The following is a 115,343-nucleotide window of genomic DNA, read 5'->3' as shown; positions in this document are numbered from 1 at the left end:
CCATCAGCAACCGTATCTCCCTGACCAATCCCATCGCCCTGTACCTGCAGCAACCGACCAACTTCAGCGCGTGGAAAGGCCCGCAGGGCCAGGATGTGAGTCAGTACTGGCGCATTACCCGCGGCACCGCCAAATCGGCGATCAACGGCTCCGACCAGATCCTCCAGGCGGTGTTCGAGGTGCCGCAAAGCGCGGGGTTCTCGATCAATGACATCACCATCAACGGCCAGGCCGTGGACTATGTGTGGGTGATTGCCCAGCAACTGCTGGTGGGCCTGAGTGTGACCGTCATGCCGAGCACCACGGCGGCGCCGTCTCCTTGCGTACAAGACCGGGTCAATGGCCTGCAACCCTGGCCGGTGCAGTTATTGCCGCTGGACCTGTTCTACGGCCAGTCGCCTACCGACCTGCCGGCCTGGCTGGCCCCTGGCAGCAGCGGGCAGTTTGTCCTGGTGGTGCAAGGCGCCGATCTGCAGACCACCGCCGCCACGGCGAGGATCCAGTTCAGCAATCCCGGGGTGACGGCACAGGTCACGAAGTTCATGCCCGACGCCTCGGCCATTCCCGGCCAGACCAACGCGGGCGGCACCCAGGGTTACATCATGACCATCAGCGTCGCGGCGAACGCGGCGCCGGGGCTGGTGACGGTACGCGCGCTCAACCCGGGCGAGGCGGATAACGTCAGCGCGGCGGACCACCCGTGGGAATCCGGGCTGGCGCTGGTGCCATCCACCTAAGCCCCCCCTGTGGCGAGGGTGCAAGCCCCTCGCCACAACAAGCCCCCCTCATTTCTGCAAGGAGCGCGATGATGTCCAGGTTTCGCTTGAGTCGTCTGCTGCTGGTCAGCACCCTGCTGTCACTGTTTATCCTGCCCTTGGCCCACGCGTCCGATGCCGATAACTGCGTCCAGCAGCAACTGGTGTTCAACCCCAAGAGCGGCGGGTTTATGCCGGTCAACAACTTCAACACCACCGGCCAGAGCTTTATGAATTGCTTTGGCTGGCAATTGTTCATCGCCCTGAACTGGCCGGTGGACCCCGGCTGGCCGGCCAATGCCAGCCTGGCGGGCGAGCCGGACAGAACCATCACCGTCGCGCAATTCGGCGTGCCCACCACCGCCGGACAGCCCATGAGCGTGGCGCCGGTATGGGCCAGCTACAAAGACGCCAATGAGATTTTCCTGCCCGGCGCACCCAAGCCCAGCGGTTGGGGGGTGCAAACCCTGGTGCCGCCCAATTGCAGCAGCCAGGACAGCCTCCAGGCCCTGTCGGTAGGGGCGCGTAAATTCATGAATGCCACCTCGGAAAGCGCGACCAACGCCAGGCATCGCTTCCACTTGTCCAGCGGCACCCTGGCGTCGATTCCCGACCCGATCATGGAAGCCGCCGGTGGCTGGCTCACGGACCAGACCGGCAACCTGGTGTATTTCGAACGCAAGGTCGGTAAGGCCGAGTTCGACTACATCGTCGACAACGGTCTGTACGATGCCGCCAATCAACTGATCGTCGCGCAAAACAGCGATGGCAAACACCCAGCCGGCCTGTCGCTGCCCGCCGGTGAGCTGATGCGCTCGATGCCCACCACCCCGCTACCCCAGGAACAACTGGGCGCCCTGGAACTCAAGGCCGCCTGGCGCATCCTCACCGGCCAACCCCAACTCTACGGGCGCTACCTGACCACTGTGGCCTGGCTCAAGAACCCCGCCACCCTGCAATGCACCCAACAGGTGGTGGGCCTGGTGGGCCTGCATATCATCAACAAGACCCAGAGCTCACCGAACTTTATCTGGACCACCTTCGAGCACGTGGACAACGTACCGGAACCGGGCCAGGTGCCCGCGCAACAGCTGCCCCCGGACGGCTACACCTTCAACAATCCCAACTGCACCGGCGGCCCCGATGTGTGTACGCCGAACGTGGCGCGCATCCAGTGCAAACAGCACCACCCGGATCGCGAATGCACCGAACCCTATCCACGGGACCAACCGGTGCAGACCACCCGCGAACACCCACTGTCGTCGGACATGCAGGCGCTCAACGGCGCAGTGCAGGCCAGCTTCGCCCAACAGACCAACGGCCAGTCGGTGTTCCAGTACTACAAGCTGATCAATGTACTGTGGATCACCGCCCCGACGCCGCCCGACCCCGAGCCGGGCCCGAAGGCGAAGGTTCCCCTGTCCTACGGTGCTTTTATCAGCGACAGCAACGTACCCGTGGCCAATACCACCCTGGAGACCTACGTCCAGGGCATGAACTGCAATGACTGCCATCAGCAAGCGACCATTGCCGGCAGCACCACCCTGGCCTCGGACTTCTCGTTCCTGTTCAACAACGCCGATTCGGCCAAGCAAACGAGCCTGATCAAACGCGTACATGCCTTCGAAACCCTCAAGGACGGCCAACCATGAAACGCTCCCTCGCCACCCTGCTGCTCGCCCTGTCAATGGCCCTCGCCCCCCAGGCCTTTGCCCATTCGGCCCATGAACTGCACGCCCTGAACAACGGCGCCGATGCCGATGCACCGGGCAACCACGGCATGTTCATGGTCGGATCGCAGACCCTGTTCCTGGTGCACATGCCGATGTTCACCACGGAAAAGCACATGTACCAGATCGTCCTGCAGGCCAGCCTGCCGGCTGACGTAATGGCCAAGTACCAGGCCCTGCGCGCAGCCAACCCGAGCAAGCCGTATAACCTGATCAACGTCGATAACGACACCTTCACCCTGCCCCAACTCAAGGCCGGCGAAGTGACCGCGTTCAAGGCGACGATCTATGACGGCTACTCCAATGATGGCGGCGGCACCCCGGGGCCGGTGCTGTTTGACAACGTGCCGGTGACGGTCGAGGCGGTGGTGATCTACCGGCCGTTCAACCTGGGGATCGAGCGGCCCAAGCAGATGGTGTACACCCTGTTTGGCCGGGGTAATGAGGCGCACCTGACGCACTACATCGCCCAGGATCCGGACTTCCAGGAAATCATCACCCTGCCTGGGCCACCGGCGCCGTTTTCGGCGGCGCAATTGGTGTCTACGGTGGATTTGAATTTCACCACGGTGCAGTCGTTGCCGATTGTGTGTCAGTCGCCGCTCAAGCCTGGGGTTTATCCGACCTTGCTGGAGGGGCGTGCGGATGCGCCGGTGGCGCTGGACCTGGGGCCGGCGGCGCAGCGTGTGTGGTATTCGACGGGGAATTTGTTGAACAGGACCGATCCTTGCCAGCCTTGAGTGGGTATAAGGCAGCTTCGACATTTGATGTGTGATGTGGCCGGGGTTTTTCTGCTTCGCCCGGGTCGCGGTGGGAGCGGGCTTGACCGCGATGGCGGTGGGTCAGCGGCATCGCGGCATAGGTATCTACACAGCTCTTTTCTGGGGTTGTGTACATATCCGTTGCTGCGGTCACGGCCACTTAGGGTTCCGCCCTTACGGCGGCTCACTTTGGAAGAGCGCCAAAGTAAGCAAAGCGCTCTTGCCCCACCACTCGGTGCCTCGCCTAGGCTCGGCATGCCCGCAGTCAGGCATTGCTCCGTGGGCCCGCCGCGATCGGCCATCCATGGCCGTGTCGCGGCTACCCCGGCATCCATGCCGGGGTGCCCACTGCGCAATACCTGCCTGCGGCCAGCGTGGTTTAACGGGGCGCCTGAGATCAAGATCAAAAGCCAGATCAAAAGCAGAGCAACAGCAAAGCCGGGGCGCGAAGCTGCATTCCCCCCTGTGGGAGCTGGCTTGCCTGCGATGACGGTGTATCAGTCGATAAATGTATTGGCTGATGCACCGTCATCGCAGGCAAGCCAGCTCCCACAGGGGTACGCGTACGCCTCGACGATCAGGTCGGCTGTCAGGCCGCCTCGCTTTGCTTTTGATTTTGATCTGAGGCGCCCCGTTAAACCACGCTGGCCGTCATCCGATATTGATTTGGGGGGTAAACCGGCAGGACGCCGGTTTAGCCGCGCTGGGCCATGGATGGCCCATCGCGGCGGCCCCCCAAATCAATGTCGGATGACGGGCACACCGAGCCTGGGCGAGGTGCCGAGTGGTGGGGCAAGAGCCCTTTTGGTTACTTTTGGCTGGGCCGGCACTCCGGGCTCTTTTCCAAAAGTGACCCGCTGTAAGAGCGGAACCAATAGCCGCCATAACCGCAGCAACGGATATGTACACAAACCTAGAAGGTTGTGTAGCTACCTATGCCCATCGCAGACAAGCCCACCGTGTGAACCTTACAAACTGATCTGCCCCCGCTCCTCATCCGTCAGCCGTGCCTTGGCCTGTTCGCTCAACGGCCCCGCACCCAGCACCTGCACCGGGCTGTCGGGGTTGTAGGTCGGCGCCCGGCGTGCTTCTTCCTCCCGGCGTTGCACCGGCTCGGTGCCAAACCCCAGCACTTCCACCGTGACGATCGACGCCCGGCCCTGGCGCGCTGCAGCCTGTTGGTTGCGGGCCGCGTCTTCGGCGGCCTGGGATGCCGCTGCCCCCGCCGCGCTGGCTGAGCTCATGGCCGCGGTGTTGACCGCCGCCGACACCGGCACCCCGGACGATTTACCCTGGGTCTGGATATTCGCCGCGTTGACCACCCGCAGCGCGGCAATGTTGATATTGCCCGACACACGAATCCCCGCTTCACCGGCGTCGATGGTGCCCAACGGCGCAATCAGGTCGATGTCCCCTGCCGGCACTTCCGGGATCGGGTTAAGCGTGGCGATCCCCGCACCGGTACTCGGCACCGACGGCGACAGGCTGACGTTGCCCCAGTTGTCATACACACGCCGTGGCGGGGTGTAGACCACGGTGGTCTTGGAACCCCGCCCGGCGTTGATATCGCCTGCGGCGGACCAGCCCATGATCGAGCCGCCAAAGGTGGTCATAATCCGGCTCTGGCCCAGCAGGATGCTGTCCAGGGAATACAGCTGGATATCCCCCGCGCCCTGGGTAATGACCCCGGCGGTGGACGGCGGTGCCGCCCCCTCGATGCCGAATGTCTGGCCACCACCCGGGGTGAGCATCTGGATCGAGCCACCGAAATTGGTGTGCACCCCGGCACCGCCGAACAGGGTGATATCGCCCTTGTAGGCGATGGCATTGCCGGCCACGTCCTTGTCCGGGAACAACCCGGCAATCGCCGCCCGCCCCCGCACATAGCTGCCCTCGCGCACGCCGCCAGCCTGGTTGTATTCGCGACCGGCGGCCTTGAGTTCGGCAAAGTACACCTCACGGGCAAACACCCGCTGCTGCTGCGCCGACAGCGCCGCGTAGTAGGCGCGGGCCTGTTCACTGTCACCGACAAACCCGAAGCGCTCGGCCAGCCACCCGGCCAGTTCGCGTTCGTAGGTCTTGGCGACTTTGCCTCCCAGCAGCGTCAAAGGCTCGCCCGTCTGCAGTTGGTTCTCAGGATTCAGGTAAGTCTCGACAAAGCGCCGGTAGTCCGGACCGTTGGGGCCAACACCCGCCAGCATGACGATGCTCGCGCCGGGACGGCTGTCACCTGCGGCCACGGCGCCAAGGCTGTTGACGCTGACCTTGTCCTCCATAAGGAGGTTGCGCCCTGCCGTCAACTCCAGGGTGCCGGGCCCTGCGACATTGAAGCTGCTGTAGAGCATGTCGCGCCCGGCACTGACAATGGAGATGTCAGTCAGGCCGTTATGCACGAACAGGTTGGCGTCGAAGGCATATTCACCGGTATCCACTTCGCCACCGCTGGCGCCCCCCAGGCGCGTGCCGCTGCTGACGATGTCACGCCCCGCCCGCATCCAGACCGGGCCTGCGCCCTCATAAAACGTTTGCCCCACACGCGGGTCTCCGGCGCTGGTGATGGTCAGGGCACGCCCACTGTTGACGCCCAGCAGGTCACCGCTCAACGCATAAAAACGCGCAGGTTCCAGGGTATCGCCCCACGACGTGCTGGCCGTGTTGGCACCGAAGGTGAACAGCGGGGAAAGCCCCAGGCGTGCAATGTTGCTATCGCCGGAAAGGTTGCCGCTGCCCGCGATGGGCAGGGAGTTGACGAAGCCCAGGAACGCCGGGTTGAGGATCGTCGCCATGCTGTCCGGCGCGGCGCTGGAACGGCTGACGGTGAGGTCGCCGCCATAGATCGAATCCCCAGCCAGCAATTGCAATTGACCGTTGGCCGATGGCGCCAGCACCAGTGCCGCCAGCGGTGGCAGCGAGCCAGGGTTGGCGGTCGCGGCACGCCCGTAATACAGGCTGCCGCTGGCGGCCACCGCGCGCAATGTGGCGGGATAGACCGCCGCCATATCCGTCTCCAGCGTTTGTGTCAGCGGCGTAAGGTTGCCACCGGCCGAAAACAGGTCCACTGCCGTGTTGCGGGTCCACAGGCTGAACCAGCTCTGCCCTACGCCGTTGACCCCGTCGTTAACGTAGGCCAAGGCATTTGTCTGCGCGACGCGCCCTGGATCGGCCACATCCTGCAGCACCAGGTCGCCACGGGTGGCCAGGTTGAAGGTGGCATCACCGGGTAACAGGCTCAAGCCACCGGCCGCCGCGGCTGACGTGGCGCGCAGTGGATCATAGGCGCGGACTTCGCCGGGGCTCTGGTCGATCACCCGGCTGCCATAACGCAAGGCCAGGCTGCCCAGGGCGCCGCCGGTCAGTTGCACGTGCCCACGCAGGTTCACCAGCGTGCCGTTGAGGTGGTCCTGGGTAATCTGACTGCCTGGATTCACGGCACCGCCGACCCGCAGGTTCAAGTCACCACCGCCGGTCAGTTGCAGGCTGCCGTCAGCCGCCACGCGCCCGGTGCTGCCCACCGCCAACACCACCCCCTGGCTGTGCAAGTTCACCGCCTGGGGCACATAACCGGCAGCCAATGGCCGGATGATCCCGGCATCGCCGCCCACGTCGACATTCAGGTTGCCACCGCCCAACGTACCGAAGCCGGTGAAGCCCACCATCTGGTCGGCCCCCCCCGCCAGGGCGAGGTTGCTGGCGTAGGTACCAAAATTGATCCACCAGGCCGTCGCTTGTGCCGCCGAACCACTCAAGCCATTACCCTGGCGCCATAACCAGTTGCCGACATTCGCCGAATCCTGGCCAAGATCGTTGCGGACCGGACGCCCCGAGGCACTGAGTGACGGGCTGGTGATGTCACCGGTCAGGTTCCCACCCACTTTCAACAACAGGTTGCCGCCCGCCTCCGGATACCAGGCGCGGTACACACTGTCTGCGCCGCCATTGACCAGTTTCTCGTTGCCACCCACGCTATTGCCCAGCACCTTGGCGTTTTCGCCAAGCGCCCGCGGCAGGTTGTAGGGGTCGTTGGCCGAGGTACCCGTGGAAGAACTGCCAGCGGTGTAGACCCCGTACAGCGACTCCATGCTCAGATTGCCAGCGGCCAACAAGTCCAGGTCAGCGGCCCCGGTGCGCACCACACTGAAACGGCTACTGCCCCCCGCCACCAGGCTGTAGGCATCGCCGCCCGACTCACAGGAACCGGGGTAGTCCGTGCAGGTTCCAAGGTTGCCAGGGCTCACGGGCTCGCCGACCATGCTGGTGTCGCCGTAATTGTCGATGGAGCCCTGCTCGGTCCAGACCAGCACGCCCTGGGCGAACATGCCGTAATGGCTGTCGGCCAGACGCAGGTTGCCGGTCACTGGAGAAACTTGCAGCCTGCTACTGTCGGCCGCCTGGGTGTCGGCCCCGGCCACCAGGCGGATCGCCCACGCCTGGGAGCCTTCCGTCAGCATCGGCGCAACGCCCCAGTTCTTGCCCTGGCGGCCGGCCTCCTCGACCCGCAATTTCACCGACTTCGCATTGCCTGCCAACTTCACATTGGTGCCGGCCGGCAACAAGGCGCCACGGGGCAGTGCCTTGCTGCCATTGAGGGTCACGAACGCAGTGCTGCCCAGACGCCCGGGCAATGGCACGCCCTTGGGCCAGATCATCGCCCTGACACTGGTGTTGCTGGTCAACAGGGTACCGGCCCCCAGAACCGTGCCGGCCTCCAGGGTCTGGCTCTGGCTCAGCAGCGTCCCTGCCGCGAACAGCTGCGTGCCCGAGCCGTCGAGTATCGCCGCCGCCAGTACCGTACCGGCAGGCAGTACCAGGGGCTGGCTGAGGGTCACCGGCACCGGCAACCGCGTACCGTTCGCCAGGCTCAGGGCCTTGATCGACACATCGAAGTTGAGGATCGCGCCCGCCGGAAACCTGGTGCCGTCGGCCAGGGTCACGCCCGTGCCCGGCACTACTTGGGTGCCGCCGGTGTAATTGATCCCGGGGAGCAGCACCCAGCCGTTGTCATCGTCGCTCGGCGGTGGCGGGGTAAAGCCGTCGTTGATGCTGCCGTAGATATTCAAGTCGCCGCCGGCGCGCAGGGTCAGGCGGCCGACTTCGCCGGAACCATACACATCCGGGTTTTTCTGGGTATGTGGGTTGAGGCTGGCGTAGCGATAACCGGACAGGTCCAGGTCGCCCTGCACCACCAGGTCACCCTGGGGCGTCTTGCTGACAATCTCTACCCCCGGCCGCAGATGCAAGGCGTCGGCGTACGTGGCGTTATTCAGGCCCGCGAGCTTGTTATTCAGTAGGTCGTGGTTGCTGAGGGCTGCGTTGATAAACAGCACGCTCAGCTCATGTTTTTTGTCCAGGTACTTCTGGTCGATCACCTGGTACGGACGCCCACTGGCCGTGGCATCGGTCTTGGTCGGCGCATCGTCGTAGCTGATCATGCCGTTGAGGGCAATCGAGCGCGCGCCCTGGATATCCAGGCGGCCACGGGCATCAATGGCAATGTCATCACTGTTCAGGCGCGGAGCATTGAGCTCCAGGGTGCCACGGCTGCGACCGTCATGGCCCACGCCCCCATCGGTCCCGTGACGCAGGTCGATACGCGCGCCATCGGCCAGGGTCAACTGGCCCTGGCCCGAACCCAGCACCACCATGGCGCGGTTCGGCGCGTCGATGATCTGGCCATGGCTGTCCACCCGCAACTGGCTGCCATGGGCATCGAGCACGGCGCTGCCGTCCAGGGTCAGGCCGGTCTTGGCCGTCAGGTTGATGCTACCCACCCGCTCGCCACTGGCATCCACCCGCCCGGTGACGCGCAGGCTGCCGTTGTCCAGCGAGACACTGACGCTGTTGGCCTTGACCTCATTGCCGATGCTCAGGTCGCCCTGCTTGAGCTGGAAGCTGCGCGCCCCAAACACCTGGCCCTGGTTGAGCCGTTGGTTGAGGGCGGCAAACTGTTCGTCCAGGATGCCGCTGGTGCCCAGGCGCTGGGCCTGGATCTCCACCGCACCGGCCAGGTACGGCACCCGAGTGCCACCGGCATCGTAATAACCGCTGCTGCCGGCCAGAAGCTTGCCTGCCAGGTCAACCACACCGCCTGTGTCCCCCACGGCCACTGCCCGCAGCGTGCCCGCCTGGTTATGCTGCGCCGACAGGTCGATGGTTGAGCCGGTGGCCTGCAGCACATTGCCTTCGCGGCTTTGCAGCGATACCTCACCCCCCGCGCCATATTTGGTCAGGTCGTTGAAGACGATGGCGCGACCGGCCACATCAATCAGTGAGTCATCGGTCAACACCACGTCGCCACGGGCGTCGAGGGTGACCTTGCCGCTGGGCAGCACCACCGCGCTGGCCAGGCGAATGCTGTCGCCCTGCAGCGACAGCTCGCCGCCCAGGCCCTCGACCTTGCCCCGGGCCCCCGCCGAGGCGCCGATATCCAGGGTGCCGCCGGCGGTGATGCGGTTTACCGAGCCCGCCTCGCCGGTCAGCAGTGGCGTGAGAATGCTCAAGTCGCCGCCGGTATAGGCAAAACCCTTGAGCGGATCATAGGCCCCCTGGCGCTGATAGACCGACAGGCTGCCCTTGTGGTTGGCGGTGATGCGCTCGCTGGCACTGAGGTTGACGTGGGCAAACCCCAGCGCCAGGCGATCGAAGCGCTTGGTCGTGCTCGGCTGGGCAAAGTCGCCATAGCCGAATTCGATGCGTTCGGCCTGGATATCCAGGCGCCCATTACCGCTGCCAGCGCCGCCGTCGATGGCGGCAACGGCCGGCGTTTCAGCGCCGAGCCAGATCAGGTTGGCGGTGTGGATGCTCGCCACATCACTGGCGCTGCCGGCGCCGTAGATCGCCGGGGCAGACAGCATCAGGCGGCTGAGCAACGACTTGCCGGTCACCGCGTCATAGGTGTCGAGGGCACTGGAGCCATAGAAGTTGAAGCTGTCGCGGGCCGAGAGTTGCAGGGTTTCCAGGGCCGGCGCGCCGAACTGCGTGTCACCACGCAACAAGCGGTCCAGCACCTGCTGGGTCAGGGTCATGCCGGCCGGCAGGCGATTGCCGGCGGCGGCCGCAGCCAGGGCTTCAGGGCTGCCGACGTTAATGCTCGCCAGCCCCAGGTTGAGGTGACGGGTGCCGTAGCGCACCTCATCCCCCATCTGCAACGTCTTGTCGGTCAGGGCGACGATACTGCCCTCGGAATACAGGGCAGTCTGGCCGCTACAGGGCGCGCTGTTGCACGCCCCCAGATTGATCCCGCCACTGGCTGCGCCGCCGGCTTGCACGGCGTTGACCACGTTGAGCAAACCGTTGGAGACCGCCAGCATATTCGCCACCTGGTAGACGAAACCGTCTCGTGCGTCATAACTGGCCTTGCCCCGGCCAAGGGTATTGATCGAGGCGCCCTGCTCCATGACGATCTCGCCGGTGGAGCTCACCAGGAACACTTCCGGTGCGGCCAGGCTCGCCCCTTCACGCAAGGTAATAGAGCTACTGTTGGCACCGACCACGTTGATGTAGTTGCCGCTCTGGCCATACGAAACCTGGGTCATCCCGCCAATCATCAGGCGTGCCGCGCCCAGCGCATTGAGGCTGGCTGCCCCCACGCTGACGCCCTCGAACCCCTCCGTGGCGGCCTTGCCTGGCGCCATTACTTCGATCCCGCCGGTTCCCATGTTCATCACTGCAACAGTGCCGGCAAAACCGTCGGTGGCCGCCTCAAAGCGGCCGATACCGGCGAACGAAAAGGCGTTCGCCCCACCACCGGGGTGCAACGCCAGTTTCAGGGTCTTGGCATCCACCGGCAGCAACGCCCGTGGCACGCCGAGCTTGGCCGCATCAGCCACGGCGAACTGCGCATAGCCGGTTTCGTTGTACTGGGAGTAGCGGCGCAGGGTGTCGGCCGAGGTCAGGATTACCTGGCTGGCGACCCGGTTACTGATCCCGGTGTTGACGATGGACAAGCGCCCGGCAGCCGACCAGGAGCCATTGCGCAGCGCCTGTGGCACCTCTTCGGTGCCGCGCCCCGCGAGGCCGTTGATTTCGACACGGAACGCCCCCGGCATCAGCGCATAGGTGGAGGGCATCAGGGTATAGGTGCCTGCGGCCAGCCCCGGGACGCCAGCGTCCAGGGTGATTTGCTGGCCGAGCAACGGATCGACGGCGCCCCCCTCCGGGGCCACCGGGGCATAACCCGGTTGCGCGCCGGGCACGATGGCGTACACCGGGTTACTGCCCAGGCCCGGCAGGACAAAGCCGCCGTGGGTGCCGACCTGCATCAGTGGGTTATAGCGCGCATCGGTGGAGCCGCCACGGCCGGAAATAAACCCGGCACCGAGCAGTTCGCCGCCGCCGGACAGGTCCAGCGTGGCCTCTGGCAGCACCGCCACCGATTGCCCACCGAGGATTACCCCCACGCTGAGATCGCCATTGAGGTTGGCAATCGCCCCCTGGCCGAGGAACGACACGGTCTTGCCGTTGTACTGGTAGACCTGGCCATCCACCGTGCCGCCGTAGGGCAGCACCAGGCCCTTGCCGCTCACCGAAGTCAGGCTGCCGGGCAGCAGTTCGACCTTGTGGGTGCCCAGGATGCCGACCTCGATCAACCCCAGGGGCGCACGCACCACCCCGCCCTGCCTGATGCTCGGGCCGCCCAGTTGCAGGCGACCGAAGGCCGAGTAAGGCACCGCGCCCGTCTCGTTGCCGGCACGGGCGATGGTCAGGGTGCGCGTCGGGTCGTAACCGTCAACCCCATCCAGGTAACCGGCCAGCACCCGCGCGCCGACTTCGGTGGCCGGGTACAACTGCGCGGCCTGCAGGGTCATGTCGCCCCGGGTCATGATCTGCGTACTGATCCCCTGGGCGACCGCATCGGCGTTGGCCCCCGCGAGAAAACGCAGGTCGCCCTGGCTGCTCAGTTGCACGTCATCGAAACCACGGCGGTCGACGCTCAACTGGCTGTTGTCGGCCTGGGTCAGGTTGCTCTTGTTGCCGAACAACACATTGCCGCGCACCTCCAACAGATTGGCACTGGCAGTGAACTGCGCCTGACTGGCGCGTTGCGACATGGCGCTGGTCAACACCGGATGCTGGTATTGGTCCTTGGCCTCCAAGGGCGCAAGGATGCCCGCCAGCAGCAGGTGCGGTGCCGACAGATTGACCCGGGCATTCTGCGCAGCCTGCTCACTCAGCCCCAGAGCGCCACTGTACAGACGCAGGCTCTGGCCCATGTGCAGCGACAGATCACCGTCAACACTCAGCAGGCCATTGCTCAGCAAGGCCAGGTTGTCGAACCCGCCGGCGCTGACCTGGTCCACGCCCAGGCGAGCATGCCCGTACTCCAGTTCCGCGGTCGCAGCCTCCGCAGTGCCCGCCAGCGTGCTGGGCTGGTGGGTCTGGCTGAGTAACAGTTCCCGCGCCTTGAGCACGCGGTCGCTGACCGCGCTCTTGAGGTAGTAAGGGCTTTCCAGGGCCACGACCAGGCTACCGCCCGACGCTCCGGCACCACCGGCCTGGGCCACAAAGCGCCCGTCCAGGTACAGGCCATTGTTGGAGGCAAGGCTGATACTGCCGCCATTGCTGGCCACCGGTACCCGGCCCTGGCCCGGCAGGTCCAGGTCCGCCTGGGCCCCGGACGCCTCCAGGCGCGCACCGTCACGCACCACCACAAACACATCACTGGCCTGGGCAATGCCAGTGGCGAGGTTGATCGTGCCACCGAGGCTGATATTGCCGCCGTTGCGCACCAGGCCATAGTGGCGGCCACGATTGTCCACGGCGCTCACCGCCCGCGCCGCCACGTCGATCAGCGCCTGCTCGCCGACCCAGATCGAACGCCCATGACCTGCGGCATTCACCGCCTCGGAACTGGCCACGTTCAGCCCGCCCAGGCTGACGCTACCGCCCCAGGCGTTGAGCGTACCGTTGACGGTCAACTGGCCGACGCTGCGCAAATTGATGGCCTGGCCCGGATCGACCGTGATAACCGCGCCCTGGCCGACGCTCAGCGCGGTGCTGGCCAATTGCGCAGCGCTGGAGTCGAGGTGCCCGGCCGTGAGGCTCAAGCTGGCACCGCGCCGCTGGCTCAGCACGCTCTTGAGCGCGTCCTGCTGATACAACTCAGGTGTCCACACCTGCATCAGACTCGCCGGATCAGTGCCGCTCGGCAGCGTCTGCACCTGCTCGCCAACCCGGTACACCGGCACCTCGACCCCGACCTGGGTGCCGTCAGCAACAATCAACCCTTCGTTGCCGGTGATGTCATACGCCGAGAACCCTTTCTTGAAAAAGTCCCCCGCCAGGTGCAGGGTGCCCGCGTCCAGGCTGCCTGCATCGCCGATCAGTACCTGGCGCGACTGCAACGCCAGAGTGCCGCCACCGCTGACGCCATAACCGCGAATCTCACCGCCCAACACCAGGGCGCCCTGCGCGCCCAACGTCACGCTGCCGCCCTTGCCACCGCTGACCTTGCCATCCTGGCCGACCGTAGCGCCCGAAGACACCTGCACCAGGCTCTGTGCCCCCAGGCTCACATCGCCGGTGCCACGCAGCGCCACCTTGCCGCCATTGGCGTAAGCCACACCCTCGGTGAGCGACGGCTGCAGGGCCAGGTTGTTCCAACGCCCGGACGCATCCAGCACCACCCCGGCGGCCACCGCGACGTGCCCGCTGCCCGCCAGAATCACCTCTTCAACGGCATTCTGCCGATCGAGGTTGACCTGACTGAGCACGTTGCCGGCGTGGAGGCTGCCACCGTGGGCGGTCAGATTGGCGTTGACCGCCACCTGGGGCCCGTACAGGGTGATATCGCCACCGTCGGCCACCGACAACCCACCATTGACCGTAATCTGCTGCTTGGCGCCGACCTTGATCGCCCCCAACTGAAAGCCATTGAGTTGCTCGCTGTCGAGCACCAGCGTGCCCTGGCGCCCGGCCGGCAGCGCGGTGCCCAGGTCGAGGCCGGCGGCGATTTTTTGTGTTCCGCCTTCGATCAGCACCTGCTCCATACCCGGCGTCAGGGCGTAACGCAGGGTGCCGGTGCTTTTGTTGAAGATCGGCGTGTACTGGCCAATGATCAGTTGCGCACGTTGGGCCTGGGCCTTCTGCGACTGTTGGTAACCGTCGAGGTTGATGTTCGGCGCCTGGGTCTGGCGCTCACCCTGGAACACATCACTGATCAACTGCCCTTCAAGCACCGCATTGCCGGTACCGATCACCAGCTTGCCGGCATCGCGGCCCACGGTATAACCGGCCTCGAAACGTCGCTGGGGGGCGATCAGCGGGTTGTAGTACAGGTCGGTACGGCCCCAGCGTTCGCTGGTGTCTGCAAAGCCTTTGTAAAGCCCGGTGTAGAGAATATCGCCCGGTGCCTTCGACAGCTCATACAAGCGCCCGTCCGGGCCCTTGAGCCAGGTTTGCTGGACATAACCGCCCTGCACATCCACGGTGCCGCCCGACAGATTGATCTGCGCGCCCTGCTGGGTTACCACCTCATCCCCCGTGAACGTCACGCTACCGCCCTGGGCCATCCACTCGCCCACCGAGTGCCCTTGCGTGCCCAGATAGCCACCGACTTCCAGCAGGCCGCCGGCGGTGTACCAGCGGTCCGTCGCGTAGCCATTGGTACCCGCCGGCACAAACACCAATTCGCGCAGATCGATCCACACATCGTTGTTGATCAATTGCCCGCCATCGCGGTTGACCGGCGCATCGCGCTGCTCGTTGCCCTGCACGTTGATCTTGATGTTGTTGGCTTGCATCGCCACCTTGACGCCGATGGCGCCGGACACGTCGATCATCGCCCCCTCGCGCACCAGGCTGCGCTGACCGGCGCTGACCGCGACCTGGCCACCGGTGGCGAGGGTTATCGAGCCTTTCTGGAAGTCCACGGTGCCGCCGCTGACGATCTCGATGCGCGACTGATCGGTACGGTCGGCCACCCTGCCCAGGTTATTGAACTGCCCGCTGGCCTGGGGGTTCACCAGACCGTCGAGATTGACCAGGCCATTTTCGCGCTGGTTGTTGAGCGCGGTGGTGCCGCTGCTGTCGAGCAGGATCGCAGTGGTGCTGCCTTCGCCCAGGCTGACGCTGCCGGTGGTGTCGCTGGCCGAGTTGAGTAAGTGAAGGGTGCCACGGGTGTCCACCGACGTGCTGGCCAGGGCTACGCCGTTTTGCTGCACGGTGTGCCCGGTCAGGGTGATGTCGCCGGTAGCGGCCATGATCAGCCCGCTGTTGGTCACGCTGCCCGCGCTGCTGCCGGCCTTGAGGCTGCTGGCGACTTCATTGCCGCGTGTGGTGGAACGGGCATTGCCGGCGGTACCCACGCCCTTGCGGATGTAAAAACTGTCGCCGGCGGCCAGGGTCGTCTGGCCTTTGGCGGTGATGAGGGTGCCGGCGTTTTCCACTTCCGTACCCAACAGCAAGGCATAGCCACCGGCATCGGTGGACGTCGCCGCGTCATGGGTCTGGATCAGCGCCCCCCGCTGCACCTGGACCTTGCCCGCGGCATCGGTGAACGTTGGCTGGGTGCCAGTGGCGTCGAAGTAGATCCCGCGCTGGGTGAATTGCTCGTCGGTGATCGCCGCCGCCGCCGCCACCAGGTTGCGCACGTTGACCTGGCTGCTGCCGCTGAACACCACGCCATTGCGGTTGATGATCATCACGGTGCCAGCGCCCTTGATCTGGCCCTGGATTTCACTGGGGCGCGCGTTGGGGTCATTGACGCGGTTGAGCAAGGCCCAGTTGGACTGCTGCTGGAAGTCGACGGTGGTGTTGCGCCCGACGTTAAAGGTCTCCCAATTGAGGATGGCCTTGTCGGCGGTCTGTTCGATGCTCACCGTGGTCTGGCCACCGGCCTGGCTTTGGGTCGGGCCCTTGGCGTTGATCCAGCCTTGGGTCAGGCTGTTATCGACCTGCAAACCGCCCTTGCCCAAGCCGTCGGGAATCGTCGAGACCTGGCCCAACGCGGCCTGGCGCCCGGCCGCCTGGGCAGCCTGCTGGGCAGCAATCGCCGCGACGCTGTTGTTGAGGGTGCTCAGTGAGCGCTGCATCTGCTGGTTGACCCGCGCCTGCTGGGACAACGGCGGCGGCATCCCCGGTACCTGCGCCCCCGGCCGCGCCGCCGTGGCTGCCTGGGACGCGCCCTTGGCGGCAAACCAGCCGGAACTGAACGCCGTAGCCCCCTGGGCACTGCCCGCCACCAGCAACAAGGCAATGGCATGGGCCAGCGGCTTGAGGCGCAAGACAGTCTGGCCGCTCGGGCCGCGGGCATTCAGGTTTACCGGTGGTTTGCAGCGGACCATCTGGAATCATCCTTCTGTGTGGAGATGCACATCACGTATGGGAGGTAGGCGGTTGGCGAGGGGCAGCACTGAACTTCTGTCATGGAAAATTCATCTGAGGCTCGGCAGCGGCTACGGGGTGAGCCAATAAAAAATCAGCAACGGCATAGGCCGTTGCTGATCAGGGGTTGCAGGTCGAGGAACGCGGGCGTTACAGCGGACGACCGATACCGTTGCAGACGTCGGTCTTACCGATGCTCAGCGGGTTGCTGGCGGTCAGGAAGCTGCTGCGGATCGCGCTTTTCCAGGAGTCTGGCAGTGGCACGAAACGGTTGGCGCGGATGGCGTCATCGTTGTTCACGGTCTCGCCGTAGTGCTGGGCAAAGAAGTCACGGACCTGGTTGGACTGGGTGCCGTTGATATAGCACTGGCTGAAGATCAGGTTGGTGAAGCCCAGGATCGGGTAGCCCGACGTTGGGTAAGGCACCACGCCGGCCACGCCGTTTTTACCGAACACAGGTACCCACTTGTCCGGGTTGCCACGGTCAGCCACGGCGGGCACCGAAACGTTATCAATCGCCTCGGAAACGTTATCCGGAGCAGGCGATACACCTTCGGTGTTGCTTGCCACGTCCTTGCCGACGCGAGCGACCTTGGTCGCGTCGTCCAGGCCTTCCAGGGTGGTGGCCGCGTAGTCAGGGCTCATGTAGGTGATACGGCCTTCGGCGACAGTCGTATCGTTCAAGGCATTCATCACGCCCTGGCTGCCGGCAGCCGCAACGGCACCGGCCGGCAGGCCACCGCTGTAGCTGTTGGCAAAGGTGGTGGTAACGGCGAAGCTGCCGGTTTCAGCGCACTTGGCGTTCAGGAAGCGCGTGAACAGTTCGGTGGTGCCGCTGCTTTCGCTGCGGTAAACCACGGTGATTGCACCGCTACGGCCAGCGCCGGTGATCTGGCTCCAGTTGTTGATACGCCCGGAGAACACACCGCACAGCTCGTTGACGCTCAGGTCAACCGCATTGGCACCGCTCTTGCGGAAAGGAATGGCCACCGAAGTGGCCACCGACGGCACCTGGATCAGCTTGCCCCAGCCTGGCTGCTTGGCAGAGGCATAGGTGGACAATTCAGTGGCGCTGAGCTTGGAGTCGCTGCCGGCCCAGTGCACGTTCTTGGTGGTCACGCCGGGTACGAGCTTGTCGTATTTGTTTTCCAGGAACGCGGCCTTGCCGTTGCCGCTGCCGACACCGATGTAGGCGGCGAAACCGGCAGTCAGTACGCCGGGCGTCTGGTACAGCGGCTGTGGCAGGGTTGCGCCACCGCCGTTGACATCAGCGAATGCAGCCTGGGCCGAGCAGAGGGCCGCGAGGGTCATGGATACCGCGAGAACGTTGCGCTTAAACATGAAGAAGCTCCTTTCGTCGTATTCATACGTTGAGGTAGATGGCTCTTGCATGACGCCATGGCACTCGGTTCACACGCCGTGATCCAGCGGGCTTGCGGGGCGAGGCCATGGACACGAAGGTCGCAGTTTCCGATGACAGATAAGGGAAAAAACCTCGGGAGGAACAGCTTGATTTTTAAAAAGATTCTCGGGTGTTTTGGCAATGATTGTGGCTTTTATCGGGGTGGGTGACAGCGAGGTTTCAGGGAGTGTTTCGACGATGGCGGGCGGGCCGTGCGCAGGGGGGCAAAGATGACGCAATGACGAACCCGAGGCGAGGTGATGGGCGGGTCGGGTAATTGACTTGCAGCCAGTCACCACCGATACAAATGTGGGAGCTGGCTTGCCTGCGATAGCGGTGGTTCAGTCACTGTTTCTGCCGGCTGATACGCCGCCATCGCAGGCAAGCCAGCGCCCACATTTGCACCGGCGCAGTCTTCACAGGTCAGGTAACCAATTGGTTGATCTCGATGATCGGCAACAGCACCGCCATCACGATCACCAGCACCACCGCGCCCATCACCACGATCATCAACGGCTCCAGCAATGCAGTCATGCCCATGGCCCGCCGTTCGATATCCCGCGACAGGGTCTGCGCCGCCCGCTCCAGCATCGGCGGCAGGGCGCCGGTTTTTTCGCCGCTGGCGATCAGGTGGATCAGTACCGGCGGGAAGACCTTTTCCACCGCCAGGGCCGGCGCCAGGTTAACCCCTTCGCGAACCTTGGCCGTGGCATCGCTGACACACTGGCTCAGACGGTCGTTGGACAGGGTCTGGCGCGCCGCTTCCAGGGCGCGCAGCAAGGGCACGCCGGCACCGCCGAGGATGGCCAGGGTCGAGGCGAAACGCGCGGTGTTGAGCCCCAGCACAAACCGCCCGAGCAGCGGCAGGCGCAAGACCCGGCTGTGCCAGTTCAAGCGCGCCACGGGGTTGCGCAGGTACAGGCGCCAACTCCAGAAGCCCGCGACCAGCCCGGTAAAACACAGCCAGCCCCAGGCGCGGATAAAGTCACTGGCGTTGAGCATTGCCAGGGTCAGCCCCGGCAGGTCCTGGCGCGCCTGGGAAAAGGCGCTGACCACCTGCGGCACCACGTAGCTCAGGAGGAAAATCACAATGCCGATGGATACCAACCCCACCACCCCTGGATAGATAAAGGCCGTGAGAATCTTGCCCCGCAGGTTGTTGCGCTCTTCGATGTAGTCGGCCAGGCGCTCCATGACCTGGGCCAGGTCGCCGGACTCCTCCCCCGCCGCAATCAACGCCCGGTAAATCGATGGGAAGTCCCGTGGCCGCGCAGCCAATGCATCGGCCAGGCGCATGCCGCTGCGCACATCGGCGCGCACTGCGCTGAGGGTCTGGGCGATATGCTTTTTTTCCGCCTGCTCCACTGTGGCACTCAGCGCCGCCTCCAGGGGCAGGCTAGCACCGAGCAGGCTGGCCAGTTGGCGGGTGGCCCAGGCCAGGTCGTTGTCCGACAGCTTGGCACTGAACAGGCTGCTGCCTGCCACGTTGGCGTTGCCTTCGAGCTGCACCAGCAACGCGGTCAGACCACGACTGCGCAGGCTGGCAAAGGCCGCGCCCTGGCTCTCGGCCTCGAGGTGCCCGGCTTCCAGTTTGCCGCTGGCATCGGCGGCCTCATAGCGATAGCGATTCATCAGGCGTCCCGTGTTACACGCAAGATTTCTTCCGGCGCAGTGGCACCGCTGCGCACCCAACGCTCGCCGTCTTCACGCATGCTGAACATTCCGGCGTGGCGTGCCGCGACGCGTATCTGCTGCTCGCCGGCCCCCTGGTGGATCAGGCCGCGCACCGCGTCATCGACGCAGAACAATTCATGGATGCCGGTGCGGCCGCTGTACCCGACCTGGTTGCACTGGCCACACCCCACCGGGCGCCAGGTGCCGGGGGCCGCCGGGTCAGGCTGTTTGCAGTGCGGGCACAGGCGGCGCACCAGGCGCTGGGCCAATACACCGAGCAGCGACGAGGCCAGCAGGAACGGCTCGACCCCCATGTCGATCAGGCGATTAACCGCCGACACCGCGTCATTGGTGTGCAACGTGGCCAGCACCAGGTGCCCGGTGAGGGAAGCCTGCACGGCGATCTGCGCGGTCTCCAGGTCGCGGATTTCGCCGATCATGATGATGTCCGGGTCCTGGCGCAGGATCGCACGCAGGGCCAGGGCAAAGGTCATGTCGATCTTGGCGTTGACCTGGATCTGGCTGATCCCCGGCAGGTCGTATTCCACCGGGTCTTCCACGGTGAGGATATTGCTCGTGCTGGCATCCAGCCGCGCCAGGGCGGCGTAGAGGCTGGTGGTCTTGCCGCTGCCAGTGGGCCCGGTGACCAGCACGATGCCGTGGGGCTGGCGAATCAGGCCATCGAGACGCGCCAGCAGCTGCGGGTCCATACCCAGGGTTTCCAGTTGCAGGCGCCCGGCCTGTTTGTCGAGCAGGCGCATCACCACCCGTTCGCCATGGCCGGTGGGCACCGTCGACACCCGTATATCAATCGGCCGCCCGGCAACCCGCAGGGCGATGCGTCCATCCTGGGGCAGGCGTTTTTCGGCGATATCGAGCTGGGCCATGATCTTGATCCGCGACACCAGCGCGCCATGCAGGGCTTTGCGCGGCGACACCACATCGCGCAGGGTGCCGTCGACGCGGTAGCGCACCACGGAGTGGGTTTCGAAGGGTTCGATATGGATGTCACTGGCCTCGTCGCGGGCGGCCTGGGTCAGCAAGGCGTTGATCATGCGAATCACCGGGGCGCCGTCCTGGGTGTCGAGCAGGTCGGTGATTTCCGGGATGTCCTGCATCAGGCGGTCGAGGTCGACTTCGTTTTCGGCGGCGCCGACCACGGCGGCGGCGCTGCCGGTATCGGCGTAGGCACTGGCCAGCAGGCCGTCGAGCTCATCGTCGCGCACCTGCTCGATGGCGGCCTCGCCGAATTGCCGGTGGACCTCGCTGATCGACCAGCCGGGGGTCGAGGGGCAGATGGTCAGGCGTGGGCCTTCGGGGGTGGGCTGCAAGAGGATGCGTTGGGATTTGGCCCAGGCGTAGGGGAGCAGGCTCATAGGGACCCGCCCTTGCGGCGGCTCAGCGCACAGTAAGCCAGGGCTGCGCCCATGCTCGGCAGCCCGATTCTCGAGGCGACCGCATCCCCCTGTGGGAGCTGTCGAGCCCCACAGGGGGAATGGGTGCGACTCACGGGCGTGTACTCCCCGGCATCGCCTTCTCCACCGCCGGCAACTGCGGCGCCTGCACATCCGGCAGTGCCCAGCTGTGCTGCGGCTGCAAGCCACCCTGGGCGCGGCGCATAAAGTCGTAGCGATTGCGCGTAATGCTGCGGCCCGCGCCGCTGTCGCGAATGATGTAGGGCCGCAGGAACACCATCAGGTTGGTCTTGTTCACACTGCGCGACTCGTTGCGAAACAGCGCGCCCAATCCCGGGATGTCTGATAGCCACGGCACTGCGTCGTTGCTCTGGGTATAGCCATCCTGCAACAGCCCGCCCAGCACCATGATCTGCCCGTCATCCAGCAAGATGCTGGTATCAATCGCGCGCTTGTTGGTCACCGTGCGCGCATCCCCCGACGCCCGGGTATCGACGCTGCTGACTTCCTGGTAGATATCCAGCTTCACCGTACCGCCCTCGGAAATCTGTGGCCGTACGTTCAACTTGAGCCCCACTTCCTCACGCTGCACGGTCTGGAACGGGTTATTGCTGGTGCCGCCCCCGCCGGTCACGTAGCTGCCGGTGATGAAGGGAATGGTCTGGCCGACGAAGATACTCGCCGCCTCATTGTCCAGGGTCAGCAGGTTCGGCGTGGATAACACATTGGTCCCGCCCTTGCTCTTCAACGCCCGCGCCAGGACTTTGAGGTCCAGCACCCGGCCGATCCCTGGAATATCCACGGTACCGTCCACCAGGCCGATGTTCAGGCCCTTGGGCAGCACGTCAATGCTGGTCTTGCTGGTGGGGGTGCCGTTGATCCCGCTGCCGCCCAGGTTGACCCCGCCAAAACCACCCTTGCCCCCCAGGTTGCCGGCCTGCCACTGCACGCCGAATTCGCTGGCATCGTCTTCGTTGACTTCGACGATCAGGCTTTCGATCACCACCTGGGCGCGGCGCTGGTCGAGCATGTCGATGACTTCGCGCAGGTTGCGGTACAGCGGATCCGGGGCGGATATCAGCAGGGTGTTGGTGGTCGCATCGGCCTGGATCGTCACACCGCCGGCACTGAAGGCAGTGTTCTGCTCACTGCCGGCAGTGCTTGCGCCGGTGCTGTCCTTGGCATAACCGCTGGATGGCGCCGCGCTGGCGGTCGGCGTGCCGCTGCTGTTCTGGGTGCTGCCCTGGCTGGTGCTACCCGCGCCGCCCATCGCACTCAACTTGGAGCGGGCCTCGTCACTGACGCCACTTTCGCTCTCTCCGGTCAGCATGCCGCGCAGGGATTGGGCCAGCTTGCCTGCCTGGGCGTTGCGCAGGTACACCACGTGCATGTTGCTGGGGTTGCTCTGGGCATTGTCGAGTTTGTAGATCAGGTTGCGCGCCAGCTCCGTGCGCTCGGGGCTGCCGGCACGAATGATGATCGAGTTGGAACGCGGGTCGCCGATCACGGCGATTTTCTGGGTCTGGTCGTTGCCCTGGGTTTCCAGCAACTCGGCGACCATTGCCGCGATATCCACGGCGATGCCGTTTTGTACCGGCACCACGTCGGTGTCGATGGCGCTTGGGGTGTCGATGCCGGCGATGATTTGCCCTACCCGTGCGAGGTTTTCCGCGTAGTCGGTGATGACGATGCTGTTGTTGCCGGGGTAGGCGTTGATCGGGTTGTTCGGCGAAACGATGGGGCGCAACACCGGGATCAGGTTCACCGCGTTTTCGTATTGCAGGCGGAAGGTGCGGGTCTGCATGCCATTGCCACTGGGGCTGGCGGCGTTGTAGATCGGCCCGCCCAGCAGTTTGGCGTCGGCTTCCGGGACCACCCGGGCCACGCCCCCCACGTCCACCACACTGAAGCCCTGCATGCGCAGCGCCGCCAGCAGCATGTCGTAGGCCTGGTGCGCCGGGACCTGGCCTTCGCTGACCAGGGTCAGGTTGCCCTTGACCCGGGGGTCTACCAGGAACTGCTGGCCGGTGGCGCGGGACAAGGCGCGTACCACCGCCTGGATCTCGGCGTCGACGAAATTCAATTGCACCGGCTGGTCACCCAGCGGGTTGCGCACCTTGGCCGGCGCGGCGACCGGGCCACGGGCGCGGTTGCTCAGCGGGTGCTGGACCCGCGGCTGGGGGCTGATTTCGCGCTGGCGATCGGGCAACGGCACGCCATTGCGCCGGGTGTCGGCCAGGGGCTGGCCGAGTTCGCTGTCCACCAGCAAGGGCGCAGGTGTGGGCGCCGGGGTGTGGCTGCAGGCACTGAGCGCCAGCAACAGCAGCGGCGCCACCTGGCGAAACGGCGCTGAACGGGGAAGTGACCACTTCATGAAGCTTCCTTAGCGCCAGGCGCCTGATCCATGCGAACGGTCCCGGACACGCTACCGGCCGGGTTTTCTGGGGTATCGCCCACACGCTGCAAGCGCGCGTGGGACACCTCCAGGGAAAATGCGCGCGGGCTGGCCAGCAGCCAACCGACCAGCGCATCCGCCGGCGCGTCGGTAAAAGTCAGGCGCCAACCGGCAGGCGCCACGCCCTGCAACTGATAGCGGTCTTTAAGTCCGGCAGCGTCGAGCGCCTGGCGCAGCGCGCCTTCCAGGTCTTGCCCGGCGCGCGCACCGGCACTGGCGCCCTGCAGCAGCACCTGCAAGGTGGCGGCCTGGGTGCGCAGCTTGGGGGTTTCGGCCTGCCAGAAATCAATCTGCTGCAAGGGCGGCTCAATCAGCAGCAACCACACCAAAAAGCCCGCCAGTACCGCCCCGCTGCCGCCCAGCAGGCGCTTTTCGCGCAGGGCCAGGCCGCTCCAGAATCCCTGGAGCTGGCCGCGCAGGTACGGATAGCCGAACTTACTCATCGGCGCCTCCCGTGTTGTCGAGCGGCCCGAGGGTCCAGCCGTGCTCATCGCGGGTGGCAGCGAAACCCGCCTCGGTCAACGCCGCCTGCCACTCCCCTGGGGCGGCCGGGCTGCGACTGTCGGGCAACAGCTCCAGGTGCAACCGGCCTTGATCAAATGCCAACGCCTGGACGCTGCCGACCATAAACGGCAGGTGGTTGCCCGCCAGTTGCAACAGGCTGCTGAAACGCTGGCCGGGATCGGCGGTGGCGCCTTGACCGGCGGCCAGTTGCTGCCGGGCCTGTTGCAGCGGATTGAGGATCACCGGCAAGTGCGGGAAGGCCTGCTTGACCTGGGCAATCATCCGCGCCTTGAGCTGTTGCCCTTCGTCCACCTGGCGCGCGGCATACAGGTTCAGGCCCAGGGTCCAGACCACCACCGCCAGGGCACTGAGCCCCAGCGCCCGGCCCCAGCCACCGCTGCTGGCGCGCTTGAGGTAGCCATGCAAGCCCCAGGCGGGGACCACACCCTGCCAGCGCGCGGGCGTGTGTTCATCGACCTGATGCAACTGCGCGCCAGCCTGCACCAGTTCCGCCAGGGCCTGTGGTCCCAGGGGGTGCAAGGCGCTCTGGTGCAGACTCTGGCGCAGCAGCAGATGCCCGTCGACGCAGGCCACGCTCAAATGCCCCGACGGCGGCACAGGCAAGGCATAGGGCGCCGGGTACAGGCCGCGCAAACTGATAGGCACCTGAGCCAGGACCCGCTGCAGGTGTTCCAGGCCAGCCGTCGGCAGCCAGCCCACTTGCACCTGACCGTTGCTCTGCCGTGGGCTGTGGACCACCTGCATTTGCGCGACCGGGCCGAGGATCAGCGCCTGGGCCGCGCAGGCCACGGCTGCCGCCACTTTAGCGGGCGGCAGTTGCGGCAACTCCAGGCTGCTCAGCAAACTGTCCCGGGGATGCAGGAAACACTCGGCCGCCAGGCTCTTGCGCGGTTGCGCCAACTGCCCAAGGCTGGCCTGACCTTGCCGGCTGACCTGCCCGGCGCGGTCCAACCAGGCGTAGTGCACCAGGCTTTCGGCGCTCAGTTGGGCCAGCGGCGGCAAGGCAATGCGCAAGCGCGTCATGCGCCCACCCGCCACCAAATCACTTGGGGTTGCCGGTCTTCAGGGCGATACAACAACGCTTCGACCGCCACCCGCCGCTGCTCGCGCCGCGCGCGGCCGTGCCAGCGGAACCACTCACTGGTGATTCCCACCTGCACCGAGTCCACCAGCAACTGCGGCATGCGCAGGCGGTTGACGAAATCCCCGCGGTTGATAAACCAGCGCCCGCTGTCCCGCTCGGCCACCAGCCCCTGGGCCTGGGACAGGCTGAGCCCCGGCACCACCGCACTGAGCACTTCGGCGCTGGCCGTATTGCCATTGACCCAGGTGTTGTCGGGCAACACGCTGACATAGGCCGCCAGGCGTTGCTGCACCCCCGGCTCAAGGGCAAGGTCGTCAAGGCTGCGCAACATCGGCGCCCTGGCCGGCAGCAAGGTCTGCGCGGCCTCGGGCGAGGTGCTGCGCAGGCTGCTCACGTCACTGCCACCCGCGCGCTGCGCATAGGAGGCAAGCACCCGTTGGCTGATGCGCTGGCTGGTGTTGGGGTCGATGCCGAGCAACTGGCACAGACGCTGGAAACTCTGCAACTGCGCCACATCCGGCTGCTGCTGGCTGACCAGATTGCGCAGGTTGAACTTGCCCTGCTCGTCATCCAGGCGCCCTTCGACCACCCCGGCAAAGGGGCGCGCCCAGGGCTGGTCGAGACGGGTCAGCACCTCTTTGCGCCGCGCGTCCCACAACTGTTGCCGGCTGGCCTGCAGCGCGCCCTGCAACAACCAACTGCCCTGGACCCGCAGTTGTTCGGCCTCAAGGCTGCGGGTGAACACGCTCTGGCGGGTGAGCATGGCCCCGGCAAGCACCGCCACCACGGCGGCGATCAGCAACGCGCTGATAATCGCCATGCCGCGCTGCTTCGCCGCTCTGGGCAAATGGCTGTTCATGGCGCGCCTTACAACTGCCAGGAGCCGATATCGGCATTCACGCCCTCACCGTCCGGTTGGCCGTCGGCGCCCAGGGAGAACACATCGACTTCACCGTTGGCGCCAGGGTTGAGGTACTGATACGGGCGGCCCCAGGGGTCGTTGGGCAAGCGTTCGAGGTAGGCGCGCCAATTGCTGTTCTTCCCATCGGCCGGGCGCTCGACCAGGACCTTGAGGCCCTGGGTCTGGTTCGGATAGCTGCCGTGGTCCAGGCGATAGAGTTTCAGCGCCTGCATCAGGCCACCGATGTCTTGCCGGGCGGCCGTGGCTCGCGCCTGGTCGGGGCGGTCGAGCACCTTGGGCACCACCATGGCGGCGAGGATCCCGAGAATGACCACCACCACCATGATCTCGATCAGGGTAAAGCCACGCTGGCCACGAGCGCCTTGCGGGGTGGATGTGAAGTGCGCGATATCCATCTCGACATTCCTTGGCTTGAGTGCTTTTCGTCGCGCAGTGTTGCAAGACAACATGTCAGGCGTATTGAAAATCCTCGGGAGCTTTGGTCGCCAATCGGTCAAGTGCAGGGGCTAGTCTGCGGGCCTGTTTCCCGGCATTGAGCAAGCCATGCGCGCCCGCAATAGGAACCAAGGTTTCACCCTGATCGAGGTGCTGGTGGCCCTGGCGATTATCGCCGTGGCCATGGCGGCGGCGGTGCGGGTGGCGGGGTTGATGACCCAGAGCAATGGCCTGTTGCGCGACAAGTCCATCGCCATGCTGGCGGCCCAGAGTCGCCTGGCGCAACTGCGCCTGGAGGGCCGCGCCGGCCCCGGGCGCAAGACGTTCGAGTGCGACCAGGGCCGCTTGAAACTGCGCTGTGAACAGGTGGTGGCAGGCGCTGGCGACCTGTGGAAAGTCAGCGTGCAAGTGCTGGACGCCACACGCGAGGCGCCGCCCCTGGCGCGCCTTGAGACCCTGGTGGGCCGCGCGCCGGCGTTAAAGCAGGTTACGGCCGAGTGAGCCGGGGCAAGGCCGGGGCATCGGGCAACTTGTCGAGGTTGACCCGGACCTTTTCAGCGCCGCGCTCGATCACCACCCCGTCGCCCTCGATGGCCGCCAGGCGCACGCCGGGGCTGAGGCGCTCCCCCGCTAGAAAACTGCGCGGCGGCCCGTCGTTGAGGCTGAGAATCGCCACCGCGCCCTGGGCGCCGGCCAGCACCCCGGAGACCTTGATCTGCAGGGCCGCCGGCATGTCGGCAAACCATTGCAGCGCCGGGTTATCACTGCGCGCCGCCAATGCCTGGGGGGCAAGCGCCGGGGTATGGGACTCGGCAGACGTCAGCAACAACGGTGTCCATGTAGCGACCCCGGCCAGCGTCGCCAGCACGGCCAGGGCCTGGATGCCGTGGGCGGCAGATACGCGATGGATGAATGCCATGGGCGGGACCTCCTGTTTGTCCGTGCAGACAGCCTACAGGGCAATTCTCACGGTTTTATTTCAGTGGCAGATCCCGTTGAGGGCACACCCATGACGAATCGCCGGCAACAGGGGTTCACCTTGATCGAGTTGATGGTGGTGCTGGTGATCATCGGCATTGCCAGCGCGGCCATCAGCCTGAGCATCAAGCCCGACCCCTTGCACCGCTTGCGCAAGGACGCCGAGCGCCTGAGCCAGGTGCTGCAGATCGCCCAGGCCGAAGCCCGTGCCGATGGCCGCACGATCACCTGGCGTGCCGATGCCAAGGGCTACCGTTTGAGCCGCCGCCGCGACGATGGCCGGGGGCTGGAGGACTTCAAGGATGACCCACAACTGCGCCCACGGGCCTGGGATACCACGCCGATGCTGGTGCGGATCGAACCCCGGCAGACCCTGGTGCTGAATGCAGAATGGATCACTCCGCCGCTGCAGGTGTGGTTCTCGGACGGGCAACACGGCCTCAGCCTGCAACGTGATGCAGCCGGCACCTTGCGCGTGGTGAGCCAGCCATGAACCGCGAGCAGCAAGGCTTTACCCTGATCGAAGTGATGGTGGCGATCATGCTGATGGCGGTGGTCAGCCTGATTGCCTGGCGCGGCCTGGACAGCGTAACCCGCGCCGACGCCCACTTGCAGGCCAGCACCGAACAGACCCAGGGCCTGCTGCGCGCCCTGAACCAGCTGCAACTGGACGTCAGCCTGCGCGCCGGGGTGGAACTGGCTGCGCCACCCACCGAGGACCAGCCTCCCGCCGCCGACGCCTTGCCGGCGGTGACCGTGCGCAGCTCCGACAGCCAGGGCTTTCGTCTGGAGCTGATCCGCAGCGCGCCAACCCCCGGCGACGGCCTGCAACGGGTGCGGTGGTGGCTCAAGGGCGACACCTTGTACCGCGCTGCCGCACCGGCGCGGGATCGCTATCCGCTGCCGGCGCCCAAGGAGGCGGTGGCGGTGTTGAGCCAGGTCAGCGACCTGCAAGTGCGGGTGTGGGACAACGAGAAAGGCTGGCGGCAGTTGAGCGGCAATCGCCAGGACAATCCATTGGGGATGGAAATCACCCTGGTGCGCCAGACGCCCCAGGGGGTGGAGCGCTATCGCCAGGTGCTGGGGCCGTTGGACTGAACCTGTGGCGAGCGGGCCCCCGTCTCCAGGGCTAGCTGAGCAACACCACCCCGCCCGGCAGTTCCGTGCATTTGGCCCCATAGGCATCGCGGATCAGCAACGCCACGCCCGGCAGTTGTTCGAGACTGAAGCGCGCCTGCACCCGGCGCTTGCCCAGTTCGCGGTTGAGCAATACCAACATCCCTGGGCGGTAGCGGTTGATCTCGTCGATCACCGTATCCAGTGTGGCGTTATTAAATACCAGCACCTGTTCCCGCCAGGCGATCACGGCGTCGGTGTCCACCGTCACCACGGGGCCCAGCCCGGCCGCGTCGTAGGTCAACTGGCGCCCGCTGTCCAGGCGCACGCTGCGCCCCTGCACTTCAACCGCCAGCCAGCCTTCAATGCAGGTCACGCACACACTGTGGTCGGTGTTGCGCACATTGAAGCGCGCCTGGCTCGCGCTCAGCCAGCCCGCCCCTGCCTGTACGGTCAGCGGCTGTGCCACCTGCACCTCGACCTCGCCTTCAAGCAATTCGATGCCCTGCTCGCGCCGGCTGATGCGGGTCTGGGTGTTGAGCTCCAGGCTGATGCCCTCGCGCAAGTCCACCCGCCGCTGCTCGCCCACTGCGGTGTGGTAGTCGGCGCCCAAGCCGGCAAAACCACCGGGCACGCTGATGTGCACCATCACCAGGGCCGCCGAGGCCGCAAGCGCCCCGCCGAGGAACGCCCTTCGGCCAAAGTGCCGGGGGGCCTGGGCCTCGGTCAGCGCCGGGGTCAATTGTTGCCACAGTCGCTTGGCCTGTTCGAAGGCCTGGGCATGCTCGGGGCTCTGGGCGCACCACTGGCGCAGGGCCTTGGCATCGGCCACGGTTGCCTGGCCCGAGGTCAGGAGGACCAGCCAGTCGCGCGCTTCACCGTGCAATCGGCTGTCGGGCGTATCCCGGGCAGTGGGAAAGCTAAAAATATTCAAGCGCGCAGGTACTCACGGATTATCAGGGACTCAACACTAAGACGGTTTTCCGGCGCCGGGACCGAACCGCTGGATGACTTTTCTTTCCAGACGCTGGGCGCAATGCCCCAGGGCGGCCTTGATTTCCTTCTCGACCATGCGTGTGGAAATGCCGAAACGCTGGGAGATTTCCAGGTGTGGCGCTTCCTCCAGGCGCGCGGCGATAAGGATCTTGCGCCGCCGGGCAGGCAGTTCGTAGAGGGCTTTGAGCAGGGACTGGATTTCTTTCTGGCCACCCACCACCCGCGAGGGGTCCAGGGCTTCATCGCTGATATTGAGCAACTCCTCGACTTCGCTGCCGGTCAGCAGGCGGGCATCGGCCTGGCGCCGGTCGGCCGCAATGTTCAGGGCCATGCGGTACAGATAGGCATTGGGTTGTTGCAGGTTCGCCGGCATGTCCATGCGGTCGACCCGCAGGTAGGTTTCATGCAGGACGTCATTGGCCAGATCCTCCGACCCCAGGCGCTTGCGCAAACGCACCTTGAAGTCCTCGTAGGAGGCCAGGAACAACCTGACCATTGGCGTGTGCCCGGTATCCTTCATGCCCCGGAAGCTCCTTGCCGTGCTGTGCATTCCATGCGTTTTCCTGTGGTATCGGGCATTAAAAGCAGGGTCAACGGCAACCGCATCGAGCTGGGTGCCGGGCGCTCTATCCAGGTGCTGCCGAGGCTGCGCACCAGCGCTTCATCACGCAGTACATCGCCGGTGGAGCTGACCAGGCGGCTGTGTTCAATCAATCCGTCACGGTTGACCCAGACCTGCACCAGCGCCCGAAAACTGCCGGGGCGGGTCAAGGGTGAACGGCACAGGCTGGCTTCGACGGCCTGCTGCACGGCGCTGGCATAACTGCGGTTGAGCCGTGCGGCGTTACGTGGCGACACCCCGCGACTGGCCAGCGGTTGGCTGACTTCAGGCACCTGCAGGGTGAATGCATCACTGCGTGCGTAACGTGCCATCAGGCCACTCCCTGTCAGTAACAGGCCCAGGGCCTGCTGGGCGCTGTAGTGCCCGTGCACACTCATCGAACGTCGTCCATCGCTCAACTCGCGGTCCACCAGCACAGCCATCCCGGTGGCCCGGCTGAAAGCTTCCAGGGCGGGCGCCAGGTCTTGCGCAGGCAGATCCAGGCGCAACAACGGCGGCTCCCCCGCTTGCACCCCGGGCAGTGGCAGCCACATCCAGGCCAACAGCAAGACCAGGCAGCAGTGCGTGCGCCTCCAAGCCCACCGTTCGACCCCTGCTCTGCCTTGTTGCACGGCTGCCGTGTCCTGGGAAAAGCGTCATCCTGAGGCCAATTTATGAACCTGATGTTACGGTGATGGCAAAAAAAACATCACGGTTTCGCCAGCGCCACCGGGCTAGACTGGCAGGCACTAACGGCCCACTCCCCAGGGCCTGCCAGGAGGCTCTGATGAAGCGGTTGTTGATGCTGTTGTTATGCGCGGGCCTGGCGTCGACCGTGCACGCCGAGGAAACGCCGGGCGGTTGTGTCGAGGCCAGGGTGGATGGGTACAAAGCGCCTGACTATGGATGCCTGAGCCAGCAGATGGGCGCTAAGGCAGCGCAGAAAAACCGCGAGGCGCGGGAAAAACCGGTGCACCAGCGGCCGCCGAACCAGATGGGCTTGTCGACGCCGGCGGCGACCAGTGTGCGGATGGGCAATACGTTCGGTACGGGGGTAAAGCCGCAGCGGCCGTGATCTGGGGGCCTGCTAGAAGCGCCACTCCTCGGCCCTAACCAGTTGGCAGAACGGCCCATCCAGCGTGGCATTGTGATGAGCGACGATATGCTCGGCTTTCATCACGGGAGTGTCCGAACAGGTATGGCCATCGGCGATAAGTACCGCATCGAAGCCAAGGTCACGGGCAGCACGGCAGGTGCTGTCAACGCAGTATTGCGTTTTCATCCCGGTGACCACTACACCGCTAGCGCCGCATGTGCGCAACTGGTCAGCCAGGTCGGTCGACTCAAAAGCGTTGGGCCGACGCTTTTCGAACACCCTTTCGCCACCGAGCAACTTCAGTTGCGGTACCACCTTCGTCAGCGGGCTGCCGGGTTCGATGGGCGAGCCCACTGGCCCGATATGGCGCGCCAGAAAAATCGGCGCACCGGCGTGGCGGGCCTTATCCATCAGGCTATTGAGTGTTTCCAACAACGCTTCGCAGCGCCATGGTTTTTCCGGGCCGTGAACTAGCCCGACTTGCATATCGAGAATCAACAGGGCGTACATGGGTGCATCTCCTTGCGTTTGAGCCAGCGACACAAGGACAAGAAAAAAGGCCCTGTCCATCGCTGGCGGGCCTTTGAAGTTCGTCTGCTATTGGCTCACGAAACCTCGCACGCTCCGCTTGCAGCGGTCGTGGTGGTGGTCGTCGAGGTGAGGCAATAGGCAGTCATGCGTCGACACTAGCAATACCGCAACGCCCTGACAAGCCAGGATCCTGGAGCTCCCCCCCGAGCTGCAAACGTGTTCAGTGCTTAAACCGAAAATGCGGCAATAAAGCGCAGTGGATAGGAATATGTCGGGACTTTTGCCAGAATGCGCAACTTAGAAACATTCGCATTCGCAGGAAATTCCCATGCACGCCCCCCACCCGCTCCCCGCTGCGCGCCGCATCCTTGCCGTCGAGGATGACCCGTTGCTCGCCGCCCACCTGCACAGCCACCTGGGCCAGCGTGGCTTCGAGGTCACGTTGCGCCAGGATGGTGGAGGGATTGTCGAGTTGGCGCGTACCCAGGATTTCGACCTGATCCTGATGGACATCATGCTGCCCGGCAGCAGCGGCCTGGAGGTGCTCGCGCAACTGCGGCGGCATCAACGGGTACCGGTGATCCTGATGTCGGCCCTCGGTGCCGAGCAGGACCGCATCACCGGTTTCAGCCAGGGCGCCGACGATTACCTGCCCAAGCCGTTCAGCATGTTGGAGATGGATGTGCGCATCGACGCGATCCTGCGCCGGGTGGCCTATGAACATGAGGTGCCTGGCACGGCGCGCAATGAAGATCCGCAACTGACGTTCGACGAACAGCGCACGGATGTGCACCTGGATGAACAGTGGGCCGACCTGACTACCACCGAATACCGCGTCCTGGAAACCCTGGTGGCCCATGCCGACGAGGTGCTGACCAAGGCATTCCTGTATCAGCAGGTCATGCACCGCGCCTATTCGCGGCATGATCGCAGCCTGGACATGCATGTCAGCCGTATCCGCCGCAAGTTGCAGGCCATCGGCTACACCGCCGGGCGCGTGGAAACGGTCAGGAGCACAGGCTATATGCTGACCCGGCTGGAGCCATGAGGCTGCCCAACCGCCACTCGCTGTTGTGGAAATTGATCGGCTTGCTGGCGGTGTTGTGCCTGCTGGTGGTCAGCCTGCAAGTGGATTTGAGCCAGCGCCTGCGGGAAGCCACCGCCCGGTTGCCCGCCCCTACCCGGCAACTCCTCACCGATTACGCCCGCCAAGCCGAAACAGCCTGGCAAGCCCACGGCGCGGCGGGGGTCGATGAGTTCCTGAAGACGTTGCGGGCCCGCGAGCAGGTGTGGGCAGTGGTGGTGGACGAGCACCATTCGCTGTCTTCCCAGGCATTGACCACGATCGAACGCCGCAAGCTGGATTTCGTGCGCCGCATCGACTGGCCGGTGGGCCGCCCCGGTGGCCGGCCAACGTTCTACATCCCGTTCAGCGACGGGGCCTCGCGCCTGGTGATGGAACTGCCCCTGCACCTGGACCCGCGCAAGGACAATGGCCGCTGGTCCATCCTGCTGCAACAGGGACTGCCGACGGGCCTGGCCCTGCTGTTTGGCGTGCTGTTGTACCGGGTGCTGATTTCGCCGCTGGTGATCCTGCGGCGCCAGGCCAATGCCCTGAGCGCCGGCGACCTGGCGGCGCGGGTCGGGCCCCAGGTGACGCACCGCCGTGACGAACTCGGTGAATTGGCCCGGGCCTTCGACCATATGGCCGAGCGCCTGGAAAATACCGTGGTCCTGCAACGGCGCCTGCTGCGGGACTTGTCCCACGAACTGCGCACGCCCTTGAGCCGGCTGCGGGTGGCCGGGGAGCGCGAGCCCGATCCAAATGCCCTGCGCCAGCGCCTGGAGCGCGAAGTGCAAGGCATGGAACGCTTGATCGGCAGCACCCTGGAGCTGGTCTGGCTGGATACCGAACGCCCGGCGATGCCCGTGGAAGCAGTCGAGATGGAACCGTTGTGGGACTTGCTGCGCGAAGACGCCTGCTTTGAAAGCGGCTGGCCGCGGGAGCGCCTGCCCTGCGAACTGCCCGCCAACTGTTGGGTGCTGGGCAACCTCAATGGCCTGGCCCAGGCCCTGGAAAATATCCTGCGCAATGCCATCCGCCATTCCCCCGAACACGGTGTGGTGCGCTTGACCGGAGCATTGGAGGGCGATTTCTGGCACTTGTGCATCCAGGACCAGGGCCCAGGGATCGAGCCGGACAAGCTGGAGCAGATCTTCCTGCCCTTCACCCGCCTCAACGCCGCCCGCCCCGGCGGTGACGGCTATGGCCTGGGGTTGTCGATTGCGCGCAGCATCGTGCAGTTGCAAGGCGGCCAGTTGTGGGCACAGAACACCACGCCCGGGCTGTGCCTGCACCTGCGGCTCAAAGTGTATAAGTTGTAAATTGCGTTTACTCCCATATGAGAATCACTAGCATTCGAGCCATACGTTTCTTGTGACCCACTCGGTCTATGTGGGAGCTGGCTTGCCTGCGATGCAGACGCCTCGGTCTAGCAGGTCATTCCGAGGAGATGCCATCGCAGGCAAGCCAGCTCCCACACAAACCTGCCCCCCAGGGCAATGGTGTTGCCTGGCCTGATGCTGATGAGCCCTCCATGAAAAGCAAATCCCCTGCCTGGCCGACCCTCTCGCGGGTAGTCGCCGCGCTGATCGGCGGTTACCTGTTTACCTATGCGTTTACCGCCGCCCTGGCGCGCCTGTTGCCCATGGACAAGGTGGATGCCCTGGTGGTCGCCAGCCTGCCGTCCTTCTTGATCTACACCCTGGCGATCCTCTGGGCCTTTGCCTGTCGCAACGCCTGGCGTGCGTGGGCCGGGATGGCCCTGGCGCTGCCCCTGGCTGCCGTCGGTTTCTGGCCACACTGGCGCGAGGTGCTGGGATGAAACACAAGACTCTGACACAGGCCATGGCCTGGCTGCATACCTGGAGCGGGCTGGTGTTCGGCTGGCTGCTGTTTGCAATCTTCCTGACCGGCACCCTGGCGGTGTTCGACAAGGAAATCGACGGCTGGATGCGCCCGGAAATCCCCACCGCGACCCTGTCGCAAAGCGCCGCCGCGCAGCAGGCCCTCGACTACCTGGCGCGCCAGCACCCCGAGGCGAAGACCTGGAACATCGGCCTGCCCGGCGAACGCTCCGACACCCTGACGGTATCGGCCGGCGAACAACGACGTGGCGGCGGCACCGCGCTCGACCCACACACCGGCGAGCCCTTGGCCGTGCGCGAAACTGCCGGGGGCGGGTTTTTCTTCCGCTTCCACTTTACCCTCAACCTGCCGCGCGACCTGGGGATCTGGACGGTCGGCCTGGCCGCCATGGCGATGCTGGTCGCGTTGGTCAGCGGGATCGTGATCCACAAGAAATTCTTCAAGGAGTTCTTCACCTTCCGCCCCGCCAAGGGCCAGCGCTCATGGCTGGATGCGCACAACGCGACAGCGGTGCTGGTGCTGCCCTTTCACCTGATGATCACCTATACCGGGCTGGTGATCTTCTATTTGATCTACATGCCGGCGGCGGTGGACGCGCTGTTTGACGGTGACCGCGACAACCTCTTCCGCGCCCTGCGTGGCGCGCCCGCCGAACAACAAGTGCGCGGCGAACGCCCCAAACACAGCGAAGCAGCCGAGCTGACGGCACTGGAACCGCTGCTGGCCGAGGCCGAGCGGGCCATGGGGCCGGTGTCCAGCTTGTCGATCCACAACCCCGGCCGCAGCGACGCACGCATCGAGGTACGGCCGGTACTGGGCAACCGCATCGAGCTGACCAAGGGCCAGAGCATGCTGTTTGACGGGGTCAGCGGTGCCGTCCTGCGCCAGCCTGCGGTCAGTCGGCCCAGCCTGTTGACCCAGAAGGTCATGGCCGGCCTGCACTTTGCGCAGTTCGGCGGCTACTCCATGCGCTGGTTGTACTTTGTCTGCGGCCTGGCCAGTTGCGCAATGCTGGCAACCGGCGTGGTGCTGTTTACCGTCAAACGCCGCCGGCGCCACGATGGCGAAGGCGCTCTAGGCGCCCTGCTCTACCACATCGCCGAACGCCTGAATGTGGCGGTGGTGGCCGGGCTGACGGTGGCGTGCGTGGCCTTGTTGTGGGCCAACCGCTTGCTCCCGGTGGAACTGGCCCAGCGCGGTGGCTGGGAAGTGCGGGTGTTTTTCCTGGTGTGGCTGTTGAGCCTGGGCCATGCGATTGTCCGCCCCTGGCGCAGTGCCTGGCGCGAGCAACTGGGCCTGGCGGCAGTGCTGTGTCTCGGCCTGCCGGCCCTGAATCTGCTGGGGGAAAGCCTGGGTGATTACGTCTACCTGGAATTGACCAGCGTCGCCCTCGGCCTGCTGCTGGCCTGGCCGTGCTGGAAGCTGTACCAGGCGCCCAAGGAACGCAGCACCCGGCGCGTGGCCAAGCACGCTGTAGCGGAGGTCAATTGAGATGGCGTTGATAGGCGCGTTGTTGCTGGCCTGCGCAGGGATGGCGGGGTTGTGCCTGGGCTTGGAGCGCCATTACAAACAACTTATGCAGCGCCTGCCCTCGCCGGTGCTACGACGTGGCCTGCGAGTGCTGGGCTGGGGGATGCTGGCGGCGAGTTTTGCCGTCAGCGTACTGGGGTGGGGCTGGGCCATGGGGCCGGTGGCGTGGTTCGGCTTGATTTCGCTGGCTGGGCTTGGCGTGGTGTTTCTGTTGCCCTACACCACCCGCTGATGGGCCAAAAAACCTTGTAGGGGCTGGTTTGCCGGCGATTGCGCTGGGTTGTCCGATACATACGGCGACTGATACACCGCCATCGCGGCATAGGTATCTACACAGCTCTTTTCTGGGGTTTTGTACATATCCGTTGCTGCGGTTACGGCCACTTAGGGTTCCGCCCTTACGGCGGCTCACTTTGGAGAAGCGCCAAAGTAAGCAAAACGCTCTTGCCCCACCACTCGGTGCCTCGCCTAGGCTCGGCATGCCCGCAGTCAGGCATTGCTCCGTGGGCCCGCCGCGATCGGCCATCCATGGCCGTGTCGCGGCTACCCCGGCATCCATGCCGGGGTGCCCACTGCGCAATACCTGCCTGCGGCCATCGTGGTTTAACGGGGCGCCTAAGATCAAAAGCAGAGCAACAGCAGAGCAACAGCAAGCCAGCTCCCACAGGTATATGCGCACGCTTCGACGATCAGGTCGGCTGTCAGGCCGCCTCGCTTTGCTTTTGATCTGAGGCGCCCCGTTAAACCACGCTGGCCGTCATCCGATATTGATTTGGGGGGTAAACCGGCAGGACGCCGGTTTAGCCGCGCTGGGCCATGGATGGCCCATCGCGGCGGCCCCCCAAATCAATGTCGGATGACGGGCACACCGAGCCTAGGCGAGGTGCCGAGTGGTGGGGCATGTACGGGACAACCACATAGGTTACAAAAAAGTGCATTCACATAGGTGACACTTTGATTGAAACATACCCGTTCTTTGCGTCTCTAGCATCGACACGGCCTAGGATCACAGGCCCGAAGATCACCTCCCAGACATCATCTCGAATTAGCTCCATTCCAATGGTCTGATGCTTGAGCAGATTGCCTATGTAGATCCTAAGACCTGCTCGATTGATGATTCCATTACTATCAGCCAGGTAACACTCCACGTGGCTCGCATACCCCATTTCAGGCAGCTTTTCCGGGTAAGCGCGGGGTGAGGGCAAATAACATGAGGCTGGTGTTTTCTGGCCAAGCGCCTCGTGCCCTCGCTCATGATTATAGTGCTGCATAAAGCGATCAAAGTGTTTCTGCTGAGCTTCCCAAGCAATCGCCGCTGGTTGGGGCAAAGTGCTTTTCAGGGTTCGGTGCATCCTTTCATGGCGCCCATTCTGATCTGGGCGGCCGGGCTCAATTCGCTCAGGGATAATCCCCAACCGCAGCCACCAGATCGACAGCTGTGATAACCCTGCACGGCCCGTGCTGGCAAACGGTATGCCGTTGTCGGTCCGAATACGTTCAGGCAAGCCATACTCGCGAAAAACACGCTCGAAGGTTTGTTGGGTTTCTTTGAAGTTGGTATTGCGCATGCCCTGGCAGGCCAGTAGAAAGCGGCTGGCATGGTCCATGATCGTCAGCGGATAACACCACACTCCGGCCCCTGTCAGAAACTGCCCCTTGTAGTCAGCGCTAAAGAGCTGATTTGGGGTTTCTACCTTGCACAGGGGCTTTGGATAGACAGCCACGCGCTGACGCACACGTCGAGGTGCAATCAGATCAGCGGCCTTGAGGATGTTGTAAATGGTGGTTTTCGAGGGTGGATCCTGCCCGGGAAAACGCTGGCGCAAGTCGTTCTGAATCTTCTTCGGCCCGGGAATAGTCTCCCCGATAGAACGAAGCTCGATAATTGCTTGCCTGATAGCAAGAGGCACAACATAGGTTTGATTGTGCCGGCACCGGCTACGTTCTTCGAGCCCTCTGGGTCCTTCAGCCTCGTACCGTTCGACCCATTTGTAGCCAGTCTTTCGACTGACCTGGTAGTCGCGGCACAGCTGGCTAAAGGTATCTCTTTCAGCCAAATAGGCGGCGATGAACATCACTTTGAGGTCCATAGGTTTCAGCTCTTCCCAGGGCATGGTCAGATCCTCACAAAATCGACCCTGCCAGTTAATAACTGTTACCTATGTGCGTGAACTGATTTGTAACCCATGTGGGTGAGTCATACCGGCAAGAGCGCTTTGCTTACTTTCGCGCTCTTCGAAAGTGACCCGCCGTAAGGGCGGAACCAATAGCCGCCATAACCGCAACAACGGATATGTACACAACCCCAACAACCCAAAAAGAGCGCTGCGTAAAGACTCATGACCATCACAAACAACCCAGCGCCCACCGCCAGATTAAGGTCAGGCCGCCTGGATCTCGCGCTTGAGGCTGTCCATGTCGATCACAAAACGGTACTTCACATCGCCCTTGAGCATGCGCTCGTAGGATTCGTTGATGCCCTGGATATCAATCATCTCGATCTCCGAGACGATCCCGTGCCGGGCGCAGAAGTCCAGCATGTCCTGGGTCTCCTGGATGCCACCAATCAATGACCCCGCCAGGCTGCGGCGTTTGAAGATCAGGTTGAACACCGAAGGCGACGGGTGCGGGCTGTCTGGCGCGCCCACCAGGGTCATGGTGCCGTCGCGCTTGAGCAGGTTGAGGAACGCGTCCAGGTCATGGGGCGCGGCCACGGTGTTGAGGATGAAATCCAGGCTATTGGCGACCTTGGCCATTTCGTCCGGGTTCTTCGACACCACCACCTCGTCAGCCCCCAGGCGCAGGCCGTCTTCGCGTTTGTTCGGCGAGGTGGTGAACAACACCACATGGGCGCCCATGGCATGGGCGATTTTCACCGCCATATGGCCCAGGCCGCCGAGGCCGACCACGCCGACCTTCTGTCCAGGGCCGACCTTCCAATGGTGCAGCGGCGAGTAGGTGGTGATCCCGGCACACAGCAGCGGCGCCACGGCCGCCAATTGCGCCTCATCGTGGGAAATGCGCAGGACGAACTTCTCCTTGACCACGATATTGTCGGAATAGCCGCCAAAGGTGTTTTCACCGCCAAACACCGGGCCGTTGTAAGTGCCGGTAAAGCCGTTCTCGCAGTACTGCTCCTCGCCCTCGGCGCAGGATGCGCAGTGCTGGCAGCTGTCGACCATGCAGCCGACGCCGGCCAGGTCACCGACCTTGAAGCGGCTGACATTGGCCCCCACCGCCGTCACCCGGCCGACGATTTCATGGCCCGGCACCGATGGGTAGAGGGTGTTGTTCCACTCATTGCGCGCCGTGTGCAGGTCGGAGTGGCACACTCCGCAGTAGAGGATGTCGATTTGAACATCGTCGGCCCCGGGGGCGCGGCGCTCGAAGGTAAAGGGTTTGAGGGCGTCCTTGGCGTCACGGGCGGCGTAGCTGTAAGTCTTGGCCATTGCGGTCACCTCTTTGCGTCGACATTGAAGGTCAGTTGACCAGCATAGTCGCCCAACCGTTCAACCCACGTAAATCAGCGGTAATTCAAACAAACACATACCCTCTGTGGGAGCGGGCTTGCCCGCGATAGCGGTGGGTCAGTACCGAACACATCCACTGATACACCGCTATCGCGGGCAAGCCCGCTCCCACACGAGTCCGCACGGATTACGTCAGTGAACAACCGCCCGGGTCACCAAAAAGCTCAGCAACTGCGGCTCGTCATCCAGCTCAATGGCCTGCACCGGCCGCGGCAGGTTGTCCAATACGCTGCGCCAGAACGCCTGGGACGCTTCGTCCTGGTCATAGAACCGCACCAGCCAGTCCGCCTCGCCGCTGGTCAACACCTGGGTGGCCAGGGCGCGGCCTATGCCCTTGCGCCGATAGCGTTTCAAGATAAACAGGTCAGCCAGTTCCAGGGCATTGATCCCCGGCAGTTCGCTGCGCTCGATCAGCAGGAAACCGGCAATGTAACCGTCCACCAGCAGCAGATTGGCGCTCCATTGCGGCTCTTGCCAGTAGCGCGCCAGGTGTTCCTCGTGGATATAGAAACGGCCGTCCTGCTCGACGTCTTCCTGCTCCCAATCGGAGGATTCATAGGCATAAAACTGGTAGAGGTTGCAGATCAGTTCGGCCTGTTCAGGGCCGGTCTGGATCAGTTCGACAGTGGTGTCACTCATGGCGGGGCTCACGCAGGCGGGGCGCCACAGTAGCGAAGGCCGGCGCCCCAGGCAAGCCGCTAGGCTTGCTGTTTGACCTGGGGCAGCGCGCTCAACCATTGCTCGAGTTCACGATGAACCTGGGGCGCCAGCAGTTGCCGATCCGCCATCCATTGGTCGTTGAACACCGTGTCGAGGTATTTTTCGCCGCCATCGCACACCAGTGCCACGATCACGCTGTGGGCCGGGGCATGCCAGGCCTCGCGAAGGGCCTGGTAGATCACCCCGCCGGCCGAGCCGCCGAGCAGCAGACCGTAATGCCGCGCCAGGTAGCGCGCGGTTTCGAAGGCCTGGGCGTCGCTGACAGTCAGGCCTTTGTCGATCAACGCGTAGTCGACCACGGCGCCGATTTCTGCGCCCTCCGGGGTGCCGGTGCCGGACTGATGATACGGCGCACCGGGGCCGCCAAAGATCACCGAGCCGCAGGGTTCGACGCCGATCACCTGCAGGCCATGGGCATCGCGTTTCAAGGCACGCGCAGTGCCGCATAACGAGCCGCCGGTGCCCACGGCGCCCACCAGGTAGTGGATTTCATCGCCCAGCACTGCGCGCAATTCCGCTGCCAGCTGCGTGTAGCCATTGGCATTGGCCGGGTTGTGGTGCTGGCGGGTCCAGTAGGCGCCCTGCTCCGTGGCAATACGCTCGGCGGTAGCATCGCGGTCGGCGGTGGACAGCCCGCCACCGGGGTCGCCGACCCGCACCAACTGCGCACCAAAAGCCTGCATCGCCCGCAGTTTGTCGGGGCTGGCGTGTTCGTCGACCACGGCAGTGAAGCGGTAGCCGCGCTCGGCGGCCAGCAGCGCCAGGCCCAATCCGGTGTTGCCCGAGGTCGACTCGACAATCCGCCCACCCGGCTTGAGCTGCCCCGAGGCCTGCGCCTCGTCGAGCATCTGCCGGGCCATGCGGATCTTGGCGGTGCCGGTGGGGTTGAATTGTTCCAGCTTGAGCAGCACGCAGCTGCCGTTTTCAGTGACGCACAATTTGAGCAGCGGTGTATCGCCGATCAGTTCGGACAGGCAAGTCTTGATCATGACAACCTCTGGGCAGTATGAAAAACCGGCGCGGCGCTTACCCGGCCAGGGTCGCGACGGCGCGTTGCAGGCTGGCGAGAAACGCCTGGTTTTGCTGGGCCAGGCCCAGGGACACGCGGATAAAACTGGTGTATCCCGGCTCGCGCCAGGCCTTGACGATGATCCCGTCCTTGAGCAATTCGTCGACCACCTCCAGGGCGTTGCAAGCGGTGTCGATAAACAGGAAATTGGCCTGGGACGGCGCCACGCGAAAACCCGCAGCCTGCAACCCCTGGGTCAGGCGTTGGCGTTCGATGGCGACGAATTCGCGGCTGCGAATCACGTGTTGCGGGTCCAGCCAGGCGGCCTTGGCGGCCTCCTGGGCCGGTTGATTGACGTTGTACGGCGTGCGCACCCGGTGCAGCGCATCAATCAGGCTGCGGTGCGAAGCGATGCCATAGCCGATCCGCAGCCCCGCCAACCCATACGCCTTGGAGAACGTGCGCAGGATGATCCACGGCCGCGACTGCGCGTCGAGGATCGCCAGGGCGTCAGCCGCGTCCTCGACGAATTCAAAATACGCCTCGTCGATCACCAACAAGGTGTCGGGGTGAGCGGCGGCGACCAGCGCCGTCAGTTCAGCGCTGGACAGCGCCGTGCCCACCGGATTGCAGGGGGTGCTCAGCATCAACAGCTTCGCCGGTTGCTCGAGGGCCGTGGCCCAGGCCTGCAGGTTAACGCTGAAATCCGGGTTGAGCGGCACCTTGTCCACCGTCGCGCCCATCATCAATGGCAGGCTTTCATGCAGGCTGAAACAGGGCTGCTGGGTCACCACCCGGTCCTCGGGATCGAGCAGCGCCAGGCACAACAGTTCGAGGATATTTTCCGAGCCGTTGCCGAGGATGACCCGCGCCGGGTCCACATCCAACTGGCCGCCGATCAGCTGCCGCAGGGCCCGGCCACTGGGGTCGGGGTAGCGTTCCAGCCCTGCCCCGCCATGATGCGCCAGCATCGCCGCAGCAGCCGGCGACATGCCCAGCGGGTTTTCGCAGTTGGACAGCTTGATCACCGTCGGCGTACCGAGCTGATGTGGATCGGCGCCCGGGTCGTACAGGGGCAAACGTCGCACGCTGGGGCGCACCAACGCCTCGACGCGGTGTGCAGGGTCGTCTTGATGCATGGAACACCTCCTTGTTATGACAGTGCGACGGCGCCCGCGCGGTCCAGCGCCTTGAGTTGCCGTTCAAACGAGACAATCAGCAGCAACGCGGTAGCCGCCAGGCCTATCGCCAATCCGGCCCACACGCCGAAGATCCCGTAAGGACTGACGATGCCCAGCAGCCAGGCAGCGGGCAGCCCCACCAGCCAGTAGCCGAACAGGGAAATGCGCAGCGGTCCCGCCGTATCGCCGATGCCGCGCAGGATGCCGTTGCCGATGTTCTGGCTGGCGTCGAACACCTGCAGGACGATGGCAATCAACAAACCGGTGGTGGCCAGGCGCACCGCATCCAGGTTGTTGGCGTGCTCGGTGCTGATAAACAGGCCGATGACCTGTTCGGGTAGCAACGCGTAAGGAATGGCAAACAGCAGCATGACCAGCACCCCAAGGCCCAGGCCCAGGCGCCCCAGTTGCCGCGCGCGCTGATACTGCCCGGTGCCGCAGGCCTCGCTGATATGGATCGAGGCGGCATGGGAGATGCCCGCAGAGAACATGAACACGATGTAGATGATCTGGTTAAGCACGGTCTGCGCCGCCAGCGCCTCCATACCCAGGGTGCCGATCAGCAGGGTCAGTACGCTGAAGAACCCGGCCTCGCTGGCATAGGTCCCGGCAATCGGCAGCCCGAGCTTCCACACGGCCTTGATCGCCGCCGGCGAAAAGCGCAAGTGCGCCAGCTTGAAATAACCGGCCAGGCGCCGATGGGTCAGTACCACCGCGAAAAACATCAGGAACGACAGCAGGAACACCACGGCGCTGGTGATTGCCACCCCCGCCAGCCCATAGGCCGGGACGCCGAACTTGCCGAACACCAGCACGTAGTTGAGCGCCGCCGTGAGGAAGATCGACACCAGGGTGATCGCCAGCAACGGCCCGGGGAATTTCAGGCCCACGGTAAAGTGGCGCAGCGCCTGGAACCACAGGCAAGGCAGCAGGCCGGGAGCAATGATCAGCAGGAAGTCCATGGCATTGGCCACCACGCTGGCATCCTGGCCCAGCCAGGTCAGCGGCTGGCGCAACCCCAGCAACACTGCCATAAACACCAGGCCGCTGACGGTCGCCCAGAACAGCCCCGCCACCAGCAACGCCCGCACCTGGGCTTCATCGCCCCGGGCATTGGCCTGGGCCACCAGGTTGCTGACGCCGGTGACCAGCCCGGTGCCGGTGGTGCGCAACTGGTTGAACAGCGCGATGGCCAGGCCACCGGCTGCCAGCTCCTTGGCACCCAGCATGCCGAGCACCACGATGTCGATGGTGGTCAGGGCCACATAGGCCAGGTTGGTCAGGATCAGGGGCAGCGCCAGCAACAGCAGAGCCCGGCTGTCGGCGCGCCAGGCGCCGGGTTGTGCGGCAGTCAGGCCGACCATAGTTGGACCCTCTGCCCACGGTTCTGCGTCAGGGCGCGGTCGGCCATCAAGCGCCCGAGGGCGACGTCGGTCACCACCATGCCGCTGTTGTAGGCGAACACCACATCGTCGGGATGGCGGCGTGCGGGTGCCAGGCCCAGGAGGATGTCCGGCAGCTCGGCGTCCACCGCGGGCAGGCTGCCGTCGGCGGCCGCCAGGTCGGCGCTGGTGACTTGCATCTGCGCGGTGTCGGTAGCAATGCGGTAGTCGGCGCCATGCAACACGTCGGCATCAATCCCATAACCCACCAGCACCGCCACGGCGCCGGGCTTGAGCCAGGCCCGCTGCACTTGCTGGCGCGCCGAAAGCCCGGCGACGCCAAGGATGATATCGGCCTCGCCAGCCGCCGCCGGCAGGTCATCGACCACCACCACATCGCGCAGCGGGTAGTGTTTGTGCAGGGTGTCTTGCACCGCGCGCAGGCCTTCAGCGTAGTGCCCGTAGACATACAAACGCTCCAGGTCCGGCATGGCCGCGAGCAACATGGGCAACGCCACCTGCCCCTGCACGCCGGTACCGACGACCAGGGCACTGCGGGCATTCGGGCAGGCGGCCCTGGCCATCAACGCCGAGGTGGCCGAGGTGCGCAACGGGCCGAGCTTGACCACGTCCATCAAGGCAATCGGGCGGCCGGTGCGGTCATCACACAGAAAGATAAACGAGTGGAACTGATAGGCATCGCGGGTGCGTTGCGGGTCATGCTCGTACACCACCTTGAAGCCCACGGTGTGGCTGGCGCCATCCCGGCCAACCATCGAGTAGCTGATGGAATGGCGGTCCATCGGTTCGACAATGGTCTTGAGCGGGTTCTGCGAGTCGCCATTGCGCAAGGCCTTGTACGCCTGCTCGACTACCTGCAGCACTTCACGGTAACTCACCCCCAGGTCTTCGAGCGCCGCCTGGGGCAGCACCCATAGGTCGGCGGGGGCAGCGGGTTTATTCAAACTGTTCACTCGAGGCTCCTTGTTGAGTGGCTTTACGATTAAGCCAGGCTGTCCAGCTTCCAGCGCAGGTGTGGGTTACGCAGCTCCAGCACCACTTTGTGTGGCAAGGGCGCTTCGTGAAAAGGCGACTCGTTGGAGTCCATCTGATAGCCGGCGGTATTGAGGTAGATAAGCAAGTCACCCGCCTGGATCGGGTAATCAAAGGCGACTTTGCGCCAGGTCAGCATGTCCGACTCCAGGCAGGTGGCCCCGCCAATACACGCGACAAACGGCGACCGCGGCCGTGGCGAGGCCGGCAACAGCAGCGGGTCGGGTAGAAATTCGCTGTTGAACCACTGTTCGGAGAGGTTGAAGCTGCTGCCCTGCACAGTGACCTGGGCATAACCATCACTGGCCGTGCGGTCCTTGACGCCCTGCACGCGGAACACGCTGATACCGGCCTGGTCGAGCAAGGCGCGGCCGGGTTCGATAATCAGCCGCACGCCGTGCTCGATGACCTTTTGCGCCAGGCTCAGGCCGGGGCTGACGGGCGTGGCGAGGATATCGTCAAGGGCCTCGGCCCCCGCGCGCAGCGCGCCGTAGGGATAGAAGCCGGCGAAGCCCTTGTCGTTGTGATAGCGCTCGGCGCAGTCCTCGGCCAGAAAGGCCTGCCACTGCTCCGGGTCGACATAGCGCACGGCAAAGCCACCGCCCAGGTTAACCGTGCGGCAGTTGTCCAGCTCGCTGGCCCGGCACAGGTCGACCAAGTGGCTGGCGACGTGTGCACGCTGGGCGGTGTCGTAGCCGCCCAGATGAAACGAGAAGCCTTGCAAGTCCAGATTCGCCGCGTGCTGGCGGCAGAACACCAGGGCCTGGTCGCACTCCCGTGGGTTGAGGCCGAAACGACTATGGGCCTGGCTGCTGGGGCAATAGCGCAACAACAGACGCGCACGTTGGCGCAGGGATAGCGCCAATTGCTGGATACGCAGCAGCTCCTCCAACGAGTCCACCGCCAGCAGGCATTGATGACTCAGGCCCAGCCCAAGCAGCTGATCGCTCTTACGTGGCCCGGACACGCCGATATCAGTGCCAGCCACCCCACCCGCCAAGGCCTTTTGCAACTCACCGACGCTGGCCACATCCACGCCAATCGCACACTGCGCGCAGGCCTGGATAAAACAGTTGGCCTTGTTGGCCTTTTTCGCAAACAACACGCTGCCGCGCACCTGGGCCTGGGTAAAGCTGTGCTGGAAGGCTTCGACATTGGCGTGAAAAACCTGTGGGCACACCAGATGCAGCGGCGAGCCGAGGCCATCGACCAACTCGGTCAACGTGCCCGCGTGCCGCTCAAGCAGGCGCTCGACCCACAGGTGGCGCAGGCCGGGCAATGAACTGGAATACGTCATGGTTCTAGAACTCGAACTTGGCCGACAGGAACACTTCGCGCTCGCGCCCCACATCCAGCCCGCCCAGGTAATAGGCGCTGGCGTAGTAGTACTTGTTGGTCAGGTTCTTGCCGTGCAGGCGGTAGGTCACCGGGGTGTCCGCCAGTTTCGAGCGGTAGCTGATACCGGCGTCGAGCAAGGTGTAGCTTGGGATGTAGCCGCTGTTCTGCGCATCCACCGGGCGGCTGCCGACATAGCTGAGGGTGCTGTCCAACGATAGGCCAGGCACAGCGGCCACGGTGTACAGGGCACCGACCGCGCCTTTCCACTTGGGCACGTTCTCAGTGCGCTTGCCGTCCACGGTGACGTCATCCACATCTTCCATGCGCGTGGTCAGGTAGGCGGCGTTGGCGGTGAGGGTCAGGGCGTCGGTGACGCGATCGGACAGGGTCAGCTCGGCGCCACGGTGGTGGTATTCGCCGTTGCTCACATAGGTATTGCTGGTGTTCAGGTAACTGGCCTTGCGCCGGATATCGAATACCGCCAGGCCCAGGTTCAGGCGATCGTTAAGGTCCAGCTTCAGGCCCACCTCGTATTGCTGGGACTCGATGGCGTCGGTGGGCTGGTTGGCGTTGGTCGCGTGTTGGGGGGCGTAGTCGCCTTTTTCAAAGCCTTTGGAGTAGCTGACGTAAGTCATCACGCTGTCCCAGGGCCGGTAGATCAGCGCAGCGCTGGGCACGAACACGTCGTGGCTCTGCGAAGGTGCGGTGGCTGAGAGTTTATCCGCGCGGTACCAGATGTAACGCCCGCCCACCATCACCTGGAACTGTTCGGTGAGGGAAATCAGGTCGCTGGCGAAAACCGAGGTTTCCTTGATGGAGGACACAAAGTCCGTGGGCTGTTCCGAGCCGAAGTGCCACTTGGGCGGGTTGACCGGGTGACGGATATTACCCACCGAGACATCGCCAATGCCGATGCCTGGAGTGCCACTGTCGACCAAATCCCAGAACGGGCTGACGTCCTTGAACTGCTTGTAGCCGGTGCCGAAGAACACGTCGTGATAGATGTTGCCGGTGGCGAACTTGCCGGCCAGGTACGACTGCAGCGACCAGGTGCTGAACACTTCACCACGGGACACGTAAAAGTCGGCCGAGCCGATATCGCCGTTGGGCTTGATCCCGAACAGGTCGTTATAGCCGCCGTGGCGCTCGACCCGCGAGTAGTTGCCCTGGGTCACGGAGGTCCAGTTGTCATCCAGCTCGTATTCGAACTTGGCGTCGAGGTTGGCGCCTTCGGTCTGGTGACGGAACCAGGAGCCGGTCAATAGATCGCGGCGATTGACCTTGGGTGGCAGCACGTAGCTGGACGGGTCCAGAGGGTTGGCGCGGCCGCTCTGGTCGGCACGCAGCAATGGGTCGGCGACCGTGGACTTGCGCGACCAGTCGGCGTTCAACTGCAACAGGGCGCGGTCGCTCAGACGGAAGTCGGTGGCCAGGCCGATAAACTTGCGTTCCATGTCGCGGGCGTGGTCGAAGTCGCCGTTTTTCTCGTAGCCGGCATTCAGGCGATAACCAAAGGCGCCGTCGTTGAATGAATCGCTGGTATCAATCGCCACGTAGCGGCCGAGCAACGACGAGCCTTGCACGCTGACATTGAGCAGCGGCTCCAGGGTCGGGCGCTTGAGGATGTAGTTGATGGTGCCGCCCGGCGAGTTGAAACCGTAGAGGAAACCCGATGGGCCCTTGAGCACGTCGATGCGCTCGACGTTTTCCAGGGGTACGTCGTGGTGCGGGGCCAGGGTCAGGCCATCGCGGCGGATGGTGTTGAAGTTGTCCATGGCAAAGCCGCGCAGGCGGAAGTTGTCAAAGCCGCTGCCGCCCGACGAACTGAGCACCGAGGGGTCGAGGCTCAGCACATCCACGGCGGTGCGCGCGGAGCTGTCGGCGATGGTCTTGTTGGAATAACTCTGGATGGCCAGGGGGATTTCCATGGCGTCCTTGGCGCCGAAGCCACCGGCATTTACTTCCAGGGCCTTGTTCAGCGGCGCGCTGACTCGTATGGCTTCAAGCTCGGTGACCGATTCTTCGCGATCTTGCGCTGCAGCAGCAGGTAGGCCGGTGAGCGACGACACCAAGCCCACCGCCAAAAATGTGGGAAACCGCGGAGCTATCCCGTGCAACTGGTTCATCTGCAATCCCTTGAGCCGAAAATAAGCGGGGCGATCTCAAGCGCGACAACGCCTGAGAATCGTTATCAAGAGATACAATATAACGTTTCTTTTAAACTCACAATCGCACGATCATTCAATACTTGCTGCCGCGCTGCATTTAAGGTCTGGCCTTTCCCGGATCAACAGAGATAACGGACATGCCCTCCTATACCGCCATCAACTTTGCGCACAAATACAGCCTGTTCAGCGAGCAATGGACACCCAAGGTCGTCGCGCAGATGAACGACTACCAATTCAAGGTGGTGAAGATCGAAGGGGATTTTGTCTGGCACAGCCACGCGGACACCGACGAGACCTTTATCGTCCTTGAGGGCGCGCTGCGCATTGATTTTCGCGATGGCGCGGTACAGCTCGGGGCTGGCGAGATGTTCGTGGTGCCCAAGGGCATCGAGCACAAACCGTATGCCGAGGGCGAGGTAAAGCTGCTGCTGGTCGAACCCTGCGGCGTGTTGAACACTGGCGATCAGGGCGGCGAACGGACCCAGCGCAATGATGTGTGGATCTAGATCACCACGTTGCGGATAAAGCGCACCGCCACTGGCCCGTCATTGCGATAGGCATGGGGCTGATGGCTGGGGAACATAAAGAACTCGCCAGCGGCGATGGTGGTTTCGACGTCACCCACCACCAGGGTCAGGCTGCCCTCGAACACGAACAACTGTTCGCTCCAGCCTTCCAGGTCGGGATCCGGGCAATAGTGGTCGCCCGGCTCCAGGCGCCACTCCCACAGTTCCACCTCCCGCCGGGCGCTGGCCTTGGCCAGTAACACGGCCTTGCTGCCATCGATTTCACCGGCCCAGGCCAGTTCGTTGATGCGGCTGTGGTCACGGGCATCAGGGGCCTGGATCAGGTCGCTGAAGGCCACGTCCAGGGCTTCGGCCACGCGGTCCAGGGTGGACAGGCTGACGTTCTTTTCACCGGCCTCGATGGCCACCAGCATACGCCGGCTGACTCCGGACTTTTCCGCCAGGGCTGTCTGGCTCAGTTCGGCCGCATGGCGCAGGCGTCGAACGTTCTGGCTGACGTGCTGCAGGACCGAGGCCCGTTGCGGATTTTCTTTGTGCACTATATTGCTCACTCGGTGGGGTTGCGCAGTATACTGCCCAGCTGCGGCGCATTGTGCGTTCCGCGCCCTTCCTGTGCAAGACCAGAGCCGCCATGACCACCTCGACCGCCTCCCCGCTGTTTTCCCGCTTCAGCAAAGCCGAATGCGTGCTGGTGCTGATCACCATGATCTGGGGCGGTACGTTTATCCTGGTGCAACACGCCATGACCGTCAGCGGGCCGATGTTCTTCGTCGGCTTGCGTTTTGCCGCAGCGGCGCTGGTGGTCGGCCTGTTTTCCTGGCGCAACCTGCGCAGCCTGACCCTGTTCGAGCTTAAGGCGGGCGCCTTTATCGGCACGGCGATCATGTTTGGCTACGGTCTGCAAACCATTGGTCTGCAGACCATCCTCAGCAGCCAGTCGGCGTTTATCACCGCGCTCTACGTGCCGTTTGTGCCGCTGCTGCAGTGGCTGGTGCTGGGGCGACGCCCGGGGTTGATGCCAAGCATCGGCATTATGCTGGCCTTCGCCGGCCTGATGCTGCTGACCGGCCCGGCCGGCGCATCACTGAATTTCAGCCCCGGGGAAATCGCCACGTTGATCGGCGCGATTGCGATTGCCGCCGAAATCATCCTGATCAGCGCTTATGCGGGCCAGGTGGATGTACGCCGGGTGACCGTGGTGCAACTGGCCACCGCCTCGCTGCTGTCGTTCCTGCTGGTAGTGCCCACCGGCGAGGCATTGCCGGGCTTTTCCTGGGTGTTGCTGTTCAGCGCCGTCGGCCTGGGCTTGACCAGTGCGGTGATCCAATTGGCGATGAACTGGGCGCAGAAAAGCGTCTCGCCGACCCGTGCCACCCTGATTTATGCCGGCGAGCCGGTGTGGGCCGGGGTGATCGGACGGATTGCCGGTGAGCGCTTCCCGCCGATGGCCATGGTGGGGGCGGTGTTGATTGTGGCGGCGGTGATTGTCAGTGAGATCAAGGCGCGAGAGCGAAAGCCCGTCTCCCTGTAGGAGCCCGCACCTACACCACGACAGATAGGCATTTACGGTCCATCTTGTAGGATCCTGCCACAGGTTGCCGTTTGGTAATCCGGTTTCCGGCACGTATGATGCATCCCAAACCACCGCAGATTAGAAGCCTATGTCCCTGATAGTTCTACTGCTTCTGCCTTTTATCGGCAGCTGTCTGGCGGCCTTGCTGCCGCACAACGCACGTAATACTGAATCCCTGCTGGCCGGCCTTGTGGCCCTGGTCGGTACTGTACAAGTCGCCCTGCTCTACCCCCAGATCGCCGACGGTGGCGTGATCCGCGAAGAATTCTCCTGGGTGCCCGGCCTGGGCCTGGACTTCGTGTTGCGCATGGATGGCTTTGCCTGGTTGTTCTCGATGCTGGTGTTGGGCATCGGTAGCCTGGTGTCTTTGTACGCCCGTTATTACATGTCGCCGAATGACCCGGTGCCGCGTTTCTTTGCGTTTTTCCTGGCGTTCATGGGCGCGATGCTCGGGTTGGTGATCTCCGGCAACCTGATCCAGATTGTGTTTTTCTGGGAACTGACCAGCCTGTTCTCGTTCCTGCTGATCGGCTATTGGCACCACCGTTCCGATGCGCGCCGGGGTGCCTACATGGCGCTGATGGTCACCGGTGCGGGTGGTTTGTGCCTGCTGGCGGGGGTCATGCTGCTCGGCCATGTCGTCGGCAGTTACGATCTGGACCAGGTGCTCGCCGCCGGTGACCAGATCCGTGCCCACTCCCTCTACCCCGTCCTGTTGACGCTGATCCTGATCGGCGCCCTGAGCAAAAGCGCGCAATTCCCCTTCCACTTCTGGCTCCCCCACGCCATGGCTGCACCGACCCCCGTGTCGGCCTACCTGCATTCGGCCACGATGGTGAAAGCCGGCGTGTTCCTGCTGGCCCGCCTGTGGCCCTCGCTGTCGGGTAGCGAAGAGTGGTTCTGGATGGTCGGCGGTGCCGGCGCCCTGACCCTGTTGCTCGGCGCGTATTGCGCGATGTTCCAGAACGACCTCAAGGGCCTGTTGGCCTACTCCACCATCAGCCACCTGGGCCTGATCACCCTGCTACTGGGCCTCAACAGCCCGTTGGCCGCCGTCGCGGCCGTGTTCCATATCCTTAACCACGCCACGTTCAAGGCCTCGCTGTTCATGGCCGCCGGCATCATCGACCACGAAAGCGGCACCCGTGATATCCGCAAGCTCAGCGGCCTGGTGCGCCTGATCCCGTTTACCGCGACCCTGGCCATGGTGGCCAGCGCCTCCATGGCCGGGGTGCCGTTGCTCAACGGTTTCCTGTCCAAAGAGATGTTCTTCGCCGAAACCGTGTTTATCTCCTCGACCCAGTGGGTAGAAATCGCCCTGCCGGTGATTGCGACCATCGCCGGCACCTTCAGCGTGGCCTATGCCTTGCGCTTCACCGTGGATGTATTCTTCGGCCCGGCCGCCACCGACCTGCCGCACACGCCCCACGAACCGCCACGCTGGATGCGTGCGCCGGTCGAGCTGCTGGTGTTTACCTGCCTGCTGGTGGGGATCTTCCCGGCCCAGGTGGTGGGCTCGATCCTCGCCGCCGCTGCCCTGCCGGTGGTCGGCGGCGTGTTGCCCGAGTACAGCCTGGCGATCTGGCACGGCTGGAACGCGCCGATGATCATGAGTCTGGTGGCCATGACCGGCGGTGTGGTCCTGTACCTGCTGCTGCGCAAGCAACTCAAGCGCGGGCGCTTCAAGTACCCGCCGATCATCAGCTACTTCAACGGCAAGCGCATGTTCGAGCGCTGCCTGGTGGTGATGATGCGTGGCGTGCGCAAGATCGAGAAACACATCAGCACCAAGCGCCTGCAGACCCAGTTGTTCCTACTGGTGCTGGTGGCGGTGATTGCCGGGATGATCCCCATGCTGGGCAGCAGCCTGAGCTGGGGCGACCGGCCGAAAATCCCGGGTTCCATCGTGTTCGTCACCCTGTGGCTGTTGGCGATCGCCTGCGCCCTGGGCGCCGCCTGGCAAGCCAAGTACCACCGGCTGGCAGCCCTGACCATGGTCAGCGTGTGCGGCCTGATGACCTGCGTGACTTTTGTCTGGTTCTCCGCACCGGACCTGGCATTGACGCAACTGGTGGTCGAGGTGGTGACGACGGTCCTGATCCTCCTGGGCCTGCGCTGGCTGCCACGGCGGATCGAAGAAGTCTCGCCACTCCCGAGTTCGTTGCGCAAGGCGCGCATCCGACGCTTGCGCGACTTGCTGCTGTCGACCGTGGTCGGTGGCGGCATGGCGCTGCTGTCTTACGCGATGCTGACGCGCCAGACCCCCAACGATATTTCCTCGTTCTACCTCAGCCGCGCCCTGCCTGAAGGCGGCGGCAGCAATGTGGTGAATGTGATGCTCGTCGACTTCCGGGGCTTCGATACCCTGGGCGAGATCACTGTGCTGGGCGCCGTAGCCCTGACCGTCTATGCGCTGCTACGCCGCTTCCGTCCGCCCAAGGAAAGCGAGCAACTGCCCGCGCAACAGCGGCTGTTGGCGCCGGACGTGGACACCGATCTGGTCAACCCACGCCAGGCCAGCGACACCGCCCTGGGCTTTATGATGGTGCCCGCGGTGCTGGTGCGCCTGCTGCTGCCGATTGCCCTGGTGGTGTCGTTCTACCTGTTTATGCGCGGCCACAACCAGCCGGGCGGCGGCTTTGTCGCCGGGCTGGTGATGTCGGTGGCGTTTATCCTGCAATACATGGTCGCCGGTACCCAGTGGGTCGAGGCGCAGATGAACCTGCGGCCGATGCGCTGGATGGGCTTTGGCTTGCTGTCGGCGACACTGACCGGACTGGGGGCGCTGTTCTTCGGCTACCCGTTCCTCACCACCCACACCCTGCACTTGAGCTTGCCGGTGCTGGGCGACATCCATATCGCCAGCGCGCTGTTCTTCGACGTCGGCGTGTACGCCATGGTGGTCGGCTCGACCCTGCTGATGCTCACCGCCCTCGGCCACCAATCGGTACGGGCCCATAAACCCGGCAACCAGGCGAAAGCCGCCGCCACGCCACCACAAGGAGCTGCTGCCTGATGGAAGAAGTCATCGCAATTGCCATTGGGGTCCTGGCGGCCTCCGGCGTCTGGCTGGTGCTGCGGCCACGGACGTTCCAGGTGGTGATGGGCCTGTGCCTGTTGTCCTATGGGGTCAACCTGTTCATCTTCAGCATGGGCAGCCTGTTTATCGGCAAGGAGCCGATCATCAAGGACGGTGTGCCCCAGGACCTGCTCAATTACACCGATCCCCTGCCCCAGGCCCTGGTGCTGACGGCGATTGTGATCAGCTTCGCCATGACCGCGCTGTTCCTGGTGGTGCTGCTGGCGTCCCGAGGCCTGACCGGCACTGACCATGTGGACGGCCGGGAGCCCAAGGAATGAGCTGGATGAACCAACTGATCATCGCGCCGATCCTGCTGCCGCTGCTGACCGCTGCGCTGATGATGATGCTGGGCGAGAAACACCGCCCGCTCAAGGCCAAGATCAACCTGCTGTCGAGCATGACCGGCCTGGGCATCGCGATGTTGATGCTGTACTGGACGCAAAAAGGCGGCCCTGCCTCCATTGGCGTGTACCTGCCGGGCAACTGGCAGGTGCCGTTTGGCATCGTGCTGGTGGTGGACCAGTTGTCGGCCCTGATGCTGGTGCTCACCGGGATCATCGGCGTCAGCGCCCTGCTGTTCGCCATGGCCCGTTGGGACCGCGCCGGCACCAGCTTCCATGCGTTGTTCCAGATCCAGTTGATGGGCCTCTACGGGGCCTTCCTCACCGCCGACCTGTTCAACCTGTTCGTGTTCTTCGAGGTGCTGCTGGCTGCGTCCTACGGCCTGATGCTGCACGGTTCGGGCCGGGCGCGGGTGTCGTCGGGGCTGCATTACGTCTCGATCAACCTGCTGGCTTCATCGCTGTTCCTGATTGGCGCGGCGCTGATCTACGGGGTCACCGGCACCCTGAATTTCGCTGACCTGGCGCTGAAGATCCCGCTGGTGCCAGAAGCCGATCGCGGTCTGCTGCATGCCGGCGCGGCGATCCTCGCCACGGCGTTCCTGGCCAAGGCCGGGATGTGGCCGCTGAATTTCTGGCTGGCGCCGGCTTACTCCTCGGCCAGTGCGCCGGTGGCGGCGATGTTTGCGATCATGACCAAGGTCGGCGTGTACACCGTGTTGCGCCTGTGGACCCTGCTGTTTTCCGGGCAGGCCGGCGCCTCGGCGCTGTTTGGCGGTGACTGGCTGGTGTACGGCGGCATGGCCACCATCCTCTGCGCCGCCCTGGCGATGCTTGCCGCCCAACGCCTGGAGCGCATGGCCAGCCTGAGTATCCTGGTCTCGGCCGGCATCCTCCTGTCGGCGGTGGGTTTTGCCCAGCCCAACCTGACCGCCGGCGCGCTGTTTTACCTGGTCAGCTCGACCCTGGCCCTGAGCGCGCTGTTCCTGCTGGCGGAACTGATCGAACGCTCGCGCTCGGCCAATGAGCTACCTCTGGACGATGAAATCGAAGTGTTGCCACCGCCGGTGGAATCCCTGCATCCACCCAGGGGCACCAACCTCGACGATGAGCAAAAGGCCGTAGTCGGCCAGGTCATCCCGTGGACCATGGCCTTCCTCGGCCTGAGCTTTATAGCCTGCGCCCTGCTGATCATCGGCATGCCGCCGCTGTCAGGCTTTATCGGCAAGCTCAGCCTGCTCAGTGCGCTGGTCAACCCCCTGGGCCTGGGCCATGCCGTGACGGAGCCGATCCGCCCGGCAGCCTGGGGCCTGTTCGCGCTGCTGATCTTCTCGGGCCTGGCCTCGCTGATCGCCTTTGCGCGGCTGGGCATCCAGCGCTTCTGGACCCCGGAAGAACGGCCTTCGCCGCTGCTGCGCCGCTTTGAGTGCATACCGATCTTCGTCTTGCTCGGCCTGGCGATTGGCCTGACCTTCAAGGCAGAAATGCTCATGCGCTTTACCCAGGACACCGCCAACAGCCTGAACAACCCCGAGCACTACGTGATGGCCGTCATGGCCACCCGCCCGGTGCCGGGCCCGCAAGCCCAGGCCGCCGCCGTGGAGGTGCAGCCATGAAACGCCTGTTTCCTGCCCCGTGGCTGTCATTGGCACTGTGGGTGCTGTGGCTGGTGCTGAACCTGTCGATCAGCCCCGGCAACCTGCTGCTGGGGGCGATCCTTGGCTTCCTCGCACCGCTGATGATGGCGCCGCTGCGCCCGCTGCCGGTACGGATCCGTCGCCCAGGGGTGATCATTCGCCTGTTCTTCCTGGTCGGCCGCGATGTCTTCATCTCCAACCTGCACGTGGCCTGGGGCGTCTTGACCTGCGGCTCGCGGCCGCCGCGCTCGCGCTTTGTAAAAATCCCCCTGGACCTGCGCGACGCCAACGGCCTGGCTGTGCTGTCGATGATCACCAGCGTGACCCCCGGTACCGTGTGGTCGGAACTGGCCCTGGACCGTAGCATCCTGTTGCTGCACGTGTTCGACCTGGATGACGACGCGCAGTTTATCGAGCACTTCAAGCAGGCCTACGAGCGGCCCCTGATGGAGATCTTCGAATGAGTGCCCTGCTCGCCAATGCGATCCTGCTCAGCCTGTTCCTGTTTTCCCTGGCCATGGTCCTGACCCTGGTGCGCCTGTTCAAGGGTCCTTCGGCCCAGGACCGGGTCCTGGCCCTGGATTACCTGTATATCCTGGCCATGTTGATGATGTTGGTGCTGGGCATACGCTATGCCAGTGACACCTACTTCGAAGCGGCACTGTTGATTGCGCTATTCGGCTTTGTCGGCTCGTTTGCCTTGGCCAAATTCCTGCTGCGTGGGGAGGTGATCGAATGATCAATGTCAGTGAACTGCCACTGTGGGTAGAAATCCTCGTGGCGATCCTGCTGGTGCTCAGCAGCCTGTTTGCGCTGATTGGCGCGCTAGGCCTGTTGCGCATGAAGGATTTTTTCCAGCGCATGCACCCGCCTGCACTGGCCTCGACCCTGGGCGCCTGGTGCGTGGCGCTGGCGTCGATTATCTACTTCTCGACCCTCAAGTCCGGGCCGGTGCTGCATGGCTGGCTGATCCCGATCCTGCTGTCGATCACCGTACCGGTGACCACCTTGTTGCTGGCGCGCACGTCGCTGTTCCGCAAGCGCATGGCGGGGGAAAATGTACCGGCCGAGGTCAGCAGCCGCAGGACTGACAGCGGTAGCTGATCCCTCTGAATATACGCGCCAAACAATGTGGGAGCGGGCTTGCTCGCTCCCACATTTGGCCCTGCATACCGTCAATCAGGCCCAGGCCACGACCAACAGCCCAGTCCCCAGCATCAGGCACAGCGGCGAATAGAAAAACGTATCCAGCCGCGCAAACCGCGACCCGCCGACTTTCTTGAAGAACCCCACCAGCTCCGAATCACCAATCGCCCGCGCAAACATGATCAAGGCAATCGCGCTGATCCCCCACTGCAGGGCCTGATGCCCCACTGGCTGGAAAAACAGCCCCGCCCGCAGGCTTACCAACAAGGCAATCAGCACCAACCCCACCGCCACCAGGAAGGTGCCCAGCGCTGACGGTTTGAACGCCGGTCGCGGCCCGCTGGCGAACTCGCCGGGCAGTTGCGGGATCGCCGCCGTACTGCCTAGCTTGCCGCCTGCGGCCCAGTACACATGGACCATGCTGATAAACGTAAAGACCCCGACGACCCACCTCGCAATAACAAAGCTCATGGCTGGACACCCCTGGAAAAGTGCGAAAGAGGATAGTCCCTTTCAGATTTTTTGCAGGGATTTTGTCGTCTGATGCTAAAGTGCCGGCCCATGAAACTCGCCCGTGCCGACCGCTCGTTGATTGCCTGGATGCTCTATGGCTGCGTCCTGTTCAACGTGTTCGCCTGCAGTATTGGTCATGGGCAAATGGTCGGCATGCAGCTCAACGGCATTGGCGGCCAGTTCTGTACGGTAGACCCACGCACCCAGGCGCCAGCCCCCGTCAATACGGGCGATGAGTCGCTGCCCACGCTGTCCAAGGCCTTCGGTTGCCCGCTGTGTTCCACCGGCGGCATGGGCCCGGCGCTGAACTCCAGCCTTAACGTCGCGGTCCTTCCCCAGCCCCATGCGCCACCTCCGGCGGTGGTGCTCACCGCTGACATTCCCACCCGTTTTACCTGGCCTGCGGCTAATCCGCGCGCCCCGCCCGCCTACGCCTGATACCTGCGCTTTTTGATCCGCACACCGCGCAGCTTCCCCCCGGAAGCGCGGACGGCTGTGCGCTGCTTCCAAGCCCTGCTTTTCAGGATTTACCGATGAAACATTTACCTCTACTGGCGGGCCTGTTCGGCTGCCTGCCTTTCAGCGCCTGGGCCCTTGAGCTGGCCCCCACCACCATTGACGGCGCCGCCACCAACGAGCCTGGCCTGGCCCTGGACCAATCCAGCGGCATGGCCTCGCGCCTGGGCCTGAGCGTGCGGGAAACCCCGGCTTCGATCAGCATCGCCGACCGCCACGATATCGAACGCCGTGGCGCCAAAACCTTCCAGGATGCGGCCAACACCCTGCCTGGGGTCAACGCCAGTGCGCCGCCGGGGTTTGGCGGGTTTATCTCCTACCGGGGCTTTACCAGCAGCCAGATCACCCAGATGTTCAACGGCATCAACGTCGCCAGTGGCCTGGCGCGACCGGTGGATGCCTGGATTTATGACCGGGTGGAACTGGTGGGCGGCCCCTCCTCGCTGATCAACGGTGCCGGCTCCGTGGGCGGTTCGCTGAACTACGTGACCAAGCTGGCCAACCGCGAAGAACAGGCCGTCGAAGGCCAGATCAACTACGGCAGCTACGACACCACCGGCATCGCCCTGGGCCTCAACCACGCCCTAACCGAGCCCGGCGCCGAGGTCCAGCACTATGCGCGCCTGGATGTCAGCCGCAACACCAACCACACCCATATCGACCGCCAGCAACGGGAGTCCTGGAGCGTGGCGTTTTCCCTGCTCAGCGACCTGACGCCCAACCTGTCCCACACTCTGGCCCTGGAATACCAGGACGAACACGAAGACAGCCCGTACTGGGGCACCCCGGTGCTCAACCCCAAGGCCGGCGAGCTGAAGATCGACAAGCACAACCGTTTCAACAACTACAACGTCGCCGATGGCCGCTACGAACAACGCACGATCCGGGCCCGCTCGATCATCGACTATCGGATCAACGACAGCACCACCCTGCGCAACACCCTCTACCACCTGGACAGCCAGCGCGACTACCGCAACCTGGAGACCTACCAGTACAGCCCAGACAACCGCGTGGTGAACCGTTCGACGGCCTATCAGGTACGGCATCAGGGCGAACAGAACGGCAACCAGTTCGAGCTGCGCCATGACAGCAGTGTGTTCGGCCTGGCCACTACCTGGTCCGGCGGTTTCGAATACAAGGTCAACAGCACCACCAACAGCCCGTTGAACGTATCCCCCAAGAACGCGGTGGACCCCAACCACTACGATCCGGGGCATTTCTACGACCTGCCCGGCACCCGGCCCGGCTTTATCAAGGACAAGACCACCGACGTGACGACCAAGGCGCTGTTTGTCGAAAACCGCCTGGGCCTGACCGACACGCTGTCGCTGCTGACCGGCCTGCGTTATGACGCCATCGATCTGGACGTGACCAGCCACCGCGACAACCTGGGTAACGTCAAGCGCCGTTGGGAGCCGGTCACCGGGCGGGTGGGCCTGACCTACCAGTTCATCCCGTCGGCCAATGTCTACGTGCAATACAGCACCGCCGCCGAACAGCCCACCAGCACCACCCAGGTGTTTGATGTCTCCACCGGCAAGCAATGGGAAGTGGGTAGCAAGTTCGATTATCTGGACGGGCGTGGTTCAGCCACCGTGGCCGCTTACCACATCGAGCGCAAAGACTTTGCCGTGACCGATCCACAAGACCCCACCCGCAGCATTGCGGTGGGTGCGCAGTCGTCCAAGGGCATCGAGCTGGCCAGCTCATTGCGCATCACCCCCAAGCTATTGGCGGAAGGCAACTTCGCCTGGGTCGACGCGCAATACGATGACTTCAACGAGAAAACCGCCAGCGGCGCAGTGGTGTCGCGCAAGGGCAATACACCGACCAACGTACCGAAACGGGTGGGCAACCTGTGGCTGACCTATGACATCGCCCCCGCCTGGCAAGGTGGCGTAGACGCGCGGTACGTGGCGCAGGTGTATGCCGACAATGCCAATACCCTGACGGTGCCGGCGTATACCCTGTTTGGCACGTTCCTGACCTATAAGGTCGATCAACACACCTCGGTGACGGGCCGGGTGCGCAACCTGACCAATGAGGTGTATGCGCAGTTTGCCCATGTGTCGCCAGCGTATTACCTGGGCTCGCCGCGCACCTTTGAATTGGCCGTGCAGACCCAGTTCTAAGGCTGGAATGCAGTTAAAACTATAGGAGACCGGCTCTAAGGCTGGAATGCAGTTAAAACTGTGGGAGCGGGCTTGCCCGCGATGGCTGACTGTCAGTCAATACATTGGGCTGCTGAACCACCGCTATCGCGGGCAAGCCCGCTCCCACACAAGCCCGCGCCCACAGTTTGATCCTCATATGAAAGGTTATTTGAGGCTGGCCTCGACCTTTGCAGCCACCTCCTCCGTCAACCAGGCCTTCCACACCTGCGGGTGATCCTTGAGAAACGCCTGCGCCACTTCACGGGGCGGGGTGTGTTTCTCGCTCATCGTCGCCAGGGCCTGATTGAGCGGGCCAATCGGAAAGTCGACTTTTTCAAAGAACTGCGCAATCTGCGGATACTGCTGCTGGAACGGCGTGGACACGCCAATGCTCAGCTTGGACGCCAACGAACGCGTGGGCTTGGGGTTGGGATTGTCGGCATCGGTCAGGGTCTTCCAGGCCTCGGCGTCGAACGCCGGCTCCTCCAGCTGGACCAACTTGTAACGCCCCATCAAGGGGGTTGGCGACCAGTAGTAGAACAGGATCGGCTTGCCACGGCGGATCGACGAGGCAATCTCGGCATCCAGCGCCGCGCCTGAACCGCTGCGAAAGTTGACGTAGCTGTCGTCCAGGCCGTAAGCCTTGAGTTTTTGCTTATTGACCACTTCCGAGGTCCAGCCGATGGGGCTGTTGAGGAACCGCCCCTTGCCCGGGGCTTCCGGGTCCGCGAACACGTCCTTGTAGCGCACCAGGTCCTTTACGCTACGCAGCTCAGGTGCCAGCGGCGCAATGCCCTTGTCCGGGTCGCCCTTGACCACGTATTCCGGCACCCACCAGCCTTCGGTCGCACCCTTGACGGTATCTCCCAGGCCAACCACCTTGCCTTCGGCTTGCGCCTTGATCCACACCGGGCTGCGGCCCGCCCACTCCTCGCCAATCACCTGGATATCATTTTTCGCCAGGGCGGTTTCCAGGGTAATGGTGGTTCCGGGCAAGGTGTCGGTGGGTAAATCGTAGCCTTTCTCGACAATAAACCGCAGAACTTCGGTGATCAGGCTGCCACTTTCCCAATTCAGGTCGGCAAAGTGAATGGGCGCCTGGGCAGCCGCTACCGGTGCGGCCGCCATCGACAGGCCCAGGGTGGTAACGGACGCTGCCAACAGCGCTCGAATTGCTTTCATGCCTTTGAACCTCGTGTATGCATAGCCAGGGTGGATGGCTTTGCTGTCACGCCGCGAAAGCCTCTGAACAATTAAGTCCACTGAACTGTAGTAGAGGTTCAAACGGTTGCCGATATTCAGGGCTGCTGATGCAAACGCTGTAGTTCCCGGCGCACCATGCTGGCGTACTCGGCAGGCCGCAGGGCATACAGTTGGCTGGCCACCCAGTTCAACCAGGCACCTTGCAGATCATCTTTGCGGGCAAACAGTTCAGCAGCCTTGGCTTGGGCATCCGCCAGGTGTTGCTGGTGAAACTGTGCCCGGCCTTCGCTCATTATTCGCTGGCCTTGAACGTCACCAGCTCACCTTTGCGCCACTTGGCGGCTTTGCCGGTCACGGCCTTGAGGGTCTTGCTCAGGCCTTCCTGCAATTGTTCATTGGCGGCGAACACCAGCATTACGCTGTGACCTTCTTTGAACACAATGCCCTCGCCCTGCGCGGTGGACACAAATGCATAGTCGCCCAGGCCATAGACCGTCAACTTGATGTCGCGAAACTTCAGTTCGAACTTGCCACCTTCACGACTGGGCAGGACTGCCGCACGAAAATGATCGCCGACCTTGAGTTCCAGTCGAGGCTTGTCATCTACCACCAGCGCTGTTTCAGTATCTATTTCGGCAATGTAAATGCCTTCAGGGGTTTGTTCCGTGATGTAAACAAACCGCGACTGAAATTGTTTAACCAACTTCGCGCGCAAATCACCCAGCACGAACAATGCGTGCATATCCAGATTACTGACTGCCAAGGAAACGCCCCCACATCTAAAAAAGCGCTACCCGCCCGAGGCAGGCAGCACAAAAAAGGCCGATACGGCTCGACACATTGAAAAAACATACTGAAGTTGATTCCCGCCAGACTCGTGCAGCCGGGCATGACAGTCCTTGTACAAGGTCGTCAGGCTTTGCAGGAAATCACAGGTTTATCGGCCAGAGAATACTGGACGCCCCACTTCAGAGAATACCCCACTTGAAAGGGTGGTTTTCCGACAGCCAAAAACCAAGGAAAAACGTTGGATGGAACCGAACGTGAGCTGCCGACAACAATATTAGAACAGCAACACAGCTCAAAACCACCCGAAATGCTGCAAGCAGGTCAATAGATCGAAAGGAGCTGGTCATGCAACGAGTTCAACGCCAACCGACACAGACTTCCGGTGCCTTATCACGCAAGGATAGCGCGCTATTCTACAGCGTGTATGCCAATGGCGTGTGCGCAGATTTCGCCTTGTACCGCGTCGTCCCCGCGGGAAGGAATTTTTTCCATATCCTGGAAGTGCCCAGCGGCCGGATCAAAGGCTTTCGCAGTGATCACAACAAGGCCTGCGCCCTGGCCAAGGAATTGGAAGCCCTCCTCTGCCCCCCTGCCCGTTGAGGAGCGGCTACAGCCAAATCGAACTATGCGCGCTGGCACACCTCCCATACGAGTAGAAGCTCACTCTTTTGGAGAATGAAATGGACGCGCCAACGCACACCCTACACGACCTGTTCGAACAATTGGGCCTGGAAGCCTCGCCTGCAGCCATTGACAAATTTATCGGTGAACACCCCCTGCCAGAGGATGTGAAGCTGATCGACGCGCCTTTCTGGACCCCACAACAGGCGCAGTTCCTCAAGGAAGAGCTACGCGAAGATGCGGACTGGGCGATTGCCGTGGATGAGCTGAACCAGCGTCTGCATCAGAGCGCCTGACCGGCCCTCAGTGCAGGCGGTCTGATTGCTCGAGGTCCATCAGGGCCTGCCAGGCGGCGCGGCACTCCTGGGCTTCGTCGCGACTGGCGAAGGCCGTGCCGCGCTGTTCCCCGTTGAGCAACACCACCCAACAGGCGCGCAGGCCCAGCGCACGCAGGGTCTGTGGCACCCCACTGCCAATCATCACCGCCACATCGACTTTGTTTTGCATGGAAGCTCTCCGCCAGATTAGTTAGCCAGCTAACGATATGCCGCATCTTAAGCGGTTCCTTTCACCGGAAAAAGCGACCGGCGTAAAAGCTTCCTTGCATAACACGCAACAATCCTGGCCAGGGTCTAGCGCGCCCCAGCCTGCCCTTCAGGCTTATAGCCCAGGCGCAAACCGCCCCAATGCCGGCCGTTGACCATGATCGGCACGGACAGATCGTGCATCAACTCCCCGGTGTCGCGGGTATAGGTTTGCAACAACACAGCCTGCTGGTGGCTGCCACAGCGGATCCCGGTGCGGTCTTCAAACTTGCGCTTGGTGCGATTGTTCACGGCATCAACCTGGGCATCCCCGGTCAGTGCCTGGGAAAACGCCTTGTTGTGCGTCGGCACATAGCCCTGTGGTGTGCAGGCAATCGCGAACACCAGCCCTTCATGACGGGGCAGCAAGGCTTCCTGGATAGCGGGCAAGACCTGATCGGTGTAGCCGTCGAAGCGGCTGTGATATTTGGTCGGGTGGCTGTTGGCTATCGGCGTGTAGCTGCGATTGAACAGGTCATCGAGGCTGATGCGGTTCTGTTGGATATCCGCCTCGAACTGCGCGGCGATCTGGCTGGCGCCTTCGCGGGCGAGGTCGTAGATACGCTGGTGATAATCATCCAGACCGACTTCGGCCAGGCGCTCGCTGATGGTTTCGGCCTGCCCTTCCATTTGCACGGCGGCCTGGGCCAATTGCTGGGTCTGTTGGTCGCTGACGGTCAAGTCGCTGCGCATCTGCTCCACGGCATGGAACAGGCTGTCGAGTTGCGCACGGTTGGTCTCGGTGCCCTGGGCAATCTCGCTGACCTGGCCCTCCACACCCGCCGCCAACGTGGCAATGCTCTCCAGTTGCTCGCCGGCATGCTCCACTTGCTCGACGCCGGCCTGCAAATCCACGGACAGTTGGCGGATTTGCTCCACCACCTGGGCGGTACGCTGCTGGATGTCCGCGACCATCACCCCCACTTCATCGGTGGCGGTCGCCGTACGGCCCGCCAGGCCGCGCACTTCGTCGGCCACCACGGCAAACCCACGCCCATGCTCACCGGCGCGGGCGGCTTCAATGGCGGCATTCAAGGCCAACAGATTGGTCTGGCTGGCAATCGACTGAATCACCAGGGTCACCCGCTGGATTTCTTCGCTGCGCTGACTCAGGGCCTCGATCAATTGCCGGCTGTCGCTGGCACGCTGGCTGAGCTGATGCATGCGGCTGATGGATTCCCCCAGCACCGCACGCCCTTCGGTGCTGCGCTGATGGGCCTGGCCGGCCGCCCCCAGGGCCTCGCGGCTGAGCTGGGAAGTGACTTGCTCGGTGCCAATCATCACTTCGGCACTGCTGACGATCTGCTGGGCCGCGCTCAATTGCGATTGCAACCTGGCGGCCAGTTGCTTGACCGAATAGGCCACGCCAGCGGCCGACAGCGCATTATGGCTGGTGGTGTAGGACAGATCGCGAGTCAACGCGCCAATGGCATCCTCGCCAACATCAGGCGCTGGGCTGCGGTCCGGCCTTTTCAGGCACGGCAGCCAGATCAGCAACAGGGCCACGGGCAGGCAGAGGTAGATCGACAGGTTGGCGAACGCCAGGCCCGACAGTATCAGCACCAGGGCGATGCTTTGCAGCAGCGGAGTCACCCAGCCAGGCAGCCGGCGGTTCACCGCGTGCGGCACCACGACGGCGCCCATCAGAGATCCATCCCCGGCCATGTTTGTCACCCCACTGCTTGTCATTATTGTGTCTGCATTAAACGCCACTATCTGGCCATTATCTATGGGCCTTTGGTGTTAGGGCTTGCAGCAGATCAATAGACGGGGGGATGACACGCGGGGATCTGTAGGGGCCGGCTCGCCGGCGCCTACAACATCAAACAGATCAGGCCTGGCGCTGATGCTTGTCGATTTGCTCGTGGCGCTCTTGCGCTTCGATGCAGTACTTGGTGGTCGGGCTGATCAGCAGGCGCTTGAGGCCGATAGGCTCGCCGCTGTCGTCACACCAGCCAAAGGAATCTTCCTTGATACGGCCCAGGGCCTGTTCAAGTTGCGGCAGCATGCGCTGGTCGCGGTCGATGGCGTTGACCAACCAGGTGCGCTCTTCTTCAACCGAGGCGGCGTCAGCCGGGTCAGCCGGGGTGTCCAGGCTTTCAATGGCGATGCGGTTTTGCTCAATGCGCTCGTGGTGCTCGACTTTCATGTCTTGCAACAACTTCTCGAAAAAAGCGTGCTGCTCGGCATTCATGTAGTCATCCGCCGGCATGGCCAGCAACTTTTCCTTTGTCATTGATTTCTCTATAAAAAATACGTGCATTAAGGCGAATAAGGGAGCGTTCCGGCCAACCTCTGGAGGTCGGGGAAAGACGCCGTCCATTCCAAGCGCCACCCGGCACTCAATTTACGAGGGGCGGCAGTCTACGGCCGACTTGAGGGCGCAGCAACTGAAATGACAGGCAATTTGTCCGACATTCCCCTAAAAGGCACCAGGACGGGCTTGGCAGGCGGTTATCGGAGTGCGTTTATAGCAAGAAATTCAGTGTCATGGAGCTATATAGAAGACAAACGGTTATGTGGGAGCGGGCTTGCCCGCGATAGCGGAGGGTCAGTTGATAGAAATTTGACTGACCCATCGCTATCGCGGGCAAGCCCGCTCCCACACAAACAAGCCCCACTTTTTGATTCAAATCTCGCTCAGCGCTTGAGTTTGCGCTTGTTGCGATACTGGTCGATCACCACCGCCACCACAATGATCAGGCCCTTGATGATGTCCTGGATATAGGCATCCACCCCGACAAAGGTAAACCCACTGGCCATCACCCCGAGGATCAGCGCGCCAATCACCGTGCCGGTGATACGCCCCACCCCGCCCGCCAGGCTGGTGCCGCCGATGACCGCAGCCGCGATCGCGTCCAGCTCATAAGACATGCCCATCCCCGCCTGCCCGGTAGCCGCCCGTGCCGAGGCAACCACACCGGCCAGCCCGGCCAGCAGCCCGGCGATGCTGTAGACGATGATCAGGTGGCGCTTGACGTTGATCCCCGAGGTGCGCGCCGCCTGCATGTTGCCGCCGATGGCGTAGGTGTACTTGCCGTACTTGGTGTAGCGCAGGGCAATGTGGAAAATCACCGCCACCACCAGAAAGATGATCACCGGCATCGCGCCATGGCCGATGGCCGTGTAGGAATCCGAGAGCATGCTCACTGGCTGGCCTTCGGTGTAATAACGTGCCAGGCCACGGGCCGAGACCATCATGCCGAGGGTCGCAATAAACGGCGGGATGCCGGTTATGGCGATGATGCTGCCATTGATTGCCCCCGCCAGCAGGCCCACGCCCAGGCCGGCGACCACCGGGATCCACACCGGCAAGTCCGTCAACGATGGAAACACCGCCCGGGAAAAGTCCGAGGTCTGCGCCAGACTCGCGGCGATCATCGCCGACAACGCCAGCACCGAGCCCGAGGACAGGTCGATCCCCGTGGTGATGATCACCTGGGTCACGCCAATCGCCAGCAAACCGATGATCGACACTTGCAGGATCATCAGCACCAGGCGCTGGGAGTTCATCAAAAAGCTCTGGTCCCGTACGATCCAGCCAAACAGTTCGAACACCAGGCCGATACCGATCAGCACCAGGAAAATGCTCAGTTCGGTAGGGAACCGCCGCCGGCTCTTGACCGGTGCCGCGGCGGGCTTCTTTTCCTCGGGTTTGCTTTCCAGTATTGCGTTCATTGCCCGTCACCTTTTTATTCGTTAGTGGACTGCCGTCATACCGGAAGCCAACTGCATGACTTTTTCCTGGGTGGCCTCGGCCCGATCCAGGGTGCCCATCAAATCGCCTTCGTGCATGACCATCACCCGGTCGCTCATACCCAGCACCTCCGGCAGTTCCGAAGAAATCATGATCACCGCCATGCCTTCACTGGCCAGGAAGGCAATCAAGCGGTAGATCTCGGCCTTGGCGCCGACGTCGATACCACGGGTCGGTTCGTCAAGGATCAACAGCCGTGGATTGGTCATCAGCCAACGTGCCAGCAGGGCCTTCTGCTGATTGCCACCAGACAGGGTGTCGATGCACTGCTCAAGGGAGGGGGTTTTCACCCGCAGTTTCTTGCACATGTCTTCGCACAAGGCGCGCAGGGCTTTTTGCTGGATAAAGCCATTGCCCGAGTAATGGGGCAGCACGGCCATTTCCATGTTTTCCAGGACCGACAGGCACGGGAACAGGCCACTGAGCTTGCGGTCCTCGGTCAACAGTGCAAACCCCTGCTGGATGGCCATATGCGGGTCGCTGATACGCAACGCCTGGCCGTCGAGACGGATCTCGCCGCCGTCGCTGGGGGTAATGCCGAAGAGCGTTTCCGCCACGTTGGTGCGGCCCGAGCCCATCAGCCCGGCAATACCGAGGATTTCGCCGGCATGCAGATCAAAGGACACGCCCTGGAACACTCCGTCCAGGCGCAGGTCGCGCACCGACAGCAACAACTCGCCGATGGGCGTCTCGCGCACCGGGAACAACTGGCTCAATTCGCGCCCGACCATCATCGAGATCAGGCTGTCGCTGTCCATGCTGTCGGCCCGTTGCAGACCGATGTAGGCGCCATCGCGAAACACTGCCACTTCATCGGCGATGGCGAACACTTCATTCATTTTGTGGGTGATATAGATGATGCCTTTGCCCTGGGCCTTGAGGTCGGCAATGATCGAAAACAGGTGGGCCACTTCCTTGTCGGTAATCGCCGACGTCGGCTCATCCATGATCAGGATGTCCGAGTCGTAGGACACCGCCTTGGCAATCTCCACCATCTGCCGCTCGGCAATGCTCAGGTTGCCGACCTGCTCCTCTGGGTCCAGGTTGATCCGCAGGCGCGCCAGCAACTCGGCAGTGCGGCGATGCATGGCGCGGTGATTGACCAGGCGCAGGCCGTTGAGCTGTTCGCGGCCGATCCAGATGTTCTCGGCGATGCTCATATGGGGCATCAGGTTGAGCTCCTGGTGGATCATCGCGATGCCCGCCTGCAAAGCCGCCAGAGGCGTGTCAAACACCACCGGCTTGCCCCGCAGGCGGATTTCCCCGGCGTCGGGCTGGTAGATGCCGGCGATGATTTTCATCAGCGTCGACTTGCCGGCGCCGTTCTCTCCCATCAGTGCCAGGACCGAGCCGGGGCGCACCCGCAGTTGCACATCGGCCAGGGCCACGACGCCGGGAAAGCCTTTGCTGATATGGGCGATTTCCAACAGGTAGGGTTGTTCTACACCTGCGGGCTGCGCAGCAGTCGCTTGAGCAAGCATATCGGGGCTCCATCGGCAGGGCGGCTGTGGCCGCCCTGCCCGCTTATTGTTGTGATTGAACGCTACTTGAATGACGCGACGTTGTCCGGGGTGATCAGCTGGAAAGGCACCACGACGTTTTGCTCGACCGCCTCGCCCCTGGCCATTTTCACGGCCGCCTCCACCGAACCGATCGCCTGCCCCTTGGCATCCTGGAACACCGAGAGCGCCATCTCGCCCTTGGTGATCGCATTCAACCCGTCGGGTGTGCCATCGACGCCGCCAATCAACACGCTGCCGGGTTTCACCCCTGCGGTTTTCAAGGCCATGGCGGCGCCAATTGCCATTTCGTCGTTGTTGGCCACGACCGCATTGAACTCGCGGCCCTGGGTCAGCCAATCGTTCACCAGGGTCATGCCCTTGTCCCGCAGCCAGATCCCGGTCTGTTCCTGTTCAATCTTGATGTCCGGGTATTTGTCGAGGATCTCCTTGACGCCCTTGGTGCGATTGGTCGTCGAGTTGTTGGCCAGGTCACCCAGCAGAATCACGATTTTGCCTTTGCCGCCCAGCTTCTCGGCCACGTACTGCATTTGCAGTCTGCCGGCCTCGACGTCATTGGACGTCACCGTCACCACCCCTTTGGGCAAGTCGGCCTGATCCGGACGACGGTTGACGTAGACCAGCGGGATACCCGCCGCCACCGCCGCTTTAGTGATGCGCGCGGTGGAGGCCGTATCCACCGGGTTGACCACCATGGCATCGACTTTCTGGCTGATAAAGTTCTCGACCTGGCTCAGTTGCTTGACCACGTCGGCACGGGCGTCCTCGAATTGCAGTTGCACAGCATCGCCCTTGGGGTAGGACTTGGCTTGCTTGTCCATATCCTCACGCAGGTAGGTGAGGAAGGTGTCGTCGAACTGCGACATGCTGACGCCAATCTTGATATCGGCGGCTGAAGCCACGCCACTGCCGAGCATCATCGACAAGGCCAGCGAGGCGAAACGGATCTGGGTCTTCATGAACGGTCTGTCTCCACTTTCTTGTTGGTTTTCTGGACGTAGCGTTTATCAGAGCGAGGGGGCTGCGGCAGGCAGCCGGACCACCGGCGCTCCCGGAATGCAGCACACCAGGGCACCCTTGCTTTCCACGCAAAGGACATTGAGAAAAGAGAAATAGAAGGGCCGTGCGCGGGGCAGGAAGGCAGAACGTAACACTCGCAGTACAGCGCTGAAGATTTTCATCTGACGGTACCTGGTTGTTTTATCTTGTTTTTGTTGAGTCCCCCGGCCCCCTTATAAAGGAAGGTCGAGATGGACTTTCGGCAACCTGGAAATGACTTTATTGGAAAATAATTTCCATATCAACTCATTTTAGAATTTTATTCTATTTCCATTCTCCGCCCTCCACCGTCACCATCTCCACCACTTGCCGACGCTCGGCGCTGAGCCTGGCGGCATCCAGCACGCGCGTGGTTTCCCAAGCATCCATGGCCTGCACCGGCAGCGCGCCCTGGCCCTGGATTGCACTTTGCAACTGGCGATAGAACTGGTTCCAGGCGCCCTTTTCCGAGGGGATACGCTCGCGTTCCGCACCTTGCTCGAACCAGCCCCAGCGTCGATGTTCTTCGGCGCCCCAGTGCTCGCCTTCGGTCTTCGGACTTTTGCCGGCCAGCAGCGCTTGCTCCTGGCCGTCCAGGCCGTCGACGGTGTAGCAGCCCGCCGTGCCATTGACCCGAAAACGCGGGCCTTGGCAGTTTTGCAGGGCGCTGCCCCACAGGTGGGAAATCACCCCGTTGGCGTGGGTCAGGCTGACAAAAAAGCCATGATCGAGGGTGGGGTGCTCGGCGCTGTACTGCAATTGTGCATACACCCGCTCCACCGGGCCAAACAGTTGCAAGGCCTGGTCCACCAGGTGACTGCCCAGGTCACGCAGGAACCCGCCACCGCTGGCGTTGCCCAGGGCCTGTGGGCTGTAGCGCTCCACCCGGGACTCAAAGCGGGTGATGCTGCCCAGGGCGCCGGCGTCGATCAGCTTGCGCAGGGTCAGGTAGTCCGAGTCCCAACGCCGGTTCTGGTAGACGCTGAGTGCTACCCCCTCGCGTTCGGCGGCGCTAATCAGCGCCAGGGCCTGCTCGGCATTGCTGGCGAAGGGTTTGTCGCTGACCACCGCCACACCGTACTCAATGGCCTCCAGCACCAGGGCCGGGCGCCCTTTGAGGGTGGTGGAAATCACCAGCACCTCCACCCCGGCTTCGACGATCTGCGCAATGCTGTCGAAGGCAGGCACCCCGGGATGCTCCGTCGCCAGTTGCTGGCGGCGCTCGGGGGAGCGGGTCACCACGCCGACAAACGTCGCCCCGGGCAATGTGGCGATCAGCGGGGCATGAAAAAAACGGCCGCCATGGCCGTATCCAACCAGTCCGATTCGCATGAACCAACTCCTTCTTGGAATGGAAACCCAGTCAAAAAATGTGGGAGCTGGCGTGCCTGCGATAGCGGTGTTTCAGGCCCTACCTCTGTTGCTGATCCACCGCTATCGCAGGCAAGCCAGCGCCTACACTGACCGCGCTAGCCGTAGAATGCCGGGCGCTGCGGCAGGCTGACCGCAACGATCTGCCCACTGCCCTGGGCCTCGATACACGCGTCAGCCGCCACCGCAGCGGCAAAGCCATCCCACGCCGAAGGCCCACCTACCTGGCCGGCCCGCACGCCATCAATAAAGGCTTGCAACTCGACGTCATAGGCCGCGATAAAGCGGTCTTTCCAATCCATCAGAATCGCATTCGACAGCTTGGCGCCGCTGCGCAATTGCACCTGGGACGGCTCTGGCAATTTGGCAATGCCGGTCTCCCCCACCACCTCGCACTGGATGTCGTAGCCGTACTGGCAGTTCACAAACACTTCCACATCAATCCGCGTGCCCCTGGCGGTTTCCAGCAGCACGATCTGCGGGTCGCGCAAATGGCTCAGGGCCTTGCTGGTTTTACGCGGGAACACCACCTGCACCGACACATAGTCATCGGCCAGCAGCCAGCGCAACACGTCCAGCTCGTGGATCAAGGTGTCGGTGATGGCCATGCTGGTGTTGTAGTTCTCACCCACGCTCGGGTTGCGGTGGGCGCAATGCAGCATCAACGGTTCGCCGATCTGGCCGCTGTCGAGCACCGCCTTGAGGGCCTGGTAGCCCTGGTCATACGGGCGCATAAAACCGACCTGGACCAGGCGTTTGCCGTGGGCCACTTCCGCCTCGACGATCTTGCGACAGCCCTCGGCGGTGACGGCCAGGGGTTTTTCACAGAACACCGGTTTGCCGGCCGCGATAGCCGCCAGCACAAATTCCTCATGGCTCGGCCCCCAGGAGGTGACCAGCACCGCCTCGACCTGCGCCGAATGGATCAGCGCATGACCGTCGGCGTACACCTCGGCGTTCAGTTGCAGGTCAGCCACCACCTGGGCCGCCTGCTCAAGGTTGATATCGGTGACCGCCACCACCTGGCTGTTGAGCAAGGTCTGGCTGCAGCGGCGGATATGGTCCCGGCCGATAGCGCCCGTACCGATCACACCCAGCTTCAAAGACATGGCAACACTCCTCTTATTGTCAGTACTGCCGGGCCTTGGCCAGGCGTTCATTAAGTTGTTTGGCGCAGGCGTTGGTGCGTTCGCTGGTGGAGACCTGCGCCACACCGACCCGCCACCACGACAGGTAGCCGTGAATCATGGTTTTGGGCAGCACCTTGATATCAATCAGCGTCGACACGCTTTGCGCGCGTGCATCGGCCAGCGCGGCGTGCAGTTGTTCCACGGTCGTGACCTTGTAGGTCTTGCAGCCATAGGCCGCCGCGCTCATGGCGAAATCCACCGGCACCAGGCCGCCATCGAGCTTGCCGCTGTCGGGGTTGCGGAAGCGGAACTCGGTGCCGAAGCTGTCCATGCCATTGCCCATCTGCAGGTTGTTGATGCAACCGAAGGCCATGTTGTCCAGCAGCACCACATTGATCTTGCGCCGCTCCTGGATCGAGGTCGCCAGCTCCGAATGCAGCATCATGTACGAGCCATCGCCGACCAGGGCATAGACCTCCCGCGCGGGCTCGGCCAGCTTCACGCCCAGGGCCGCATTGATCTCGTAGCCCATGCACGAATAACCGTACTCGACGTGGTAAGTGTTGACGCCCTTGCTGCGCCAGCTGCGCTGCAAATCCCCCGGCAGGCTGCCGGCGGCGGCGACAATCACCGCATCGTCGGCCAGGGTTGCGTTGAGCACGCCGAGCACCTGGCTCTGGGTCAGGCAGGAACCGGTCAGCTCGATGAATTCGCGCAGCACCGCCGGATCCATATGGTCGTTGACCTCTGGGGTGAAGTCGGCGTCGGTGTAGCGCGCCTGATGGACCCGGTCCACCTCGGCATCCCCCTGCGCACGGGCCTGGCGTGGCTGCTCGCCCCATTGCGTGGCGTAATCGCCCAGCGCGTCGGTCAATGCTTGCAGCCCGACCTTGGCATCTGCCAGAACCTGGACCCCGTCGAGTTTCAGTACATCGCCGGGGCTGATATTGAGGTTGAGAAACTGCACCTCGGGATGCTGGAACAGCGACTTGGAGGAGGTGGTGAAGTCGGTATAGCGCGTGCCAATGCCGATGATCAGGTCGGCGTCCCGAGCCAGCAGGTTGGCGGCCAGGCAGCCGGTTTCGCCGATACCGCCGACATTCAGCGGGTGGCTGGAGACGATGGCGCTCTTGCCGGCCTGGGTCTCGGCAAAGGGGATCTGAAAGCGCTCGGCAAAAGCCTGCAGTGCGGCATTCGCGCCGGAGTACTTGACCCCGCCACCGCAGATAATCAGCGGTTTGCCCTTGGACTTGAGCAGCGTGACAGCGTCGCGCAGCATCGCTTCGGTGGCCGGGCGGCGCTCCAGACGGTGCACGCGCTTTTGCAGGAAATAATCGGGGTAATCCCAGGCCTCGGCCTGCACGTCCTGGGGCAAGGCCAGGGTCACCGCGCCGGTTTCGGCCGGGTCGGTCAAGACACGCATGGCGTGGATCGCCGCACTCATCAACTGCTCGGGACGGTTGATGCGATCCCAGTACTTGCTCACCGCACGAAACGCGTCGTTGGTGCTGATGCTCAGGTCATGGAATTGTTCGATCTGCTGCAACACCGGGTCCGGCTGGCGGCAGGCATACACATCGCCGGGTAGCAGTAACAAAGGGATGCGGTTGGCCGTGGCGGTGGCGGCGGCGGTCAGCATATTCGCCGCGCCGGGGCCGACCGAAGCGGTGCAGGCGTAGACCTTGCGCCGCAAATGCTGCTTGGCAAAACCAATCGCGGCATGGGCCATGCCCTGCTCGTTGCGGCCCTGGTGCACCACCAGGTCGCCACTGTCTTGCTCCAGGGCCTGGCCCAGGCCCAGCACATTGCCGTGGCCGAAGATGGTGAACACCCCGGCGACAAACTTGCTCTGCACGCCATCGACTTCGATGTACTGGTTATCGAGGAACTTCACCAGGGCCTGGGCCATGGTCAATCGGGTGGTGGTCATGTTGGGTCCCCTCGGCGCCTACGGGTTAAAGGTCCAGCAGCCAACTGTGCTGCGGGTCATTGTGAAAGTGCCAGGCGCGCTTGGGGCCGGCCATCACATTCAAGTAATAGGACTCGTAGCCATAGGGCACGCTGACGGGGTGATAGCCCTTGGGCACCACCACCAGGTCGTGGTTTTCCACGGCCATGGCCTGGTCGATGCTGCGGTCGTCGGTGTACACCCGCTGGAACACAAAGCCCTGGGACGGGTTGATCTGGTGGTAATAGGTTTCTTCAAGAAAGCTCTGGTGCGGCAAGTCATCGGTATCGTGCTTGTGCGGCGGGTAGCTGGACGAATGTCCGGACGGCGTGCGCACCTCCACCACCAGCAGCGAATGGGCCGGCTCGCTGTCGGGCAGGATGTCGCAGACATAACGCGTGTTGGCGCCCTTGCCACGCACGCTACGCCGACACTGCTCAGGGCGGATCAGCCGGGGCGTGAAACCGCCGGCCGTGGCGCCCGGCGCGGCGCAGACGGCAATCTGCACATCGCTCAGGGCGGTCACCTGGGCAAGGGTGCCCGGTGGCAGGTAGGCGGCGAACGGCGATTTGTCTTCAAATACCGATTGGCGATCACCCAGGTTCTGCCAACTGAACCCTTCGCCCTCGATCGTGACCCGGCCACTGAGCAGCACCAGGCACAGCTCGTTGTCGTCGGCGCTGACCGGCAATGTTTGCCCCAGGCTCAGGCGGTAAGCGGCAAACCCTACATACTCCAGGCGCCCCTCTGGCAGTGCGACCATGGTTGGCCCGCGCGGGGTGCTTTTGACCAGCAGGCTCATTGTGCAGCCCTCGCATCCAGCAGCGCGCGCAAGGTATCGAAGCCTTTTTTCGCATAGATATAGCTGGGTGCCACGGCCGGATCCTGCTCGGCTTCCACCACCAGCCAGCCACGATAGCCGGCGCCCAGCAGCACATCCAGCAACTCGGCGAAGTCGATATCGCCATCGCCCGGCACGGTGAAGGTGCCATTGACGATGCAGTCGGGGAAGCTCCACAGCTGGTTGCGCGCCAGTTGCACCACCGCTTTGCGCACATCCTTGAAGTGCACATGGCACACACGCCCCAGATGCTTGCGTAGCACCTCGACCGGCTCGCCACCGCCCATATAGCAGTGCCCCGAATCGAACAGCAGGCCGACCTCCGGGCCGGTGAGGCGCATCAGGGTGTCGATGTCCTCCGGGGACTCGACGTACGCGCCCATATGATGGTGGTAGGCCAGGCGCACGCCCTGGGACAGGGTAAAACGCGCCAATTCGGTGAGTTTGTCGGCATAGGCTTGCCATGCCTGCTCGCTGTGAAAGCGCGGGCGTTCGATCAGGCGGATCGGCGAGCCCTGGATCGAGTCGGCCACTTCGCCGTAGACCAGCACCGTGGCGCCGTTCTCGCGCAGCAGTTGCACATGGCTGGCGATGGCGTCGATTTCCTCGGCCACCGAGCGCCGGGCCAGGCGGCTGGAGTACCAGCCGGAGACCAGTGCCAGGTCGTAGGGGCGTAACACATCGCCCACGCCCTTGGCGTCCTTGGGGAACTTGCCGTTGAGTTCAAAACCTTCGTAGCCGATGGCCTTGCCTTCGCTGAGCGCGGTGCTCAAGGGCGTTTCGCCGCCCAGGGCCGGCAGGTCGTCGTTACTCCAGGAGATGGGGTTGATGCCAATACGGATTGCGGGCATGGCTGCACCTTTTATTGTTTTAACCTTAAGGCTGCTGATATCTGCTTCTGTGGGAGCAGGCTTGCCAGCTCCCACCTTTGAGCGTGTTTAAATTCTGGAGCTGCGCCAAGCCTGGATCAGTTGCTCGAAGGTTTGCTGCACCTGCTGGATCAGGGTTTCATCATCAATCTCCCCCGCCATCCACGCCCTGCTCGGCTCCTGGAAAATCGTCCGGCCCACGGCAAACCCGCGGCAGGTCCGGCTCTGGCTGGCCTGCTGGAACCCCTCGGCCAACGCTTGCGCCGAGGCATTCAGGCCCAGCAATACCACGCCCCGGCAATAAGGGTCGCGCTCCTCGATCAGCTCATCAAGCTGCCGCCACTGCTCGGCACTCTGCGCCTCGATCTTCCACCAGGCCGGGTAGATGCCCAGGTTGTAAAGGCGCTTGAGGCTGCGATAGAGCACATCCGGGTAGGTCGAGGGATGATCCTTGGGCGGCACCACTTCCAGCAGCAGTTCATGGCCACTGGTTTGCGCGGCCTGATACAGGGCCTTGAGCTGCGCCTCCTGCTCCAGGCGCAGCAGCGGCTCGTCGTCGGGGTGAAACTGCACCAGGCACTTGATGATCTGCTCCTGGGGCCAGGCAATCAGGTTGCTGCCGATCGAGCGGCCATGTTCGAACGCCAGCGGCCGCGAACCCTGTACCTCTACCGGGCGCGCCACCCACCAACCACGGCCGGTGGCGGCGTTCAGCGCATCCTGGCCGAAACGCTGGTCGGCCAAAATGCCCACATCGGCCTCCACCCCCTGCTCGCCCAGCTTGCTCTCCACACGCTCCACTGCCTGGATAAACAGCTGCTTGATCGCGCTGACCCGCGCCGGGTCCTGGCCGCCTTTTTGCGCCAGTTCCAGCAATTGCCAGCGATGGTCAAAAGCGAACACAAACAGCTGCTTCCAGGTTTTGCGCGGCACACTGACCTGATGCAAACGCTGCAGTACCAAATCCTGATCCGGCCGGGTGATAGGCACCGGGCTGTTGAACAGATACTCAAGCTCCGCCGGAGTCGGCATTGCCGGGGCGCAGGCATGGCGCGACACCACCAACCCGCCGCAGGCATTGGCCAGCTGGCAGCAACGCGCGTCACCGGCGTCGTTCAACCAGCCACTGAGGAAGCCCGACATAAACGCATCGCCGGCGCCCAGCACATTCAGCACTTCGACGCGCACGCCGGGATAGATCGCACCGTCTTCGAGGCGCGCCGGTATATCCCCATGAATCACCGTGCACCCTTGCGGGCCGAGCTTGACCACCAGGGTCGCCGCCGTCAGTTGGCGCACGTTACGCAAAGCGCTGAGCAGGTCGTGGCTGGCACCGGCAATCAAAAATTCCTCTTCGGTGCCGACAATCAGGTCAAAGCGCGGCAGGATGCCTTGCAGGTGCTGGCTGACGTTCTGGTCGGCGACAAAACGCGTCTCGCCGTCAGCCTTGCCTGCCAGGCCCCAGAGCACTGGGCGGTAGTCGATATCCAGCACACGCTTGACGCCGTGCTGCTCGGCGTAATCCAGGGCCTGGAGGCTGGCCTGATACACGCCGTCGGTGGAGAAATGGGTGCCGGTGATCAGCAGCGCCTTGCTGCTGGCGATAAAGGCTTCGCGAATGTCCTCGGCACGCAGGGCCATGTCGGCACAGTTTTCGCGGTAGAACACCAGGGGGAAGGTTTCGCGGTCCTTGAGGCCCAGCAGGACCATGGCGGTCAGACGCTGCGGGTCGAGCGTGATACCGCTGACATCACAGCCCTCGCGCGCCAGGGACTCTACGAGGAAGCGCCCCATATGATCGTCGCCGACCCGGCTCAGCATCGCCGACTTAAGCCCCAGGCGCGCCGTGCCGAAGGCAATATTGGCGGACGATCCACCCAGGTACTTGGCGAAACTGGTGACATCTTCCAGCCGCGCCCCGACTTGCTGCGCGTAAAGATCGACGCCCATGCGTCCAAGACAAATCAGATCCAATTGACGACCACTGGCAAAACGAGTCTGGCCCATGCTGGCTCCTGTTATTTTTATCAGCCCGCGCCTGCCATCGTGACGGCGACGCTCTTGGTGGATGCAGACTAGGACGTCCGGCGCCATCAATCAATATTTATTCTATAAATTTTTTATGTGGAATATATTTTCCATTAAGATATTTTTTGCCGCCTTCCCTGTAGACTTGTGCCCATTGACCTATTGTCAGGGGCGACGTGCCAGCCGCATGCTCCGTAAGAACAAGCCAGAAGGATTGCCTATGTCCCGCACCGATCAGCAGGCTCCCGCCGAGACCGAGGTCACCGAGGTTCTCGCCAGTCCTCCGATCAATGCCGAGCGTCTGTTGCAGTTGATCACCGATGAATACGAAAGCCTGCCCCGCCAGCTCAAGCGCATCGCCAGCTATATGAGCCAGCAGAGCGACCGGATCATGGTCGACCGCATCAGCGATATCGCCCGGGAATGCGAAGTTCACCCTTCGGCCATCGTGCGGTTTTCCCAGCGCTTTGGTTTCAGCGGCTTCAGCGAAATGCAGGCGCTGTTTCGCGAGGCGTATACCCACAAGACCACGCCGGTGCAGAACTACCAGCAGCGCATCCGCAGCATGATCGCCAACAAGTCGCAGAAAGCCAGCGGCGGCGACCTGGCCCGTGAATGCGTGAATGCCACGCTGTCGGGCATCGAGCGCCTGGGCTTGGAGCTGGACGACGCGGCCTTCGAGAAAGCCGTGGACCTGGTGGTCAACGCCGACAATATCTATGTGGTCGGCGTACGCCGCTCCTTTGCGGTGGCCGACTACCTGGTCTACAACCTGCAGCACACCAACAAGCGTATCCACCTGGTCTCGGGCCTGGGCGGCAGCTACCGCGAACAGATGCGCAGCGTGCGCGCCAATGACTTGGTGATCGCGATCAGCTTCACGCCCTACGGCAAGGAAACCCAGCACTGCCTGCGTATCGCCCAGCACCACCAGGCCAAGACGCTGATCATCACCGACAGCAACCTGTCACCGCTGGCCAAGCGCGCCAACACGGTGCTGCTGGTCAATGAAGGGTCGTCGTTCGCGTTCCGCTCGCTGAGTGCCACGCTGTGCCTGTGCCAGGCGCTGTTTATTGCGGTGGCGTACCGGCTGGAACTGAAGGTTGATGAGATTCACGAACAGGTAGGGTTTGACGACTAAAAAAGGCCGCCCTGCCATGCAGGAGCGGCCTTGATCAAGCGGGTACGCGGGTTAGTGCATGAAGATCGCGATCAGGATAATGACCGGAATCGGCACACCGAGGAACCACAGCAGTAATGAGCGCATGACGTTCTCCTTGAGTTAACGAATGGTTTCCAGATACACCACGGCGTCGCGGCGGCGACCGCCGAAGGTGGCGGCGAAACTGGCGAAGAAAGCACCGAGCAACAGTGCGACAAAGGTCCACAGCGAGGTCACGGCGGCGATTTTGCTGGCGGTGTCGGCGGCCTGCCTGGCTTTCAACTTGGCCTCTTCCAGGGCTTTGCGGGCGTCACCGTAGACCTGGTCGACGCGCCGTTCGGCATCGGCCTGGCTGAGGTTGGTGCGCTGGCTGATCAACTGCGCCAGGTAGGCACGGTCCTGCGGGGCCAACTGGCCGTCATTGCCCAGGGTGCGGGCGAAGATCCGCGCCACCACCCCATGCACTGCGTCATCACTGGCGGCTGCCGGGCGATCATCGCGGAACAGGCTGTCAACGTAATAGCCGAAATCGTCGCCATTGGCCGCATTGCCGGCGGCCTGGGTCAAGCCGCTGGCTGCGCCCGAGGCCACACTCGCACCGGCCTGCACCCCACCACCGACGATGCTGCTGACCGAGCCGACCACCAGGGTCGCGGTCACCAGCGTGGCCACGGCCCAGGCGAGAAAACCATGGGCGGTGTCGCGAAAGTACACCTCATCGCCATGCATATTGGCCCACTTGACCCGCAGCCGACCGGCGAGGTAACCGCCCAGTCCCGCCGCGACAATCTGGGTGAAGGCCAGCCAGACAATCGTGGAAATGCCCAGGCCCTTGGCGCTGATGCCACTGTCGGCCCACGGCGACACCGCCGAAAAGCCCAGGCCGAAGCCCAGCAGCACCAGGACCAGGGACAACGCAGCGGCGGCCGCAGCCCCGGCAAAGATCGCCCCCCAGGAAACCCCGGAGAGCGTGCTCGACTCTTGCAAAGTGGATGAGGATGTCATCATTGTTGTTGTGCTCCAGGCATTGAAAAATGGTGTTACATCTGTCGAAACGGACAGTGCAGACGCCGTGCCAGTCGCCTTGAAAATAAAAACCCATTAATTTCAATCAGATAAGCAAGTTGAACTTCCAAGAATCATGCAACTTGCAAGAACCAGGCATAGAGGGCGGGCGTTATGCACTCCCAGGACCGGCACCGCCAACCCCTGTGGGAGCGGGCTTGCCCGCGATGGCGGCGTGTCAGTCACCGAATGCTTGGGCTGATCTACCGCTATCGCGAGCACGCCGGCTCCCACATTTGACCGAGGTGACCTGGAGAATGGCCTACATGAATTTTCTTTTAGAAACCTCGCTGGCATTTCTTGGCAAAATGCCCCACTCCCGTGTGACCAGGTAACCTGTATGACCCGCATTTTGACCATCGAAGACGACGCCGTGACGGCCCGCGAGATCGTCGCTGAGTTAAGCAGTCATGGACTGGACGTGGACTGGGTCGACAACGGCCGCGAAGGTCTGACGCGGGCAGTCAGTGGCGATTACGACCTGATCACCCTCGATCGCATGCTCCCGGAGCTCGATGGCCTGGCCATTGTCACCACCTTGCGCACCCTCGGCGTGTCGACGCCGATCCTGATGATCAGCGCCCTCTCCGACGTGGATGAACGGGTACGCGGCCTGCGCGCCGGTGGCGATGACTACCTGACCAAACCCTTTGCTTCCGACGAGATGGCCGCGCGGGTCGAGGTGCTGCTGCGCCGCAACAACGCGGTCAAGGCCGCGCAAACCGCCCTGCGCGTGGCCGACCTGGAACTGAACCTGATCAGCCGCGAGGCCAGCCGTGCCGACCAGCCGCTGAGCCTGCTGCCGACCGAGTACAAGTTGCTGGAATTCCTGATGCGCAACACCGGGCAGATCCTCTCGCGGATGATGATCTTCGAGGAAGTCTGGGGTTATCACTTCGACCCGGGGACCAACCTGATCGACGTGCACATTGGCCGCCTGCGCAAGAAAATCGACCCGCCGGGCCTGACGCCGCTGATCCGCACGGTACGAGGTTCGGGCTATGTCATTGCTGAACCCGTCTAACGGCTGGCGCTCGTCCAGCAGCCGTCTGCTGGCACTGTACAGCTCGCTGTTCGTGGCCTGGAGCTGCATCCTCATGGGGGTGCTGTATTACGAGGTCTCGGGTTATCTGGGCGACCTGTCGCGCCACTCGCTGATGCAGCGCCAGCATCTGTTCCAGCGTTTCAACGGCGCGCAACTGGATGAAGCCCTGGCCACCAGCATGACCTTCGATATGAAGGGCATGGATGCCTATGGCCTGTTCGATGGGCAACAACGCCCCCTCAGCGGCCCGCTCCAGCAGATCCCCGCAGGCTTGCCCCTGGACGGGCGCATCCATGCCTTGGCCAACTGCATCGAATCGGATGACCCGAAACTGCCCCGGGGCAGCTGCGACGCCGTGGCAACCCACACCCAGGATGGCCGCTGGCTGGTGCTGGTGCGCGACAACGGTTCGTTGCTGGGCGTGACGCGGATCATCCTGCAAGCCCTGCTCTGGGCGATCTCCCTGACCATCATCCCCGGCGTCGCCGGCTGGCATCTGTTGCGCCGGCGCCCGCTGCGGCGGATTCGCGGGATCCAGGCCAGCGCCGAAGCCATCGTCGCCGGCGACCTGACCCACCGCCTGCCGCTGTCCAACCGCCGCGATGAACTGGACATGCTCGCGGCCATCGTCAATGCCATGCTTGAGCGCATTGAAAAGCTGATGAACGAGGTCAAGGGCGTGTGCGACAACATTGCCCACGACCTGCGCACCCCACTGACCCGCTTGCGTGCGCAACTGTACCGGATCAAGCAGCAGACCGATGAAGGTTCGCCGCAGGCCCTGCAGCTTGATGAAGTCATCAGCGAGACCGACACCCTGATGGCGCGCTTTCGCGGCCTGTTGCGCATCTCCGAGCTGGAAGACCGTCAACGACGCTCCGGTTTCCTGGTCTTCGATCCCCTGCCCTTGCTCCAGGAACTGCATGATTTCTACCTGCCACTGGCGGAAGAAGGCCAGTTGGAGCTGCTGCTGCAAGTCCCCGAATCATTGCCGCCGATCACCGGTGACCGCGCACTGTTGTTCGAGGCCCTGGCCAACCTGCTGAGCAATTCGATCAAGTTCACCCCGCCGGGCGGCGAAGTGATTCTGCGCGGGCTCGACCAGGCAGGCAGTGCGCGCATCGAGGTACTGGACTCCGGCCCGGGAATCCCGGAAACGGAACGCGCGGTGGTATTCCAGCGGTTTTACCGGGTCGACGGTGGTCAGCAGGGCAGCTTTGGCCTGGGCCTGTCGATTGTGGCGGCGATCGTCAACCTGCATGGCTTCGGCCTGGAAGTCGGCAGTAGCGAGCGTGGGGGCGCGCGGTTGACCCTGGAGTGCCGCACACAACAGCCGCTGTAGGAGCCGGCTTGCCGGCGATAGTGGCGGATCAGGCCGGGAAGTTTTTGCGCAGGGCCTCGACGCCGCCGGTGTAGACGCCGCTGAACAGCTCTTCCACCTCGGCATCCGTCACACCGGCAATCGGAGTGAACACACCGGACCAAGTGACTTTGGCCGAATGCTCACCCAACGCTTCAACCTGCAATGTCGCCAAATAGGCACTGACCGGAAACGGCGATTCGCTGATGGTGTAGCTGTAGGTGCGCGCAACGTTGTCAAAGGTCTGCAAGTGCTCGACCACCACGGCGCCATCCGCCGTTTGCAGGTGACGCACGCGCCCGCCTTCACCCGGCTCGCTCTTGGCAATCAATGGCAGCCAGTCAGGCAACGAGTTGAACCCGCCGACCAATTGCCAGACTTGATCGGCCGAGACCGGGATTTCAATGACAGCAGCTGCTTTGGCCACGATAAAACTCCACGACAGGGGAAAAAGCCAGGCAGCTTACGCTGCCTGGTGGTGTTGGCGCTATTGGCCGATCAGCCATGGGCCGACTTGGCACACTCGCAGCCGGTCGCCGATTCGCACGGCTCACCATGGGCATGGTGCTCGGCACAACCCTGGCAGCAATAGCCCTTGCCGTCTTTGATCACAGCGTTCGGCCCCAGTACACATTTGCAATGCGGGCAAGCACAGGTTGGATCTGGCATGTTAAGACTCCTTTTTCATGGTCGTCCTGGTGCAGCGAATGCTGGCACCTTAAGCAGTGACTCCCGCCCGCCACCCAAGGTTCAGCGCCGTTAATCAGCCTGGCGTGCACTGCTGCGGTACATGAACACCAGTGCCAACGCCAGGCACAGCATCGCCAGCACCCGGCTGCCGGACAGTTCGATGGCGGTGTTGCCCAGCCAGCCGAAGTTGTCGATCAGCATGCCCATGGCCAATTGGCCGACGATCACCGCGACCGTCGCCACCGCCGTGCCCACGATCGGCACCGCACCGACCATCACCATCATGTACACCACACCGAACAACGCCCCGGTCAGTTGCCACTTGGGCACCTCCAACAGGCTGACGGCCTGGGCCGGTTCGAAGAACAGGATCAGCAGGCCAGTCACCAGCGTGCCCACCGAGAACGTCACCAGGCTGCTGCGCAGCACACCGACGGTTTGCCCCAGGCGCCCATTGATCGCCGCCTGCACACTCAACACCGCGCCGGCGGCAACCACCAGCACCAACAATAGAAGCAGATTCATCGCCTTAACCCCGCGCAATCAAAACAAGAGCCACCACAATCAACAGCAACGCAATCCAGCGTTCACCGTTGACCCGCTTGCGGGCAGTGCCGAACCAGCCAAAGTGGTCGATCAGCACACTCTTGCCGACCTGCCCGGAGAGGATCGCGATCATGGTCATGGCAATGCCGATATGGGGCGTGGCCAGGGTTAGCACCACCACATACATCGGCCCCAGGAACCCACCGATCAGCTGCCAGCGCGGCAGCTCGTTGAGGGCCGGACCTTGTTGTGGGCCGCTGAACAGCAGCAGCAACAGGAGGATCGCCGTGCCCACCGCGAAGATGCTCAAGGTCGCCCACAAGTGCCCCACCTGGGCACCCAACGGCCCCAGCAACCCGGCCTCCACCGACAGGCCCATGCCTGCCAGGATCACCAGCGGCAACAGCAGCAGCCCCAGGCGGTTTTTTGGTCGGGCCTGGGCCGCGACCCCAAGAGAAGAACTTTGCATACAGCACCTACAGGTCAGAAGAACAATGACGCGCATTATCCGGTGGCACACCTGTGCGATAAATGGGAGCATGCGGACAACACCTTTGCGTAATACGCACAGCATGGAGTGACGATGCAGGGCTTCAACGAGCTGAGTTTCAAGGCGCTACGCCTGTTTGTCGCGGTGCTGGACCACGGCAGCTTCTCTGAAGTCGCACGCCGCGAAGGCCTGGCGCCCTCTTCCATCTCCCGGCAGATCCAGTTGATGGAACAGGCCCTGAGCCAGCAATTGCTGTATCGGCATACCCGTGCGGTCAGCCCCACGGAAGCCGGGCGCTTGCTCGGGCATCATGCGCGCTTGATGCTGCAACAGCTGGAAGAAGCCGGGCAGGCCCTGCAGGAACAGGAAAGCGAGCCCAGCGGCCTGGTGCGCATCAATGCGCCCATGGTGTTCGGCCAGCGCCACCTGTCACCCTGGCTGGCCGAGTTGTGCCAGCGATACCCCAAGCTGCAACTGGATATCCAGCAGACCGACACCTACGTCGATCCTCTGCAGGAAGGCGCCGACTTGTTGTTCCGTATCGGTGTGCTCAACGATTCCGGAATGCAGGCGCGTATTTTCGCGCCCCAGCGCTACAGGATTGCCGCCAGCCCCGACTATCTGGCGCGCTTTGGCACTCCACGCCATCCCGATGAGCTGCTCAATCACCAGTGCCTGGCGTACAAGGGCGTGAACGGCCAGCAGCGTTGGTTCTTCCGCCGCGCCCAGGACGACTGGACGCCCTATACAGTCAGGGGCCCGATCACCGGCAACCATGCCGACACCCTGGCGCGCGCCGCCGAACAGGGCCTGGGGTTCGTGGTGTTCCCTTCGTGGCTGATCGGCGACAGCCTGCGCGCCGGACGCTTGCAGGCGGTGCTGACCGAATATGAAGTGGCCACCACCCTGGAGCCGCAGCAGATTGCCGCGCTGTGGCCCGGCAGCCGGCGGTTGTCGGTGAAGGTGCGCACGGTCATCGACTTCTTTGTCGAACGCTTCGGCAGCGTGCCCTACTGGGACCGCTGACTCAGAACAGCCACTGGCCGATCAGCCAGGCGTTGGCGCCGCTGATCACACTAAACAGGCTCCAGGCCAGGATCCTGGTGGGCAGGCGATTGACGAACGGCCCCATCAGTTGCCGGTCGCCGGTCATGCGGATCAACGGGTACAGGGCAAAGGGCAACTGCAGGCTGAGCACCACCTGGCTGAGGATCAGCAACTTGCCAATGGCATCATCGCCCATCAACCACACCCCGAGAAACGCCGGGATCAGCGCCAGGCCACGGGTGATCAGGCGGCGTTGCCAGCAAGGAATGCGCAGATTGAGGTAACCCTCCATGATCACCTGGCCGGCGATGGTGCCGGTGAAGGTCGAGCTTTGCCCGGACGCCAGCAAGGCAATGCCGAACAGGATACTGGCAAAGGCGCCGCCCACCAGCGGGTCCAGCAGGTGGTAGGCGTCCTGGATTTCCACGACCTCGGTATGACCGCTCTGGTGGAATGCCGCGGCGGCCAGCACCAGGATCGCCGAGTTGACCAGCAAGGCCAGGGCCAGGGAACCGATGGTGTCGATACGCGCCAGCTTGACCGCGTCCTGGCGGCTGGCCAGGTCTTTGCCGAACAGGCGGGTTTGCACGATGGACGTGTGCAGATACAGGTTATGTGGCATCACGGTGGCCCCAAGGATACCAATGGCCAGGTACAACGGCGCCGCATCGCTGATCGCCGAGAGCGACGGGGTGAAGCCACGCATGACATCCGGCCAATAGGGTTTGATCAACACCAGTTCGACAAAGAAACACACACCGATGGTCGCCACCAGCGCCAGCATGATCGCTTCCAGGCGCCGGAAGCCGCGGTTTTGCAGGGCCAGGATCAGCAGCGTGTCAAACGCGGTAATGACAATACCGGTGGTCAGCGATACCCCCAGCAACAGGTGGAACGCCAGGGCGCAGCCGAGGACTTCGGCCAGGTCGGTGGCGATAATCGAGATTTCCGCCAGCACCCATTGCGTGCGCGCTGAACGCCGGCTGTAGCGCTCGCGGCACAGCTGCGCCAGGTCCTTGCCGGTGGCGATGCCCAGCCGCGAACACAGGCACTGCACCGCCATCCCCGCCAGGCTGGCGAGCAACACCACAAACAGCAGGTTGTAGCCATAGCGCGACCCGGCCTCGATGGCCGTGGCCCAGTTGCCGGGGTCCATGTAGCCGATGGAAATCAGCAGGCCGGGACCGGCAAACTGCAGCACCCGTTTGAAAAACGGCGCACGGGGATCGACGGGGATGGTGCCCGCCACTTCCGGAGGGCAAAACGGGGCGGTCGCAATTTTCGGCAGGCTGAATTTCACGCGGGGTACCCGGCAGACACACAAGACAAGGACGCAGCTTAGCAGTCAGGCGAGACCGTGCGCATCAGCGTTTCCCGGGGCAGATCAAGCGCCTCGACCACCTGCACCACCAGGTCCATTTCCTGATTCAGCGCCTCGCGCTCCATGCGCTGGCGAATCACCCCCAGCACCAGAACCGCCAGGGTCGTGATGGAATACGCCGGCCCGGAAAACGCCCGTACCCCGCTCACCAGCAGCATGGCCGCCGCCAGCGCCTGCCCCACCACCGGAATCGCCGTGGCCGCACCGCGCCGCAGGATAAACCCGGTCAACCCGGCCAGCGCCGTTCCGCTCAATGCGGTGGTGGCCGAGCGGCCAACATCGAAACGGTGGAAAAACCCCTGTTCCTTTTGCGCGGCGGCCCGGAGTTCGGCCTCGAACACCTGGCGGTCGGCCTGGCTGAGTTTGTCCTTGTACTGTTCGATCAGGGTCTCGGCGACCCGCTCTTCCAGGCTCACCAGGGCCACGCTGTCGATGGGCTGGTCAAACTTGATACCGACGCGCAGGGCCACGTCCTGGGCCAATTGGCGGTAACTCACGCCGTGCCCACGGGCCAGGTTCATAAAGCTGTCACCGCCCATGCGCTGCAACTCGATGGCCAACTGCAGTGGGTCGCGCACATCCGCAGCGATGGTCGCACTGCGCTTGGCGGCCATCAGTTCGGCGAGGAACTGCAACTCTGGCGCCCGTGCCTGGAGCAGCACCGGATACAGGTCCACATCCTCTTCGGCAAAGCGCACCTCGGCACTGCGCTGGTCCGCACGGATCATGCCCCGGCGCTCTTGCAGCAAGTCGGTGTACTGCACCACGGTCTGCAACTGCGGCCAGTAGGCAGCGTGGTCGAACGTGACCAGATGCACATTGGTCACTTTGCCCTTGAGGGATGGCGTCAGGGGGATGGCATAGCGGCCAATACAGCGCTCGGTATCCGGCTTGAGCGCCAGGGCCCAGTCCTTGCTGGAGTGGCAATTGATCACGCGCCCCTTGAGTGGTGCCGACACCTGCTCCCAGGGGCTGGACGTGCAAATCGCCCCGCCCATCAACAACAGGTGATTGAGGGGCAGTTCCCGGGCCAGCTCCGGGCTGGCCAACAGGCTCTTGACCAGCAGGCGTGCGCCCAGGGAGTGGCCGATCAGGTTGATCTGACGGACCTCGATCGACTCGGCGTGCAGGTAGTTGGCCAGCTCCGCCAACAGCGTCCTGGCCACCTCGTCCACCCGCGCCTCGACACTTTTGTAGTGATCGAGAAAATAACCCACCGCCTTGCCCAGACCCACGGTCGCCGCGCCCAGGCTGCCGCCGCCGAGCATCGAGGCAATGATGTCCTTGAAGGGGGCGAAGAGGTTTTCCAGGAAATGCCCGGCCGGCCAGAACAGCATCAGGTTGGTCGAACCCTCGATCCCCGCCAGCTGCGCCTGGAAACTGGCCAGTTGTTGCTGGTTGAAAAACGCAGAATAACCATGGACATAGAGATTGAGCACCTGCCCCTGGGGCTCGCCGCACAGCACGAACGAGGGCTTGCGGGTGCGGTGCATTTCATCCCACTGGTGTTGCATGAGGCGTTGGCTCCTGGTGAAAACGCAGGGCGATAGTAACAAGAATTGGCGCAGGACCTGGCCCTGTAAAGGACTGCATCCAGCACAATAGGTGGCGAAGTTGTCGATCTTGACCTGCCCGTCCGGGAACGTCGCCCGGATGTAGTTGCGCAAGGTGCTGATGTACCTATCGGTACGACGCTCCATCTTGGAAACCGCCGCCTGGTTGATATCTAATGCCTTGGCCAGGCTTTCCTGGCTCAACAGGCGCTGGCGCAATGCGTCGTGCCTTGGCAAAAATTCAGATTCAACAGCGTAAAAGCGCGCTCTAATAGCGCCCTGTCGATTCGCCTCAAAGATTCTGGAGTAAGCGATGCCCCATGAAGGCAACCTGTTACAAGCGGCCGTAGTTTTCCTGTTGGCGGCGGTGCTGACCGTGCCTCTGGCCAAGCGCCTGCAATTGGGCGCGGTGCTGGGCTATCTGTTCGCCGGTGTGATCATCGGCCCCTCGGTGCTGGGGCTGGTGGGCAACCCGCAAAGTGTCGCGCAGTTCTCCGAGCTGGGGGTGGTGTTGTTGCTGTTCATCATCGGCCTGGAACTGTCGCCAAAACGCCTGTGGGTGATGCGCAAGGCGGTGTTTGGCGTGGGCCTGGCGCAGGTGCTGCTGACCGCAATGGTGATGGGTGCAGTAGCGCTCTGGGCCTTTGGTCAGTCGTGGAATAGCGCGATTGTGCTGGGCCTGGGCCTGGCGCTGTCCTCCACCGCCTTCGGCCTGCAAAGCCTGGCCGAACGCAAAGAACTGAACAGCCCCCACGGGCGCCTGGCCTTTGCGATCCTGCTGTTCCAGGACATCGCGGCGATCCCATTGATCGCCATGGTGCCGCTGCTGGCCGGCAGCGACCACACCACCACTGCCGCCCAGGACCTGAACCACGGTTTGCAGGTACTGGGCAGCATCGCCGTGGTGATCATCGGCGGTCGCTACCTGTTGCGGCCGGTGTTTCGTATTGTCGCCAAGACCGGCCTGCGCGAAGTGTCCACCGCCACCGCGCTGCTGGTGGTGATCGGCACCGCCTGGCTGATGGAGCTGGTGGGCGTGTCCATGGCCCTCGGCGCATTCCTCGCCGGCCTGCTGCTGGCCGACTCGGAATACCGCCACGAACTGGAATCGCAGATCGAGCCGTTCAAGGGCCTGCTGCTGGGGTTGTTCTTTATCAGCGTGGGCATGGGCGCCAATATCGGCCTGTTGTTCAGCACGCCCTTCGTGGTGCTGGGCCTGACCCTGCTGCTGATCGCCATCAAGTTGCCGCTGCTGTACGCAGTCGGGCAGATGGTCGGCGAGCTGAACCGCGAGAGCGCGGTGCGCCTGGGCGTGGTCCTGGCGGCCGGCGGTGAGTTTGCCTTTGTGGTGTTCAAGATCGGCCGCGACCAAGGCCTGTTTGCCCCGCACCTGTACGATGTGCTGGTGCTGACCATCACCCTGTCCATGGCCCTCACCCCGCTCCTGCTACTGCTGTGCCCGAAGCTGTTCCGGCCCAAGACCAAGCCGGTGGACGTGCCGGAAGAATACCGCGCGATCGAGAGCGATGCGCCGCGCGTGGTGATCGCCGGGATGGGCCGGATGGGGCAGATCGTGGCGCGGATCCTGCGGGCGCAGAACATTTCGTTTATCGCCCTCGACACCTCGGTGGAAACCATCGATCTGACCCGCAGTTTCGGCGGCATGCCGGTGTTCTACGGCGATCCCCAGCGCCCAGAGATCCTGCACGCGGCCAAGGTCGACCAGGCCGAGTACTTCGTGATTGCCATGGATGATCCGGAAATCAACATCAAGACCGCCGAGCTGGTGCGCAATCTGTACCCGCACATGAAGATCATCGCCCGCGCCCGTAACCGCCAGCACGTACACCGCCTGGTGGACCTGGACGCGTCACCGGTGCGCGAAACCTTCTATTCCAGCCTGGAAATGAGCCGCCGCACCCTGGTCGGCCTGGGCCTGAGCGAGACCCAGGCCGATGCACGGATCAACCGCTTCAAGCACCACGACCTGCAATTGCTGGCGGCCCAGCACGCGGTGTACGACGACGCGGCCAAGGTGATGCAGTCGGCCCAGGAAGCCCGTGCGGAACTGGCGCGGTTGTTTGAAATGGACCGCCTCGAAGAGGAATCCGCAAAGGTCTGAGGATGGATCCGAACGAAATTGCGAATTTTCTGACAGAATATGGCGCAATTTCGTTCATCCATTGGAAGACCTCATGCTCACCCTCAGCAAAATCGCCACCCGCCTGGCCCTGGCGCTGACCGTCAGCCTGGGCGCCAGCCCGCTGTTCGCGGCAGCCAAGCCGGCCGCCGCGCCGCCGGACGACTTCCAGATCGTCTCGACCCTGGACGGCAAATTCACCTTCACCCTGCCCAAGGGCTATGTCGCCGATGCCCTGCCTGCCGGCGCGCAAGCCCAGGGCACCGCTGGCGCCAACGGCACGATGTATATCAACCAGGCCTCAAAAAGCGTGGTGGTGGTGGCCCAGACCCTGCGCAATGACGGGATCGACTTGAAGGACGACGAACCGCTGTTTCTCGACAGCGCGGTCGAGGGTTTCCTCAAGGACGTCGGCACCAGCCTGCCGGACTACAAGAAACTGACGCAGAAAAAACTGCTGATCAAAGGCGTGGGCCTGCGCCAGATTGATGGCACGGCCACCATGGGCGGCGGCAAGACCTTGAACTCGACCTTCCTCGCAGGCTCCGGCAACCGGTTGCTGGTGATCCAGGCCATTTCCCGGGCCGAGGATGTGACCGGGCATGGACTGCTGGTCAGGCAGATCACCAGCGGCAAGTGACATCCCCCTAGGAACCACACATCCAATGTGGGAGCGGGCTTGCCCGCGATCGCGGTGTATCAGCCAATACATAGGCTGACTGACACGCCGCCATCGCGGGCAAGCCCGCTCCCACTTTGTTTATTGCATTCCCCCCTACGGCTTGCGTAGCAGGTAGGTATCCATGATCCAGCCATTGGCCTGGCGCGCCGCCTTGCGCACGCGCTCGATTTCCTCGGCCACCTCGGCCACCTTGCCGCTGATCAGGATTTCATCCGGCGTGCCCAGGTACGCGCCCCAGTAAATCTCCAGGTCCTGGTCCGCGACGCTGCGGTAGGAGTCCTCGGCGTCGAGCATCACCACCAGGGTATCGGCATCGCTGGCCTGCCCCGCCGCGAGCCGGCGCCCGGTGGTGATCTCGATGGACCGGCCAATGCGGTTCAACGGCACTTTGTGCTGGGCCGCCAGGGCCTGGACGCTGGTAATCCCGGGGATGACCTCGAACTCAAACTCACTGCCGCCACTGGCCAGGATCGCCTGCAGGATGCGGATGGTGCTGTCGTACAACGCCGGGTCGCCCCAGGCCAGGAAAGCGCCCACTTCGCCGTCGGCCATTTCCTGGTTGATCATGCGCTCGAACGTCTGTTGCTTGTCGCGATTCAGATCCTGCACGGCCGTGGTGTAGTCGACCTCGCCACGCACACGCTCGGGGCAGTCGGCTTCGACAAAGCGATAGGTGCGGTCGGCGTCGATATAGGTCTGGCAGATTTCCCGGCGCAGGTCGATCAGCTTGTCCTTGCTCTGGCCCTTGTCCATCAGGAAAAACACGTCGGTGCGGTTAAGCGCCTTCACCGCCTGCATCGTGATGTAGTCGGGGTTGCCGGCGCCAATGCCGATGATCAGGATCTTTTTCATGAAGGGGTTCTCAGTGCGGGGCTACGATTTTGCCATGTTCGCGCGGCTCAGGTCTCGCGTGTTTCCAGGCGCAGGCGCCACACACCGTTGAAACGCAGTTCGGTGGAGGACAACGGCTCCACATCTATCCGGTTGAACATCGCCAGCGGGCCTTGCATGACGCAGAGCAACGCGGCGCGGATCACAAAGGGGTGAGTCACCGCCACGACATGGCCCGGGATCTGCTCCAGGGTGTGCAGCCACTGCCCGACCCGTTCACACACTTGTGCAACGGATTCGCCGCCATGGGGAGCGGCCGTGCTGTCCGTCAACCAGGCCTGCAAAGCCTCGGGTTCGGCTTGCTCTATCTCATCCAGGCGCTGCCCTCGCCATCGCCCGAAATCACAGTCGCGCAGGGCCTCGTCTACCTGCGGGTGCTCGCCAAACAGCAGGGCCGTCTGCCGGGTGCGCAGCTCGGGGCCGCACAGCAAACGGGGGGCGCGCTTGAAGCGCTTTGCCTGGGCCAACGGCATCTGCTGCCCCTCCGTCTCCAACGGTTCATCCAAGGCAAAACGCGAGCGTTTGCGGGCCTGGGTGCTGGCGTGGGCAATCAGGGTCAAGCGAGTGGCCGGCATACAAAGCTCCACGGGTTAAGTGATTTCTAGATGTCACAGCGATCCAGGCAAGTCGCGCCACTGTAGGCCGCCCACACGCCGTAAACCAGCCCCTGTGGATCGCACTTGAAGGCGCTTACAACCTGCAGCGGAACTGATGCTCGTCGCTCATCACCCAGTCATTGCCCTGGCCGCTGAATCACTGCGTTCAAAGAATCATCCCCCCCTTATTTTCAAGGACGTGTCCATGAATTCTATCGAATCACGCCTACCTAGTTTTTCCAATGCCACACGCTCCTTCGCAGAACCCCCGCCGGAATCGGGCGCAGCCCACTCGTCAAGTCGATCCCGGCGCGACGCCGTGGATGTGACTGCCCACGAACTGGAGAATGCCCGGCAACTCGTGCAAGACAGTGACCGCGAACTGGCGAAACAGTACGCCCTGACCCTGGCCTCTCACGAGACATCCAACGAGCCTGCTGCAGACTTCGACCCGAGCAAAATGACCGTTAACAACATCCCGCCCTACTCCACATTCGGCAGGGCCTGGAAAAAATTCAACGACGCCTTGAAAGCAGAGCCTTTTGCAACGTTTGCCAAAAACAACACCATCAATACGCAAAACTTTACCTGGACCCCCAGTTCAGCGTCGCTGGACTTCGAAATTCGCGGTGCGTCTGGCCACTTCTCGAAATACACCCCCGGGTGGGAAGCGGCATCCGCAGACGTTGCCGCTGCGGCAAGAGCACTGGAACCCAGCGCTGAGCACTCCTTCGCGCATACCGGGGAACACAGTGCTCCGCTGGCGCTGATCGGCGACTTCTACGGCCATGACGCCTACAGCACCAAAAGCCAGCGGTCAGCCTCAATCGAGCAGTTGCTGACCCAGCAATCGTTTCCCTCCCTCCTGCCGGCAAACACCAATAGCCTGCAAGCTGCACATATCGTCGAACAGCAACGCCAAACCGCAGAGGTCCTCGCCAAAGAACCCGCCTCAGTGCCTCTTGAGCAAACGCCGTCCGCGCAGGTTGATGAGGCTGACCGGGAGTTGGCGCAGAACACCGCGACAGCCCTGCTGACGCTGCGCAAAGAAACGCGCCCCGCTGCTGCCCTGCCCCCTGCCAGGCGCCTGTTTCTGGAACTGCCGCCCCTTTCGACACTGGCCCAAACATTCAAGGCATTTAACGAAGCCCTCTCCAGTGAGGCTTTTTTGGATTTCGTCGAAAAAAACAACCTGGTCGTTGCCAACCTCAGGGTGGACCCGACCACCGGCAACCTGCTGGTCCGCAGCCCCAAAGGCTCCGATGCGCCGCCCAAGATGTTCACGCACGATGACTCGTCAGGCTGGGCGCAGGTGGCCCCGGCCATAGTGGCGCTGGCGAAAAAACTGAGTGCCGGAACCGGGGCGCTCGTACCGTGCTTCAACGTTGAAACCGCAAGCCTGGGCCAGGTTCTGAGTTTCTATGGCGAGCCGCCAGCGGATCCCAGCCTGCAAGGCGTGCTCAAGCAGAGCTCGGCCCTCAATCGCAACGGCTTCAGCGCGTTGACCAACGCTGCGCACGACCCGCGATCACGGGAGGTCAAGCAAAACCAACTGGCCGTCAAACAACAACTCGATCAGCAAGCTGCCGCCGATAAACCCATCACCATCCCTCCCCGCCGCTCCCCGACCGCCGAGATTGCCAGACAGCAGTTTGCCGGCGAGCCCGGTTTGCAAGCGGTCGTGGGACGGCTGCTGACGGACGCCATAAAGAGTGCATCACCCGGGCTGGACTTCGACATCAATCAGGTCGACTTGGCCCAGCCCGACCCGGACAACCCGGGTCAGTTCAAACGCAAGCCGCTGACGACGCTGGCCCTGGAATACCTGGTAGACGGTGCGGTCCCCGACTTGCCCGCCAACAGCAAACTGGTCGACACCCGCCCAGACGTCCTGACCCATACCGGCAACACCCCGGACACCCCACTCGCCGTTGACATGGGCGCGATCCAAAGCGCATTCCGTGCGCTGCCAGGCCAACTGGCGCAGGCGTTGACAACCGACGTATCCAACTATTGGGACCAGCCCGCCTTCGGCGCCCCCACCCGTGCAAGCCTCAGCCCGTTTGCCGGCAGTCGCCGGACACTGATCAGTAACCTGTTACGGGACAACCTGCGACTGGCCGCACTCAAGCAGCCGGGCCTGGACGATCTGCAGCGCGAAACCCTGGACCTGGTGGTGCGCTACCCCAACGGATCGACGCGCCCAAGCTCCAACGACAGTGCCGAGGTGACGGTATTCAACCTCGGCAGCATTTCAGAGCCCAACCAGGGCGCGATAGAGTCCACTTCAGCCAACCTGCTGATTCAGCGCCATGTCGGCGAGCGCACGATTCTGCTGCTGTGCGAACCCAGCGGCAAAGTCACCCCCTATGACTCCTACGCGGCGTTCAACGCGGCACGGGAGCGACAGCTCAAAGCGCAGGCCCCTGAACAACGGCTTCTCAACACCTTGCGTAAGGTCGACGGCAATGCTTTCCAGGCCCAGGCCGAGACGGTGATCACTCAGCGTCTGGATAACAGCCTTGCTCCCGACCCCAGCTGGCTGAACCTGGACACACTGGATCAGCCTTCACGCAAGATGCCCAGTTGGGTCAGCAACGCCACCGAGGCCGAGCGTGTTGTCTTGCGTGAACTGAGCCTGCAACTGGCGAGTATCACCCAGCGCAATAAAGGGCGGACCTACAACAGCGATATCCCGGATATCCGGCCCTTTGCCGAACAGGCTTTCGATCAACTGAAGGCGGTGAGCCACCCGGCGAAAAACCTGGAGGTGGTGTTCAAGGTGCCCGTCGGCGGCAACTCGCCAGGTGGGGTGGTCAGCGGCAGTCTCCATCGCGAACGCATGAGCATGACCGATGTGCTCCTGAAAAACCTGTCGGGGCTGCCCAGCCGCGACGTGGAGGTTTATCTCAAACCGGGTAACACGCGGGTTCCGGAGCTGGAAAAGGATGGCGAACTGCAGAAACTGATCGAGAAGGTCGACGTGGGTAAAAGCTACCCCGAGCTGCTCAAGCGCGAACTGCTGGACGATCCCGTCAAAAAAGCCCAACGCCAGTCCCTGTTTGCCCAGCAAGTCCCCGTGGAACTGCAGATCAAGGCCCTGGAGCTGGCGGTTAACAAACAATCGGGGTTCGATACCACAGGGTTGCGCTACGTGCAGGCGGCCGTCAACCCGCAACCCGGTGCACAGACCGTCGATGGCAAAGAGATCGTCGTCCGCCCGCTGGCGTTCGTTGCCGGGCCAGGCGCCACACCCGAGGTGGTCGACAACATGTACCTGATCGAACCCGAGGACAGCATCAGCGGCCCGCATATTCTCTACCGCCCATTGATCGCCGACGCACCGCTGCTGCAATTCCCCACCCGCCAGGCCTTGCTGGAGGCCATCCAGCAACCGGGGCGCCTGCAAAACGACATCCTGGCCTGGTTTCCCGACAACGCGACCCGCGACTACTACAAGGCATGGAGTTTCAAGGAGCCCTCCACCCAGACCACCAGCCTGTTTGGCGTGGGCGACGGAGAAACCGTTCCCGCTGCGCCCACACTGGCGGTGGGCGGCTATGCCGCTGCCGATGCCCTGAAGGCCAAACTGCAAACCGGGCAATTGATGAACCACCTGTACGACGCCAATGCCCAGGGCGTGATCAGCATGGCCGAACAACAATCTGTCTCCGACGCCGAAAGCCGCTGGGCAACGCTCAAGGAAGGCGGCTATCTGTTGCTCAACGCGGTACTGCCGGCCCTGCGCGGCCCCGGCGCTGCCATTGGCACGGCGCTGCAGTTCCAGGGCATTCTCAGCGACCTGCAAACGCTGGCGGACAACGCCACGCCGGACAAAGAAACGGCCATGGCGGATTTGCTGCTCAACTTTGCAATGCTGGTGACCCACTCTCGAGCACGCTCCTCACGCAGGCCGGTCGATCCCCCACCGACGCCGGAGGTGACCCAGGCAGCGCTGCGCAGTGGCAGCCACAACAGCATCATCGAGGCGCCGAATGGCGAAAAGGTCCGGCGCCTGATCGTGATGAAGGGCAACATGCAAAAGATGCAACTGATCAAAGGCAACCTGTTCAGCTTTGAAGATGAATACAAAGGCAAACCTCGGCTCAACATCAACGCTCATGGTCGCGACCTCAGCTTCAGGGAACAACTGTCCGGTAAAAGCTCGACCATCCTGTATGACGGTGCTGAGCATACCGCCGAGCAACTGCATGCCCACTTGCTCGCCAAAGGCATTGATCCCAGCCAGTTCGACAACGTTCGCTTGCTTGTCTGCTACTCCGGCAATGGCGCCGAGAACTCCTTCGCCGCCGAGTTCCAGCGGCTGATCAACAAGCCGGTAAAGGCCTTCGTGGGCACCGTGACCGTGACCCCGAGCCCCGAGCTGGTCACCGCCGAGTTCAAGACCGGCATCCAGATGCATGGGACGCAGAAAGGCCCAAAACTGGTGAGTGACACCTACGCCCAATACGACAGCGTGGACACGGTCAAGGACCGCACGGGTATTTCCCTGATCCGCAACCCGCTCGAATATGTGCTCTTCTCCTACTACCCCGTGTATTTCCCGCCCCGCACCGGCGCCACCGCGGCAAGCCGCTGAGCATCAGCACACTGGCGGCACTGCACAATCGCTGCGCCAGATTGACGAAAGGGCCTGCGAATGTTCAGATGCCGCCCTGTTTCAGGTGCCTTATGCCGCCGTGCATAGGGTGAAACGGGAAACCGGTACGCTCATTCGAGCAAGTCCGGTGCTGCCCCCGCAACGGTATTCGCGTGACCCCTTCGACACACCACTGTGGCCAGAGCGCCATGGGAAGGTGAAGGGTTCGATACGCGAGAGCCCGGAGACCGGCCTGGAATTTCTGTTTGGCATAATCCTGCGGTGGGCGGGCATGGGCCGGTATCGGTGTGTGCCCGGTGCCTTCTCCTGCGTGCTTCTGCGAAGATACTTTCGAGAAGACTATGATTTTCCAACGTTCCTCTACCTCTGGCCCGACCCTGCTCCTGGGTTGCCTGTTCAGCCCGCTGCTGCTCGCCGATGACACAGCCCTGGTGCTCAACCAGCAGATCGTCTCTGCGCCGTCGGTGGAATCCACCACCGTGGCCGATATGGCCCAGTACGGCAGCAAAGTCGAGATTGTCAGCCGCGAACAGATCGAACGCGCCGGCCCCAGCGCCGATATCACCCGGGCGATGCAGATGTTTATTCCCGGCTTTTACGTTGCGCCGAAAAACGGCCCCTTCGACTACGGCACCTATTCCCTGCTGGGCGGGCGCAATGACGACACCCTGATCCTGCTCGATGGCGTGCGCCTGAACAACCGCCTGTACGGCGGCCTGTACCTGGACACCCTGCCGGCCAACGCCGTGGAGCGCATCGAAGTGCTCAAGGGCGGCCAGAGCCTGTTGTTCGGTACCCAGGCGGTGGCGGGTGTGATCAATATCGTCACGCGCAGCCCGCAGACCCGTGACGTGTCCGGCGAAACCAACCTGGGCGTCGATACCTTTGGCGGCACCACCGGCGATGCCCGGGCCGAGCGGATTTTCACTAACGGCCTGGGCGACCTGGGCCTGCTGGCGTACGTCAGCCACAACGTGTCCGAGGGTTACCAGCCGTTTCGCAACCGTGACATGAGCAACGTCAGCGACAAGAAACGCTCCTACGAAGTCACCACCTTCGGCGCCAAGGCCATCCAGTCCCTGGGCGATGATTCGCGCCTGGAGCTGTTCTACCAGTACTCCGACGCCAACCTGGACTTCGCCGGCGCCACCAACAACCGCAAGACCACCAACGACCGCGTGCAACAGATCGCCACGGCGACCTTCGAGCAACGCCTCAATGAACGGCTGAGTTACTTCGTCAAGGGCCATATCAACGATTGGGACACGCGTTACTCGCGGGTCAACAACACCGCCGACGGTGGCACCGTGGTGCGTAACCGCGATGACTACTGGGGGTTCACCGACTGGGGCGTGCAAGCCGAAGGCAAGGCTGAGCTTGAAGGCGGCCATGTGCTGGTGTTCGGCTCCGACAACCAGTGGTTCAAGGGCCAGGACGATGTACTGATCATCGACAACAACAAGGCCGAAGCCCACGCCCTGTACAGCCAACTGCGCCCGCAGATCGACGCCCTGCCCGACTGGCACCCGAGCATCGGCCTGCGCCACGAAACCATGAGCGGCGGCGACAGTGCCACGGTCGGCATGCTCACCTCGCTCTACGACCTCAATGCCAACTGGGCCCTGCGCGGCCAGTACGGCAGCGCCTACAAGCTGCCGAATGCCGAGCAATTGTTTGTCAATGAACCCGGCGACGAGATCGGCAACCGTAACCTCAAGCCGGAAAAAAGCCGCAACGCCGAGCTGGGCCTGGACTACAAGGGCCTGCTGGCCGACCGCGAGTTCAGCGCCAGCGTGACCCTGTTCAAGCGCAAGATCACCGACCTGATCACCCTCGACGATAGCCACTGGGTCAACGGCCAGGGGCAGATCCAGGTGCGTGGCTTCGAGGCCGACGCCAAGCTGGCGCTCAACCAGCAGTGGAGCCTGCAGGCGGACATGACCCGCAACCTGACCGAGTCGCGCGCCGGCGTCACTCTCAATGATGTGCCAAGCTTCTTCGCCCGTTCACGGGTGGGTTTCGAGTCGCAGAATCGCCTGTGGGGCGCCGGCGCGGCCATCCGCTATATCCACGATGTGATCAGCTCGAAAAGAGTCGAATACGGCCACTATTCGGTGGTGGACGCCGACGCCTACCGCTACCTCGACAACGCCCACCAACACCGCGTGAGCCTGCTGGTAGAGAACCTGTTCGACCGCGACTATGTCACCAGCCGCTCCAGCAATGTCGACAACCTGGGCCGACCGTTCACCACGGAGGTGCGTTACACGTATCGCTTCTGATGACTGAAATCACACAAATCGACGGGGTGGACAGCCACCCCGACTGGTCCCATATCCCCGAGCATGCCCGCCATGTGCTGCTGTGCACCGGCCCGCGCTGCACCCAGCGCGGCGCCCTGCAGCTCTGGAAAACCCTGCGCCGACGGCTGCTGGAACACCAGCACATCGAAGTGCCCGGCGGCGTGCTGCTGACCCGCACCCATTGCCAGTTCCCCTGCAACCTGGGGCCGGTGCTCACGGTGTACCCGGAGCGCTGCTGGTACGGAGTGCGCAGCAAGGCCGATGCCGTACGCCTGGTGGATGTGCACCTGGTGGGCGGCGAGGTGCTCGAAGAGTTATTGATCCGGGAGCGCCCATGAAACGCTTGGGAGGATTTGCCATCGCCCTGGTGTGCAGCGCCTCGGCCCTGGCGGACAGTTATCGCAATTGCCAACAGGAGTGGCACCTGCCCCATACGCCGCCGGCGCGGATTGTCGCCCTCAACCAGCACGCCGCCGATATGCTGCTGGCCCTGGAGGCCGGCCCGGCGCTGGTGGGCGTGGCGTACCTGGATGACAACGGCGCCGCGCATAAGCAGGGCACATATTTCGCTGTGCCGGTGATTGCTCCGCGCTACCCGGCCAGCGAGGTGCTGTACGGGCAACAGCCGGACCTGGTAGTGGGCGGCTTTGCCACGGCTTTTGGCAGCGGCATTACTTCACGCACCGGGCTGGCGGGTAATGGCGTGGCTTCGTATCTGCTGGAGTCGGCGTGTGCCGGGCATTCCCTGGATTACTTCGGGCACATTCGCAATGACCTGCTGACCCTGGGCAAGCTGCTGCATAAACCGCAGCGGGCCCGCGAGCTGATTGACGCCCTGGACACCGACCTGGCCAGCGCCCAGGCATTGGCCAAGCCCGCCAAGCCGCTGTCGGTGTTTTACCTCGACAGTGAAGTCAACGGCCTGGACAGCGAAGGACGGCAAGGTTTCGTCACCACCCTGCTGGCGGCTGCCGGAGCGCACAATATATTGGCTGGGATCAACCAGTACCGGGTCACGGTCAGCAGTGAGACGTTATTGATGAGCGATCCGGATGTGATCCTGCTGGCCGACGCCGTGTGGTCCCCTGCCAGCCGCAAACGCCAGTTGCTGACCCGCGACCCGGTGCTGTCGCGCCTGCGGGCGGTGCGGGAAAACCGCATGATCGATATCCCGTTTACGCACCTGGTGCCCACTGTCGGCAGCGGCAAAGTGGTGCTGGAGTTGGCCCACGAGCTCAACACCTTGTAGGCGCGGGCCACTCATGACTTCTGGTCAAGAGTCATTTGAACAAGCATGGGTGTTTCGCCTGGCGCCGGCAGCCGATACTCAACGCCATTGTCCATGCCACAACAGGAGTCACACATGTCTATTCCCGCATTCGGCCTTGGCACTTTCCGCCTGCAGGGCCAGGTGGTCATCGATTCCGTCAGCACCGGCCTCGATCTCGGCTACCGGGTCATCGACACCGCGCAGATCTACGACAATGAAGCCGAGGTCGGCCAGGCCATCGCTGCCAGCGGTATCCCCCGCGATGAACTGTTCATCACCAGCAAGATCTGGATCGCCAATTTTGCCGAAGGCCAGTTGATCCCCAGCCTCAATGAAAGCCTGCGCAAGCTCCAGACCGACTACCTGGACCTGACCCTGATCCATTGGCCGTCGCCAGAAAACCAGGTACCCGTCGCCGAGTTCATGGGGCAGTTGCTGGAAGCCAAGCGCCTGGGCCTGACCCGGCAGATCGGCATCTCCAACTTCACCGTAGCGCTGATGGAAGAAGCCATCGCCGCCGTCGGTGCCGAGAATATCGCCACCCACCAGATCGAGCTGCACCCCTACCTGCAAAACCGTAAGGTGGTGGATTTCGCCACGCGTCACGGTATCCAGATTACGTCCTACATGACCCTGGCCTACGGCGAAGTGCTGAAAGACCCGGTGATCCAGGCAATCGCCACACGCCACCAGGCCACACCGGCACAGGTCGCCCTGGCCTGGGCCATGCAGCTGGGGTATGCGGTGATTCCGTCCTCGACCCAGCGCGCCAACCTGCAGAGCAACCTCAAGGCTGTGCAACTGACGTTGAGCCAAGCCGATATGGCGCAAATCGAAGGCCTTGAGCGCGGCCATCGCCTGATCAGCCCCAAGGGTATTGCGCCGCAGTGGGACTGAGCTAAACCGCCGGGTTGCGCGCCAACTCCCGCAGCCAGGGCAAGACCCGCAAGCCACTGGCCGGTGACGGCGGGTCGACGATGTCCATAAAGTGTTCCAGGGTGATGCTGTCGGGCGCTCCCGGCAAACGCACCAGGGCCAGGGGCACCACGCAAGCAGGCGGCCCCAGGTCCTGGTCGTCATACACCAGCACATGGCGCACCTGCGGATGTTGCTGCTGGAACGCCAATGCGCCGCCCGCGGCGGCGGCCAGGCCGGCATGGATAATCAACACGTCAAATGGCTCAGCCGGGATATCCGTCAGGATCAGCACTTCATCGAAGGTCTGCACCGGGACGATCCGGTAATAGCCCAGTTGGTTGAGCATTTTTTCGATGTGCAACCGTTGCAGGTGCCGTTCATCGGCAATCAGGATGGTCAGTGCTTTGGTTGGCATCGCAAGTCCCTGAGCAGGCATCGCTCGCGGAAGGAAGGAGCGGCCTACTTTTCCAGACATATTTCGACGAAAAAATCAGCGTAGTTCCCTCTACATGTAGGAGTTCTCCCAAATTCCCTGCGCCGGACCTGCCTCTATGCCTGGTTGCAGTAATCCGTCAGGGCTTGATGCAATTGATCAATGGCCTCTTGCACAGCCGCCACTGCACAAACCAGTGCCTCGGGATCGCGCTGTTCACAAGCCGCTTCCAGCGCTTCGCAGTGGTTCACCAAGGTCTGCGCCTCGACCAGACGCGCCCCGCCCTTGGTCCTGTGGGCCAGGTCGTGTAGCTGGGCGTAGTCGTGCTTTTCAAGCAATGCCTGAAGTTGCGTACGGTCTGCAGCAAGGCTGTCGAGCAGTTGTGCCAGCAGTTCCTTGACGGCCCCCGTGTCGGAGCCGGTCAGCTTCAACAAGCGGCTCAAGTCGAGGGCCTTGACCGGGTCCGCCTGCACCGGCTCATTGACCGAAGGCATGGCCGTGCGAGAAGCCAGTGCGGCATGCAGGTCCTCAAGCCCGGTGGGTTTGAACAGGCAGCCGTCCATCCCCGCCGCCAGGCAACGCTCGGTTTCCTCCGGCTGCGCATTGGCGGTAAACCCCAGCAACAGGCAAGGGGCCAAGCCGCGGGCCCGCTCATCGGCACGGATGTCTCGGGCCAGCTCATAGCCATTTTTCAGCGGCATGTTGCAGTCGGTGATCACCCCGTCAAAACGCTCGGTCTGCCAACGCTCCAGGCCCTGCACACCATCGTTGGCGGTAGTGATCCGGTGCCCCAGGAAACTCAGTTGGCGGGTCAGCAATTGACGATTGGCGGGGTAGTCGTCCACCACCAGGATATTCAACGCATGGGCTGGCGGCGCCTCCAGGGCAACCGGTTCGGACGGTGCGCTGGCCGAGGTGGCCACCGCCAATGGCAGTGTGACCTCGACCCGTGTGCCCTGCCCCAGCACGCTGCTCAATTTCAGCTGGCCCCCCATCATTTCACACAGGCTGCGGCTGATCACCAACCCAAGCCCTGAGCCACTACGCGCCGACTGGTCAGTGTTACGCCCTTGAATAAACGGGTTGAACAGGCGCATCTGGTCCTCGACGCTGATCCCGATGCCGCTGTCCTCTATCACCAGCCGCAGGCTCAGGTAACCATTGGCAACTGCCGGCGAGCCACTGGCACTCAAGCGCACATGGCCCTGGGCGGTGAACTTGATGGCATTGCTCAACAGGTTAGAGACCACTTGCTTGAAGCGCAGCGGATCAATCAACACGTAGCGATCGACCAGCGGGTCCAGCTCCACCTGCAACACCAGGCCCTTGGTGCGCGCCAGCCCTTCGAAGATTCGCCCCACCGAAACCAGCAGCTCGCGCAGGTTCGACGGCTCCAGGGTCAGGGACAAGTGGCCGGATTCAATCCGCGCGATATCGAGAATATCGCCGATCAATTCCAGCATGCCGCGCGAAGCGTCGGAAGCCACTGCCAGGGCGTCATGGTCGATACGCCCTTGCTCGGCATTTTTCAAGGCCAGTTCGATCATGCCGATCACCGCATTCATCGGCGTGCGGATCTCATGGCTCATGGTCGCCAGGAAGGTGGTCTTGGCGCGGTTGGCGGCGTCGGCCCCTTCCTTGGCCTCCTGCAACTGCCCCAGCAAACGCTGGCGCTCGCTGACATCGACCCAGCCGGCAATCATGCCCACGACCCTTTCGTCCCCGTCACGGTACGGCAGCATCCAGTGATAAATGGTCAGGGTCGCGCCGCCGGGCACCTTGAGTACCCGGTCGTGAATCTGCGGTTCGCCGCGCTCCATCAAGCGCAAGTAGTCTTCATGGTAGGACTGGGCCTGGGGCTGGTTCCCCGTGTCGGTCTCCATCACGGTCTTACCGATCACGTCTTCAAGGCGGAAGCCGAAAACATTGAGATAGGCGCTGTTACAGGCCATCAACCGCCCCAGGCGATCACGCACGTAGATCGGGTGCGGCGTACCGTCGATCAGCACGCTCATAAAGCGCATCTGGTCGCTCAGGGCGCGCTCGGCCTGGGCACGTTTGCGGATCAGGCTGCGCAGGTAAATGGCCCAGCCCAGGGTGATCAGCAACAACACGGCGGCCAGGGAGAAGCCCTGGATAATCGTGTTGCGGTGGCGTAGCCAATAGCTGTCATCGATCAACAACTCGCTGCGCCAGCGGTTGGTCAACTCATCCATCTCCTGGGGGGTGATGCTCAATAGCGCCTTGTCCAGGATCGAATACAACTCCAATTGGCCGCGCCCCACGCCAAAAGCGATTCGCGCCGGCTGCGAGCCCACCGTACTGGTGATGCGCAGGCGGTCACGGTATTGATGGGCAATCATGTAGCGCGCAATGATCAGTGCGTTGACCGTGGCATCGACACCCCCGCTGGCGACCAAAGCCATGCCCTGCGCGGAATTCTCCACGTTCACCAACAGAACGTTGGGGTAGTCGCGGCTAATGATTTCCCGCTGCACGCTACTGCCAATGACCGCCAGGCGCTTGCCCGCCATATCGTCGAGTGTGACCGGTGTGCTGCCATCGTCACGCGTGATCAGCACGAATGGGTTGCTCAAATAGGGCCGGGAAAAACGAACCTTTTCCTCGCGAGCCACACTCGGTGTGATGAACGCGATCATCTCTGCCTCGCCATCGCTGACCTGCTGGATTTGACGGGGCAACGAACCTGCGCGCACCACATCGAACTTCAAGCCCGTACGCAGGCTGATCTGGGCCAGGACATCGGCACTCAAGCCCCGGAATTGCCCTCGATCATTGAAAAACGACAACGGCAGGAACTTGTCGAGTGCCGTCACCCTGACCCTTGGATGCTTGTCCAGCCAGCGCTGTTCACTGTCGCTCAGACGCAGGCGTTCACGGCCAACGATCCCCAGATTACCGGCACTCCAGCGGCGCAGGATCTCCATCTGTTCATCGGCCGGAATCACCGCCAGTGCCGCATTGATGATATGCAGCAGCCGGATATTGTCCCGGGCAAGCGCGAACGCGAAAGGGTTGACCTCCAAGCTGGAAAAGTCCGCCATCCGCACGTTGTTGAGGTTGTTCTTGTTAATCAGATAGTTGGTGCTGATTGCATCGCCCAGATAGACATCCGCCTGGCTAAAGGCCACGGCCCCAATCGCCTCGAAAGTCGACGGGTAGGTCTGCAAGGAGGCATTGGGATAAAAGGCCGCTACCACCTCGGGCTGCATGTAGTGGGAGAGCATGGCCAGGCGTTTACCGTCGAGATCGGCACTCAGCGCCTGACTGTCATCAATACGCGTCACCAGGGTTGGCTGGTCGTTGGCGTACGAGCGCGAAAGCGCCAACTGAGGGTCCGCCGCCTCATAGCCATTGGCCGTGCCTACAAAGTCCACCTCGCCGCGTTTAAGGGCTGCAATGAGTCGATCCCGGTGCTCGTAACACTGCACCTGGATCGGGATGCCGAGTAGCTCAGCGAGCAGCGCCGCATAATCAGCGGTGATCCCCTCCAGTTCGCCGTTGCTGCCCGTCACATCGAAGGGGACATAGTCGGGGGCGGAAACCCCCATCACCAATGTGCGGCGCTCGCGCAGCCAGCGCCAGTCCGCCTCATCCAGGTTCACTTGCAGCGTGTCAAGGGTGGAGTGCCCCAGCAAACGCAGTGGGTGTGGCTCACCCTGAGCCACACTGACGGTGAGCGCCAGACCCACCAGCCAGAGTGCGGTGAGCCATTTCCCCAGAGATCTCGACATGTCAGATCAGATGATTACGCTGGGCGAACTTGGATAAGTGCACCACCGACGACATACGCAGTTTCTCCTTCAACCGGGTTTTATAAGTACTGATGGTCTTGTGACTCAACAGCATGTCCTTGGCGATTTCATTGTTGCCCAAACCCAGGGCCAACTTCTGTAGCACCATCAACTCCCGGTCAGAGAGTGCTTCTACCAGTTGCTGTTCCGTGGTTTGCAAGTCGTCCTTGCGTACGGAACTGGTGGGCAGGCTGGGGAAGCAGCTGTAGTTGGACATGACGGCCTTGATGGCTTTTTGTAGCTCATCCAGCTCGCCGGTTTTCGCGACAAACCCCATCGCCCCGGCCCGCATGCAACGCGTCGAAAAAAACACCGCCAGATAGGAGGTCAGGACCAGTATTTTGCAGGGCAGGCCCAAGGCCTTGATCCGGCTGATCACTTCCAGCCCGCCCAGCTTGGGCATGGCCAGGTCGAGAATGACCAGGTCTGGCCGTTCCTCCCTGGCAATCTGTAATGCATCGGCACCATTGGCAGCCTCGAAAATCTTCTCGAAGCCCTCCTGGCGCAACAGGTACTTGACGGTTGCACGAATGAACGGATGATCATCCACAATTAGCGCTTTGCTCATGCGACTCCCTGGCAGAACACCACGACTGTTTAGTTGCTTCATTGGCGACCACTCATTTCAGGGCGCCAATACCCTTACACATCACACGAAACCCCTGTACCTGTGAGAAGTACCAGTTCCGACCAGCGGTACTGTCTACACAGAACGTTTCAACGGAATTTGGTTAGGTGCAACGGCTCAACATTAACAACGGAATGATGTTTCGCCCGAAGGGAAAATCCGGCGCATATGTAGGATTAATCCTCACTAAAGCGTAGTCAAAATCACCGAAAAAAACCGCCCCCCATGACGGGAGGCAGCTTTTCCAGCCGAACAAAGGGGGGTTGTCAATCAGTGGTGCTGGGACTCCAGAAGGCTTGCACCACCAGGGTCGACTGGGAGATCCGCGCCACCAGGGCATCCAGTTCATCACCATCGACCGAATTGGCCGCCAGGGTGGCCTCGATCTCCACTTCCTCACTGCCAAAGGGCCGCACATCGACATCGCTGGCCGGGTAGTTACAGCGCGCCAGTTCCGACTCCAGCAAAGCCATTACCGCCTGCTGCTGGGCACGCCGCGCAATCACGTAGAGGATGTTGGTGACCTCCGCCGACACCACGTCCAGGGGCTGGCGGTTGATGTTGTTGACGATCGGCCGCAGCAAGGTGTTGGCCGCCAGCACAAAACAGGTGCCCAGGAACGCCTCGAGGATCAGGTCGGCACCGGCGCAGGCGCCCACGGCGGCAGAAGTCCACAGCGTCGCGGCGGTATTGAGCCCGCGTACGTTGCCCTCCTCGCGCATGATCACCCCGGCGCCGAGAAAGCCAATCCCGGACACCACATACGCCACTACCCGCACGGCCCCTTCGGCCCCGGCCAGGCGGTTGGCCATGTCGACAAAGATCGCCGCCCCCACCGCCACCAGCACATTGGTGCGCAGCCCGGCCGTGCGCTGGCGGAACTGGCGCTCAAAGCCGATCAGCCCACCCAGGATAAAGGCCGCACTGAGGCTGACCACGGTGTCGATCAAGGAATCCAGATTGATATTGTTGAGGGCTTGCATGGTAAATCTCCCTTTGATTGCCCGCAGAATCAGCGTCGAAAAAAGGGGGATCAGGCAGGAACCAGGACGGTTCGCTACCGAAAGGCCGCTTCTCGCTTGCTCGGCGAGGCAACGGCATGGAGATGCGCGTCAGCTGGCCAAGCCTGGTCGACAACTGTCACTCGAAAGTCTGTTCACGAAGGTCTGCGCTATGGTTGAAAACCGGCGCAGCTTACGCCTGCAGTCTGCAGGAGGAAAGTGACAGCGCGGCGAATCGTCGGGTTCTTCAGCAAGGGTTCAGCCAGGGTCGCCCCCGCAGGCGCGGGAGCGACCGGCAGCCGGTATCAGCTCGCGGTGGCCAGCAGCACGTCACGCACCGAACGGTCCTGGCCGCGGCTGCGATCATGCTCATGCAGCGACGCGGCAATCTCGTCGGCGCGAATCGGCAGGATCGACAGCAAGGTATCGCTCAAACCATGGCTGGCCTGGCTGAAGCCCTGCATGTAGATACCCGCCTTGCAACGCTCGTCGGTGACCACGCGGTAGTCGCGGTTCACTTCAAAGTCACCCATATAGGCCTCGAGCGGCGCCAGCAACTGGCGATGCATCTGGCGCTCATAGCCGGTGGCCAGGACCACCGCATCGTAGTGATTGAGCACCGTCTCACCGGTGGCGTTATGGCGCACCAGCAACTCGATGCCCAGGGGCCCGGCGCTGGCTTTTTCCACGGTGGTCAGGGTGCGGAAGGCGTGACGGGCGATGCCGGAGACTTTCTGGCGGTAGAAAATCCCGTAGATGCGCTCGATCAGGTCCAGGTCCACCACCGAATAGTTGGTGTTGTGGTACTCGTTGACCAGGCGCTCGCGCTCGCTGCTGGGCTGCTGGAACACCAGGTCGGTGAACTCCGGGGAGAACACTTCATTGACGAACGGGCTGTCGTCGGCAGGCTTGAGGGCCGAACCGCGCAGGATGATATCCACCTGCACCGAGGGGAAGCTGTCATTCAGATCAATAAACGCCTCGGCCGCGCTCTGCCCGCCACCGATGATTGCAATGCGCATCGGCTTGCCCTCGACACACGGCTGCTGGGCCATGCGCGCCAGGTACTGGGAATGGTGGAACACCCGCCCATCGTCCTTGAGCGCCTTGAACGCCTCGGGAATCCGTGGCGTACCACCGGCGCTGACCACCACCGAGCGCGCGGTGCGTACCAGTTGCTCGCCCTGGGCATCACGGGAGATCACCCGCAGCGCCTCGACCTGCTGCTGATGCAGGATCGGCTCGATGGCCAGCACTTCCTCGCCATAGCGGCTCTGCGCGGTAAATTGCCCGGCGACCCAGCGCAGGTAGTCGTTGTACTCCATGCGGCACGGGTAGAACGTGCCCAGGTTGATGAAGTCCACCAGACGCCCATGGACCTTGAGGTAGTTGACGAAGGAATAAGGGCTGGTGGGGTTGCGCAGGGTCACCAGGTCCTTGAGGAAGGAAATCTGCAGTTCGCTCTGGCTCACCAGGGTATTGCCGTGCCAGCGGTAGTCGGCCTGCTTGTCGAGAAACAGCACATCGAGCTTGCCCTGGGCTTTCTCGCGCTCTTGCAGGGCGATGGCCAGCGCCAGGTTCGAAGGACCGAAACCAATACCGATCAGGTCGTGAACCGCGGGCGATGCAATTGCCTGTGTCATTCCAGTGTCCTCTGGATAAGCCCCGTGGCAGTGGGGCGGAAAGCCTGGGCGACCTGCTGAACAACAGGCCATGTGTTGATAGGAAACGAGGACAATGAAAAAAAATTTAAGCCCGGTGCAGGATTCGTCCGGGCAGGCGTGGCGGCGACGGCTGTGGCAATGCAGTAATGGCAGTTTGAAGTCATCTAACTTAGAATTATTCTCATGTGGCTTTAAACAGACTGGTAAACGCGCTCGAATACTGGCGTTTCGCCCAGCTGTAACGCCGTATGTAAGCACTTAAATTTCAGGGCAAATACCTCGTTTACCTGACAGCTTCCCGCTTCTGTCTCTGCCCTCAAGGGCGTTTGAGCAGCGGTCCGAACTTTCCTGGCTGGAACCCGTGCATGAACCGTCCTCGACACACCCGGCGCGCGCTGCTGGCAGCACTTTGCCTGATCCCCGTGGTCGCCTTCGCCGCCTGGCAACTGATCCCGCCCGGCCGCGATCAGTTCGCCACCCTGGAAGTGCGCCGGGGCGATATCGAAAGCAGCGTGACCGCCCTCGGCACCCTGCAACCACGGCGTTACGTGGATGTCGGCGCGCAGGCGTCCGGGCAGATCCGCAAGATTCACGTTGAAGCCGGCGCCCAGGTCAAGCAAGGCGATCTGCTGGTAGAGATCGATCCGGCCACCCAACAGGCCAAGCTCGACGCCACCCGTTATTCCATCGCCAATCTGCAGGCGCAACTGCAGGAGCAGCACGCGCAAAACCGCCTGGCACAGCAGAAATACCAGCGCCAGCAACGCCTGGCCGCCGGTGGCGCGACCCGCGATGAAGACGTGCAGACCGCCCAGGCCGAACTGGACGCCACCCAGGCGCGCATCAACATGTTCAAGGCGCAGATCAGCCAGGCCCAGGCCACGCTGCGGGTTGATCAGGCCGAGCTGGGCTACACGCGCATCTATGCACCGATTTCCGGCACGGTAGTCGCCGTGGATGCCCGCGAAGGCCAGACCCTTAACAGCCAGCAGCAGACGCCGCTGATTTTGCGCATCGCCAACCTGTCGCCCATGACCGTCTGGGCGGAAGTTTCGGAAGCCGATATCGGCCATGTCAAACCAGGCATGCAGGCGTATTTCACCACCCTGAGTGGTGGCAACCGGCGCTGGACCAGCACTGTGCGCCAGATCCTGCCGGTGCCGCCCAAGCCCCTCAACGAAACCAGCCAGGGCGGCGGCAGCCCCAGCAGCTCGAGCAAAAGCGGCAGCGGCCGGGTGGTGCTGTACACCGTGCTGCTGGATGTGGATAACGCCGATAACGCACTGATGGCGGAAATGACCGCCCAGGTGTTTTTCGTCGCCAGCCGCGTCAGCGATGCGCTGACTGCACCCGTCGCGGCCCTGCAAGGCAGCACCCGGCCCGACACGCAACTGGCGCGAGTGGTGGCCAAGGACGGCAGCATCGAAGACCGTGAAGTACGGGTGGGGATCAGCGACCGCCTGCGCATCCAGATCCTCGATGGCCTCAACGAAGGCGATCACCTGCTGATCGGCCCCGCCGAAAGCAGCGGAGGCTGAATGTTGACGCCGCTGATCGAACTTCGGGATATCCGCAAATCCTACGGTGGCGGTGATACGCCCCAGGTCGACGTATTGCGCGGGATCGACCTGTCGATCCATGCCGGGGAATTCGTGGCGATTGTCGGGGCCTCCGGCTCTGGCAAGTCGACCTTGATGAACATCCTCGGCTGCCTCGACCGCCCCACCGTCGGCCAATACCTGTTCGCCGGGGAAAACGTCGCGCAACTGGACACCGACGAACTGGCCTGGCTGCGCCGCGAAGCCTTTGGTTTTGTGTTCCAGGGCTACCACCTGATCCCGTCCGGCTCGGCCCAGGAAAACGTCGAGATGCCGGCGATCTATGCCGGCACGCCGGCCGCCGAACGCCATGCCCGCGCCGCCGCCCTGCTCACCCGCCTGGGCCTGGCCGGGCGCACCGGCAACCGCCCGCACCAGTTGTCCGGAGGCCAGCAACAACGGGTGTCGATTGCCCGAGCCTTGATGAACGGCGGGCATATCATCCTCGCCGACGAACCCACCGGCGCCCTCGACAGCCATAGCGGCGCCGAGGTCATGACCCTGCTCGACGAACTGGCCAGCCAGGGGCACGTGGTGATCCTGATCACCCACGACCGCGAAGTGGCGGCCAGGGCCAAGCGCATCATCGAGATCCGCGACGGTCTGATCATCAGCGACACCCCCAACCCCCACTCCCACGCTAACGCCGACGCCAACCCCAAGGCCTTGCAAGCCGTGGACCTGCGCCAACGCCTGGCCGATGGCGCCGAGCACAATGGTGCGTGGAAAGGCGAACTGCTGGACGCGATACAAGCAGCCTGGCGGGTCATGTGGATCAACCGCTTCCGCACCGCCCTGACCCTGCTGGGGATCATTATTGGCGTGGCCTCGGTGGTGGTGATGCTCGCCGTGGGCGAAGGCAGCAAGCGCCAGGTCATGGCGCAGATGGGCGCCTTCGGCTCCAATATCCTCTATGTCAGTGGCTCGGCGCCCAACCCGCGGACGCCGCCCGGCATTATCACCATGAACGACGTCAGCGCCATGGCTGCCCTGCCCCAGGTCAAGCGCATCATGCCGGTCAACGGCGCGGAAGCCGGGGTGCGCTTCGGCAATGTCGACCATATGGCCTATGTCGGCGGCAACGACACCAACTTCCCGGCGATCTTCAACTGGCCGGTCGTCGAGGGCAGCTACTTCACCGAAGCCGACGAACGCAGCGCCGCCACCGTCGCGGTGATTGGCAAACGGGTGCGCGACAAGCTGTTCAAGGACCTGCCGAGCCCCATCGGCCAATACATCCTCATCGAAAACGTGCCGTTCCAGGTGATCGGCGTCCTCGCCGAAAAAGGCGCCAGCTCCGGCGACAAGGACAGCGACGACCGTATCGCCATCCCCTACTCCGCCGCGAGTATCCGCCTGTTTGGCACCTACAACCCCGAATATGTAGTGATTGCCGCCGCCGACGCACGCAAGGTGCATGAAGCGGAAAAAGCCATCGACCAACTGCTGCTGCGCCTGCACAACGGCAAGCGGGATTTCGAACTGACCAACAACGCCGCGATGATCCAGGCCGAGGCCCGCACCCAGAACACCCTGTCGCTGATGCTCGGCTCGATTGCCGCCATCTCGCTGCTGGTGGGCGGCATTGGCGTGATGAATATCATGCTGATGACCGTGCGCGAACGCACCCGGGAAATCGGCATCCGCATGGCCACCGGCGCCCGGCAGCGGGACATCCTGCGCCAGTTCCTCACCGAAGCGGTGATGCTCACGGTGGTCGGCGGGGTGGCGGGGATCGGCCTGGCCCTGCTGGTCGGCGGCGCGCTGATCCTCAGCAGCGTGGCCGTCGCCTTTTCGCTGCCAGCCGCCCTTGGCGCCTTCGTCTGCGCGCTGGTCACCGGCGTCATCTTCGGCTTTATGCCAGCCCGCAAAGCAGCCCGGCTCGACCCGGTCACGGCCCTTACCAGTGAATGATCGCCCTATGAAAGCGCACTTGACCCTCGTTGCCGCCAGCCTGCTGCTGGCCGCGTGCAGCAGCCCGGCGCCGCGCCCGGAGAGCGGTTTGCAGCCACCGCCCGCGTGGCACACGGCGAGCAAGGCCCAGGCCCAGCACGTCAACCAGCAATGGTGGAAGGCATTTGCCAGTCCGCAACTCGACCAATTGATCGAACAGGCCCGCGCTGGCAGCTACGACCTGGCCAGCGCCATGGCCCGGGTACGCCAGGCCCAGGCCAGCGCGGTGGTCGCCGGCGCGCCCTTGCTGCCCGCACTCACCGGCGGGCTCAACGTCAGCCGGCAGAAACAGCTGCGTGGCACGGGCAACAACCCACCGCAGAGCAACAGCAACAAAGACGCAGTGGACTACTTCAGTACAAACCTCACCGCCACCTACGAAATCGACTTCTGGGGCGGCAAGCGTGCTGCACGCGACAGCGCGGAACTGGCCGTGCGCGCCAGCGAATTCGAGCGCGCCACGGTGGAGTTGACCCTGCTCAGCGGCGTGGCCACGACCTACACCCAACTGCTGGCACTGCATGAACAACAGCGTATCGCCGAACTGAACCTGGCCAATGCGCAAAGCGTCCTCAAACTGGTGCAGACCCGCCATGACGCCGGCTCTGCCACCCAGCTGGAACTTGCACAGCAAAAGAGCCTGGTCGCCGCGCAACAACGGCAGCTGCCAGAAGTCCGTCAACGCACCGAAGCCGCTCGGATCAGCCTGGCCGCCCTGCTCGGCCAACCGGTACAGACCCTGCCATTTACCGATCAATCCTTTGACCAACTGCGCTGGCCCAGCATTGCCGCCGGAGTACCCAGCGACCTGCTCAGCCGTCGCCCGGACATCGCCAGCGCCGAAGCGCAACTGGCGGCGGCCCAGGCCGACATCATCGTCGCCCGCGCCGCCATGCTGCCCACGGTCACCCTGACCGCCAACCTCAGCTCCGGCGCCAATCGCACTGCCGATATGCTGCGCAACCCGTTCTACAACCTTGCGGGCGGGCTGGTCGCGCCAATTTTCAACAACGGTCGCCTCGGCGCCGAACGCGACAGAGCGACGGCACGCCAGGATGAATTGCTGCACACCTATCGCGGGGCGATCATCAATGGCTTTGCCGATGTGGAAAAGGCCCTGAGCAGCATTCGCCAGCTCGACGAACAACGCCAGTGGCAGCGTGAGGAGTTGAGCCAGGCACAGACCGCCTTCCGCATCGCCCAAAGCCGTTATGAGGCCGGCGCGGAAGACTTGCTGACGGTGCTGGAAACCCAGCGCACACTGTATGCCGCCCAGGACCTGAACGTGCAACTGCGCCAGGCGCGGCTGGAGGCCAGTGTGGCGCTGTACAAGGCGCTGGGTGGCGGCTGGCAGGCACCCGACCTTCAACGATGAAGATCTAATGTGGGAGCTGGCTTGCCAGCTCCCACATGGTTTAGTGTGCATTCAGGTTGATGGCGCGCCGGTCAAATGATCCGTTCCCTGACCTTCAAATGCCGCGCATACCACGGCCGTTTCGGCACCTTGCGGAACAAGTCCTGTAACTTGTCATCATCAGCGCCAAAGGTGATGCGCAAGGCCAGCTTCATGGTTTCCGGATCCATCTCCACGGTGCGCCCCATCTGCAATCCCGGGGTGGTACTGCAACCATGGGTATCCGGCCCCAGCCACGGATCACCCACCTCGACCCAGCGCCCCGGCGCAAACCACGGCACACCGTTGACCTCCAGGCGGCTCAGTTCACCCGGGTGAAAGCGCTCATGGGCGCGAAACCAGTCCTCGAGCCGATCATCGATCCAACCATGAAAATGCCAGAACACCGGGTTCACATGGGAGGAAAACGGATCGCCCAAAAAGTCATTCTCAGGCTCATACCAACGCGCCGCGAAGTCCGCCGGATCTCGCGCAAATGGCACGGGCGCACCATTGGAAGGATCGCGCGGCACCGAAGCCCAGCGCATATGCAACCAATCGTGTAACCCCAACTCAAGCTCCGAGCCGAACTGGCCCAGAGTCAACTTGGCCAGGTAACGCGGGTCACGGTATTGCGACTCCCACACCTGGAAGTTGCTGTGGTACGTCTCGGCCGCCTTGATCTCACTGACCCACTGGGTGTACTGCTCGTCACCGCTGGCCATCCAAGTGGGTGGCAGCGCAAAGCCATCGTGATTGTCGAAGTAGCGCGCAAAACCCCGGCGATCAGCCTCAAGTGCCGGCTGCGGCCCAGGGAAACGTGGCCATGACGGCAAGTCCTGCATGGAGCGCGCAGTACCGAGCATGTGCCGATGCATAAAGAAAAAGTCGACCCCCGAACCGTTGCGATCCTTTCGCGGGCCACGGGCGTCGCGCTCTTTATCTCGTGGCCCGGGCTGCCAGCCGATACCGCGCAGGGCATTACGCTTGTCTTCAGGGAGCTTGTGCCACTGGTCCCGCGAGGCGTGCCAGAGCTGATGAAACAGGCGGTGCTCGGGCGCAACCAACCACGCCAGCAGCGTCGGGTTCAGGCCGATACGCTCGCGGGCTTCGGGAAAAAGCTGTTTGGTAGCGACAAAACGGTTGTCCCGCTCCAGCAGCGCCAGCGGGCGATCGAGGCTGAGTACCTGCCCGCTTAGGGTGCCGCTACCGGCATTGCCGAAGCTGCCCCAGACTTCGTCCAGGCGCATCTTGAATTCATAGGCCGGCCTGCCG

Annotated in this window: 93 protein-coding genes, 1 pseudogene and 1 riboswitch (2 of these 95 cut by a window edge); of the genes and pseudogenes, 38 read left to right on the top strand and 56 right to left on the bottom strand. The window is 63.1% G+C overall.

Annotated elements, in window-relative coordinates; genetic code table 11:
- The 3 genes from HU773_RS11430 to HU773_RS11420 all read left to right on the top strand — a co-directional run.
- Positions 1-737, top strand: the 3' end of a protein-coding gene (locus tag HU773_RS11430; RefSeq protein ID WP_057959146.1) for a DUF8225 domain-containing protein. It extends 997 nt beyond the left edge of the window; 737 of the gene's 1,734 nt are visible here — the last part of the coding sequence; the start codon falls outside the window, past its left edge; its stop codon occupies positions 735-737.
- Positions 738-808: 71 nt separating this feature from the next.
- Positions 809-2,407: a hypothetical protein gene (locus HU773_RS11425; RefSeq protein WP_186626332.1), complete on the top strand. Its 1,599-nt coding sequence runs from the start codon at positions 809-811 to the stop codon at positions 2,405-2,407.
- The gene (locus HU773_RS11420) at positions 2,404-3,225 is read left to right on the top strand and encodes a hypothetical protein (RefSeq protein ID WP_169990483.1); all 822 of its coding nucleotides are present in this window, start codon (positions 2,404-2,406) and stop codon (positions 3,223-3,225) included. The genes HU773_RS11425 and HU773_RS11420 overlap by 4 nt, the downstream gene beginning before the upstream one ends.
- Positions 3,226-4,214: 989 nt before the next feature.
- Here HU773_RS11420 and HU773_RS11415 read toward each other — a convergent pair.
- The 9 genes from HU773_RS11415 to gspG all read right to left on the bottom strand — a co-directional run bounded on the left by HU773_RS11415 (position 4,215) and on the right by gspG (position 26,438).
- Positions 4,215-16,526, bottom strand: coding sequence for a filamentous hemagglutinin family protein (locus HU773_RS11415; protein WP_186626255.1), 12,312 nt, complete (start codon positions 16,524-16,526; stop codon positions 4,215-4,217).
- A gap of 190 nt (positions 16,527-16,716) precedes the next feature.
- Positions 16,717-17,907: a substrate-binding domain-containing protein gene (locus HU773_RS11410; RefSeq protein ID WP_186626254.1), complete on the bottom strand. Its 1,191-nt coding sequence runs from the start codon at positions 17,905-17,907 to the stop codon at positions 16,717-16,719.
- Positions 17,908-18,391: 484 nt separating this feature from the next.
- Positions 18,392-19,600, bottom strand: coding sequence for a type II secretion system inner membrane protein GspF (gene gspF / locus HU773_RS11405; RefSeq protein WP_057445154.1), 1,209 nt, complete (start codon positions 19,598-19,600; stop codon positions 18,392-18,394).
- Entirely contained in the window at positions 19,600-21,018 is a 1,419-nt protein-coding gene (gene gspE / locus HU773_RS11400; RefSeq protein WP_057959142.1) for a type II secretion system ATPase GspE, read from the bottom strand. Before gspE ends, gspF begins: the two co-directional genes overlap by 1 nt.
- A 130-nt stretch (positions 21,019-21,148) precedes the next feature.
- Positions 21,149-23,431 carry a type II secretion system secretin GspD gene (gene gspD / locus HU773_RS11395; protein WP_186626253.1) on the bottom strand — a complete coding sequence of 761 codons (2,283 nt, stop codon included), beginning with the start codon at positions 23,429-23,431 and terminating at the stop codon, positions 21,149-21,151.
- Positions 23,428-23,955 (bottom strand): type II secretion system protein M, encoded by a 528-nt coding sequence (locus HU773_RS11390; RefSeq protein WP_170045831.1) that lies wholly within the window; start codon positions 23,953-23,955, stop codon positions 23,428-23,430. The genes gspD and HU773_RS11390 overlap by 4 nt, the downstream gene beginning before the upstream one ends.
- Positions 23,948-25,060 carry a type II secretion system protein GspL gene (gene gspL / locus HU773_RS11385; RefSeq protein ID WP_186626252.1) on the bottom strand — a complete coding sequence of 371 codons (1,113 nt, stop codon included), beginning with the start codon at positions 25,058-25,060 and terminating at the stop codon, positions 23,948-23,950. The genes HU773_RS11390 and gspL overlap by 8 nt, the downstream gene beginning before the upstream one ends.
- Positions 25,057-25,980: a type II secretion system minor pseudopilin GspK gene (gene gspK / locus HU773_RS11380; RefSeq protein ID WP_159439761.1), complete on the bottom strand. Its 924-nt coding sequence runs from the start codon at positions 25,978-25,980 to the stop codon at positions 25,057-25,059. Before gspK ends, gspL begins: the two co-directional genes overlap by 4 nt.
- Before the next feature lie 8 nt (positions 25,981-25,988).
- Positions 25,989-26,438 carry a type II secretion system major pseudopilin GspG gene (gene gspG / locus HU773_RS11375; protein WP_057959138.1) on the bottom strand — a complete coding sequence of 150 codons (450 nt, stop codon included), beginning with the start codon at positions 26,436-26,438 and terminating at the stop codon, positions 25,989-25,991.
- 148 nt (positions 26,439-26,586) lie between these two features.
- Here gspG and gspI point away from each other — a divergent pair, with 148 nt between their 5' ends.
- Positions 26,587-26,979 (top strand): type II secretion system minor pseudopilin GspI, encoded by a 393-nt coding sequence (gene gspI / locus HU773_RS11370; protein WP_057959137.1) that lies wholly within the window; start codon positions 26,587-26,589, stop codon positions 26,977-26,979.
- Here the strand turns inward: gspI and HU773_RS11365 are convergent.
- The gene (locus HU773_RS11365; protein WP_057438721.1) at positions 26,966-27,397 is read right to left on the bottom strand and encodes a type II secretion system protein N; all 432 of its coding nucleotides are present in this window, start codon (positions 27,395-27,397) and stop codon (positions 26,966-26,968) included. The two genes, gspI and HU773_RS11365, sit on opposite strands and share 14 nt — an antisense overlap.
- Before the next feature lie 90 nt (positions 27,398-27,487).
- Here HU773_RS11365 and gspH point away from each other — a divergent pair, with 90 nt between their 5' ends.
- Together gspH and HU773_RS11355 are read left to right on the top strand one after the other, a co-directional pair.
- Positions 27,488-27,949 carry a type II secretion system minor pseudopilin GspH gene (gene gspH, locus HU773_RS11360; RefSeq protein WP_186626251.1) on the top strand — a complete coding sequence of 154 codons (462 nt, stop codon included), beginning with the start codon at positions 27,488-27,490 and terminating at the stop codon, positions 27,947-27,949.
- Positions 27,946-28,554 carry a type II secretion system protein GspJ gene (locus tag HU773_RS11355; protein ID WP_057438723.1) on the top strand — a complete coding sequence of 203 codons (609 nt, stop codon included), beginning with the start codon at positions 27,946-27,948 and terminating at the stop codon, positions 28,552-28,554. Before gspH ends, HU773_RS11355 begins: the two co-directional genes overlap by 4 nt.
- Positions 28,555-28,585: 31 nt before the next feature.
- Here HU773_RS11355 and HU773_RS11350 read toward each other — a convergent pair whose 3' ends face one another.
- Genes HU773_RS11350 through HU773_RS11340 form a run of 3 tightly spaced genes read right to left on the bottom strand, consistent with a single transcriptional unit; the run spans position 28,586 to position 30,723 of the window.
- Positions 28,586-29,506 carry a FecR family protein gene (locus tag HU773_RS11350; protein ID WP_115127974.1) on the bottom strand — a complete coding sequence of 307 codons (921 nt, stop codon included), beginning with the start codon at positions 29,504-29,506 and terminating at the stop codon, positions 28,586-28,588.
- Between the two features lie 36 nt (positions 29,507-29,542).
- Complete coding sequence (locus HU773_RS11345; RefSeq protein WP_057438724.1) at positions 29,543-30,088, bottom strand: RNA polymerase sigma factor; 546 nt, start codon at positions 30,086-30,088, stop codon at positions 29,543-29,545.
- The gene (locus HU773_RS11340) at positions 30,085-30,723 is read right to left on the bottom strand and encodes a secretin and TonB N-terminal domain-containing protein (protein WP_115129383.1); all 639 of its coding nucleotides are present in this window, start codon (positions 30,721-30,723) and stop codon (positions 30,085-30,087) included. The genes HU773_RS11345 and HU773_RS11340 overlap by 4 nt, the downstream gene beginning before the upstream one ends.
- A 233-nt stretch (positions 30,724-30,956) precedes the next feature.
- On the opposite strand from HU773_RS11340, the gene HU773_RS11335 reads away from it, so the two are divergent.
- On the top strand, positions 30,957-31,244 hold the full coding sequence (locus HU773_RS11335) for a hypothetical protein (protein WP_115127973.1): 288 nt from the start codon (positions 30,957-30,959) through the stop codon (positions 31,242-31,244).
- A gap of 12 nt (positions 31,245-31,256) precedes the next feature.
- Here the strand turns inward: HU773_RS11335 and HU773_RS11330 are convergent, their stop codons facing one another.
- Positions 31,257-31,775, bottom strand: coding sequence for a cysteine hydrolase family protein (locus HU773_RS11330; protein WP_057959132.1), 519 nt, complete (start codon positions 31,773-31,775; stop codon positions 31,257-31,259).
- A gap of 349 nt (positions 31,776-32,124) precedes the next feature.
- Here HU773_RS11330 and HU773_RS11325 point away from each other — a divergent pair, with 349 nt between their 5' ends.
- The 5 genes from HU773_RS11325 (at position 32,125) to HU773_RS11305 (ending at position 36,487) form a co-directional block, all read left to right on the top strand.
- Entirely contained in the window at positions 32,125-32,844 is a 720-nt protein-coding gene (locus tag HU773_RS11325) for a response regulator transcription factor (protein ID WP_057959131.1), read from the top strand.
- On the top strand, positions 32,841-34,181 hold the full coding sequence (locus HU773_RS11320; RefSeq protein ID WP_186626250.1) for a sensor histidine kinase: 1,341 nt from the start codon (positions 32,841-32,843) through the stop codon (positions 34,179-34,181). Before HU773_RS11325 ends, HU773_RS11320 begins: the two co-directional genes overlap by 4 nt.
- A gap of 212 nt (positions 34,182-34,393) precedes the next feature.
- Positions 34,394-34,681 carry a DUF3649 domain-containing protein gene (locus HU773_RS11315; RefSeq protein WP_057445152.1) on the top strand — a complete coding sequence of 96 codons (288 nt, stop codon included), beginning with the start codon at positions 34,394-34,396 and terminating at the stop codon, positions 34,679-34,681.
- The gene (locus tag HU773_RS11310; RefSeq protein ID WP_186626249.1) at positions 34,678-36,216 is read left to right on the top strand and encodes a PepSY-associated TM helix domain-containing protein; all 1,539 of its coding nucleotides are present in this window, start codon (positions 34,678-34,680) and stop codon (positions 36,214-36,216) included. The genes HU773_RS11315 and HU773_RS11310 overlap by 4 nt, the downstream gene beginning before the upstream one ends.
- A gap of 1 nt (position 36,217) precedes the next feature.
- Entirely contained in the window at positions 36,218-36,487 is a 270-nt protein-coding gene (locus HU773_RS11305) for a DUF3325 domain-containing protein (RefSeq protein WP_178112945.1), read from the top strand.
- Positions 36,488-37,193: 706 nt separating this feature from the next.
- Here HU773_RS11305 and HU773_RS11300 read toward each other — a convergent pair.
- The 9 genes from HU773_RS11300 to HU773_RS11260 all read right to left on the bottom strand — a co-directional run bounded on the left by HU773_RS11300 (position 37,194) and on the right by HU773_RS11260 (position 48,537).
- Positions 37,194-38,369 carry an integrase core domain-containing protein gene (locus HU773_RS11300; protein ID WP_169990682.1) on the bottom strand — a complete coding sequence of 392 codons (1,176 nt, stop codon included), beginning with the start codon at positions 38,367-38,369 and terminating at the stop codon, positions 37,194-37,196.
- Between the two features lie 267 nt (positions 38,370-38,636).
- Positions 38,637-39,704 (bottom strand): NAD(P)-dependent alcohol dehydrogenase, encoded by a 1,068-nt coding sequence (locus HU773_RS11295; protein ID WP_057439040.1) that lies wholly within the window; start codon positions 39,702-39,704, stop codon positions 38,637-38,639.
- 213 nt (positions 39,705-39,917) lie between these two features.
- Positions 39,918-40,424 carry a GNAT family N-acetyltransferase gene (locus HU773_RS11290; RefSeq protein WP_057959217.1) on the bottom strand — a complete coding sequence of 169 codons (507 nt, stop codon included), beginning with the start codon at positions 40,422-40,424 and terminating at the stop codon, positions 39,918-39,920.
- Between the two features lie 59 nt (positions 40,425-40,483).
- Positions 40,484-41,494, bottom strand: a complete 1,011-nt coding sequence (locus HU773_RS11285) for a PLP-dependent cysteine synthase family protein (protein WP_186625866.1) — start codon at positions 41,492-41,494, stop codon at positions 40,484-40,486.
- 37 nt (positions 41,495-41,531) lie between these two features.
- Positions 41,532-42,653, bottom strand: a complete 1,122-nt coding sequence (gene hisC, locus HU773_RS11280) for a histidinol-phosphate transaminase (RefSeq protein ID WP_057959216.1) — start codon at positions 42,651-42,653, stop codon at positions 41,532-41,534.
- 14 nt (positions 42,654-42,667) lie between these two features.
- Entirely contained in the window at positions 42,668-44,059 is a 1,392-nt protein-coding gene (locus HU773_RS11275) for an MATE family efflux transporter (RefSeq protein ID WP_076965182.1), read from the bottom strand.
- Entirely contained in the window at positions 44,047-45,051 is a 1,005-nt protein-coding gene (locus HU773_RS11270; protein WP_198792323.1) for a hypothetical protein, read from the bottom strand. Before HU773_RS11270 ends, HU773_RS11275 begins: the two co-directional genes overlap by 13 nt.
- Before the next feature lie 29 nt (positions 45,052-45,080).
- The gene (locus tag HU773_RS11265; protein ID WP_076965183.1) at positions 45,081-46,427 is read right to left on the bottom strand and encodes an alanine racemase; all 1,347 of its coding nucleotides are present in this window, start codon (positions 46,425-46,427) and stop codon (positions 45,081-45,083) included.
- Positions 46,428-46,431: 4 nt separating this feature from the next.
- Positions 46,432-48,537 (bottom strand): TonB-dependent siderophore receptor, encoded by a 2,106-nt coding sequence (locus HU773_RS11260; protein ID WP_159439762.1) that lies wholly within the window; start codon positions 48,535-48,537, stop codon positions 46,432-46,434.
- A 236-nt stretch (positions 48,538-48,773) separates the two neighbouring features.
- Between HU773_RS11260 and HU773_RS11255 the strand changes: the two genes are divergently transcribed.
- A complete protein-coding gene (locus HU773_RS11255; RefSeq protein WP_057439047.1) occupies positions 48,774-49,142 on the top strand; it encodes a cupin domain-containing protein in 369 nt (122 codons plus the stop codon).
- Here HU773_RS11255 and HU773_RS11250 read toward each other — a convergent pair.
- Positions 49,139-49,702, bottom strand: a complete 564-nt coding sequence (locus tag HU773_RS11250) for a helix-turn-helix domain-containing protein (protein ID WP_057959212.1) — start codon at positions 49,700-49,702, stop codon at positions 49,139-49,141. The two genes, HU773_RS11255 and HU773_RS11250, sit on opposite strands and share 4 nt — an antisense overlap.
- A 92-nt stretch (positions 49,703-49,794) precedes the next feature.
- On the opposite strand from HU773_RS11250, the gene HU773_RS11245 reads away from it, so the two are divergent.
- From HU773_RS11245 to HU773_RS11215, 7 genes are all read left to right on the top strand, one after another.
- Positions 49,795-50,694 (top strand): DMT family transporter, encoded by a 900-nt coding sequence (locus HU773_RS11245; RefSeq protein WP_057959211.1) that lies wholly within the window; start codon positions 49,795-49,797, stop codon positions 50,692-50,694.
- A 130-nt stretch (positions 50,695-50,824) separates the two neighbouring features.
- Positions 50,825-53,752, top strand: a complete 2,928-nt coding sequence (locus tag HU773_RS11240) for a monovalent cation/H+ antiporter subunit A (RefSeq protein ID WP_057959210.1) — start codon at positions 50,825-50,827, stop codon at positions 53,750-53,752.
- Positions 53,752-54,096 carry a Na+/H+ antiporter subunit C gene (locus HU773_RS11235; RefSeq protein ID WP_005789164.1) on the top strand — a complete coding sequence of 115 codons (345 nt, stop codon included), beginning with the start codon at positions 53,752-53,754 and terminating at the stop codon, positions 54,094-54,096. The genes HU773_RS11240 and HU773_RS11235 overlap by 1 nt, the downstream gene beginning before the upstream one ends.
- A complete protein-coding gene (locus HU773_RS11230; protein WP_057959209.1) occupies positions 54,093-55,775 on the top strand; it encodes a monovalent cation/H+ antiporter subunit D in 1,683 nt (560 codons plus the stop codon). Before HU773_RS11235 ends, HU773_RS11230 begins: the two co-directional genes overlap by 4 nt.
- Positions 55,772-56,260 (top strand): Na+/H+ antiporter subunit E, encoded by a 489-nt coding sequence (locus tag HU773_RS11225; RefSeq protein ID WP_057959208.1) that lies wholly within the window; start codon positions 55,772-55,774, stop codon positions 56,258-56,260. The genes HU773_RS11230 and HU773_RS11225 overlap by 4 nt, the downstream gene beginning before the upstream one ends.
- Positions 56,257-56,535: a K+/H+ antiporter subunit F gene (locus HU773_RS11220; RefSeq protein WP_038440496.1), complete on the top strand. Its 279-nt coding sequence runs from the start codon at positions 56,257-56,259 to the stop codon at positions 56,533-56,535. The genes HU773_RS11225 and HU773_RS11220 overlap by 4 nt, the downstream gene beginning before the upstream one ends.
- Entirely contained in the window at positions 56,532-56,900 is a 369-nt protein-coding gene (locus HU773_RS11215) for a Na+/H+ antiporter subunit G (protein ID WP_057959207.1), read from the top strand. The genes HU773_RS11220 and HU773_RS11215 overlap by 4 nt, the downstream gene beginning before the upstream one ends.
- Before the next feature lie 75 nt (positions 56,901-56,975).
- On the opposite strand, the gene HU773_RS11210 is transcribed toward HU773_RS11215, so the two are convergent.
- Positions 56,976-57,413 (bottom strand): DUF3995 domain-containing protein, encoded by a 438-nt coding sequence (locus tag HU773_RS11210; RefSeq protein WP_057959206.1) that lies wholly within the window; start codon positions 57,411-57,413, stop codon positions 56,976-56,978.
- A gap of 90 nt (positions 57,414-57,503) precedes the next feature.
- On the opposite strand from HU773_RS11210, the gene HU773_RS11205 reads away from it, so the two are divergent.
- Both HU773_RS11205 and HU773_RS11200 read left to right on the top strand, forming a co-directional pair.
- Positions 57,504-57,893 (top strand): DUF2946 family protein, encoded by a 390-nt coding sequence (locus HU773_RS11205; RefSeq protein WP_057439055.1) that lies wholly within the window; start codon positions 57,504-57,506, stop codon positions 57,891-57,893.
- 95 nt (positions 57,894-57,988) lie between these two features.
- The gene (locus HU773_RS11200) at positions 57,989-60,103 is read left to right on the top strand and encodes a TonB-dependent receptor (protein WP_186625867.1); all 2,115 of its coding nucleotides are present in this window, start codon (positions 57,989-57,991) and stop codon (positions 60,101-60,103) included.
- A 186-nt stretch (positions 60,104-60,289) separates the two neighbouring features.
- Here HU773_RS11200 and HU773_RS11195 read toward each other — a convergent pair whose 3' ends face one another.
- From HU773_RS11195 to HU773_RS11185, 3 genes are all read right to left on the bottom strand, one after another.
- The gene (locus tag HU773_RS11195; RefSeq protein ID WP_057439057.1) at positions 60,290-61,306 is read right to left on the bottom strand and encodes an ABC transporter substrate-binding protein; all 1,017 of its coding nucleotides are present in this window, start codon (positions 61,304-61,306) and stop codon (positions 60,290-60,292) included.
- Between the two features lie 116 nt (positions 61,307-61,422).
- On the bottom strand, positions 61,423-61,620 hold the full coding sequence (locus HU773_RS11190) for a hypothetical protein (protein ID WP_057439058.1): 198 nt from the start codon (positions 61,618-61,620) through the stop codon (positions 61,423-61,425).
- Positions 61,620-62,069, bottom strand: a complete 450-nt coding sequence (locus HU773_RS11185; RefSeq protein WP_057439059.1) for a hypothetical protein — start codon at positions 62,067-62,069, stop codon at positions 61,620-61,622. Before HU773_RS11185 ends, HU773_RS11190 begins: the two co-directional genes overlap by 1 nt.
- Positions 62,070-62,461: 392 nt before the next feature.
- Between HU773_RS11185 and HU773_RS11180 the strand changes: the two genes are divergently transcribed.
- The gene (locus tag HU773_RS11180) at positions 62,462-62,716 is read left to right on the top strand and encodes a hypothetical protein (protein WP_057959202.1); all 255 of its coding nucleotides are present in this window, start codon (positions 62,462-62,464) and stop codon (positions 62,714-62,716) included.
- A gap of 80 nt (positions 62,717-62,796) precedes the next feature.
- Positions 62,797-63,033 (top strand): DUF2789 domain-containing protein, encoded by a 237-nt coding sequence (locus HU773_RS11175; RefSeq protein ID WP_057439060.1) that lies wholly within the window; start codon positions 62,797-62,799, stop codon positions 63,031-63,033.
- Between the two features lie 7 nt (positions 63,034-63,040).
- Here HU773_RS11175 and HU773_RS11170 read toward each other — a convergent pair whose 3' ends face one another.
- The 12 genes from HU773_RS11170 to HU773_RS11115 form a co-directional block, all read right to left on the bottom strand.
- Entirely contained in the window at positions 63,041-63,244 is a 204-nt protein-coding gene (locus HU773_RS11170) for a hypothetical protein (protein WP_057439061.1), read from the bottom strand.
- Between the two features lie 125 nt (positions 63,245-63,369).
- Complete coding sequence (locus HU773_RS11165) at positions 63,370-64,602, bottom strand: methyl-accepting chemotaxis protein (RefSeq protein WP_370693734.1); 1,233 nt, start codon at positions 64,600-64,602, stop codon at positions 63,370-63,372.
- Positions 64,603-65,152: 550 nt separating this feature from the next.
- Entirely contained in the window at positions 65,153-65,557 is a 405-nt protein-coding gene (locus HU773_RS11160; RefSeq protein WP_003214706.1) for a TraR/DksA family transcriptional regulator, read from the bottom strand.
- Positions 65,558-65,961: 404 nt separating this feature from the next.
- Positions 65,962-66,999, bottom strand: a complete 1,038-nt coding sequence (locus tag HU773_RS11155; RefSeq protein ID WP_057439063.1) for an ABC transporter permease — start codon at positions 66,997-66,999, stop codon at positions 65,962-65,964.
- 21 nt (positions 67,000-67,020) lie between these two features.
- The gene (locus tag HU773_RS11150) at positions 67,021-68,559 is read right to left on the bottom strand and encodes a sugar ABC transporter ATP-binding protein (protein WP_057959200.1); all 1,539 of its coding nucleotides are present in this window, start codon (positions 68,557-68,559) and stop codon (positions 67,021-67,023) included.
- A gap of 62 nt (positions 68,560-68,621) precedes the next feature.
- Positions 68,622-69,557: a sugar ABC transporter substrate-binding protein gene (locus tag HU773_RS11145; protein WP_057439065.1), complete on the bottom strand. Its 936-nt coding sequence runs from the start codon at positions 69,555-69,557 to the stop codon at positions 68,622-68,624.
- A 364-nt stretch (positions 69,558-69,921) separates the two neighbouring features.
- Positions 69,922-70,968: a Gfo/Idh/MocA family protein gene (locus HU773_RS11140; protein ID WP_057959199.1), complete on the bottom strand. Its 1,047-nt coding sequence runs from the start codon at positions 70,966-70,968 to the stop codon at positions 69,922-69,924.
- Between the two features lie 137 nt (positions 70,969-71,105).
- The gene (iolG, locus tag HU773_RS11135) at positions 71,106-72,116 is read right to left on the bottom strand and encodes a bifunctional inositol 2-dehydrogenase/D-chiro-inositol 1-dehydrogenase (protein WP_057439067.1); all 1,011 of its coding nucleotides are present in this window, start codon (positions 72,114-72,116) and stop codon (positions 71,106-71,108) included.
- A gap of 19 nt (positions 72,117-72,135) precedes the next feature.
- Positions 72,136-74,067 (bottom strand): 3D-(3,5/4)-trihydroxycyclohexane-1,2-dione acylhydrolase (decyclizing), encoded by a 1,932-nt coding sequence (gene iolD, locus HU773_RS11130; protein ID WP_057959197.1) that lies wholly within the window; start codon positions 74,065-74,067, stop codon positions 72,136-72,138.
- A gap of 25 nt (positions 74,068-74,092) precedes the next feature.
- Positions 74,093-74,887, bottom strand: a complete 795-nt coding sequence (gene iolB / locus HU773_RS11125) for a 5-deoxy-glucuronate isomerase (protein WP_057959196.1) — start codon at positions 74,885-74,887, stop codon at positions 74,093-74,095.
- Entirely contained in the window at positions 74,884-75,777 is an 894-nt protein-coding gene (iolE, locus tag HU773_RS11120) for a myo-inosose-2 dehydratase (RefSeq protein ID WP_057439070.1), read from the bottom strand. Before iolE ends, iolB begins: the two co-directional genes overlap by 4 nt.
- Before the next feature lie 87 nt (positions 75,778-75,864).
- On the bottom strand, positions 75,865-77,802 hold the full coding sequence (locus HU773_RS11115; protein WP_170045231.1) for a bifunctional 5-dehydro-2-deoxygluconokinase/5-dehydro-2-deoxyphosphogluconate aldolase: 1,938 nt from the start codon (positions 77,800-77,802) through the stop codon (positions 75,865-75,867).
- Between the two features lie 241 nt (positions 77,803-78,043).
- Between HU773_RS11115 and HU773_RS11110 the strand changes: the two genes are divergently transcribed.
- The gene (locus tag HU773_RS11110; RefSeq protein WP_057444762.1) at positions 78,044-78,964 is read left to right on the top strand and encodes a MurR/RpiR family transcriptional regulator; all 921 of its coding nucleotides are present in this window, start codon (positions 78,044-78,046) and stop codon (positions 78,962-78,964) included.
- A 141-nt stretch (positions 78,965-79,105) separates the two neighbouring features.
- Here HU773_RS11110 and HU773_RS11105 read toward each other — a convergent pair whose 3' ends face one another.
- Positions 79,106-79,993, bottom strand: a complete 888-nt coding sequence (locus HU773_RS11105; protein ID WP_057959194.1) for a hypothetical protein — start codon at positions 79,991-79,993, stop codon at positions 79,106-79,108.
- Positions 79,994-80,390: 397 nt separating this feature from the next.
- Between HU773_RS11105 and HU773_RS11100 the strand changes: the two genes are divergently transcribed.
- On the top strand, positions 80,391-81,074 hold the full coding sequence (locus HU773_RS11100) for a response regulator transcription factor (protein WP_057439073.1): 684 nt from the start codon (positions 80,391-80,393) through the stop codon (positions 81,072-81,074).
- A complete protein-coding gene (locus HU773_RS11095; protein WP_186625869.1) occupies positions 81,052-82,437 on the top strand; it encodes a sensor histidine kinase in 1,386 nt (461 codons plus the stop codon). Before HU773_RS11100 ends, HU773_RS11095 begins: the two co-directional genes overlap by 23 nt.
- A 28-nt stretch (positions 82,438-82,465) precedes the next feature.
- Here the strand turns inward: HU773_RS11095 and HU773_RS11090 are convergent, their stop codons facing one another.
- The 4 genes from HU773_RS11090 to HU773_RS11075 all read right to left on the bottom strand — a co-directional run bounded on the left by HU773_RS11090 (position 82,466) and on the right by HU773_RS11075 (position 84,160).
- Positions 82,466-82,882: an SRPBCC family protein gene (locus tag HU773_RS11090; RefSeq protein WP_057439074.1), complete on the bottom strand. Its 417-nt coding sequence runs from the start codon at positions 82,880-82,882 to the stop codon at positions 82,466-82,468.
- Positions 82,883-82,953: 71 nt separating this feature from the next.
- A complete protein-coding gene (locus HU773_RS11085; RefSeq protein ID WP_081044213.1) occupies positions 82,954-83,124 on the bottom strand; it encodes a metallothionein in 171 nt (56 codons plus the stop codon).
- A 90-nt stretch (positions 83,125-83,214) separates the two neighbouring features.
- The gene (locus HU773_RS11080; protein ID WP_057439075.1) at positions 83,215-83,670 is read right to left on the bottom strand and encodes a DMT family transporter; all 456 of its coding nucleotides are present in this window, start codon (positions 83,668-83,670) and stop codon (positions 83,215-83,217) included.
- Between the two features lie 4 nt (positions 83,671-83,674).
- Complete coding sequence (locus HU773_RS11075) at positions 83,675-84,160, bottom strand: DMT family transporter (RefSeq protein WP_128593412.1); 486 nt, start codon at positions 84,158-84,160, stop codon at positions 83,675-83,677.
- 114 nt (positions 84,161-84,274) lie between these two features.
- Here HU773_RS11075 and HU773_RS11070 point away from each other — a divergent pair, with 114 nt between their 5' ends.
- Positions 84,275-85,207, top strand: a complete 933-nt coding sequence (locus HU773_RS11070) for a LysR family transcriptional regulator (protein ID WP_128593411.1) — start codon at positions 84,275-84,277, stop codon at positions 85,205-85,207.
- Between the two features lies 1 nt (position 85,208).
- On the opposite strand, the gene HU773_RS11065 is transcribed toward HU773_RS11070, so the two are convergent.
- From HU773_RS11065 to HU773_RS11055, 3 genes and pseudogenes are all read right to left on the bottom strand, one after another.
- Positions 85,209-86,528: an Nramp family divalent metal transporter gene (locus HU773_RS11065; RefSeq protein ID WP_057444760.1), complete on the bottom strand. Its 1,320-nt coding sequence runs from the start codon at positions 86,526-86,528 to the stop codon at positions 85,209-85,211.
- A gap of 38 nt (positions 86,529-86,566) precedes the next feature.
- On the bottom strand, positions 86,567-88,123 hold the full coding sequence (locus HU773_RS11060; protein ID WP_170060502.1) for a DUF726 domain-containing protein: 1,557 nt from the start codon (positions 88,121-88,123) through the stop codon (positions 86,567-86,569).
- 93 nt (positions 88,124-88,216) lie between these two features.
- Positions 88,217-88,435: pseudogene (locus tag HU773_RS11055) on the bottom strand (helix-turn-helix domain-containing protein); the annotation flags it as partial.
- 40 nt (positions 88,436-88,475) lie between these two features.
- Here HU773_RS11055 and HU773_RS11050 point away from each other — a divergent pair.
- Together HU773_RS11050 and HU773_RS11045 are read left to right on the top strand one after the other, a co-directional pair.
- Positions 88,476-90,284 carry a monovalent cation:proton antiporter-2 (CPA2) family protein gene (locus tag HU773_RS11050; protein ID WP_169990023.1) on the top strand — a complete coding sequence of 603 codons (1,809 nt, stop codon included), beginning with the start codon at positions 88,476-88,478 and terminating at the stop codon, positions 90,282-90,284.
- 73 nt (positions 90,285-90,357) lie between these two features.
- Complete coding sequence (locus tag HU773_RS11045) at positions 90,358-90,942, top strand: DcrB/PsbP domain-containing protein (protein WP_057959190.1); 585 nt, start codon at positions 90,358-90,360, stop codon at positions 90,940-90,942.
- Between the two features lie 135 nt (positions 90,943-91,077).
- Here HU773_RS11045 and cobF read toward each other — a convergent pair whose 3' ends face one another.
- Together cobF and HU773_RS11035 are read right to left on the bottom strand one after the other, a co-directional pair.
- Entirely contained in the window at positions 91,078-91,836 is a 759-nt protein-coding gene (gene cobF, locus HU773_RS11040; RefSeq protein WP_057959189.1) for a precorrin-6A synthase (deacetylating), read from the bottom strand.
- Between the two features lie 47 nt (positions 91,837-91,883).
- Positions 91,884-92,450 (bottom strand): histidine phosphatase family protein, encoded by a 567-nt coding sequence (locus tag HU773_RS11035; RefSeq protein ID WP_057959188.1) that lies wholly within the window; start codon positions 92,448-92,450, stop codon positions 91,884-91,886.
- Positions 92,451-92,790: 340 nt separating this feature from the next.
- Here HU773_RS11035 and HU773_RS11030 point away from each other — a divergent pair, with 340 nt between their 5' ends.
- From HU773_RS11030 to dkgB, 5 genes are all read left to right on the top strand, one after another.
- Positions 92,791-97,071 (top strand): hypothetical protein, encoded by a 4,281-nt coding sequence (locus tag HU773_RS11030; protein WP_186625870.1) that lies wholly within the window; start codon positions 92,791-92,793, stop codon positions 97,069-97,071.
- A 66-nt stretch (positions 97,072-97,137) separates the two neighbouring features.
- Positions 97,138-97,342: riboswitch (cobalamin riboswitch) on the top strand.
- Between the two features lie 91 nt (positions 97,343-97,433).
- A complete protein-coding gene (locus HU773_RS11025) occupies positions 97,434-99,374 on the top strand; it encodes a TonB-dependent receptor plug domain-containing protein (protein WP_120732526.1) in 1,941 nt (646 codons plus the stop codon).
- A complete protein-coding gene (locus tag HU773_RS11020; protein WP_057959185.1) occupies positions 99,374-99,733 on the top strand; it encodes a (2Fe-2S) ferredoxin domain-containing protein in 360 nt (119 codons plus the stop codon). Before HU773_RS11025 ends, HU773_RS11020 begins: the two co-directional genes overlap by 1 nt.
- The gene (locus HU773_RS11015) at positions 99,730-100,644 is read left to right on the top strand and encodes an ABC transporter substrate-binding protein (protein ID WP_186625871.1); all 915 of its coding nucleotides are present in this window, start codon (positions 99,730-99,732) and stop codon (positions 100,642-100,644) included. The genes HU773_RS11020 and HU773_RS11015 overlap by 4 nt, the downstream gene beginning before the upstream one ends.
- 114 nt (positions 100,645-100,758) lie before the next feature.
- Positions 100,759-101,562: a 2,5-didehydrogluconate reductase DkgB gene (gene dkgB / locus HU773_RS11010; RefSeq protein WP_186625872.1), complete on the top strand. Its 804-nt coding sequence runs from the start codon at positions 100,759-100,761 to the stop codon at positions 101,560-101,562.
- 1 nt (position 101,563) lies between these two features.
- Here dkgB and HU773_RS11005 read toward each other — a convergent pair whose 3' ends face one another.
- The 5 genes from HU773_RS11005 to HU773_RS10985 all read right to left on the bottom strand — a co-directional run bounded on the left by HU773_RS11005 (position 101,564) and on the right by HU773_RS10985 (position 109,103).
- On the bottom strand, positions 101,564-101,998 hold the full coding sequence (locus HU773_RS11005; RefSeq protein ID WP_120732520.1) for a chemotaxis protein CheY: 435 nt from the start codon (positions 101,996-101,998) through the stop codon (positions 101,564-101,566).
- 134 nt (positions 101,999-102,132) lie between these two features.
- On the bottom strand, positions 102,133-105,771 hold the full coding sequence (locus HU773_RS11000) for a transporter substrate-binding domain-containing protein (RefSeq protein WP_057959181.1): 3,639 nt from the start codon (positions 105,769-105,771) through the stop codon (positions 102,133-102,135).
- 1 nt (position 105,772) lies between these two features.
- Entirely contained in the window at positions 105,773-106,399 is a 627-nt protein-coding gene (locus HU773_RS10995; protein WP_057439085.1) for a response regulator transcription factor, read from the bottom strand.
- Between the two features lie 326 nt (positions 106,400-106,725).
- Positions 106,726-107,442 carry an MgtC/SapB family protein gene (locus HU773_RS10990; RefSeq protein WP_057444753.1) on the bottom strand — a complete coding sequence of 239 codons (717 nt, stop codon included), beginning with the start codon at positions 107,440-107,442 and terminating at the stop codon, positions 106,726-106,728.
- 323 nt (positions 107,443-107,765) lie between these two features.
- Positions 107,766-109,103 carry a lysine N(6)-hydroxylase/L-ornithine N(5)-oxygenase family protein gene (locus HU773_RS10985; protein WP_057439138.1) on the bottom strand — a complete coding sequence of 446 codons (1,338 nt, stop codon included), beginning with the start codon at positions 109,101-109,103 and terminating at the stop codon, positions 107,766-107,768.
- Positions 109,104-109,489: 386 nt separating this feature from the next.
- Between HU773_RS10985 and HU773_RS10980 the strand changes: the two genes are divergently transcribed.
- The 3 genes from HU773_RS10980 to HU773_RS10970 are packed head-to-tail and all read left to right on the top strand — an operon-like array spanning position 109,490 to position 114,050.
- A complete protein-coding gene (locus HU773_RS10980) occupies positions 109,490-110,662 on the top strand; it encodes an efflux RND transporter periplasmic adaptor subunit (protein ID WP_057959179.1) in 1,173 nt (390 codons plus the stop codon).
- Positions 110,663-112,636 carry a MacB family efflux pump subunit gene (locus HU773_RS10975; protein ID WP_186625873.1) on the top strand — a complete coding sequence of 658 codons (1,974 nt, stop codon included), beginning with the start codon at positions 110,663-110,665 and terminating at the stop codon, positions 112,634-112,636. It begins immediately after the preceding gene.
- 7 nt (positions 112,637-112,643) lie between these two features.
- Entirely contained in the window at positions 112,644-114,050 is a 1,407-nt protein-coding gene (locus tag HU773_RS10970) for an efflux transporter outer membrane subunit (RefSeq protein WP_186625874.1), read from the top strand.
- A gap of 71 nt (positions 114,051-114,121) precedes the next feature.
- On the opposite strand, the gene pvdP is transcribed toward HU773_RS10970, so the two are convergent.
- Positions 114,122-115,343 carry the 3' portion of a pyoverdine maturation tyrosinase PvdP gene (gene pvdP, locus HU773_RS10965; RefSeq protein ID WP_186625875.1) on the bottom strand. Its footprint extends 407 nt past the window's final position, so only the last 1,222 of its 1,629 coding nucleotides appear in the window; its start codon lies beyond the right edge, outside the window; the stop codon is at positions 114,122-114,124.

The organism is Pseudomonas shahriarae, from assembly GCF_014268455.2.
In the GTDB taxonomy this organism is placed as follows: Bacteria; Pseudomonadota; Gammaproteobacteria; order Pseudomonadales; family Pseudomonadaceae; genus Aquipseudomonas; species Aquipseudomonas shahriarae.
Note: the sequence above shows the minus strand (reverse complement) of the source record. Positions and strands in the feature narration are given on the sequence as shown.

Excerpts from the sequence above, each read along its gene's own strand:
- HU773_RS11425 (WP_186626332.1), top strand. The coding sequence starts at position 809 with ATGTCCAGGTTTCGCTTGAGTCGTCTGCTGCTGGTCAGCACCCTGCTG.
- HU773_RS11420 (WP_169990483.1), top strand. The coding sequence starts at position 2,404 with ATGAAACGCTCCCTCGCCACCCTGCTGCTCGCCCTGTCAATGGCCCTC.
- HU773_RS11415 (WP_186626255.1), bottom strand. The coding sequence starts at position 16,526 with ATGGTCCGCTGCAAACCACCGGTAAACCTGAATGCCCGCGGCCCGAGC.
- HU773_RS11410 (WP_186626254.1), bottom strand. The coding sequence starts at position 17,907 with ATGTTTAAGCGCAACGTTCTCGCGGTATCCATGACCCTCGCGGCCCTC.
- gspF (WP_057445154.1), bottom strand. The coding sequence starts at position 19,600 with ATGAATCGCTATCGCTATGAGGCCGCCGATGCCAGCGGCAAACTGGAA.
- gspE (WP_057959142.1), bottom strand. The coding sequence starts at position 21,018 with ATGAGCCTGCTCCCCTACGCCTGGGCCAAATCCCAACGCATCCTCTTG.
- gspD (WP_186626253.1), bottom strand. The coding sequence starts at position 23,431 with ATGAAGTGGTCACTTCCCCGTTCAGCGCCGTTTCGCCAGGTGGCGCCG.
- HU773_RS11390 (WP_170045831.1), bottom strand. The coding sequence starts at position 23,955 with ATGAGTAAGTTCGGCTATCCGTACCTGCGCGGCCAGCTCCAGGGATTC.
- gspL (WP_186626252.1), bottom strand. The coding sequence starts at position 25,060 with ATGACGCGCTTGCGCATTGCCTTGCCGCCGCTGGCCCAACTGAGCGCC.
- gspK (WP_159439761.1), bottom strand. The coding sequence starts at position 25,980 with ATGAACAGCCATTTGCCCAGAGCGGCGAAGCAGCGCGGCATGGCGATT.
- gspG (WP_057959138.1), bottom strand. The coding sequence starts at position 26,438 with ATGGATATCGCGCACTTCACATCCACCCCGCAAGGCGCTCGTGGCCAG.
- gspI (WP_057959137.1), top strand. The coding sequence starts at position 26,587 with ATGCGCGCCCGCAATAGGAACCAAGGTTTCACCCTGATCGAGGTGCTG.
- HU773_RS11365 (WP_057438721.1), bottom strand. The coding sequence starts at position 27,397 with ATGGCATTCATCCATCGCGTATCTGCCGCCCACGGCATCCAGGCCCTG.
- gspH (WP_186626251.1), top strand. The coding sequence starts at position 27,488 with ATGACGAATCGCCGGCAACAGGGGTTCACCTTGATCGAGTTGATGGTG.
- HU773_RS11355 (WP_057438723.1), top strand. The coding sequence starts at position 27,946 with ATGAACCGCGAGCAGCAAGGCTTTACCCTGATCGAAGTGATGGTGGCG.
- HU773_RS11345 (WP_057438724.1), bottom strand. The coding sequence starts at position 30,088 with ATGAAGGATACCGGGCACACGCCAATGGTCAGGTTGTTCCTGGCCTCC.
- HU773_RS11340 (WP_115129383.1), bottom strand. The coding sequence starts at position 30,723 with ATGTGGCTGCCACTGCCCGGGGTGCAAGCGGGGGAGCCGCCGTTGTTG.
- HU773_RS11335 (WP_115127973.1), top strand. The coding sequence starts at position 30,957 with ATGAAGCGGTTGTTGATGCTGTTGTTATGCGCGGGCCTGGCGTCGACC.
- HU773_RS11330 (WP_057959132.1), bottom strand. The coding sequence starts at position 31,775 with ATGTACGCCCTGTTGATTCTCGATATGCAAGTCGGGCTAGTTCACGGC.
- HU773_RS11325 (WP_057959131.1), top strand. The coding sequence starts at position 32,125 with ATGCACGCCCCCCACCCGCTCCCCGCTGCGCGCCGCATCCTTGCCGTC.
- HU773_RS11320 (WP_186626250.1), top strand. The coding sequence starts at position 32,841 with ATGAGGCTGCCCAACCGCCACTCGCTGTTGTGGAAATTGATCGGCTTG.
- HU773_RS11315 (WP_057445152.1), top strand. The coding sequence starts at position 34,394 with ATGAAAAGCAAATCCCCTGCCTGGCCGACCCTCTCGCGGGTAGTCGCC.
- HU773_RS11310 (WP_186626249.1), top strand. The coding sequence starts at position 34,678 with ATGAAACACAAGACTCTGACACAGGCCATGGCCTGGCTGCATACCTGG.
- HU773_RS11305 (WP_178112945.1), top strand. The coding sequence starts at position 36,218 with ATGGCGTTGATAGGCGCGTTGTTGCTGGCCTGCGCAGGGATGGCGGGG.
- HU773_RS11300 (WP_169990682.1), bottom strand. The coding sequence starts at position 38,369 with ATGCCCTGGGAAGAGCTGAAACCTATGGACCTCAAAGTGATGTTCATC.
- HU773_RS11295 (WP_057439040.1), bottom strand. The coding sequence starts at position 39,704 with ATGGCCAAGACTTACAGCTACGCCGCCCGTGACGCCAAGGACGCCCTC.
- HU773_RS11290 (WP_057959217.1), bottom strand. The coding sequence starts at position 40,424 with ATGAGTGACACCACTGTCGAACTGATCCAGACCGGCCCTGAACAGGCC.
- HU773_RS11285 (WP_186625866.1), bottom strand. The coding sequence starts at position 41,494 with ATGATCAAGACTTGCCTGTCCGAACTGATCGGCGATACACCGCTGCTC.
- hisC (WP_057959216.1), bottom strand. The coding sequence starts at position 42,653 with ATGCATCAAGACGACCCTGCACACCGCGTCGAGGCGTTGGTGCGCCCC.
- HU773_RS11275 (WP_076965182.1), bottom strand. The coding sequence starts at position 44,059 with ATGGTCGGCCTGACTGCCGCACAACCCGGCGCCTGGCGCGCCGACAGC.
- HU773_RS11265 (WP_076965183.1), bottom strand. The coding sequence starts at position 46,427 with ATGACGTATTCCAGTTCATTGCCCGGCCTGCGCCACCTGTGGGTCGAG.
- HU773_RS11255 (WP_057439047.1), top strand. The coding sequence starts at position 48,774 with ATGCCCTCCTATACCGCCATCAACTTTGCGCACAAATACAGCCTGTTC.
- HU773_RS11245 (WP_057959211.1), top strand. The coding sequence starts at position 49,795 with ATGACCACCTCGACCGCCTCCCCGCTGTTTTCCCGCTTCAGCAAAGCC.
- HU773_RS11240 (WP_057959210.1), top strand. The coding sequence starts at position 50,825 with ATGTCCCTGATAGTTCTACTGCTTCTGCCTTTTATCGGCAGCTGTCTG.
- HU773_RS11235 (WP_005789164.1), top strand. The coding sequence starts at position 53,752 with ATGGAAGAAGTCATCGCAATTGCCATTGGGGTCCTGGCGGCCTCCGGC.
- HU773_RS11230 (WP_057959209.1), top strand. The coding sequence starts at position 54,093 with ATGAGCTGGATGAACCAACTGATCATCGCGCCGATCCTGCTGCCGCTG.
- HU773_RS11225 (WP_057959208.1), top strand. The coding sequence starts at position 55,772 with ATGAAACGCCTGTTTCCTGCCCCGTGGCTGTCATTGGCACTGTGGGTG.
- HU773_RS11220 (WP_038440496.1), top strand. The coding sequence starts at position 56,257 with ATGAGTGCCCTGCTCGCCAATGCGATCCTGCTCAGCCTGTTCCTGTTT.
- HU773_RS11215 (WP_057959207.1), top strand. The coding sequence starts at position 56,532 with ATGATCAATGTCAGTGAACTGCCACTGTGGGTAGAAATCCTCGTGGCG.
- HU773_RS11210 (WP_057959206.1), bottom strand. The coding sequence starts at position 57,413 with ATGAGCTTTGTTATTGCGAGGTGGGTCGTCGGGGTCTTTACGTTTATC.
- HU773_RS11205 (WP_057439055.1), top strand. The coding sequence starts at position 57,504 with ATGAAACTCGCCCGTGCCGACCGCTCGTTGATTGCCTGGATGCTCTAT.
- HU773_RS11200 (WP_186625867.1), top strand. The coding sequence starts at position 57,989 with ATGAAACATTTACCTCTACTGGCGGGCCTGTTCGGCTGCCTGCCTTTC.
- HU773_RS11195 (WP_057439057.1), bottom strand. The coding sequence starts at position 61,306 with ATGAAAGCAATTCGAGCGCTGTTGGCAGCGTCCGTTACCACCCTGGGC.
- HU773_RS11190 (WP_057439058.1), bottom strand. The coding sequence starts at position 61,620 with ATGAGCGAAGGCCGGGCACAGTTTCACCAGCAACACCTGGCGGATGCC.
- HU773_RS11185 (WP_057439059.1), bottom strand. The coding sequence starts at position 62,069 with ATGCACGCATTGTTCGTGCTGGGTGATTTGCGCGCGAAGTTGGTTAAA.
- HU773_RS11180 (WP_057959202.1), top strand. The coding sequence starts at position 62,462 with ATGCAACGAGTTCAACGCCAACCGACACAGACTTCCGGTGCCTTATCA.
- HU773_RS11175 (WP_057439060.1), top strand. The coding sequence starts at position 62,797 with ATGGACGCGCCAACGCACACCCTACACGACCTGTTCGAACAATTGGGC.
- HU773_RS11170 (WP_057439061.1), bottom strand. The coding sequence starts at position 63,244 with ATGCAAAACAAAGTCGATGTGGCGGTGATGATTGGCAGTGGGGTGCCA.
- HU773_RS11165 (WP_370693734.1), bottom strand. The coding sequence starts at position 64,602 with ATGATTGGCACCGAGCAAGTCACTTCCCAGCTCAGCCGCGAGGCCCTG.
- HU773_RS11160 (WP_003214706.1), bottom strand. The coding sequence starts at position 65,557 with ATGACAAAGGAAAAGTTGCTGGCCATGCCGGCGGATGACTACATGAAT.
- HU773_RS11155 (WP_057439063.1), bottom strand. The coding sequence starts at position 66,999 with ATGAACGCAATACTGGAAAGCAAACCCGAGGAAAAGAAGCCCGCCGCG.
- HU773_RS11150 (WP_057959200.1), bottom strand. The coding sequence starts at position 68,559 with ATGCTTGCTCAAGCGACTGCTGCGCAGCCCGCAGGTGTAGAACAACCC.
- HU773_RS11145 (WP_057439065.1), bottom strand. The coding sequence starts at position 69,557 with ATGAAGACCCAGATCCGTTTCGCCTCGCTGGCCTTGTCGATGATGCTC.
- HU773_RS11140 (WP_057959199.1), bottom strand. The coding sequence starts at position 70,968 with ATGCGAATCGGACTGGTTGGATACGGCCATGGCGGCCGTTTTTTTCAT.
- iolG (WP_057439067.1), bottom strand. The coding sequence starts at position 72,116 with ATGTCTTTGAAGCTGGGTGTGATCGGTACGGGCGCTATCGGCCGGGAC.
- iolD (WP_057959197.1), bottom strand. The coding sequence starts at position 74,067 with ATGACCACCACCCGATTGACCATGGCCCAGGCCCTGGTGAAGTTCCTC.
- iolB (WP_057959196.1), bottom strand. The coding sequence starts at position 74,887 with ATGAGCCTGCTGGTCAAAAGCACCCCGCGCGGGCCAACCATGGTCGCA.
- iolE (WP_057439070.1), bottom strand. The coding sequence starts at position 75,777 with ATGCCCGCAATCCGTATTGGCATCAACCCCATCTCCTGGAGTAACGAC.
- HU773_RS11115 (WP_170045231.1), bottom strand. The coding sequence starts at position 77,802 with ATGGGCCAGACTCGTTTTGCCAGTGGTCGTCAATTGGATCTGATTTGT.
- HU773_RS11110 (WP_057444762.1), top strand. The coding sequence starts at position 78,044 with ATGTCCCGCACCGATCAGCAGGCTCCCGCCGAGACCGAGGTCACCGAG.
- HU773_RS11105 (WP_057959194.1), bottom strand. The coding sequence starts at position 79,993 with ATGATGACATCCTCATCCACTTTGCAAGAGTCGAGCACGCTCTCCGGG.
- HU773_RS11100 (WP_057439073.1), top strand. The coding sequence starts at position 80,391 with ATGACCCGCATTTTGACCATCGAAGACGACGCCGTGACGGCCCGCGAG.
- HU773_RS11095 (WP_186625869.1), top strand. The coding sequence starts at position 81,052 with ATGTCATTGCTGAACCCGTCTAACGGCTGGCGCTCGTCCAGCAGCCGT.
- HU773_RS11085 (WP_081044213.1), bottom strand. The coding sequence starts at position 83,124 with ATGCCAGATCCAACCTGTGCTTGCCCGCATTGCAAATGTGTACTGGGG.
- HU773_RS11080 (WP_057439075.1), bottom strand. The coding sequence starts at position 83,670 with ATGAATCTGCTTCTATTGTTGGTGCTGGTGGTTGCCGCCGGCGCGGTG.
- HU773_RS11075 (WP_128593412.1), bottom strand. The coding sequence starts at position 84,160 with ATGCAAAGTTCTTCTCTTGGGGTCGCGGCCCAGGCCCGACCAAAAAAC.
- HU773_RS11070 (WP_128593411.1), top strand. The coding sequence starts at position 84,275 with ATGCAGGGCTTCAACGAGCTGAGTTTCAAGGCGCTACGCCTGTTTGTC.
- HU773_RS11060 (WP_170060502.1), bottom strand. The coding sequence starts at position 88,123 with ATGCAACACCAGTGGGATGAAATGCACCGCACCCGCAAGCCCTCGTTC.
- HU773_RS11050 (WP_169990023.1), top strand. The coding sequence starts at position 88,476 with ATGCCCCATGAAGGCAACCTGTTACAAGCGGCCGTAGTTTTCCTGTTG.
- HU773_RS11045 (WP_057959190.1), top strand. The coding sequence starts at position 90,358 with ATGCTCACCCTCAGCAAAATCGCCACCCGCCTGGCCCTGGCGCTGACC.
- cobF (WP_057959189.1), bottom strand. The coding sequence starts at position 91,836 with ATGAAAAAGATCCTGATCATCGGCATTGGCGCCGGCAACCCCGACTAC.
- HU773_RS11035 (WP_057959188.1), bottom strand. The coding sequence starts at position 92,450 with ATGCCGGCCACTCGCTTGACCCTGATTGCCCACGCCAGCACCCAGGCC.
- HU773_RS11025 (WP_120732526.1), top strand. The coding sequence starts at position 97,434 with ATGATTTTCCAACGTTCCTCTACCTCTGGCCCGACCCTGCTCCTGGGT.
- HU773_RS11020 (WP_057959185.1), top strand. The coding sequence starts at position 99,374 with ATGACTGAAATCACACAAATCGACGGGGTGGACAGCCACCCCGACTGG.
- HU773_RS11015 (WP_186625871.1), top strand. The coding sequence starts at position 99,730 with ATGAAACGCTTGGGAGGATTTGCCATCGCCCTGGTGTGCAGCGCCTCG.
- dkgB (WP_186625872.1), top strand. The coding sequence starts at position 100,759 with ATGTCTATTCCCGCATTCGGCCTTGGCACTTTCCGCCTGCAGGGCCAG.
- HU773_RS11005 (WP_120732520.1), bottom strand. The coding sequence starts at position 101,998 with ATGCCAACCAAAGCACTGACCATCCTGATTGCCGATGAACGGCACCTG.
- HU773_RS11000 (WP_057959181.1), bottom strand. The coding sequence starts at position 105,771 with ATGTCGAGATCTCTGGGGAAATGGCTCACCGCACTCTGGCTGGTGGGT.
- HU773_RS10995 (WP_057439085.1), bottom strand. The coding sequence starts at position 106,399 with ATGAGCAAAGCGCTAATTGTGGATGATCATCCGTTCATTCGTGCAACC.
- HU773_RS10990 (WP_057444753.1), bottom strand. The coding sequence starts at position 107,442 with ATGCAAGCCCTCAACAATATCAATCTGGATTCCTTGATCGACACCGTG.
- HU773_RS10985 (WP_057439138.1), bottom strand. The coding sequence starts at position 109,103 with ATGACACAGGCAATTGCATCGCCCGCGGTTCACGACCTGATCGGTATT.
- HU773_RS10980 (WP_057959179.1), top strand. The coding sequence starts at position 109,490 with ATGAACCGTCCTCGACACACCCGGCGCGCGCTGCTGGCAGCACTTTGC.
- HU773_RS10975 (WP_186625873.1), top strand. The coding sequence starts at position 110,663 with ATGTTGACGCCGCTGATCGAACTTCGGGATATCCGCAAATCCTACGGT.
- HU773_RS10970 (WP_186625874.1), top strand. The coding sequence starts at position 112,644 with ATGAAAGCGCACTTGACCCTCGTTGCCGCCAGCCTGCTGCTGGCCGCG.